At 72.6% G+C, this 114,549-nt stretch carries 103 protein-coding genes, 2 rRNA genes, 5 pseudogenes and 1 riboswitch (2 of these 111 only partly in view); of the genes and pseudogenes, 43 read left to right on the top strand and 67 right to left on the bottom strand.

What is annotated here, in order from left to right:
• The 5 genes in view from BLV05_RS18765 to BLV05_RS18745 are tightly spaced (at most 31 nt apart) and all read right to left on the bottom strand, a layout consistent with a single transcriptional unit that may run on beyond the window.
• Positions 1-464, bottom strand: partial view of a carbohydrate ABC transporter permease gene (locus BLV05_RS18765; protein ID WP_046770949.1) — the 5' portion only. Its footprint begins 364 nt before the window's first position; the window shows 464 of its 828 coding nt (coding positions 1-464); its start codon is at positions 462-464; the stop codon falls past the left edge of the window.
• The gene (locus tag BLV05_RS18760) at positions 457-1,407 is read right to left on the bottom strand and encodes a carbohydrate ABC transporter permease (RefSeq protein ID WP_046770948.1); all 951 of its coding nucleotides are present in this window, start codon (positions 1,405-1,407) and stop codon (positions 457-459) included. The genes BLV05_RS18765 and BLV05_RS18760 overlap by 8 nt, the downstream gene beginning before the upstream one ends.
• 5 nt (positions 1,408-1,412) lie before the next feature.
• On the bottom strand, positions 1,413-2,705 hold the full coding sequence (locus BLV05_RS18755; RefSeq protein WP_046770947.1) for an ABC transporter substrate-binding protein: 1,293 nt from the start codon (positions 2,703-2,705) through the stop codon (positions 1,413-1,415).
• Positions 2,706-2,736: 31 nt separating this feature from the next.
• Positions 2,737-5,244, bottom strand: a complete 2,508-nt coding sequence (locus BLV05_RS18750; protein WP_160312785.1) for a glycoside hydrolase family 97 catalytic domain-containing protein — start codon at positions 5,242-5,244, stop codon at positions 2,737-2,739.
• A complete protein-coding gene (locus BLV05_RS18745) occupies positions 5,237-6,469 on the bottom strand; it encodes an ROK family transcriptional regulator (protein ID WP_197683198.1) in 1,233 nt (410 codons plus the stop codon). The genes BLV05_RS18750 and BLV05_RS18745 overlap by 8 nt, the downstream gene beginning before the upstream one ends.
• A gap of 65 nt (positions 6,470-6,534) precedes the next feature.
• On the opposite strand from BLV05_RS18745, the gene BLV05_RS18740 reads away from it, so the two are divergent.
• Entirely contained in the window at positions 6,535-7,392 is an 858-nt protein-coding gene (locus BLV05_RS18740) for an AraC family transcriptional regulator (RefSeq protein WP_046770946.1), read from the top strand.
• Between the two features lie 297 nt (positions 7,393-7,689).
• On the opposite strand, the gene BLV05_RS18735 is transcribed toward BLV05_RS18740, so the two are convergent.
• The 5 genes and pseudogenes from BLV05_RS18735 to BLV05_RS18715 form a co-directional block, all read right to left on the bottom strand.
• The gene (locus tag BLV05_RS18735; protein ID WP_172860593.1) at positions 7,690-9,096 is read right to left on the bottom strand and encodes an IS1380 family transposase; all 1,407 of its coding nucleotides are present in this window, start codon (positions 9,094-9,096) and stop codon (positions 7,690-7,692) included.
• 267 nt (positions 9,097-9,363) lie between these two features.
• A pseudogene (locus tag BLV05_RS18730) lies at positions 9,364-9,990 on the bottom strand (IS1380 family transposase); the annotation flags it as partial.
• A gap of 61 nt (positions 9,991-10,051) precedes the next feature.
• Entirely contained in the window at positions 10,052-11,281 is a 1,230-nt protein-coding gene (locus BLV05_RS18725) for an IS256 family transposase (protein WP_083421475.1), read from the bottom strand.
• A gap of 136 nt (positions 11,282-11,417) precedes the next feature.
• Positions 11,418-12,193, bottom strand: a pseudogene (locus BLV05_RS18720) (transposase); the annotation flags it as partial.
• A gap of 623 nt (positions 12,194-12,816) precedes the next feature.
• Positions 12,817-15,468: a glycoside hydrolase family 97 catalytic domain-containing protein gene (locus tag BLV05_RS18715; protein ID WP_052762181.1), complete on the bottom strand. Its 2,652-nt coding sequence runs from the start codon at positions 15,466-15,468 to the stop codon at positions 12,817-12,819.
• Between the two features lie 252 nt (positions 15,469-15,720).
• Here BLV05_RS18715 and BLV05_RS18710 point away from each other — a divergent pair, with 252 nt between their 5' ends.
• From BLV05_RS18710 to BLV05_RS18690, 5 genes are read left to right on the top strand one after another with little or no spacing between them, the layout of a single operon-like run.
• A complete protein-coding gene (locus tag BLV05_RS18710; RefSeq protein WP_231948556.1) occupies positions 15,721-16,812 on the top strand; it encodes a FecCD family ABC transporter permease in 1,092 nt (363 codons plus the stop codon).
• A 15-nt stretch (positions 16,813-16,827) separates the two neighbouring features.
• Positions 16,828-17,805 carry an ABC transporter substrate-binding protein gene (locus tag BLV05_RS18705; RefSeq protein WP_046767163.1) on the top strand — a complete coding sequence of 326 codons (978 nt, stop codon included), beginning with the start codon at positions 16,828-16,830 and terminating at the stop codon, positions 17,803-17,805.
• On the top strand, positions 17,802-18,584 hold the full coding sequence (locus tag BLV05_RS18700) for an ABC transporter ATP-binding protein (RefSeq protein ID WP_046767164.1): 783 nt from the start codon (positions 17,802-17,804) through the stop codon (positions 18,582-18,584). The genes BLV05_RS18705 and BLV05_RS18700 overlap by 4 nt, the downstream gene beginning before the upstream one ends.
• Entirely contained in the window at positions 18,581-19,390 is an 810-nt protein-coding gene (locus BLV05_RS18695) for a class I SAM-dependent methyltransferase (RefSeq protein WP_052762182.1), read from the top strand. Before BLV05_RS18700 ends, BLV05_RS18695 begins: the two co-directional genes overlap by 4 nt.
• Complete coding sequence (locus tag BLV05_RS18690; RefSeq protein WP_046767165.1) at positions 19,387-20,139, top strand: class I SAM-dependent methyltransferase; 753 nt, start codon at positions 19,387-19,389, stop codon at positions 20,137-20,139. The genes BLV05_RS18695 and BLV05_RS18690 overlap by 4 nt, the downstream gene beginning before the upstream one ends.
• Here BLV05_RS18690 and BLV05_RS18685 read toward each other — a convergent pair whose 3' ends face one another.
• A complete protein-coding gene (locus tag BLV05_RS18685; protein WP_046767166.1) occupies positions 20,140-21,876 on the bottom strand; it encodes an L-aspartate oxidase in 1,737 nt (578 codons plus the stop codon). It abuts the gene before it with no gap.
• 78 nt (positions 21,877-21,954) lie between these two features.
• Here BLV05_RS18685 and BLV05_RS18680 point away from each other — a divergent pair, with 78 nt between their 5' ends.
• Entirely contained in the window at positions 21,955-22,920 is a 966-nt protein-coding gene (locus BLV05_RS18680; protein WP_046767167.1) for a LysR family transcriptional regulator, read from the top strand.
• Here the strand turns inward: BLV05_RS18680 and BLV05_RS18675 are convergent.
• The 3 genes and pseudogenes from BLV05_RS18675 to BLV05_RS38670 all read right to left on the bottom strand — a co-directional run.
• Positions 22,868-23,344, bottom strand: coding sequence for a pyridoxamine 5'-phosphate oxidase family protein (locus tag BLV05_RS18675; RefSeq protein ID WP_052762183.1), 477 nt, complete (start codon positions 23,342-23,344; stop codon positions 22,868-22,870). The two genes, BLV05_RS18680 and BLV05_RS18675, sit on opposite strands and share 53 nt — an antisense overlap.
• Before the next feature lie 188 nt (positions 23,345-23,532).
• A complete protein-coding gene (locus tag BLV05_RS37730) occupies positions 23,533-24,420 on the bottom strand; it encodes an alpha/beta fold hydrolase (RefSeq protein WP_160312715.1) in 888 nt (295 codons plus the stop codon).
• Positions 24,347-24,649 (bottom strand): annotated as a pseudogene (locus BLV05_RS38670) (epoxide hydrolase N-terminal domain-containing protein); the annotation flags it as partial. The gene BLV05_RS37730 and the pseudogene BLV05_RS38670, both read right to left, overlap by 74 nt.
• A 58-nt stretch (positions 24,650-24,707) precedes the next feature.
• Here BLV05_RS38670 and BLV05_RS18660 point away from each other — a divergent pair.
• The 3 genes from BLV05_RS18660 to BLV05_RS18650 are packed head-to-tail and all read left to right on the top strand — an operon-like array spanning position 24,708 to position 26,331.
• Positions 24,708-25,052 carry an ArsR/SmtB family transcription factor gene (locus BLV05_RS18660; protein ID WP_046767168.1) on the top strand — a complete coding sequence of 115 codons (345 nt, stop codon included), beginning with the start codon at positions 24,708-24,710 and terminating at the stop codon, positions 25,050-25,052.
• The gene (locus BLV05_RS18655; RefSeq protein WP_160312716.1) at positions 25,049-25,519 is read left to right on the top strand and encodes an SRPBCC family protein; all 471 of its coding nucleotides are present in this window, start codon (positions 25,049-25,051) and stop codon (positions 25,517-25,519) included. Before BLV05_RS18660 ends, BLV05_RS18655 begins: the two co-directional genes overlap by 4 nt.
• A gap of 11 nt (positions 25,520-25,530) precedes the next feature.
• The gene (locus BLV05_RS18650; RefSeq protein WP_046767169.1) at positions 25,531-26,331 is read left to right on the top strand and encodes an alpha/beta fold hydrolase; all 801 of its coding nucleotides are present in this window, start codon (positions 25,531-25,533) and stop codon (positions 26,329-26,331) included.
• Positions 26,332-26,361: 30 nt separating this feature from the next.
• On the opposite strand, the gene argG is transcribed toward BLV05_RS18650, so the two are convergent.
• Positions 26,362-27,792: an argininosuccinate synthase gene (gene argG, locus BLV05_RS18645; protein ID WP_046767170.1), complete on the bottom strand. Its 1,431-nt coding sequence runs from the start codon at positions 27,790-27,792 to the stop codon at positions 26,362-26,364.
• Positions 27,793-28,543: 751 nt separating this feature from the next.
• Here argG and BLV05_RS18640 point away from each other — a divergent pair.
• Positions 28,544-29,739, top strand: a protein-coding gene (locus BLV05_RS18640) for an IS3 family transposase (protein ID WP_407929292.1) whose coding sequence is annotated in 2 segments (ribosomal slippage) — positions 28,544-28,805 and positions 28,805-29,739 — 1,197 coding nt in all. Because the reading frame shifts where the segments join, the coding sequence is not laid out codon by codon here.
• A gap of 209 nt (positions 29,740-29,948) precedes the next feature.
• On the opposite strand, the gene BLV05_RS18635 is transcribed toward BLV05_RS18640, so the two are convergent.
• The gene (locus BLV05_RS18635; protein WP_083421320.1) at positions 29,949-31,355 is read right to left on the bottom strand and encodes an IS1380 family transposase; all 1,407 of its coding nucleotides are present in this window, start codon (positions 31,353-31,355) and stop codon (positions 29,949-29,951) included.
• A gap of 171 nt (positions 31,356-31,526) precedes the next feature.
• Complete coding sequence (locus BLV05_RS18630) at positions 31,527-32,090, bottom strand: ArsR/SmtB family transcription factor (protein WP_046773118.1); 564 nt, start codon at positions 32,088-32,090, stop codon at positions 31,527-31,529.
• Positions 32,091-32,161: 71 nt separating this feature from the next.
• On the opposite strand from BLV05_RS18630, the gene BLV05_RS18625 reads away from it, so the two are divergent.
• The 3 genes from BLV05_RS18625 to BLV05_RS18615 are packed head-to-tail and all read left to right on the top strand — an operon-like array spanning position 32,162 to position 34,069.
• The gene (locus BLV05_RS18625) at positions 32,162-32,866 is read left to right on the top strand and encodes an alpha/beta fold hydrolase (RefSeq protein WP_046773119.1); all 705 of its coding nucleotides are present in this window, start codon (positions 32,162-32,164) and stop codon (positions 32,864-32,866) included.
• Entirely contained in the window at positions 32,863-33,402 is a 540-nt protein-coding gene (locus BLV05_RS18620; protein ID WP_046773120.1) for a DinB family protein, read from the top strand. Before BLV05_RS18625 ends, BLV05_RS18620 begins: the two co-directional genes overlap by 4 nt.
• A 1-nt stretch (position 33,403) precedes the next feature.
• On the top strand, positions 33,404-34,069 hold the full coding sequence (locus BLV05_RS18615; protein WP_046773121.1) for a VOC family protein: 666 nt from the start codon (positions 33,404-33,406) through the stop codon (positions 34,067-34,069).
• 69 nt (positions 34,070-34,138) lie between these two features.
• Here the strand turns inward: BLV05_RS18615 and BLV05_RS18610 are convergent, their stop codons facing one another.
• Positions 34,139-35,812 (bottom strand): alkaline phosphatase D family protein, encoded by a 1,674-nt coding sequence (locus BLV05_RS18610; protein ID WP_082155884.1) that lies wholly within the window; start codon positions 35,810-35,812, stop codon positions 34,139-34,141.
• 245 nt (positions 35,813-36,057) lie between these two features.
• Here BLV05_RS18610 and BLV05_RS18605 point away from each other — a divergent pair, with 245 nt between their 5' ends.
• From BLV05_RS18605 to BLV05_RS18575, 7 genes are all read left to right on the top strand, one after another.
• Positions 36,058-37,464, top strand: a complete 1,407-nt coding sequence (locus tag BLV05_RS18605) for an IS1380 family transposase (protein ID WP_083421331.1) — start codon at positions 36,058-36,060, stop codon at positions 37,462-37,464.
• Between the two features lie 148 nt (positions 37,465-37,612).
• On the top strand, positions 37,613-38,548 hold the full coding sequence (locus BLV05_RS18600; RefSeq protein ID WP_046772371.1) for a hypothetical protein: 936 nt from the start codon (positions 37,613-37,615) through the stop codon (positions 38,546-38,548).
• Positions 38,549-38,650: 102 nt separating this feature from the next.
• A complete protein-coding gene (locus BLV05_RS18595) occupies positions 38,651-39,283 on the top strand; it encodes a M15 family metallopeptidase (protein WP_082155783.1) in 633 nt (210 codons plus the stop codon).
• Positions 39,280-40,503 (top strand): alanine racemase, encoded by a 1,224-nt coding sequence (gene alr / locus BLV05_RS18590; RefSeq protein ID WP_046772369.1) that lies wholly within the window; start codon positions 39,280-39,282, stop codon positions 40,501-40,503. The genes BLV05_RS18595 and alr overlap by 4 nt, the downstream gene beginning before the upstream one ends.
• Positions 40,500-41,444 (top strand): D-alanine--D-alanine ligase family protein, encoded by a 945-nt coding sequence (locus tag BLV05_RS18585; RefSeq protein WP_046772368.1) that lies wholly within the window; start codon positions 40,500-40,502, stop codon positions 41,442-41,444. Before alr ends, BLV05_RS18585 begins: the two co-directional genes overlap by 4 nt.
• 20 nt (positions 41,445-41,464) lie before the next feature.
• Positions 41,465-42,685 (top strand): sensor histidine kinase, encoded by a 1,221-nt coding sequence (locus BLV05_RS18580; RefSeq protein ID WP_046772367.1) that lies wholly within the window; start codon positions 41,465-41,467, stop codon positions 42,683-42,685.
• Complete coding sequence (locus tag BLV05_RS18575) at positions 42,682-43,353, top strand: response regulator (RefSeq protein WP_046772366.1); 672 nt, start codon at positions 42,682-42,684, stop codon at positions 43,351-43,353. The genes BLV05_RS18580 and BLV05_RS18575 overlap by 4 nt, the downstream gene beginning before the upstream one ends.
• 365 nt (positions 43,354-43,718) lie before the next feature.
• Here BLV05_RS18575 and BLV05_RS38665 read toward each other — a convergent pair whose 3' ends face one another.
• Complete coding sequence (locus BLV05_RS38665; RefSeq protein ID WP_152691079.1) at positions 43,719-44,225, bottom strand: hypothetical protein; 507 nt, start codon at positions 44,223-44,225, stop codon at positions 43,719-43,721.
• Positions 44,226-44,320: 95 nt separating this feature from the next.
• Here BLV05_RS38665 and BLV05_RS38660 point away from each other — a divergent pair, with 95 nt between their 5' ends.
• The 3 genes and pseudogenes from BLV05_RS38660 to BLV05_RS18560 all read left to right on the top strand — a co-directional run bounded on the left by BLV05_RS38660 (position 44,321) and on the right by BLV05_RS18560 (position 46,184).
• A complete protein-coding gene (locus BLV05_RS38660; protein ID WP_157524271.1) occupies positions 44,321-44,488 on the top strand; it encodes a hypothetical protein in 168 nt (55 codons plus the stop codon).
• Between the two features lie 27 nt (positions 44,489-44,515).
• A pseudogene (locus BLV05_RS38655) lies at positions 44,516-44,710 on the top strand (SIP domain-containing protein); the annotation flags it as partial.
• A gap of 31 nt (positions 44,711-44,741) precedes the next feature.
• Positions 44,742-46,184 carry an LLM class flavin-dependent oxidoreductase gene (locus BLV05_RS18560; protein ID WP_046772363.1) on the top strand — a complete coding sequence of 481 codons (1,443 nt, stop codon included), beginning with the start codon at positions 44,742-44,744 and terminating at the stop codon, positions 46,182-46,184.
• Here BLV05_RS18560 and BLV05_RS18555 read toward each other — a convergent pair.
• On the bottom strand, positions 46,179-46,967 hold the full coding sequence (locus BLV05_RS18555) for a GDSL-type esterase/lipase family protein (protein ID WP_046772362.1): 789 nt from the start codon (positions 46,965-46,967) through the stop codon (positions 46,179-46,181). The genes BLV05_RS18560 and BLV05_RS18555 overlap by 6 nt on opposite strands.
• 172 nt (positions 46,968-47,139) lie before the next feature.
• On the opposite strand from BLV05_RS18555, the gene BLV05_RS18550 reads away from it, so the two are divergent.
• Genes BLV05_RS18550 through BLV05_RS18535 form a run of 4 tightly spaced genes read left to right on the top strand, consistent with a single transcriptional unit; the run spans position 47,140 to position 50,437 of the window.
• Positions 47,140-47,637, top strand: coding sequence for a SigE family RNA polymerase sigma factor (locus BLV05_RS18550; protein WP_046772361.1), 498 nt, complete (start codon positions 47,140-47,142; stop codon positions 47,635-47,637).
• A 1-nt stretch (position 47,638) separates the two neighbouring features.
• Positions 47,639-48,814 (top strand): TolB-like translocation protein, encoded by a 1,176-nt coding sequence (locus BLV05_RS18545; protein WP_046772360.1) that lies wholly within the window; start codon positions 47,639-47,641, stop codon positions 48,812-48,814.
• Between the two features lie 49 nt (positions 48,815-48,863).
• Positions 48,864-49,349, top strand: a complete 486-nt coding sequence (locus tag BLV05_RS18540) for an RNA polymerase sigma factor (RefSeq protein ID WP_046772359.1) — start codon at positions 48,864-48,866, stop codon at positions 49,347-49,349.
• Entirely contained in the window at positions 49,346-50,437 is a 1,092-nt protein-coding gene (locus tag BLV05_RS18535; protein ID WP_046772358.1) for a hypothetical protein, read from the top strand. The genes BLV05_RS18540 and BLV05_RS18535 overlap by 4 nt, the downstream gene beginning before the upstream one ends.
• A 6-nt stretch (positions 50,438-50,443) precedes the next feature.
• On the opposite strand, the gene BLV05_RS18530 is transcribed toward BLV05_RS18535, so the two are convergent.
• Positions 50,444-51,508, bottom strand: coding sequence for a hypothetical protein (locus BLV05_RS18530; protein ID WP_046772357.1), 1,065 nt, complete (start codon positions 51,506-51,508; stop codon positions 50,444-50,446).
• A gap of 28 nt (positions 51,509-51,536) precedes the next feature.
• The gene (locus BLV05_RS18525) at positions 51,537-51,983 is read right to left on the bottom strand and encodes a DUF2510 domain-containing protein (protein ID WP_046772356.1); all 447 of its coding nucleotides are present in this window, start codon (positions 51,981-51,983) and stop codon (positions 51,537-51,539) included.
• A gap of 85 nt (positions 51,984-52,068) precedes the next feature.
• Here BLV05_RS18525 and BLV05_RS18520 point away from each other — a divergent pair, with 85 nt between their 5' ends.
• Together BLV05_RS18520 and BLV05_RS18515 are read left to right on the top strand one after the other, a co-directional pair.
• Positions 52,069-52,545 (top strand): DUF6328 family protein, encoded by a 477-nt coding sequence (locus BLV05_RS18520; protein ID WP_046772355.1) that lies wholly within the window; start codon positions 52,069-52,071, stop codon positions 52,543-52,545.
• On the top strand, positions 52,542-53,420 hold the full coding sequence (locus BLV05_RS18515; RefSeq protein WP_197683195.1) for an NUDIX hydrolase: 879 nt from the start codon (positions 52,542-52,544) through the stop codon (positions 53,418-53,420). The genes BLV05_RS18520 and BLV05_RS18515 overlap by 4 nt, the downstream gene beginning before the upstream one ends.
• A gap of 117 nt (positions 53,421-53,537) precedes the next feature.
• Here BLV05_RS18515 and ku read toward each other — a convergent pair whose 3' ends face one another.
• Positions 53,538-54,404: a non-homologous end joining protein Ku gene (gene ku / locus BLV05_RS18510; protein ID WP_201778022.1), complete on the bottom strand. Its 867-nt coding sequence runs from the start codon at positions 54,402-54,404 to the stop codon at positions 53,538-53,540.
• Between the two features lie 114 nt (positions 54,405-54,518).
• Between ku and BLV05_RS18505 the strand changes: the two genes are divergently transcribed.
• Positions 54,519-54,728: a hypothetical protein gene (locus tag BLV05_RS18505; RefSeq protein ID WP_046772353.1), complete on the top strand. Its 210-nt coding sequence runs from the start codon at positions 54,519-54,521 to the stop codon at positions 54,726-54,728.
• A gap of 4 nt (positions 54,729-54,732) precedes the next feature.
• Here the strand turns inward: BLV05_RS18505 and BLV05_RS18500 are convergent, their stop codons facing one another.
• The 9 genes and pseudogenes from BLV05_RS18500 to BLV05_RS18460 all read right to left on the bottom strand — a co-directional run bounded on the left by BLV05_RS18500 (position 54,733) and on the right by BLV05_RS18460 (position 66,639).
• On the bottom strand, positions 54,733-55,428 hold the full coding sequence (locus BLV05_RS18500) for an ABC transporter ATP-binding protein (RefSeq protein ID WP_046772352.1): 696 nt from the start codon (positions 55,426-55,428) through the stop codon (positions 54,733-54,735).
• Entirely contained in the window at positions 55,421-56,344 is a 924-nt protein-coding gene (locus BLV05_RS18495) for an ABC transporter ATP-binding protein (RefSeq protein WP_082155781.1), read from the bottom strand. Before BLV05_RS18495 ends, BLV05_RS18500 begins: the two co-directional genes overlap by 8 nt.
• Positions 56,341-59,031 (bottom strand): FtsX-like permease family protein, encoded by a 2,691-nt coding sequence (locus BLV05_RS18490; protein WP_046772351.1) that lies wholly within the window; start codon positions 59,029-59,031, stop codon positions 56,341-56,343. Before BLV05_RS18490 ends, BLV05_RS18495 begins: the two co-directional genes overlap by 4 nt.
• On the bottom strand, positions 59,028-62,069 hold the full coding sequence (locus BLV05_RS18485; RefSeq protein ID WP_046772350.1) for an ABC transporter permease: 3,042 nt from the start codon (positions 62,067-62,069) through the stop codon (positions 59,028-59,030). The genes BLV05_RS18490 and BLV05_RS18485 overlap by 4 nt, the downstream gene beginning before the upstream one ends.
• A 53-nt stretch (positions 62,070-62,122) precedes the next feature.
• Positions 62,123-62,875: a TrmH family RNA methyltransferase gene (locus BLV05_RS18480; protein WP_046772349.1), complete on the bottom strand. Its 753-nt coding sequence runs from the start codon at positions 62,873-62,875 to the stop codon at positions 62,123-62,125.
• Positions 62,876-63,094: 219 nt separating this feature from the next.
• The gene (locus BLV05_RS18475; RefSeq protein WP_046772348.1) at positions 63,095-63,847 is read right to left on the bottom strand and encodes a sulfite exporter TauE/SafE family protein; all 753 of its coding nucleotides are present in this window, start codon (positions 63,845-63,847) and stop codon (positions 63,095-63,097) included.
• 352 nt (positions 63,848-64,199) lie between these two features.
• Positions 64,200-65,106 (bottom strand): annotated as a pseudogene (locus BLV05_RS18470) (SPFH domain-containing protein); the annotation flags it as partial.
• A 78-nt stretch (positions 65,107-65,184) separates the two neighbouring features.
• On the bottom strand, positions 65,185-65,652 hold the full coding sequence (locus tag BLV05_RS18465) for an NfeD family protein (RefSeq protein ID WP_046772347.1): 468 nt from the start codon (positions 65,650-65,652) through the stop codon (positions 65,185-65,187).
• A gap of 174 nt (positions 65,653-65,826) precedes the next feature.
• Positions 65,827-66,639: an ABC transporter ATP-binding protein gene (locus BLV05_RS18460; protein WP_046772346.1), complete on the bottom strand. Its 813-nt coding sequence runs from the start codon at positions 66,637-66,639 to the stop codon at positions 65,827-65,829.
• A 101-nt stretch (positions 66,640-66,740) separates the two neighbouring features.
• On the opposite strand from BLV05_RS18460, the gene BLV05_RS18455 reads away from it, so the two are divergent.
• Together BLV05_RS18455 and serB are read left to right on the top strand one after the other, a co-directional pair.
• The gene (locus tag BLV05_RS18455) at positions 66,741-67,496 is read left to right on the top strand and encodes a hypothetical protein (RefSeq protein ID WP_046772345.1); all 756 of its coding nucleotides are present in this window, start codon (positions 66,741-66,743) and stop codon (positions 67,494-67,496) included.
• A 14-nt stretch (positions 67,497-67,510) separates the two neighbouring features.
• Positions 67,511-68,740: a phosphoserine phosphatase SerB gene (serB, locus tag BLV05_RS18450; protein ID WP_046772344.1), complete on the top strand. Its 1,230-nt coding sequence runs from the start codon at positions 67,511-67,513 to the stop codon at positions 68,738-68,740.
• 4 nt (positions 68,741-68,744) lie between these two features.
• On the opposite strand, the gene BLV05_RS18445 is transcribed toward serB, so the two are convergent.
• The gene (locus BLV05_RS18445) at positions 68,745-69,263 is read right to left on the bottom strand and encodes a SixA phosphatase family protein (protein WP_046772343.1); all 519 of its coding nucleotides are present in this window, start codon (positions 69,261-69,263) and stop codon (positions 68,745-68,747) included.
• A 147-nt stretch (positions 69,264-69,410) separates the two neighbouring features.
• On the opposite strand from BLV05_RS18445, the gene BLV05_RS18440 reads away from it, so the two are divergent.
• Genes BLV05_RS18440 through BLV05_RS18430 form a run of 3 tightly spaced genes read left to right on the top strand, consistent with a single transcriptional unit; the run spans position 69,411 to position 72,249 of the window.
• The gene (locus BLV05_RS18440; RefSeq protein ID WP_046772378.1) at positions 69,411-70,667 is read left to right on the top strand and encodes an amino acid deaminase/aldolase; all 1,257 of its coding nucleotides are present in this window, start codon (positions 69,411-69,413) and stop codon (positions 70,665-70,667) included.
• The gene (locus BLV05_RS18435) at positions 70,667-71,374 is read left to right on the top strand and encodes a nucleoside/nucleotide kinase family protein (protein WP_063932644.1); all 708 of its coding nucleotides are present in this window, start codon (positions 70,667-70,669) and stop codon (positions 71,372-71,374) included. The genes BLV05_RS18440 and BLV05_RS18435 overlap by 1 nt, the downstream gene beginning before the upstream one ends.
• Positions 71,375-71,418: 44 nt before the next feature.
• On the top strand, positions 71,419-72,249 hold the full coding sequence (locus BLV05_RS18430) for an MOSC domain-containing protein (RefSeq protein ID WP_046772342.1): 831 nt from the start codon (positions 71,419-71,421) through the stop codon (positions 72,247-72,249).
• Between the two features lie 4 nt (positions 72,250-72,253).
• On the opposite strand, the gene BLV05_RS18425 is transcribed toward BLV05_RS18430, so the two are convergent.
• From BLV05_RS18425 to BLV05_RS18380, 10 genes are all read right to left on the bottom strand, one after another.
• Positions 72,254-73,471: a hypothetical protein gene (locus BLV05_RS18425; RefSeq protein WP_152691077.1), complete on the bottom strand. Its 1,218-nt coding sequence runs from the start codon at positions 73,469-73,471 to the stop codon at positions 72,254-72,256.
• On the bottom strand, positions 73,468-73,992 hold the full coding sequence (locus BLV05_RS18420; RefSeq protein WP_046772340.1) for a SigE family RNA polymerase sigma factor: 525 nt from the start codon (positions 73,990-73,992) through the stop codon (positions 73,468-73,470). Before BLV05_RS18420 ends, BLV05_RS18425 begins: the two co-directional genes overlap by 4 nt.
• A gap of 72 nt (positions 73,993-74,064) precedes the next feature.
• Positions 74,065-74,916 carry an ATP phosphoribosyltransferase gene (gene hisG, locus BLV05_RS18415; RefSeq protein ID WP_046772339.1) on the bottom strand — a complete coding sequence of 284 codons (852 nt, stop codon included), beginning with the start codon at positions 74,914-74,916 and terminating at the stop codon, positions 74,065-74,067.
• 13 nt (positions 74,917-74,929) lie between these two features.
• Positions 74,930-75,193 (bottom strand): phosphoribosyl-ATP diphosphatase, encoded by a 264-nt coding sequence (locus tag BLV05_RS18410; RefSeq protein WP_046772338.1) that lies wholly within the window; start codon positions 75,191-75,193, stop codon positions 74,930-74,932.
• Between the two features lie 82 nt (positions 75,194-75,275).
• The gene (ribH, locus tag BLV05_RS18405) at positions 75,276-75,752 is read right to left on the bottom strand and encodes a 6,7-dimethyl-8-ribityllumazine synthase (RefSeq protein ID WP_046772337.1); all 477 of its coding nucleotides are present in this window, start codon (positions 75,750-75,752) and stop codon (positions 75,276-75,278) included.
• Entirely contained in the window at positions 75,749-77,014 is a 1,266-nt protein-coding gene (locus tag BLV05_RS18400) for a bifunctional 3,4-dihydroxy-2-butanone-4-phosphate synthase/GTP cyclohydrolase II (RefSeq protein ID WP_046772336.1), read from the bottom strand. Before BLV05_RS18400 ends, ribH begins: the two co-directional genes overlap by 4 nt.
• The gene (locus tag BLV05_RS18395; RefSeq protein ID WP_046772335.1) at positions 77,011-77,628 is read right to left on the bottom strand and encodes a riboflavin synthase; all 618 of its coding nucleotides are present in this window, start codon (positions 77,626-77,628) and stop codon (positions 77,011-77,013) included. The genes BLV05_RS18400 and BLV05_RS18395 overlap by 4 nt, the downstream gene beginning before the upstream one ends.
• A 4-nt stretch (positions 77,629-77,632) precedes the next feature.
• Positions 77,633-78,703: a bifunctional diaminohydroxyphosphoribosylaminopyrimidine deaminase/5-amino-6-(5-phosphoribosylamino)uracil reductase RibD gene (gene ribD / locus BLV05_RS18390; protein ID WP_172860804.1), complete on the bottom strand. Its 1,071-nt coding sequence runs from the start codon at positions 78,701-78,703 to the stop codon at positions 77,633-77,635.
• A gap of 136 nt (positions 78,704-78,839) precedes the next feature.
• A riboswitch (FMN riboswitch) is annotated at positions 78,840-78,983 on the bottom strand.
• A gap of 237 nt (positions 78,984-79,220) precedes the next feature.
• The gene (locus BLV05_RS18385) at positions 79,221-79,784 is read right to left on the bottom strand and encodes a DUF3800 domain-containing protein (protein WP_052763099.1); all 564 of its coding nucleotides are present in this window, start codon (positions 79,782-79,784) and stop codon (positions 79,221-79,223) included.
• 166 nt (positions 79,785-79,950) lie between these two features.
• Positions 79,951-80,571: a Uma2 family endonuclease gene (locus BLV05_RS18380; RefSeq protein WP_052763098.1), complete on the bottom strand. Its 621-nt coding sequence runs from the start codon at positions 80,569-80,571 to the stop codon at positions 79,951-79,953.
• A gap of 346 nt (positions 80,572-80,917) precedes the next feature.
• On the opposite strand from BLV05_RS18380, the gene BLV05_RS18375 reads away from it, so the two are divergent.
• The 5 genes from BLV05_RS18375 to BLV05_RS18355 are packed head-to-tail and all read left to right on the top strand — an operon-like array spanning position 80,918 to position 86,115.
• A complete protein-coding gene (locus BLV05_RS18375) occupies positions 80,918-81,934 on the top strand; it encodes an ABC transporter ATP-binding protein (protein ID WP_082155777.1) in 1,017 nt (338 codons plus the stop codon).
• Positions 81,931-82,752, top strand: a complete 822-nt coding sequence (locus BLV05_RS18370; protein WP_197683193.1) for an ABC transporter permease subunit — start codon at positions 81,931-81,933, stop codon at positions 82,750-82,752. The genes BLV05_RS18375 and BLV05_RS18370 overlap by 4 nt, the downstream gene beginning before the upstream one ends.
• Positions 82,749-83,948 carry a streptophobe family protein gene (locus BLV05_RS18365; RefSeq protein WP_052763097.1) on the top strand — a complete coding sequence of 400 codons (1,200 nt, stop codon included), beginning with the start codon at positions 82,749-82,751 and terminating at the stop codon, positions 83,946-83,948. The genes BLV05_RS18370 and BLV05_RS18365 overlap by 4 nt, the downstream gene beginning before the upstream one ends.
• Entirely contained in the window at positions 83,945-84,640 is a 696-nt protein-coding gene (locus BLV05_RS18360) for a response regulator transcription factor (RefSeq protein ID WP_046772332.1), read from the top strand. Before BLV05_RS18365 ends, BLV05_RS18360 begins: the two co-directional genes overlap by 4 nt.
• Positions 84,637-86,115: a HAMP domain-containing sensor histidine kinase gene (locus tag BLV05_RS18355; protein ID WP_046772331.1), complete on the top strand. Its 1,479-nt coding sequence runs from the start codon at positions 84,637-84,639 to the stop codon at positions 86,113-86,115. Before BLV05_RS18360 ends, BLV05_RS18355 begins: the two co-directional genes overlap by 4 nt.
• 109 nt (positions 86,116-86,224) lie before the next feature.
• On the opposite strand, the gene rpe is transcribed toward BLV05_RS18355, so the two are convergent.
• On the bottom strand, positions 86,225-86,887 hold the full coding sequence (rpe, locus tag BLV05_RS18350) for a ribulose-phosphate 3-epimerase (protein ID WP_046772330.1): 663 nt from the start codon (positions 86,885-86,887) through the stop codon (positions 86,225-86,227).
• An 11-nt stretch (positions 86,888-86,898) separates the two neighbouring features.
• On the bottom strand, positions 86,899-88,437 hold the full coding sequence (locus tag BLV05_RS18345; RefSeq protein WP_231948552.1) for an MFS transporter: 1,539 nt from the start codon (positions 88,435-88,437) through the stop codon (positions 86,899-86,901).
• A gap of 72 nt (positions 88,438-88,509) precedes the next feature.
• Here BLV05_RS18345 and BLV05_RS18340 point away from each other — a divergent pair, with 72 nt between their 5' ends.
• Positions 88,510-89,049 carry a TetR/AcrR family transcriptional regulator gene (locus BLV05_RS18340; RefSeq protein ID WP_046772329.1) on the top strand — a complete coding sequence of 180 codons (540 nt, stop codon included), beginning with the start codon at positions 88,510-88,512 and terminating at the stop codon, positions 89,047-89,049.
• On the opposite strand, the gene BLV05_RS18335 is transcribed toward BLV05_RS18340, so the two are convergent.
• The 17 genes from BLV05_RS18335 to BLV05_RS18255 all read right to left on the bottom strand — a co-directional run bounded on the left by BLV05_RS18335 (position 89,046) and on the right by BLV05_RS18255 (position 107,949).
• Positions 89,046-90,695 (bottom strand): CTP synthase, encoded by a 1,650-nt coding sequence (locus BLV05_RS18335; RefSeq protein ID WP_082155776.1) that lies wholly within the window; start codon positions 90,693-90,695, stop codon positions 89,046-89,048. The genes BLV05_RS18340 and BLV05_RS18335 overlap by 4 nt on opposite strands.
• Before the next feature lie 294 nt (positions 90,696-90,989).
• Complete coding sequence (locus tag BLV05_RS18330) at positions 90,990-92,081, bottom strand: glycosyltransferase family 4 protein (RefSeq protein ID WP_046772327.1); 1,092 nt, start codon at positions 92,079-92,081, stop codon at positions 90,990-90,992.
• A 38-nt stretch (positions 92,082-92,119) separates the two neighbouring features.
• Complete coding sequence (gene murJ, locus BLV05_RS18325; RefSeq protein ID WP_046772326.1) at positions 92,120-93,715, bottom strand: murein biosynthesis integral membrane protein MurJ; 1,596 nt, start codon at positions 93,713-93,715, stop codon at positions 92,120-92,122.
• Positions 93,716-93,719: 4 nt separating this feature from the next.
• A complete protein-coding gene (locus BLV05_RS18320) occupies positions 93,720-94,532 on the bottom strand; it encodes a hypothetical protein (RefSeq protein ID WP_046772325.1) in 813 nt (270 codons plus the stop codon).
• Positions 94,529-95,503 carry a copper transporter gene (locus BLV05_RS18315; RefSeq protein WP_046772324.1) on the bottom strand — a complete coding sequence of 325 codons (975 nt, stop codon included), beginning with the start codon at positions 95,501-95,503 and terminating at the stop codon, positions 94,529-94,531. Before BLV05_RS18315 ends, BLV05_RS18320 begins: the two co-directional genes overlap by 4 nt.
• Before the next feature lies 1 nt (position 95,504).
• Complete coding sequence (gene steA, locus BLV05_RS18310; RefSeq protein WP_046772323.1) at positions 95,505-96,689, bottom strand: putative cytokinetic ring protein SteA; 1,185 nt, start codon at positions 96,687-96,689, stop codon at positions 95,505-95,507.
• Between the two features lie 130 nt (positions 96,690-96,819).
• A complete protein-coding gene (locus tag BLV05_RS18305; protein ID WP_172860667.1) occupies positions 96,820-98,193 on the bottom strand; it encodes an IS4 family transposase in 1,374 nt (457 codons plus the stop codon).
• 179 nt (positions 98,194-98,372) lie between these two features.
• Entirely contained in the window at positions 98,373-98,804 is a 432-nt protein-coding gene (locus BLV05_RS18300) for an SHOCT domain-containing protein (RefSeq protein WP_046773027.1), read from the bottom strand.
• 46 nt (positions 98,805-98,850) lie between these two features.
• On the bottom strand, positions 98,851-99,393 hold the full coding sequence (locus BLV05_RS18295) for a potassium channel family protein (protein WP_046773026.1): 543 nt from the start codon (positions 99,391-99,393) through the stop codon (positions 98,851-98,853).
• Entirely contained in the window at positions 99,390-99,824 is a 435-nt protein-coding gene (locus tag BLV05_RS18290; RefSeq protein ID WP_046773025.1) for an RDD family protein, read from the bottom strand. Before BLV05_RS18290 ends, BLV05_RS18295 begins: the two co-directional genes overlap by 4 nt.
• The gene (locus BLV05_RS18285) at positions 99,821-100,657 is read right to left on the bottom strand and encodes a hypothetical protein (protein WP_152691145.1); all 837 of its coding nucleotides are present in this window, start codon (positions 100,655-100,657) and stop codon (positions 99,821-99,823) included. Before BLV05_RS18285 ends, BLV05_RS18290 begins: the two co-directional genes overlap by 4 nt.
• Positions 100,658-100,666: 9 nt before the next feature.
• Positions 100,667-102,694 (bottom strand): Vps62-related protein, encoded by a 2,028-nt coding sequence (locus BLV05_RS18280; protein ID WP_046773024.1) that lies wholly within the window; start codon positions 102,692-102,694, stop codon positions 100,667-100,669.
• Positions 102,695-102,833: 139 nt separating this feature from the next.
• Positions 102,834-104,576 carry a DNA repair protein RecN gene (gene recN, locus BLV05_RS18275; protein WP_046773023.1) on the bottom strand — a complete coding sequence of 581 codons (1,743 nt, stop codon included), beginning with the start codon at positions 104,574-104,576 and terminating at the stop codon, positions 102,834-102,836.
• Between the two features lie 144 nt (positions 104,577-104,720).
• Positions 104,721-105,623 (bottom strand): NAD kinase, encoded by a 903-nt coding sequence (locus BLV05_RS18270; protein ID WP_082155865.1) that lies wholly within the window; start codon positions 105,621-105,623, stop codon positions 104,721-104,723.
• A complete protein-coding gene (locus tag BLV05_RS18265; RefSeq protein WP_046773022.1) occupies positions 105,620-106,426 on the bottom strand; it encodes a TlyA family RNA methyltransferase in 807 nt (268 codons plus the stop codon). The genes BLV05_RS18270 and BLV05_RS18265 overlap by 4 nt, the downstream gene beginning before the upstream one ends.
• Positions 106,427-106,433: 7 nt before the next feature.
• Positions 106,434-106,775 (bottom strand): hypothetical protein, encoded by a 342-nt coding sequence (locus BLV05_RS18260; protein ID WP_046773021.1) that lies wholly within the window; start codon positions 106,773-106,775, stop codon positions 106,434-106,436.
• A 10-nt stretch (positions 106,776-106,785) separates the two neighbouring features.
• Positions 106,786-107,949: an HAD-IIA family hydrolase gene (locus BLV05_RS18255; RefSeq protein ID WP_082155863.1), complete on the bottom strand. Its 1,164-nt coding sequence runs from the start codon at positions 107,947-107,949 to the stop codon at positions 106,786-106,788.
• Positions 107,950-108,262: 313 nt separating this feature from the next.
• Here BLV05_RS18255 and BLV05_RS18250 point away from each other — a divergent pair, with 313 nt between their 5' ends.
• Positions 108,263-109,498 carry a DUF1015 family protein gene (locus BLV05_RS18250; protein ID WP_046773020.1) on the top strand — a complete coding sequence of 412 codons (1,236 nt, stop codon included), beginning with the start codon at positions 108,263-108,265 and terminating at the stop codon, positions 109,496-109,498.
• Here the strand turns inward: BLV05_RS18250 and BLV05_RS18245 are convergent.
• From BLV05_RS18245 to BLV05_RS18230, 5 genes are all read right to left on the bottom strand, one after another.
• The gene (locus BLV05_RS18245) at positions 109,463-109,921 is read right to left on the bottom strand and encodes a single-stranded DNA-binding protein (protein ID WP_063932666.1); all 459 of its coding nucleotides are present in this window, start codon (positions 109,919-109,921) and stop codon (positions 109,463-109,465) included. The genes BLV05_RS18250 and BLV05_RS18245 overlap by 36 nt on opposite strands.
• Positions 109,922-110,365: 444 nt before the next feature.
• On the bottom strand, positions 110,366-111,007 hold the full coding sequence (locus tag BLV05_RS37055) for a hypothetical protein (protein WP_052763220.1): 642 nt from the start codon (positions 111,005-111,007) through the stop codon (positions 110,366-110,368).
• On the bottom strand, positions 111,004-111,429 hold the full coding sequence (locus BLV05_RS37050; RefSeq protein WP_046773019.1) for a hypothetical protein: 426 nt from the start codon (positions 111,427-111,429) through the stop codon (positions 111,004-111,006). Before BLV05_RS37050 ends, BLV05_RS37055 begins: the two co-directional genes overlap by 4 nt.
• 815 nt (positions 111,430-112,244) lie before the next feature.
• Positions 112,245-112,361, bottom strand: a 5S ribosomal RNA gene (gene rrf / locus BLV05_RS18235).
• A 193-nt stretch (positions 112,362-112,554) separates the two neighbouring features.
• Positions 112,555-114,549 (bottom strand): 23S ribosomal RNA (locus BLV05_RS18230) (it continues 1,116 nt past the right edge of the window).

Raw genomic sequence — 114,549 nt, 5'->3', positions numbered from 1 at the left:
ACGAAGACGCCGAACGCGCTGAACATGCCGGGCAGCGCCAGCGCCTGGACGGAGTTCAGCCAGCCCATCGTGCGGATCACCTCGTACTGCGGGATCACGAACAGCTGCGGCGGCACCATCAGCACGACGAGGAAACCGGCCAGCAGCGGCCCGCGGAACCGGAACCGCAGCCGGGCGAACACGTACGCCGCCAGCGACGCGACCAGCAGCTGCCCGACGACGCGCAGCACCAGCGCCAGGACGCTGTTCACCGCCATCGACCAGACCGGGACGACGTCGAAGAAGGCCGAGTAGTTGGCCCACTCCGGCGACGCCGGCAGGAAGGTCAGCGGGATCCGGGTGGACTCCGCCAGCGTCTTCAGCGACGTGAGGAACTGCCAGAGGAACGGCGACACCATGAGCAGCGCGCCGGCCATGAGGACGACGTGCGTCACGACGTGACGGGAGCGCAGGCGGTCACGCATAGGTCACCCACCGTCGCTGCAGGCGGAACTGCACGGCCGTCACCGCGAGCGTCACCACCAGGGTGACCAGCGCGATCACCGCGCCCAGCGGGCGGTCGTTGCGCACGAACGCCTCCTCGTAGAACAGGTAGACGATCGTCTTGGAGTCGGCCAGCGCCGGGTTGGTCCGGCCGAGCATGATGAACAGCAGGTCGAACATCTGCAGCGACCCGATCACCGACAGCACCGACACCAGGAAGATCGACGGGGTCAGCAGCGGCACCGTGACAGAGAAGAACCGCCGGATCGGCCCGGCGCCGTCGAGCATCGCCGCCTCCTCCAGCGTCTGCGGCACCGCCTCCAGCCCGGCCGCCAGGATGATGAGGTTGGTGCCCAGCGCCATCCAGATCCCGACGACGGCGACGGCGTACAGCGCGGTGTCGGGGTCGGCCACCCACGCGCGGGTCGGCCCGCCGACGGCGTCGAGCACCTCGTTGAGCAGCCCGAAGTCGCCGTTGTAGATGTAGCGCCAGACCATCGCGACGGCCACCGGCATGGTCACGACGGGGATGAAGTACAGCGTGCGGTAGAACGACCGGCCGCGTAGCCCGCGCTGGTGCAGCAGCGCCGCGACGACCATCGCGATCGGCACGCCGAGCAGCACGATCGCCGCGTACACCAGCGTGTTGAGCAGCGCCCGCCACACCTCGTCGCCGTTCTCGAACAGCTGCTGCCAGTTCTCGAGCCCGGTGATCGTGTAGCCGGTGAACGCGGTGCCCTCGGAGAAGCTCAGCAGGACGGTCCGCAGCAGCGGCCACAGGTAGAAGATCACCAGTCCCGCGAACGGCACCGCGAGCAGGATCGCCGCCCACGCGTTGTCCGGGTGCCGGTTCGGCCGGCGGCGCGGGGCCGGCGGCGCCGGAGCCGCCGCCGAGCCCGTCGTCCGCGTGCTGGTCGTGGACATACCGATCAGCCCTGGTTCTCCTGAGCCAGCGCCTCGTTCATCGCGCCGGCGAGCCCGGCCGCGGCCTCCTCGACGGTCTGCTCACCGGTCCAGGCCGGGGTGAGGAACTCGCCCTCGCGGCTGGCCCACGCGTCGGTGTTGCGCGACACCGGCAGCACGACGCCGTTCTCGGCCTGGTCGAGGAACGCCTGCAGGTTGAACTGCGGGAACGCGTCGACGAAGGCCTGCTCGGTGCCGGCGTAGGAGCCGATGACGGTGCCGGTCTCGCTGGAGATCCGCGAGGCCTCCTCACCGCTGAGGAAGACGGCCAGCTCGGCGGCCTCCTCGGGGTGCTCGGTCGAGGCCAGCGCGACGTTGCCGATGCCGTTGATGATGGTCGCCTCCTGGGCGCCGCCCGGCAGCTCGGTGACGTCGAAGTTCTCCGACGAGTACGGGTCGTTGGCGAAGCGGATCGCGTAGAACGAGCCGGTCGTCAGCATGGCCAGCCGGCCGGACATGAACTGGGCGACCGACTCGGTGTCGGCGAACGACTCCAGCGTCGGCGACACGTGATGGACGTTGATCATGTCGGTCCAGAACTTGATCCCCTCGATCGCCTCGGGGCTGTCGTACCCGGACGTCGTGCCGTCCTCGGAGATCACCTCGCCGCCGGCCTGGTAGATGGTGTTGTAGTACGTCGCCTGCGGGTCCATCGGCGCGCCGATGCCGTAGACGCTGCCGTCGGGCTTGGTCAGCGCCTGCGCCGCGGTGACGACGTCGTCCCAGGTCCAGTCCGGCGTCGGGTAGGCCACGCCGGCCTCGTCGAACAGCGCCTTGTTGTACCAGAGCCCGATGGTGTCGAAGTCCTTGGGCAGCGCGTACGTGGTGCCGTCGTCGACGAACAGGTCGACCAGCTGCTCCGGGTAGTTCTCGATGTCCAGGCCGGACGCCTCGAACGCGTCGTCCAGCGGCAGCAGCACGCCGCCGTCGACGTACTGGCCGATCTTCGCGCCGAGCATCCAGGCGACGTCCGGGCCGGTGCCGCCCGCGGCGGACGTCTGCAGCGTGCTCCAGTAGTCGGTCCACGGGATGATCTGGATCTCGACCGTCACGCCGGGGTTCTCCTCCTCGAACACGTCGAGGATCTCGCGGATGGCCGGCTCCTGGTCGGGCGAGAATGTCGCGAAGGTCAGGTTGACCTCCTCGCCGTCGCCGCCGTCGTCCGAGCCGCCGGCAGAAGCGCCGTTGTCGCCGCACGCGGCCAGCGTCAGGACGGCCGCCGTGGCCGCCAGGCCGAGCAGTGTCTTCGTCGGCTTCATCGTCGTGTGCCTCTCGTTGGGAAGGGGTCGTTCAGATCAGGGGCCGCACGTGCGGGTCGATCCAGTCCACGTGCGCGGGCTCGGCGCCGGCCGCCGGCGGCCGCACGACCAGCCGCAGCCGGGTGATGCCGGTGACGTCCACGTCCAGCTCGCGCGCGGGTTCGCCGTACGCGACCTCGACGGTGGACAGGACGCGCCCGTCGCCGACGACGGCGCAGGTGGCCGTCGTGCCGGCGGGGCTCTCGTCGTCGACGCCGACGGACGCGGTGAGCCGCGCCGCGACGCCGTCGAGCACCCAGGTGACGTCTGACGGGGCGCAGACACCGAGTCCCCTGGGGTGGTGCACGCCGGCCACGGACATCGGCCGGCCGTCGGCGGGGTTGCCCTCGCCGTTGGACATGTCCCGCTCGACCGGACCGCTGCCGTTGGCGGCGGCGACCGGGGTGAGCGCGACGAGCGACGCGGGTTCCGCGCCGAGGGGGCTGACGACGCGCACGTGCGCGAGGGCGGAGCGCCGGGGTCCGAGCGGGTCGCCGGCGTGGACGGCGAGCACGGCGACGTGGCCGGGCTCGGTGCCGGCGGGGACGGTGACCGACCAGGCGCCGTCGCGGATGGGGCGGGGCTGGTCCCAGCCGGGCGGGACGACGAGGTGCGGCTCGGCGCCGGTGACGACGGCGGCGATCTCGACCGGCTCGCCGGGCACGCCGCGGACGATCGGGTCGGCGACGGTGACGGCCGGCCGCGGGCCCGCCTCGGACTCGGGCTCGGGCTCGGCGGCCGCGGGCGCCGCCGGGGCCAGCAGCACCAGCGCGCCGCCGTTCGGCCGCAGCGTCACCTCGACGGAGTCGGCGGCGGTCACCGCGCGGGCCGCCTGGGTGAGCCGGTCGGCGGCGTCATCGGTGATGATCGTGGCGGCGTACTCACCATCGTTCAGGCCGAGAACGGTGAGATCGACGGCGACCGTCTTCGGCTCGGCCAGCGCGGACAGGGCGCCGACGGACCACTCGGCGCCGGAGCGGCGGGCCAGCACGACGTACTCCCCCGGCCGCCCGGCCAGCAGCCGGGTCTCGTCCCAAGCCGCCTTGATCCGCTCGATCGCCGCCTCGGCGATCGGCCGCTTCGCGTACTCGTCGACGTCGTCGGCGAAGTTCAGCAGCCCGGACTCCAGCACGACGGCCAGCGCCAGCTCGTGCGCCTCGGTCGTCAGCCGGGCGGCGGCCGAGAACGTCACCGGCGTGTAGTCGGCCGACCCGACGACGTTGCGGGTGAACGGCACGATCGTGTTGTGCTCGGGGGTCAGCGGCTCGCTGTAGAAGACGTAGTACTCCGCACCCCGGACCGCCTCGTAGCTCATGACGTGCGGGTACGTACGGGCCCAGCCGCGCGGGATGACCGAGCCGTGGAAGTTGATCATCAAGCCCACCCGGGCGCACTCGGCGATGACCTCGTCGTACCAGCGGTACCGCTCCTGCGCCTCGGACTCCATGAAGTCGACCTTGACGCCGGCGACGCCCCAGGACGCCCACTCGGCCAGCTTCCGCCGCTGCTCGGGCGTCGCGAGCTGGTCCCAGACCACCCAGACGAACACGCCGACGCCGCGCTCGCTCGCCTCGGCGACCAGCTCCGGCATCCAGACGCCGTCCCAGCCGCAGTCGACCAGCACGTACTCCCAGCCGCGGGCGGCGGCGTAGTCGAGCATCCGCCGCTGCTTGGACAGCTGCGCGCCGCTGTAGAAGTCCGACCACCACGACCACGCCGCCCGGCCCGGCCGCGCCCACTCGGGCACGGTGCCACCGGCGACCGCCGGCGCGAGGTCGTCCACCAGGTGCGACCCGACGACGGTCGCGAGGTCGCCCACGATCACCACCCGCCACGGCGTCGCTACGGCGTCGCCGGACAGCTCGACGTCGGCGGCCAGAGTGACGGTGACCGCGCCGCCGCCGGCGTACCGCGCGAACGAGCCGCCGTACCGGCCGTCCAGATCGGCCTCGGTGACCAGCGCGAACGTGTCGTCCGCCAGCTCGACGAGGAACGGGAAGCCGTAGTCGCCGGGCTCCAGCGCGTCCAGGGTGCTGGTGAACCGGGTGGTCTCGTACCAGGGCGTGTACGTCAGCGGCCAGACCGCCGCCGTCGCCGGGAACCGCAGGTCGACGTCGCCGCCGGTCACCGTCGCGCCGTCCAGCCCGGACAGCACGAACCGCAGCGCGACCCCGTCGGGCGCGGCCCGCAGCACGACGGCGACCTCGCCGCCGTCCACGCAGGTGAACTGGACCGTGCGCTCTCGGTGGTCGACGGCGTGCCGGCCGACCCGCTTGCCGACGACGAGGTCGTACTCCTCGGCCACGTCGCGAATGGCGTCGGACACATACGTCGCGCCGGACAGCAGGTCGCGGCCGTCGGCCAGGCGCAGGTGCAGCGGCGCCGGCGGGGTGACCTGGACGCCGTCGTGCAGCGCGGTCCAGGTGAGCCGGCCGCGGAACCACGTGACGGCGACGGTGTTGCCGCCGTGCGACACGGACCAGGTGGTGGACTCAGACACGACGGACTCCTGGACGGCGGCGGGCGTCGGCGGCGACGACGCGCCGGCGGGACGGGAACACGAGCTCCTGGATGGCGACCGCGGCAGCACCGCGGGCCCACTCCTCGAACGGCAGGTCGCGGACGTGGATGGGGACCTGGTGGGCGGCGCCGAAGGCCTGCTCGGCGAACGCCTCGCGGATCGCCGTCTCGAACAGGTCGTAGCTGGACACGCCCTCACCGGCGACGATGACCTGCTCGGGGCCGAGCAGGTTGGCCACCGACGCCAGCGCCAGGCCGATCAGGCGGCCGGCCCGGGCGAAGATCGCGCGGACGCCGTCGTCACCGGCGCGGGCCAGCTCGACCGCCGTCTCGATGGTGAGGTCGTCGCGGCCGGTGGCGGCGCGGCAGCTGTCCAGCAGCGCCTTCGTCGACGCCTCGGCCTCGACGCAGCCGTGCGCGCCGCAGTGGCACTGGACCGACGGGTCGCCGAGCGGCAGGTGCCCGATCTCGCCGGCGACGCTGTGCGCGCCGCGGACCAGCCCGCCGTCGACGACGATCGCGCAGCCGATGCCGGTGCCGATCGTCACGACGGCGAAGTTCGTGATGCCGCGGCCGAGCCCGAACCACTGCTCGGCGACGGTGAGCGCCTTGACGTCGTTCTCGACGACGACCGGCGCGCCGACGGCGAGGCTCACGGCTGTGCCGAGGTCGACGTCGCGCCAGCCGAGGAACGGCGAGTAGCGCACGTAGCCGGTGTCGTGGTCGATGTCGCCGGACAGGCTGAGCCCGAGGTCGTGCGGCGCGACGACGAAGCCGGCGGCCTCGGCGCGCTCGACCAACTCGCGGTAGAACGCGGCGATGGCGCCGACCGCGGCCCCGACGGAGTTGTCGGCCAGCGGGCGCCGCTCGGACACCCGCGGCGCGCCGGCGAGGTCGCACACCATGCCGATCAGCTCGTCGCGCCGGACGATGATGCCGAACGAGCCGGTCTGCCGCGCGTGCACCCGCAGCGGGCTGCTCGGGCGGCCCATCCGGGTCTCGTCGTTCGCGACCGGCTGGTCCGGCGCGTACTCGAGGTAGCCCTCGTCGATCAGCAACTTCGCCACGCGCGTGACGGCCGCCGACGACAGCCCGGTCTCGCGGGCGATGTCGACGCGGGCGATCGGCCCGGCGGTCAGAGCGGAGAGGAAGACGGCGCCCTCGGCCGGAGTTCCCTCGACCGGGCCGCCTCGCTGGATCGGCACGAGAGCGACGCTACGAAGACTTAATAAACTTTGTCAAGTATGTAACTCGTGCCATACTCGGAGCCGTGCCAGCCCGCGACGGTCTTCGCCCGCAGCGGCTGTACGCCGTCCCGCGGCGCCAGGTCACCGCGGCGCTGACGGCGCCGGTCACACGGCGTCTGGTCGTCACCGACGCCGGCTACTCCCCTGCGTCGGCCCGGTTCAGCGTCGCGCCTACGGACGGCGCGCGGCGGACCGTCGTCGTCATCTGCGCCGGCGGCAGCGGCTGGGCCGACGTCGGCGGGACCCGGCACCGCATCGGCGCGGGCGCGGCGCTGGTGATCCCGGCCGGCACGCCGCACGCCTACGGCGCATCACCGTCGTCGCCGTGGACGGTGTGGTGGTGTCACCTGCGCGGCAGCGACGTCCCCGAGCTGGTCGAGGCGCTGGGCTCGCCGGTCGTGCCGATCCGGCACCTGGACCGCGCCGTCGCGCTGGCCGACGAGATCGTCGGCCGCCTCGCCCGCGACGACGACGCACCCGGCCGGCTGGTCGGCGTCTCCGGCACGGCCTGGAAGCTGCTGACCCAGCTGATCGCCGACCGCGCCGCCGCGCCGCCGCCCGACGACCCGCTGGAGCGGGCGATGGACTACCTCGTCTCCCGGCTGGACGGGACGGTGCGGGTGCCCGAGCTGGCCGCGCTGGTCGGCGTATCACCGTCGCACCTGACGACCCTGTTCCGCCGCGCGACCGGTGCCGGCGTGCACGCCTACCAGACGACGCTGCGGATGGAGCGGGCCCGCCTGCTGCTCACGACGACGGAGTCGACGGTCAGCGAGATCGCCCGCGACGTCGGCTACGGCGACCCGTTCCACTTCTCCCGCCAGTTCCGCCAGCTGCACGCGATGAGCCCGACGGAGTTCCGTTCCACCACGCCGCGTTGATCTTGGACGAGGGGCGGGGGTTTGCCGAGTGGGGCGTCCCCCTGCTGCCCATTCTCTTAGCCGCGCACCCGCGCCTCAAGTCCGCGCCTCTGTGCTGCTGGCTCGCTGTGGTCGGGGGCTTGGACTTGACCCGCGCGCACGCGGCCTAAGCCTCGATCCGTGGAAGGGCTATCGGGTGATCTTCGCTCCTGACTGTTGATCTTGATCGGGGTCGTGGGCAGGGCTGGTCGGCTGGTCTGCCCAGCTCTTCCACGTGTCGGTGTCCGGTCGGGGCCCGGTGCGGGCGGTGGTCGACGGTCAGGCCGCCGCGGCGGGTGGCCCGGTGGCGAGCACGTGGTTCCAGAGGCGGGTCCACTGCTGGGCCCAGGGCCAGTGCGTGGGCAGGTGCAACACGCGGCGGCGTTGCGGGCGGGCCAGCCGGGCGGGCACGGTGACGATCTGTCGGCGCAGTGTCGCGCCGCGCGCGACGGCATGCCGCGGACTGGTCAGGGTGCCGGCGGCGCGGAGCAGGTTGTGGGTCATCGCGGCGCAGGTCGCCCAGGCGGCGTTCGCGGCGAACCGGCCAGACGGCAGGTGGGCCAGCGGCCCGTCGATGAGGTCGGCGAACACGGTCTCGATGATCGCGTGCGCGCGGTGGGTGATGTCCGCGTCGGCGGTCGGTTCGGTGTTGTCGGTGAAGAACGGGTGGTGCCGCCAGACCGGGAACAGTTCATCGGTCTTGGCGCGGTCGCGGACCCGGCGCACGATCAGCCGGGCGGTGACCTGGTGCTTCTTGGCCTTGGAGCCGAACGCGGTGAACGGTACTTCGGCGACGTGGGCGTCGGAGATCAACTGCCCGGTGTCCGGGTCGACGACCGCGCCGGGGTAGTGCACCGGTGTCCACGCGTCGGCGGGGATGGTCGCGATCGCCCTGCTCACCGCACGGTTCTTGGTCAGCGCCACGGAGAACCGGGCCCCCGCCCTCACGCAGGCGCCGACGACGACGCTGTTGCCGTAGGCCGAATCACCGCGGACCAGGATCTCACCCGCCGCGCCGGCGGCGCGGGCGGTCCGGATCGCCTCGGCGACCATCGTCGCCGCGCCCTTCCCGGAACCGGCCCGCCCGGCCCGTAGCCGGATCCCGGCCACCACCGGCGCACCGTGCTCGGTACTGATGCTGGTGGCCAGCGGCGACAGGCCCTTGCGGAGCACCTGCCGCCCGGCGATCTTGGTGTGCCCGAAGCTGGCGCCCTGCTTGGCGTGCCCGTAGACCGGGCGCAGCAGCGAATCGATGTCGACGAACGCCCGAGTCCCGATCCCGGGCAACAGCCCCGTCGTCGTGACGAGGCCGACCAGATGCGCCCGCGCGACCGAGGCCAACTGCAGGGCATGGCCATGGGTGAACTCCCGCAGGAACTGCCCCAGCGTGGCCGGCGCATACACGCCGCCGAACAACCGGCCCATCCCGCCGGAACGGACCACGTCCAGATCGTCGATGCAGTCCGCGCCGGCAGCCATCCCCGCCACGATCGAGGTGATCTTGCCCGCCGGGTTCACGCCGGCCGACTTCACCCTCACCGAGCCGACCGCGACCTTGGACGAGATCAGCTCGGACAGGCCAGCCTGCTCGGCCAAGGCCATCACCGGCACCAGCCCCGCGCACGACACGAGATTCTCGTCATCGAACCTCGGCATCGCCTTCGACCAGACGTGAGATAGTCGCACCGAGAGTGCCTTCCGCAGCAGTGGCGATCAGGACCTAGACAATCCAGATCCTCCCTGCACAGAAGGCACTTTCTTCGTCACCACACCGAACGACCAGCCAGCCAGTCCACGGATCGAGGCTAAGCCTCGATCCGTGGACGAGCGGTCTGTTGATCTCCGGATCCGATTGTTGATCTTGATGGTGGTTTGGGCGGGGATGGTCCGCTGGTCTGCCCAGCTTTTCCACGTGTCAGTCTCTGGTCGGGCCCTCGCGGGCGGGTGGTCGGGTCAGGCCGCCGTTGGCGGGCCGGTGGTGAAGACCGCGCTGCAGAGGTTGGTCCAGTGGCCGGCCCAGGGCCAGCGCTCGGGCAGGTGCAGCACGCGGCGGCGTTGCGGTCGGGCCAGCCGGGCGGGAACGGTGACGAGGTGTCGGCGGAGTGTCGCACCGCGGGCCACGGCATGCCGGTCGCCTCCGGCGAGGGTGCCGGCGGCGCGCAGCAGGTTGTGAGTCATCGCGGCGCAGATCGCCCAGGCGCTGTTCGCGGCGAACCGGCCCGAGGGCAGGTGCGCCAGCGGCCCGTCGATGAGGTCGGCGAACACGGTCTCGATGATTGCGTGCCCGCGGTGGGTGATGTCCGCGTCGGCGGTGGGCTCGGTGCTGTCGGTGAAGAACGGGTGATGGCGCCAGACCGGGAACAGTTCATCGCCGCGTGCCCGGTCGCGGACCCGGCGCACGACCAGCCGCGCGGTGACCGGGTGCTTGGTGGAGCCGAACGCGGTGAACGGTACTTCAGCGACCTGTGCGTCGGAGATCAACTCGCTGGTGTCCGGGTCGACGACCGCGCCCGGATAGTGCACCGCCGTCCAGGCGTCGTCGTCGATGGTGGCGATCGCCCGGGCCACCGCACGGTTCTTGATCGGGCCTGTCAAGTTTTTCGTGTAAGACAGGGCAAACCTTTACCTTGATGTGACTTTTCTAGGTGAGTCGTCCTGGGAATTCCACGACCAGGAAGTTGAGTGCTTTCTTCCATCCATGGGTTCCGGTGCCTGATGCTCCTCCTCGTTTCCGGCTGATGTTACGGATCCCGAGAAAGAGCAGCTTCATGGCGGCGTCATCGTCGGGGAAGTGGCCGCGAGTCTTGGTGATCTTCCGCAGCTGGTAGTTGATTGATTCGATCAGGTTCGTCGTGTAGACGATTCGGCGTAGCTCGGCCGGGTAATCCAGGAACGGGATGAACTCGTTCCACGCATTCTTCCACACCTCGATCGCGCCGGGATACTGCTGCCCGAAATTCTGCTCGAATTCTTTCAACGCGATCTCGGCCGCCGCGACGCCGGGAGCGGTGTAGATGTGACGCATCGCCGTGGCGACCTTTTTCCGGTCGCCGTAGGAGATGAATCGCATCGTGTTGCGGATGACGTGCACGACACAGGTTTGCACGGTGACCTTGTCGAACACGCTGCGCGCGGCGTCAGGCAGCCCGGTGAGCCCGTCGCAGCACAGGATGAGGACGTCGCGCAGGCCCCGGTTGCGCAGCTGCGTGAGCACGTGCGCCCAGAACTTCGCGCCCTCCTCCGCGGCGATCCAGATCCCCAGCACGTCCTTCAACCCGTCGACGTCGACGCCCACGACCAGGTGTGCGGACTTCAGCGTGACCGAGCCGCGGTCGCGGACCCGGATCCGGATGGCGTCGACGTAGACGATCGGGTAGACCTCGTCGACCGGCCGGTTCTGCCACAGTGTGATCTCGTCCACGACCACGTCGGTGATCTTGGAGATCAGCGCCGGCGACGTGTTGATGTCGTAGATCTCCTTCAGGTGCGCCTCGATCTCCCGGGTCGATAGCCCGCGCGCATACAACGACAGAATGATGTCCTCGATCGCGCCGACACGCCGGGAGTGTTTCGGCACGATCTGCGGGGCGAATGTCGAATTCCGGTCTCGTGGCACGGTCACGTTCACCGGGCCGGCCGTCGTCGCGACCGTTTTGGCCGAACGCCCATTCCGGGAGTTCCCCGATCCGCGCCCAGCCGGATCACCGGGCTCATAACCGAGATGATCGGTCATCTCGGTCTCCAACGCCCGCTCCAGAACTCTCGACGTCAACCGATTCAACAACCCATGAACACCATCAACCGGTGTCCCGGACGACTCGGCATCCGCCAACAGATTATCAATCGCCTCATCCGGCAACACCGCCGCCAACCGACGAGCTGCCTCATCCGAGGAATCGACAACCTTCTCCTGCTCCGACACAAAGAATCCTCTCGCGGCCACGACGCAAACACGCCCGGACCAATCCTGGCCCACCCGGCCTTACACGAAAGATTCAACACGCCCTCTTGATCAGCACGACGGAGAACCGGGCCCCCGCCTTCTGGCAGGCGTTGACGACGGCGCTGTTGCCGAAGGCCGAATCACCGCGGACCAGGATCTGCCCGCTGGCACCGGCGGCGCGGGCGGTCCCGATCGCCTCGCGCACCATCGATGCCGCGCCCTTTCCGGAGTTGGCCTTCCCGGCGCGCAGCCGGATCCCGGCCACCACCGGCGCACCACGTTCGGTGCTGATGGTGGTGGCCAGCGGCGACAGGCCCTTGCGCATCACCTGCCGCCCGGCGATCTTGGTGTGGCCGAAGCTGGCGCCCTGCTTGGCGTGCCCGTAGACCGGGCGCAGCAGCGAGTCGATGTCCACGAACACCCGGGTGTCGATGCCGGGCAACAACCCAGTCCGCTCGACCAGGCCGACCAGGTGCGCCCGCGCGGCCGACGCCAACTGCAGGGCGTGGCCGTGGGTGAACTCGCGCAGGAACCGCCCCAACGTCGCAGGCGCATACACCTCGCCGAACAGCCGCCCATCCCGCCGGAACGGATCACGTCCAGATCGTCGATGCTGTCCGCGCCGGCCGCCATCCCCGCGATCACCGCGGTGAGCTTGCCCGCCGGGTTCACCCCAGCCGACCGCACCCTCATCGCGGTGATCTTCACCCGGTCGGTGACCAGCTCCGACAGGCCGGCCTTCTCAGCCAGCGCCATCACCGGGACCAGCCCGGCGTAGGACACCAGGCTCGGATCATCGAACATCGGCGTGGCCCGCGACCACGCATGAGATAGCCTCACTGAAAGTGCCTTCCGGGCAGCGGCGATCAGGACCTCGACAATCCAGATCCTCCCTGCACAGAAGGCACTTTCTCTGTCACCACACCGAGCGATCAGCTACCGGTCCACGGATCGAGGCTAAGAACGGGCAGCTATCAGGGGGACGGGGAAGAACCGGGCACAGCCCGACCGAAATGCGCCGTTCGCCGGACTCTGCGGCGTCGGCTTCCTGGGTGTGAGGCGCGTCCTGGGTCTCACGCGCGCCGAACACCCACTTCGAGCCCGAAACCGCGCCTCACACCCAGGACGCGCCCTACACCCAGGTTGGTGAGCACCCGACGTCGTCGTCTGCCGTTACGTCCTGGTCCCCCGTCACGCCACGAGCCCCAAGTCCGCCATTTCGCGTAACGGCAGACCACGACGTAACGCCAGACCACGACCCACACCGCCGTCCTCAATAGCCACGGCCGTCCTCGATGGCAGAAACCGTCCTCGCGGCCCATCGAAGACGGTCTCCGCTATCGAAGACGGCCGGCGCCATCGACGTCGACTCAGCCCCCACTAGGCAAACCCCCGCCAACTCGGCGAAACGCCCGGCACCACCGGAAGCGGCGGCGCCGGGCGTTCTCGTCGACTCGACCGGATCAGTTCGTGACGGTGACCCGGTCGATGTCGGGCGCCGGGCCGTACCCGCCGGCGACGGTGATCGTGTTGCCGGAACCGGCATTCAGGCCGAGCCCGAGCGTGACAGTCGCGGTCGCCGTCGCCCCACCCGTCGACGGGAACTCGACGGTGACGGGCGCGCCGCCGTTGACGCTGACCTGCGCCGTAGCATCGGCCGTCGCGGCGTAGTCGATGCGGACGGTGTGGTTGCCGGCCGCCGTCGCGGTGATGCCGTTGAACCGCACCGACCCGCCGCCGCCGAGCGCCGTCACCTTCGACCCGCCCGAGCACGGACCGCACGCGGCCACCGTCGCGCCGCCGGCCAGGGTGTTGCCGGCCGCCTCCGCCTCGGTGTCGCGCGAGATGATGAGCGCATCGATGTCGGGCCCGAACGCGGCCGGGTTGGAGAACCGGATCGTGTTCGCGCCGGCGTTGAGCGGCACGTCGATGGTCCACTTGTTGACGAACTCCCAGCCGCCGGAGTCCTTCAGCGCCTCGGTGCTCACGACCGACCCGTTGACCTCGATCTGGATCGACCGCGGGTCGCCGGACGTGTAGGTGAAGGTCAGCTCGTGGGTGCCGGTGGCGCCGGCCCTCACGTTGTTGAACTGCACCGCGCCGCCGTTGCCGAGGAACCCGACCTTGGCGCCCTTCGAGCAGCCCTTGCAGTTGTCCGTCACCGCGCTGCCGGAGAGCGTGTTGCCCGGCGCCTCGGCCTCGTACCGGACGTCGCCGCTGCCGATCTGCGCCAGCGGGGTCTTCGAGATGTGCACGGCCGCGCCGCCGGTGGCGATCATCGGCAGCGACAGCGTCGACGCGCTGGTCACCGTCTGCGTGCTCACCTGGACCTGGCCGGCCGGGGTGTCACTGAAGACCGTCGCGGTGTACGTGCCCGACCCCAGGAACGACAGCGGCACCGACGCCGTCCGCGCCGGGTCGGTCATCGCGCCGACGAACCAGTCCTGGCCGCTGCGCCGGGCCATGGTCACGTGGTCGCCCGGGAAGCCCTCGACGACGCGGGTCTCGTCCCACACCGTCGGGACGGCGCGCATGAGGTGGCGGCCCGGCCACTGCTCGTACGCGGCGGCGGAGTCGGAGTAGTTGACCATGCCCGACGTGAACACGATCGACTGTGCCAGCGTGTGCGCCTGGGTGAGGATCGACGCGTTCAGCGAGATCATCGTCGGCGTGTAGTCCATGCCGCCGATCGGGTTGCGGACGAACGGGAACGTCGCGTCGAGCCGGGCCGTCGTCGGCGGCGGGTAGAGGTAGTGCTCGGTGCCGGCGACCGCCTCGGACGTCACCACCCACGGCCAGGTGCGGTTCTCGCCACCCGGCTTGGTGCTGCCGTGGAAGTTCAGCATCAGCTCGTGCTCGCCGGCGGCGTCGCCGATCGACTGGTACCAGCCCATGACGTTCTGCGAGTCGTTGAGGAAGAAGTCCACCTTGAGCCCGACGACGCCGTACGCCTTGTGCTCGGCGACCAGGGCATCGGCCTGGGCGGGCGTGGCGAACGGCTCCGCGGTCACCCAGGCGAAGATGTCGACGTTGCGCTGCGCGGCGTACTGCGAGATGGCCGGCAGGTCGACGTCGGGGTCGTAGCAGCAGTCGACGGTGACGTACTCGAAGCCCATCGACGCGGCGAAGTCGACCATCTGCTGCTGCTTCTGCTGGTCGGCGGCGCTGTCGCCGTCGCTGAACCACGACCACGCGGCCCGGCCCGGCTTCACCCAGTCCGCGTCCTGGTTAGCCGGCGGGTTCAGGTGCTGCACGAGGTCGGAGTTCACCAGCACGTTCAGGTCCGACGCGATGACGGCGGCCCGCCACGGTGTCTGGAACGGGTACGTGCTGGAGATCGGGAACGCCTGGTCCGGCGTCCGCTCCACGTTCAGCAGGCCGTCGTTCGCCTGGCTGCCCTTCAGCAGCGCCGGCGCGTAGCTCGCGTTCGCGTTGTAGACGTTCGCCTCGGAGATGACGGTGAAGTAGGCGTTGTCGTCGATCGACGCCAGCAGCGGCATCGTCAGCTCGGTTCCGTCGTTCAGGCCAGCGGCCGACCGGTAGATGTAGTCCTGCTCGTAGTTGCCGTTCCACACCGCGGCCCAGCCGCCGGTCGGCGCCGGCAGCCGGAACCCGCTCTGCTCGTCGGTGATGCTGACGTTCCCACTCCCGCCCGGCAGCACGTACCGGTAGGCGACGCCGTCGTCGTAGGCGCGCACCACCAGCCGCATCGTCTGGCCGCCCTTGGTGTAGCTGAGCACCAGTTCGTTGGCGTGGTCGCGGTAGGACGGCTTGGTGCCGGCCGGCAGGGTGTAGGTCTCGTCGATGGTCGTGCGCGTCTGCGACGCGTAGGTGAGGCCGGTGGAGAAGTCGACGGCGCTGGACGAGATGCCCAGCGGCGACTCCTCGAAGATCGTCGTGGTGCCGGCGGTGACCTCGTAGGTCAGCGCACCGGAGGGCTGCTCGTGGACGGCGAAGGTGATCTCGCCGTCCGGTGACGTGACGGTGTGCGTGGCCAGCGCCTGCGCCGGGACCACGCCGATGTCGGTCGCCGTCAGCGACGCGACGACGGACGCGGTGACCGCGACGGTCGCCAGCGCGAGGGTCGATCGGCGGCGTTTCGAGCCTGCGAACACGGAGCCTCCTTCTCGAGCTGCGGGTTCCCCCGACGCGTGACGCTAGCCGTGACTCGAGGTCGGACGGAATGACGAAAACGCGCCCGTACCTGGAGAAAGCGATGATCTTGGTCGAAACACCAACACCGGCGGAAACGAACACGGAGCGGACGGTGAACACTCCCCCGGCGGCCGCCTCCGGGCTTGGCCCGGCCGCCGTCGTCCGGCAAGATGCGACAGAGTCGCACATGCGACCTTGTCTTCGGAGGTGCCGTGAGTCTGACCGATGCACTCGTTCTCGACGAGGACGACGACCTCGGACAGGTCGCGCAGCGGCGGCGCACGGCGCTGTGGATCGGCGGCCTGTCCGCCGGCCTGCTGGTCACGGTCGTGCTGGCCGTCGGCCTCGGCGCGGTCGCCATCGACCCCGGCTCCGTCGCGCGGATCGTCGGCCACCGCACGGTCGGCCGGCCGGCGGAGGTCACCTGGTCCCAGGCCGAGGACTCCATCGTCTGGCAGGTCCGGCTGCCCCGGGTGATCCTCGGCGCGGTGGTCGGTGCGGCGCTGGCGGTGTGCGGCGTCGCGCTGCAGGCGATGGTCCGCAACCTGCTCGCCGACCCGTACCTGCTCGGCGTCACGTCCGGCGCGTCCACCGGCGCAGCGGCGGCGATCCTGTTCGGGCTCGGCGCCGGGTTCGGCGAGAACGCGCTGTCGGTGAGCGCGTTCCTCGGCGCGCTGGGCGCGTCGGCGGCGGTGTTCGTGGTGGCGCGGGCGGGCGGGCGGATCACGTCGCTGCGGCTGCTGATGGCCGGGGTCGCGGTCGGCTACGCGCTGTACGCGGCCACCAGCTTCCTGATCTTCGCCTCCGACTCGGCCGAGGGCGCCCGGTCGGTGCTGTTCTGGCTGCTCGGCTCGCTCGGGCTGGCCCGCTGGGGCTGGCCGCTGGCGCTCGTCGTCGTGGTGGTGTGCCTGACGCTGGCCGCGCTGCTGCTGTGGGGCCGGCGGCTCGACGCGCTGGCGATCGGCGACGAGACCGCGCACACGCTCGGCGTGCCGCCGACCCGGTTCCGGGTGCAGCTGCTGGTCGTCGTGTCGCTGTGCGTGGGCGCGGTCGTGGCGGCGTCGGGCGGCATCGGCTTCGTCGGGCTGGTGATCCCGCACGTCGCGCGCCGGTTCGTCGGCGCCGCGCACGGGCGGGTGGTCCCGGTTGCGGCCCTGATCGGCGCGATCTTCCTGGTCTGGGCCGACGTCGCCGCCCGGACCGTGCTGGAGCCGCGCGAGCTGCCGATCGGCATCATCACCGCGCTCGTCGGCGCCCCGTTCCTGCTGATCCTCGTCCGCCGGTTCCACTCCACCGGCGCCTGAACCCCAGGAGACCCGATGCGATACCTGCCCGCCGCCGTCGCGCTCGTCCTGCTGGCCGCCGCCTGCGGCACCGACGACGACACCACCGAGGCGGCTGCGACCGCCGGCGACCACCCGGTGACGGTCGAGAACTGCGGCGTCGACGTGACGTTCGACGCGCCGCCGGAGCGGGTGGTGCTGCTGGAGAGCGCGCCGGCGACGATCATGCACGAGCTCGGCGTGCTGGACGCCGCTGTGCTGCGGGCCGGCGCCTTCCCGGAGGAGTACTACGACGACGAGACCAACGCCGCGATCGCCGGCATCGAGTCGCTCGGCGAGGACCTCGACACCAGCGGGCACCTGCAGATCTCGCAGGAGGTCATCATCGCCCAGCAGCCCGACCTGGTGATGGGGCTGCCCGACGGCATCACCCGCGAGGGCCTGGACGGTGTCGGCATCAACGCCCTCATGCAGCCGGTGTACTGCCCCGAGGGCGTCGACGCGACGACCTTCGACGACGTCTACGAGCAGATCGAGACCTACGGGCAGATCTTCGACCGGGCCGACGAGGCCGACGCGCTGGTCAGCGACCTGCAGGACCGGGTGGCCGCGGTCGAGGCGGCGGCCGAGGGCGCGCCGGAGCGCACGGCGGCGGTGCTGTACCCGACCGTCGGCGGCGGCAGCGGCTACGCCTACGGCAACCGCAGCATGGCCCACCCGCAGCTCGAGGCGGCCGGCTTCAGCAACGTCTTCGGCGACGTCGACGAGCGGGTCTTCGAGGTGTCGCTGGAGCAGGTGCTCGCCGCCGACCCGGACGTGCTGATCCTGCTCTACGTCGACGGCGACCCGGCCGCGGTCAAGGACGCCGTCGTCAGCCTGCCGGGCGCCGAGGACCTGCGCGCCGTCCAGAACGACGACATCCTTGTGCAGCTGTTCAACTTCACCGAGCCGCCCACGCCGCTGTCTATCGACGGCCTGGAGCGCATCGCCGAGCAATTCGGCGTCAGCCCGTGATCAGCGCCCACGACGTCTCGTTCGCCTACGGCGACACCCTCGTGCTCGACGGTGCCCGGGTCAGCGCCGCGCCGGGCCGCGTCGTCGGGCTGATCGGGCCGAACGGCAGTGGCAAAACCACCCTGCTCCGCACGCTGTACGGCGCGCTGGCGCCGAAGGCGGGCCTGGTCACGATGGACGAGACGCCGGTCGGCGGCCTGAAGCCGCGCGAGCTGGCCCGGCGGCTGGCCGTCGTCGTGCAGGAGGGCTCCGGCGAGCTGCCGCTGACCGTCACCGAGACGGTGCTGCTCGGCCGGGCGCCGCACCTGTCCACGTTCCAGCGGCACGGCCGCGAGGACTACCGCGTCGCCGCCGCGTCGCTGGCCCGGGTCGGCGCCCGGCACCTGGCCGGGCGGGTGTTCGCCGGGCTGTCCGGCGGCGAGAAACAGCGGGTGCTGATCGCCCGCGCCCTGGCCCAGCAGGCCGACCATCTGCTGCTCGACGAGCCCACCAACCACCTGGACATCCGCTACCAGCACGAGGTGCTGCAGCTGGTCAGCCGCCTGGAGGTGACCACCGTCGTGGTGCTGCACGACCTCAACCTGGCCGCCCGCTATTGCGACGACCTGGTGCTGCTCGACGGCGGACGCGTCGCCGCGGCCGGTCCCCCGGACGCCGTCCTGCGCGCCGAGGTGCTGGAGCCGGTGTACCGCATCGGCGTCCAGCGCATCGACACCGGCGAAGGCGTCCAGTTGCTGTTCCGTCCCCTCGACCCGGTTCCCGAAGGAGTCTCCGTATGACCACCGCGCAGGACACCATCAACCAGTACTGGACGGAGCGGGCCGACTCCTACGACGCCCACCACCGCAAGCAGCTCGGCAACGCCGAGATCAAGGCCGGCTGGACGGACGTCTGGCGGCGCGCGCTGCCCGCCCCGCCGGCCCGGGTGCTCGACGTCGGCACCGGCACCGGTCACGTCGCGCTGATCCTCGCCGAGCTGGGCTACGACGTCGTCGGCACCGACCTCGCCGAGGGGATGCTGGAGAAGGCCCGGGCGAAGGCCGCCGCGCTGCCGCACCCGCCGGAGCTGCTGGCCGGCGACGCCGTCGCGCCGTCCTTCCCGGACGCGAGCTTCGACGTCGTCACGAACCGGTACCTGCTGTGGACGCTGCGTACGCCGGCCGAGGCGCTGGCGAACTGGCGGGCGCTGCTGCGGCCGGGCGGGCTGCTCGCCGCCGTCGACAGCACCTGGTTCCCGTCAGGCGTCGCACCGCAGACGCTGTACGGACGGGACGTGCTGTCGCTGCTGCCGCTGGCCGAGGCGGCCAGCATCGACGAGTCCGCGGCGCTGGTCCGCGCGGCCGGCTTCGCCGACGTCACCGTCACACCGCTGCCGGACATCCTCGACCTCGACCGCCGCCACGGCGTCGCCGACGGGCACGAGGTGCAGCTGCAGTTCCTCGTCACCGGGCGGGCGGCCCAGGGAGGCTCATGCGGCACCGACGGCGACGCGGGGCCGGAGGTCCCGCCGAGTCGTCGGTCCAGACCGCTCGCCGAACAGAGCGAAGGAGCCATTGCCGCACGAGCCGACCGATCGATGTCATGACGACGGACGGCTGGCTGGCCCGCTGGGACCGGCAGCAGGAGGTCTACATCCGCGACCGCGAGCGGCGCTACGACGTCATGCTCGCGTTCCTGGAGGAGCTGGCGCCGTCGGAGCCGGTCGTCCTCGACCTGGCCGCCGGCCCGGGCTCGACGGCGGTCCGGGTGCTGGACCGGCTGCCCGGCGCCCGCTGCCTCGCCGTCGACGTCGACCCGGTCCTGCAGCGGATCGGGCGCGACGCGTACGGCGACGCCGGCGGGCGGCTGACGTGGATCAAGGCGGACCTGCGCGACCCGTCCTGGCCGGCCGCGCTCGGCGTCGGCGGCGTCGACGCGGTGATCTCGACGACCGCCCTGCACTGGCTGCGGCCGGAGGAGCTGGCGCCGTTGTACCGGACGTTGCACGGCCTGCTCGCGGCGTCGCGCGGCCCGTTCCTCAACGGCGACCACCTGCCGTTCCCCCGGCACGCGCCGCGCATCCGTGCCGCCGCCGAGCGGGTCGACCAGCGCCGCCGCGACGACGCCGTCGGTGTCGGCGCCGAGGACTGGGCGGCCTGGTGGGACGCGCTGCGGGCGGACCCCGGGCTGGCCGCCGAGCACGCCGAGCGGGCCGGGCTGTGGCCCGAGGGCAGCCGCGGGCACACGTCGGCGTCGCTGGCCTTCCACCAGGCGGCGCTGGACGCGGCCGGGTTCGCCGAGTCCGCGATCGTCTGGCAGGACCTCGACGAGCGGGTGCTGCTGGCGCTGCCCTGACTACTCCACCAGCTTCCCCTCGGTGGAGACGTCCTCGATGAGGGCGGCGATCTCGTCAGGCACCGGCGGGATGTCCTCGCGGACGACCCCGGCCGTGGGCGACCACACGAGGTTGACCCGGAACTCCGGGTCGAGCTCGGGGAAGTCGCTGCGGTTGTGGCAGCCGCGCGACTCGCGGCGCTCGAGCGCGGCCTCGAGCGTCGCCCGGGCGGCCAGCGCGGACGCCTTGAGGTCGAACGCGTGCGCGAGGTCCTGGAAGCCGGCGATGTCGGGATGGACGCCGACGTCGCCCATGCGCGCCTCGATCTTCTCCAGCTCGGCCAGCCCCGTCTCGAGCCCGGTCTCGTCACGGACGACGCCGGCGTGCTCGGTCATGGTGTCGCGGATCGCCCGCTGCAGGGTGCGGACGTTCTCGGGCCCGTCCGCCGCGAGGAGGCCGTCGATCTCGTCCCGCGCCTCGGCGACCGCGTCACGCGAGCGGCGCTGGGCGTCGAGCCCGGACGAGTGCGCGATGGCGGCCCGGCCCACGATGCGGCCGAAGACGAGCAGTTCGATCAAGGAGTTGCCGCCGAGGCGGTTGGCGCCGTGCAGCCCGCTGGACGCCTCACCGATGGCGTAGAGCCCCTCGACGTCGGTCCGGTGGTCCTCCGGCCGCACCCACACGCCGCCCATCGAGTAGTGCGCCGTGGGCGCCACCTCGATCGGGTCGGTGGTGATGTCGAGCATCTGGACCTCGAGCATCGTCTGGTAGACCCGCGGCAGCCGGGTCATGATCGTCTCACGCGGCAGGTGCGAGACGTCCAGCCAGACGCCGCCGTTATCGGTGCCGCGCCCCTGCTTGATCTCGGTGTACGCGGCCAGCGCGACGCGGTCGCGGGTGGACAGCTCCAGGCGCTCGGGGTCGTACTTCTGCATGAACCGCTCGCCGAGGGCGTTGCGGAGGATGCCGCCCTCGCCGCGCGCGGCCTCGGAGATCAGCGTCCCCGCCGCGTTCTCGGGCTCGATGATGCCGGACGGGTGGAACTGGACCAGCTCGGGATCGCGCAGCCGCGCACCCGCCTCGACCGCCAGCCGGAACGAGTCGCCGGTGTTCTCGTCGCGGCGCGAGGACGTCCGGCGCCAGATGCGGTTGTGGCCGCCGGCGGCGAGGATCACCGCGTCGGCGTGGATCAGATACCGGGTGCCGTCGTGCAGGTCGAAGCCGTAGGCGCCGAAGACGACGTTGTCGCGCACGAGCAGGCGGGTGACGTAAACGCTGTCGAGGATCGGGACGTCGAGCTGCTCGGCCCGGCGCACCAGCGTGCGCTGGATCTCCAGCCCGGTGTAGTCGCCGGTGAACGCGGTGCGCCGGTACTTGTGCGCCCCGAAGAAGCGCTGGGAGATGCGGCCGTCGACCTCGCGGGCGAACTCCATGCCGTAACGCTCGAGGTCGCGGATGCCGCGCTCGGCGCCCTGCGTGACGATCTCGACCGTGTGCGGGTTGGCGAGGAAGTAGCTCTCCTTGATGGTGTCGGCCGCATGCTGCTGCCAGCTGTCGTCGGCGTCCATCGTGCCGAGCGCCGCGTTGATACCGCCCGCCGCGAGCGCGGTGTGGGCGTCGTCGCGGGGCCGCTTGCCGACGGCGAGCACGTCGACGCCCTGCTCGGCGACCTCGATGGCCGCCCGCAGCCCGGACCCTCCCGTCCCGATCACGAGCACCGTGGTGGACAGCTGTCGTTCGGGGATGCCTGCGCTCATGGCTTCCACGCTAGGCGCGCGCCGTCGATGTGGCCAATGCATTGTTCGACTCGTTTCGATGCGCCTACGCTATGACGTATGAACCTGGAGCAGCTGCGCGGCTTCGCCGAGGTCGCCAGGCTCGGCCACTTCACCCGGGCCGCGGAGCACCTGCACCTGGCCCAGCCCTCGCTCAGCCGGCAGATCTCGTCGCTGGAGAGCGAGCTCGGGGCCGAGCTGTTCCATCGCGCGCGCGGGCACATCTCGCTCACCGCGGCCGGCGAGACGCTCTTGCCGCTGGCCCGCCGCATGCTCGCCGACGCCGACTCCGTCCGCCGCGAGATGGCCGAGCTGGCCGGGCTGCGACGCGGACGCGTGCGGCTGGGCGCGACGCCGACCCTGTGCGTCAGCCTGGTCGCCGAGGCGGTCAGTACCTTCCACGGCGCCCACCCGGGCATCGAGCTGCACCTCACCGAGGGCGGCTCGCGCAGCCTGATCGACGAGCTGGCCGGCGGGGCGCTCGACCTCGCGCTCATCACCGCGTCGGACGGGCGGCCGCGCACCGGGGCGAGCCTCACCCGCACGCCGCTGCTGACCGAGGAGCTGGTGGTCATCTCCTCGGCCGCGCGGCCGCCGGTCGCGTCGACGCCGTCCATCGGCCTGGACCGGCTGGCCGGGCTCCCGCAGATCGTCTTCCCGGAGAGCTACGACCTGCGCGCCACGACCGACGCGGCGTTCCGCGCCGCCGGGCTGACCCCGTCGGTCGTGCTCGAAGGGGCGGAGATGGACGCGGCGCTGCGGTTCGTCGAGCGCGGGCTCGGTGTCGCGGTCGTGCCGGCGATGGTGCTGCTCGACCGACCGGGCCTGCGCTCGGTGCGTCTGACGACGCCGACGCTGACCCGCACGGTCAGCCTGGCGCACCGCTCCGACGTCACCCCGACCCGGGCGGCCGCGGCGATGCAGCGGACGATCGCCGCTACGGCCGAGGCGCTGGCGGCGGGCAGCGCGCTGATCAGCCGGGCGCCGGCTCGGGGTCGGGGCCGCCGGTCCACACCCAGCGGGTGAACGTCGGCCCGGTCAGCGCCTCCCACCAGGCCAGCGCGCGTTCCGGGCGCAGCTCCCAGAGCCGGTTCGGCGGGTCCATGGCCAGCCGGTAGGCGGCGCCGTCGGGCGTGACGTACTTCTCCGCCATGGCGTCGTCGACCCGCGTGCGCACGGCGTCGTCGTCCACCCTGGCCGTCGTCCCCTCGATCATCAGCACGTCCTGCCCGCCGTCGAGGTGGACGGACGCTCGCGGCTCGGCGGTCAGGTTGCGGCCCTTCACCGAGTCGGGGTCGGTGCTGAAGTAGAGCCGTCCGTCCTGCCAGACGCCCCATAGCGGCACGATGTGCGGGCGGCCGTCGGGACGCGTGGTGGACAGCCAGTAGTCGGTGGCGCGTTCGAGCCGGCGGCGGTGCAGCGGCCACGGGACGCGGTGGGTCGCGGTCATTCCGGCACCCTCTCATCCGGCACCGACAGGGCCGCCGGTCCGGCGCAGAGGGGCGGTGGTGCTGCGCCGGCTCCGCTTCGCGGCGGTGAAGCATGCCGCGTGCGCTCTTGACGCCGGCTCCGCATCCGCCGCCCCTCCGCCCCTCCGCGTCCATGCCGCCCGCGCCCCTTGGTGCCGGCGCCGCGGGCTCAGGTGAGGGTGGCGGCGAAGGTGAGCAGGTCGGCGGCAAGGAGGTCGGGCGCCTCGAGGGCGGCGAAGTGGCCGCCGCGCGGCTGGTCGGTCCAGCGGTCGAGGCGGTACATCCGCTCCACCCAGGACCGCGGCGGGTCCTCGCGGAACCCGCGCTCGCGGCCGAACCGGGCGACCGCCGTCGGCACCTCGACCCGGGCGCCGAGCGGCAGCATCGTCGTGTCGGCCGCGCGGTTGTCGGCGTAGTCGAGCACCGACGTCTCGACGGTTCCGGTTGCCCACCACCAGGTCAGCAGCTCGGGCAGCGCGTCGCGGCCGGCCCGCGCCGCGACCGTCGGGCCCAGGGCCGGATCGGTCCAGGTCGACCACTTGTCGAGCACCCACGCGGCCAGCCCGGCCGGCGAGTCGAGCAGCGCCGGGGCCAGCGCGCCGGGCCGGGTCGACTGGATCTCCTTGTAGCCGTTCTCGCCGCGCCACCAGGCGTCGAACCGGTCGAGGTAGTCGCGCTCCTCGTCGGTCGGCCGGTCGCCGTCGGCCAGGGTCGGGCCGAGGTCGAGGTTGGACAGGTGCAGCCCGGCGACCAGCTCGGGCCGGTCCAGCGCCAGCCAGGTCGCGGCGGCGGAGCCGAAGTCCGTCCCGTGCGCGACGAACCGGCCGTAGCCGAGCACCGTCATCGCCTCGGCCAGCAGCCCGGCGGTGTCGCGGGTGGTCCACTGTCCGGCCGGGCGCTCGGACCACCCGTAGCCGGGCAAAGAGGCGACCACGACGGTGCGCGGCGCGAGCAGGGGGAACCAGCCGCTCGAACTCCAGGAAGCTGCTCGGCCAGCCGTGCAACAGGAGCAGCGGCGGCCGCTCGTCTCCGTCGTGCACCGCGACGTGGACGGCACCACGGCTCGTGTGGACGAGGAGCTGCCGGGCCCGGTTCAGGCGCCGCTCCACGGCCGGCCAGACGAACCCGTCCGCCCACCATTCGCACAGCTCGCGCAGCTCGGCGGACGGCGGGCCGAGCGCGTCGTCGGCGGAGTCGTGCCGCGGCCACCGGGTCCCCCGCAGCCGCCGCCCCAGCTCGTCGAGCACGTCCCGTCCCACCGCGATCGTCACCGTCTCGACCTCCATCGCGCCAGGCTAGCTTTATCTGCTTGCATGTATATATGTTCTTGTGTATGTTCGAGGTATGGACGAGCTGCAGCACCGGCTGAGCGTGATCGCGGAACCGAACCGGTTCCGCATCGTCGAGCTGCTGCGCTCGGGCCCGCTCAGCGTCGGCGCCATCGTCGACGCGCTCGGGCTGGCCCAGCCGCACGTGTCGCGGCACCTGCGGCTGCTGGCCGACGCCGGTGTCGTCGACGCAACCCGGCGGGCGCAGCAGCGCATCTACCGGCTGCGCCCGGAGCCGCTGCGCGACATCGGCGCGTGGGCGCAGAGCTTCGCCGTCCTGTGGACCGGGCGGCTGGACCGTCTCGGCGACTTCCTCGACGACACCGACCCCGCCACCGACCCGAACGGAGACCGCTCGTGACCAGCGACGGCATCGTCATCGACGAGCAGACCAACACGCTCACCATCGCCCGGCGCTACCGCGCGGCGGTCGGCCGGGTGTGGGCCGCGTGGACCGAGCCCGACGCCGTCGCCCGCTGGTGGGGGCCGCACGGCTGGACCACCACCGTCGAGCACATGGACGTCCGCCCGGGCGGGCAGTGGCGGTTCTCGCTGGCCCCCGACGACGGCTCGGCCGACCCGGTCCACGCCGTCGTCACCTACCGCGACGTGGTGCCGCGCGAGCGCCTCGTCTACCTCGACCAGTTCCTGGACGCGGACGGCGACGACGGCGTCGTCACCGACGTCACCTTCACCCCGGACGGCGACGGCACCCGAGTCAGCATCGCCGCCGTCTTCCCCGACGCCGACGCGCTGCGGCAGGCGGTCGCGGCCGGGATGGCCGAGGGCTACCAGGAGGCGCTGACCCGCCTCGACAATCACCTCTGAAAGGACCAACCATGCAGACTCTGACCTCGAAGGACGGCACCACCATCGCGTACGAGACGGCCGGCTCCGGCCCCGCCGTCATCGTCATCAGCACGGTCGCCGAGGACCACACCGGCGTCGCCGGCATGGCGGCCGCCCTGGCGAAGCACTTCACCGTCGTCAACTACGACCGGCGCGGCCGCGGCGGCAGCGGCGACCCGCAGCCGTACGACCCGGCCCGCGAGATCGACGACATCGAGGCGCTCATCGACACCGTCGGCGGCCGGGCGGCGCTGGTCAGCGGCTCGGCCGGGGGCATCCTCGCGCTCGACGCCGCCACCGCGCTCGGCCCGAAGGTCACCGGACTGGGCCTGTACGAGCCGCCGTTCATCATCGACGACGCCCGGCCGCCGGCGCCGGCCGGCTACGTCGCGCACCAGGAGGCGCTGGTCGCCGCCGGGAAGCGCAGCGAGGCGGTCGAGTACTTCATGAGCGACGTGCTGCTGGTGCCGGCCGAGTGGATCGCCGGCATGAAGCAGGACCCGTCGTGGGACGAGATGGCCACGCTCGCGCACACCTACGCCTACGACGGCCGCATCGTCGAGGGCCTGCTGTCCGGCCGGCCGCTCCCCCGCGACCGCTGGTCCGTCGACGCGCCGATCCTAGTGCTGGTCGGCGAGAACAGCGAGCAGTTCTTCCTCGACGGCGCCCACGCGCTGGCCGAGATCCTGCCCGCCGTCATCGTCGAGACACTGCCCGGTCAGGACCACGGCGCGTTCTGGCTGGCTCCCGACGCCGTCGCCGAGTCGGTCCGGGCCTTCCTGTCCCGCTGACCGTCCTGCTCGTGAAGGACGGCACCGGCGTCAGTCGGTGCCGGCCTCCATGGCGGCGCGGTCGAGCATGGCGTCGGCGTCGACCTCGCCGCGGGACGCGATGGCCTCGGCGCCGCCCTCGGGCAGCTCGCCGACCAGGTGCGTCGCGCCGATCAACTCCGCGTGCGCGCCGCCGACCAGGCCGAGCCCGGCGTACTGCTCCAGCTTGGCCCGCGAGTCGGCGATGTCGAGGTTGCGCATGGTCAGCTGGCCGATGCGGTCGACCGGGCCGAACGCGGAGTCGGCGGTGCGCTCCATCGACAGCTTGTCCGGGTGGTAGCTGAGCGCCGGGCCGGTGGTGTCGAGGATCGAGTAGTCCTCGCCGCGCCGCAGCCGCAATGTCACCTCACCGCTCACCGCCGAGCCGACCCAGCGCTGCAGCGACTCGCGCAGCATGAGCGCCTGGGGGTCGAGCCAGCGGCCCTCGTACATGAGCCGGCCGAGCCGCCGGCCCTCGTTGTGGTAGTTCGCGACGGTGTCCTCGTTGTGGATGGCGTTGACGAGCCGCTCGTAGGCCGCGTGCAGCAGCGCCATGCCGGGCGCCTCGTAGATGCCGCGGCTCTTGGCCTCGATGATGCGGTTCTCGATCTGGTCGGACATGCCCAGCCCGTGCCGTCCGCCGATGGCGTTGGCCTCCAGCACCAGCTCGACCGGGCTGGCGAACGCCTGGCCGTTGATGGTGGTCGGGCGGCCCTGCTCGAAGCCGATGGTGACGTCCTCGGCCGGGATCTCGACCTCGGGGTCCCAGAACCGGACGCCCATGATCGGGTCGACCGTCTCGATGCCGTTGTCGAGATGCTCCAGCGTCTTCGCCTCGTGCGTCGCGCCCCAGATGTTCGCGTCGGTGGAGTACGCCTTCTCGGTGCTGTCGCGGTACGGGAGGTCGTGGGTGCGCAGCCACTCGCTCATCTCGCGCCGTCCACCCAACTCCCCCACGAACTGGGCGTCGAGCCACGGCTTGTAGATGCGCAGGTTCGGGTTGGCGAGCAGACCGTAGCGGTAGAACCGCTCGATGTCGTTCCCCTTGAACGTCGACCCGTCGCCCCAGATCTGGACGTCGTCCTCAAGCATGGCCCGGACGAGGAGCGTGCCGGTGACGGCCCGGCCCAGCGGGGTCGTGTTGTAGTACGCGCGGCCGCCGCTGCGGATATGGAACGCCCCGCATGTCAGCGCGGCCAGCCCCTCCTCGACCAGCGCGGCGCGGCAGTCGACCAGCCGGGCGATCTCGGCGCCGTACAGCTTCGCCCGCCCCGGCACCGAGTCGATGTCGTCCTCGTCGGCCTGCCCGAGATCGGCGGTGTACGTGCACGGGACCGCCCCCTTGTCGCGCATCCACGCCACCGCCACGGAGGTGTCGAGACCGCCGGAGAACGCAATGCCGACCCGCTCGCCGGCGGGCAGGGAGGTGAGGACTTTGGACACGAGCAAAAGTATGCAAGGTTCCGCATGACTATGCAAGCGCTGCGTCCGTGATGTGGCGCACGGTCGGGGGGTGTTGAGGTTCGCCGTCCCCCTGCTGCCCATTTTCTTAGCCGCGCACCCGCGCCTCAAGCGGACTGATGGGCGCTTCGCGCCGACGAGACCGCTTGACCCGCGGGCCCGCGGCCTAAGAACGGGCAGCTATCAGGGGACGGGGAAGAACCGGGCACAGCCCGCCCGATATGCACCGTTCGCCGGACTCTGCGGCGTCGACTTCCTGGGTGTGAGGCGCGTCCTGGGTGTGAGTCGCGCTGAACCGGCGAAACGGGCCCGGAAACGCGACTCACACCCAGGTTGGTGAGCGCCGGCGTCCTGGTCTGCCGTTACGTCCTGGTCCCCGGTCACGCCACCAGCCCCGAATCCACCATTTCGCGTAACGGCAGACCACGACGTCACACCAGACCACGACCCGCACCGTCGTCCTCGACAGCCAGGGCGGTCCTCGATGGCAGAAGCCGTCCTCGCGCCCCAACGAAGACGGTCGCCACTATCGAAGACGACAGCCGACATCGACGCCCGACCCGTCGCCACACCTCCCCCGTCCCCCTGATAGCTGCCAGTACTTAGACCGCGAGGGTGCGGGTCAAGTCCAAGCCCCCAACCACCGCGAACAATGAACAGCAGAGGCGTGGCGTGCCTCCCACTTTCCGGACTGCGGACCTCATAAGGTCCGATCCGGAAAGGAGAAGTGTTCGTGGCGAGGAAGAAGGCAACATTCACGCCTGAGTTCCGCGAAGAGGCTGCTCGACTGGTGGTCGAGAATGACCGTCGTATTGCCGATGTGGCGCGTGAGATCGGCGTGGGTGAGACCACTCTCGGCAATTGGGTGAAGAAGTACCGAGAGGACCACGTCGGCGACGAGCCGCCGCTGGGGTTGTCCGAACGTGCGGAGTTGGCCGAACTGCGACGGCGGACGCGAGACCAGGAGATGGAGCTCGCGTTCCTGAAAAAAGCTGCCGCGTACTTCGCGAAGGAGCAGCGGTGAGCGAGAAGTACGAGTTCATCGCCGCCGAGTACGCGCACAATAGCGCCGACAATGTCAACGACGCTCCGTCTCTCAAGCAGATGTTCACCTGGCTGGGTGTGTCCAGGTCCGGCTACTACGACTGGCGGGACCGGCCACCGTCGGCGACCACGCGGCGGCGTGAGGAGTTGAAGCTCAAGATCGAGGCGTTGTTCGACCACAACGACCGCACCTACGGGTACCGGCGCATCCACGCCGAGCTGCTCCGCGGCGGCGAGCAGGCCGGGCCCGAGCTGGTCCGTGACCTGATGCGTGAGCTGGGCCTGGTGCCGTGCCAGCCGCGCCCGTACAAGATCACCACTATCCAGGGCGACGACCGGCCGGCCACCCCAGACCTGGTGCGCCGCGACTTCACCGCCGACGCGCCGGGAACGAAGCTGGTCGGCGACATCACCTACATCCACACCTGGGAGGGATGGCTGTACCTGGCGACCGTGATCGACTGCTTCAACAAAGAAGTCATCGGGTACGCACTCGCCGACCACATGCGCACCGAACTCGTCACCGACGCGCTCGACATGGCCGCCAGGAATCACGATCTCGCCGACCGCTGCATCCTTCACTCAGATCGCGGGACGCAGTACACATCGACTGACTTCTCAGCGAAGATCAAGCAGCTCGGGATGCGCGCTTCGCTCGGCAGGACCGGCATTTGCTACGACAACGCTCTGGCCGAATCGTTCAATTCCATGTTGAAGGTCGAGCGCGTCTACCGCACCGTGTACCCGACACGGAAGAAAGCCCGCGAGGATGTTGCGAACTACATCGAACTCTTCTACAATCGCAGACGAATCCATTCAGGGCTCGGCTACCGGACCCCGCACGAAGTCCGCAACGAACACCTGAATGGCCAGCTCGCAGCATAAGAGACCGCAAACGAAGCGGTCCGGAAAGCTCGGGGCAGCCCAGCGCGGACTTGAGGCGCACCCTCGCGGCTAAGCCTCGATCCACCGACCAGCTTGGTGACGTCGTCTGGTTTCAGGCGAGGTGGTTGTGATCACGTTGGGTGTGAGTGAGTTGCCGGTCTGCCCGGCTTTCCACTGGGGTTCCTTCTCGTGCCGGCGGGGGCTGGTGGTCAGGTGTGTGTCGTGGCGGGCCGGGGGAAGAGGGCGTTGTAGAGCGTGGACCACGCGGTCTGCCAGGGCCAGTTGGTCGGCAGGTGCAGGGTCAGACGCCGGGCGGAGGTGGCGATCCGGGCGGGGACGGTGATGAGTTTGCGGCGGATCGTCGCGGTGGTCGCCCTGGTCAGAGTGGGGGTCTTGGTCAGGGTCGCGGCGGCGCGGGTGAGGTTGAACGCCATGACCGCGCAGACGAGCCAGGCCGCGTTGGCGTTGAACACCCCGGAGGGCAGGTGGGCCAGCGCGGAGGCCTTGAGGTCGGCGTGGACGTTCTCGATGACCGCGTGGGCCCGGTGGGTCTGGTCCGCGGCGACGGTGTCCATCTCGGTGGTGTCGGTGGTGGTGAAGAAGGCGTGGAAGCGCCAGGAATCGAACAACGTGTCCTGGCCTTCGCTGTTGCGGGGGTTGAGATCGGGGATACGGCGGACCACGAGCCGGCCGGGGACCTGGTCGGTCTTGTTCTTGGAGGTGAACGCGGTGAAGGGAACCTCGGCGACCTCGGCACGAGAGTTCCATGTTCTGGTGGTCTCGTCGTAGACGGCGTCGGTGTATTTGATCGTGGTCCAGGCGGTCTCGGCGATGCCGGCGATGGCGCGTTTGACCGCCGGGTCCATCCGCACGGTGATCGAGACGTTCGCGCCGGCCTTCAACGCTGCGGTGACCAGGGCGTGGGAGTAGAACGCCGAGTCCGCCCGGACCAGCACGTCTCGGCCGGCCAGGTGGGTGCGGCGGATCAGGGCGAGGGCGTCGGTGGCCAGACGCGTCGCCCCGCGTGGGGACCCGGCCGAGCCGTTGCGCAGGCGCTGGGCGGCGATCACCGGCGCGAAGGTCTGGCTGGAAACGGTGGCCAGCACGGCGTTCAGGCCCCGCACCCCGGAGTACCCGAACCCCGCGCCCTGCTTCTGATAGCCGTGTACCTCCACGATGGTGTCGTCGATGTCGACCATCACCGTCGCGGTGTCTGCGGTCTCGCCCAGCAGGGCCGTGCGCTGGGTCAGGTTGATCAGAAACCGAGAGGCGATCGCGTCGGCTTGGCGGACATGGCCGAAGGTGAAGGCGCGCAGGAACGAGCCAAGTGTGGAGGGGGCGTAGATGCCGGCGAAGACCTTCCCCATCGCGCCGTGGCGTAGCAGGGCCATGTCGTCGATGCTGTCCGCGCCGGCGGTCATGCCGGCGACCAGGCCCGACAGCTTCAGCCCGGCGTTGGCGCCCTTGTCCGTCGGCACGCTCAGGTGCTCATCGCCCAGCTCGCGCAGCCGTGCCTCGCCGGCCAGGGCCATCGCCGGGACCAGGCCCGCCGACGACACGAGGTTGGGCTCATCGAAGGCCGCCGAGACGACCGGTCGGGTGTGAGAGAGTTGCATCTACGAGATGCCCTTCTTGAGCTGGCGATACGTGCCTTAGACAAGTCGTATCCTCCCAGCTCAGAAGGGCATTCTCACGCTCCCACGCCCTACCACGACACTCCACCTGTCGGTGGATCGAGGCTAAGACCATGGGCAGCAGGGGGACGGCCAACTCGGCAAACCCAACGCTCACTCCGCGGGGTCAGGATCCGGCAGCGCGGGATGATCCGTCGGATACAACCCGGCGACGAAGCCGAAGACGGTGTCGCCGGAGCGCGGGATGGTGCTGAACTCGCGGACCAGCTCCAGCACCTTCTCCCAGAACTCCATGCCACGCTCCCGCGGAATCCGCGCGTGGCGGTGGATGCTCATCATCACGTCGGCCTCGTACGCGGCCCGCGCCTCGGCCGCGGCGACAGAGAGGTCGTTCTCCCAGATCACCGGATGGTCGATCTTGCCGATGCGGAACAGCCGCGCCGTCCGGCCGTAGTAGCGCTCGTCGATGGCCCGGACGCGCCGGGTCCGGACGACCCGCAGCATGCCGGCGTCGACCAGCACACCCACGTGGTGGGCGACGGTCGATTTGGGGCGGCCGACCGCGGCGGCCAGCTCGGTGACCGTCGCAGCGCGTTCGAGGACCAGTTCGAGGATGGTCGATCGCAGCGGGTCGGACATCGCGCGCAGCTGGGCCGGCGCCGTGACGACGGCCTGGTCGTCCAGGTCGTAGTCGGGCATCGGCCGATCGATCGACATTTCCGGTCCGTTCCACTAGGTTGGATTGATCCGTAGATCTGGATCATACCGAACCCGAGAGGGCGAACACCATGCACATCGTTCTGATCCCCGGCCTCTGGCTCGACGCCACCTCGTGGGACCGGGTGATCCCCGTCCTCGAACGGGCCGGCCACACGGCGCACCCGCTGACCCTCCCCGGCCTGGAGTCCAGAGACGCCGACCGCTCGGCCGTCACGTTGCAGGATCACATCGACGCGGTCGTGGCGGCGGTCGACGCGGTGCCGGCGGGCGAGGGGAAGGTGCTGGTCGTGGGGCACTCGCTCGGCTCCGCGCTGGCCTACGCCGCCGCCGACGCGCGGCCGGACCGCGTCGCCCGCACCGTCTACATCGGCGGATTCCCGGCGACGGACGGCGAGCCGCTCGGCCGGTTCGCGGCCGAGAACGGCGAGATCCCACTGCCCAGCTGGGAGGACCTCGGCGAGACCGACCTCAAGGACCTCGACGACGCGGCCCGTGCGGACTTCCGCGCCCGCGCGATCCCGTCGCCCGAGCGGGCCACCACCGACCCGATCCGGCTCACCGACGAGCGCCGCTTCGACGTCCCGGTCACCGTCATCTGCCCGGAGTTCTCCGCCGCCGAGCTGCGCGACTGGATCGACGGCGGCGAGCCGCCCGTGCAGGAGTTCACCAAGCTCCACGACGTCGAGTACGTCGACCTGCCGACCGGGCACTGGCCGCAGTTCAGCCGTCCCGACGACCTCGGCCGCCTCATCAACGAGGCCGCGGCCAAGTGACCGACACCGACGAGCACGGCCGGCCGGAACCGCCGATCGACGGCGACGAGCTGCGGACGCTGGCCGGGTTCCTCGACTACCAGCGCGCCACGCTCGCGTGGAAGTGCCGCGGCCTGGACGGCTCCGGGCTGACCGCCACCGTCGGCGCCTCGACCATGACGCTCGGCGGTCTGATCAAGCACCTCGCCTACGTCGAGGACGACTGGTTCACGTTCCGGCTGCTCGGCCGCGAGCGCAGCGCGCCCTGGAACACCGTCGACTGGGCCGCCGACTACGACTGGGACTGGCACTCCGCCGCCGACGACAAGCCGGAGCAGCTGTTCGCGCTCTGGGACGAGGCGGTCGGCCGGTCCCGGGCGAACCTCGCCGAGGCGCTGGCCGACAGCGGGCTGAGCCGGCCCGTCGACCGCCCCTGGCGCGACGGCCGCGCGCCCAGCGTGCGCTGGGTCCTCACCCACATGATCGAGGAGTACGCGCGGCACAACGGCCACGCCGACATCCTGCGCGAATCCGTCGACGGCAGCACCGGAGAGTGAGATGGCCACACCGATCACCGCACGCTCGTTCCACGAGGACGCGACCACCAGCGACTGGCGGGTCGTCGCCGACGGCGCCTGCGCGGTGTTCCGCACCGGCTCGTTCGGCGACGGCGTCAGGCTCGCCCAGGCCATCGCCGCCGCCGTCGACGACGCCGGACCACACCAGCCCGACCTCGACCTGCAGGCCGGCACCGTCACCGTCCGGCTGATCACCGTCATCGACGAGTACCAGGGCCTCACCGACCGGGACCTCGACCTCGCACGGCGGATCTCCGCGGTCGCCCGAGAGCAGGGGGCCGGCGCCGACGTGTCCCTGGTCCAGACGGTGCAGATCACCATGGACGCACTGGTCAGCGCCGACGTCATGCGGTTCTGGGCGGCCGTGCTCGGCTACGAGCGGCGCGCCGACAGCCCGGACGAGGACCTCGTCGACCCGCGCTGGCGCGGCCCGGGCATCTGGTTCCAGGACATGGACGCGCCCCGGCCGCAGCGCAACCGGCTGCATATCGACGTCTGGGTGCCGCCGGAGCTGGCCGAGGCGCGGGTCGCGGCGGCCCTCGCCGCCGGCGGCACCATGGTCCGCGACAAGGGGCCCACGTACTGGACCCTCGCCGACGCGGAGGGCAACGAGGTCGACGTCGCCACGGTCACCGGGCGCGACTGACGAGGTGGGGCCGGCGCCGCGCATCCGCCCGGGGTGCGCGGCTGCCGGACCCGTACCGGAGCGGCGGCGTCAGCGCTGCAGGTCCGCCGTCTCGTCCACGTCGTCGACGTCGTAGACGGGGCCGGCGTCGCGCCGCGCCTGCGCCCGCTGTTCGGCCGCCCGCGGCTCCTCGAACTCGACGGTGACGCCGGGCCGGCCGGCCTCGACGAGGAACTCCGCCGCCGTCCGCACCGTCGCGCCGTCCGCCTGCCAGACGGTGTCGACCAGCCGCAGCGAGCTGAGCAGCCGCTCCGGCGTCACGTCGCAGACGACGTAACCGCGCTGGTTGTCGAAGTACTTCCAGTGCGGGCTCTCCTCGGCGATCGGCCGGTACGTGTTCTGGAACGCGACCGGGTCGGAGTTGCCGCCGGACGAGATCGACGTGCCGGTCAGCTCCGCGCCGACGACCGGCGACGACGGGTCGTCGAAGTCGGGGTGCAGGTCGGCCACCCAGGTGCAGTGCCGGTCCCCCGTCAGCACGACCGGGTTGTCCACGGCGCCGCCGCCGAACACCTCCAGCAGCCGGCGGCGCTGGACGCGGTAGCCGTCCCAGTTGTCGAAGTCGAACGTGTCGACCTCGCCGGCCGTGCGGTCGTTCTGCGCCCACATCACCTGGTTGGCCAGCAGGTTCCAGCGCGTCTCGCCGTCGGTGAGGCCGTCGACGAGCCAGCGCTCCTGCTCGTCGCCGGTCATCGTCAGCGGCGCGGTCTCGGCCTGCTCGAGCGTCGTCGGCTGGTCCGAGCGGTACTGCCGGGTGTCGACGACGTGCAGGTCGACGAGGTCGCCGAACCGCAGCCGGCGGTACAGCTGCAGGTCCAGGCCGCGCGGCCGGGAGCCGCTGCGCAGCGGCATGTGCTCGTAGTACGCCTGGAACGCGGCCTGCCGCCGGGCCCGGAACGCCTCGGGGCTCTGCTGGTCGGGGTCCTGCGGGATCTCGTCCACCCAGTTGTTGTCGACCTCGTGGTCGTCCCAGGTGACGATCCACGGGAAGCTCGCGTGCGCGGCCTGAAGGTTCGGGTCGGACCGGTACTGGGCGTGCCGGTTGCGGTACTCGACCAGGCTGAACGGCTCGCCGGTGCCCTCGTGGGTGCGGACGGTCGTGGTGCGCGGCACGGACTCGTAGATGTAGTCGCCGAGGAACGCGACGAAGTCGAGGTCCTCACCGGCCAAGTGGTGATAGGCGGTGAAGTAGCCGTCCTGCCAGTTCTGGCAGCTGGCGAACGCGAACCTGACGGCGGCGACGGAGCCCGCGGGCGCCGTCTTCGTGCGGCCGACTGGCGAGATCTGCCCGCCGGCGCGGAAGCGGTAGACGTACTCGGCGCCCGGCCGGAGACCCTCGACCTCGGCGTGGACGCTGTGGCCCTGCTGCGGGAGCGCGACGGTCCGGCCGCGGCGGACGACGCTGGCGAAGTTGTCGTCCTCGGCGACCTCCCACTCGACGGGGTACGGGCGTCCGGGCAGGCCGCCGCCGTTGAGCGGGTCCGGCGCGAGCCGCGTCCACAGGACGACGCCGTCCGGCAGCGGGTCGCCCGAGGCGACGCCGAGCGAGAAGACGCCGTCCGGCAACGTGCCGCCGGTCCCGGGTGGCGCCGCATGAGCGCCGTCGACGCGGACGAGACCGGGGGCGGACACGGCCGCGGCGGTCGCGCCGAGGCCTGCGACGAAGAGACGACGGGACAGGGGACGCTGGGGGGAGACATCCATGCGTATCACGCTTCCCACGCGGGTTGACGAGGAGTATGACAGCAAGTGACCGGTTCTTGAACGTCTTGCGCCGTGGTCGCCGGAGGCGGTCCCGCTGGATCGGCGGGCACACCCCCACTAAGCCTCGATCCACCGACAGGTGGAGTGTCGTGGTAGGGCGTGGGAGCGTGAGAATGCGCTTCTGAGCTGGGAGGATACGACTTGTCTAAGGCACGTATCGCCAGCTCAAGAAGGGCATCTCGTAGATGCAACTCTCTCACACCCGACCGGTCGTCTCGGCGGCCTTCGATGAGCCCAACCTCGTGTCGTCGGCGGGCCTGGTCCCGGCGATGGCCCTGGCCGGCGAGGCACGGCTGCGCGAGCTGGGCGATGAGCACCTGAGCGTGCCGACGGACAAGGGCGCCAACGCCGGGCTGAAGCTGTCGGGCCTGGTCGCCGGCATGACCGCCGGCGCGGACAGCATCGACGACATGGCCCTGCTACGCCACGGCGCGATGGGGAAGGTCTTCGCCGGCATCTACGCCCCCTCCACACTTGGCTCGTTCCTGCGCGCCTTCACCTTCGGCCATGTCCGCCAAGCCGACGCGATCGCCTCTCGGTTTCTGATCAACCTGACCCAGCGCACGGCCCTGCTGGGCGAGACCGCAGACACCGCGACGGTGATGGTCGACATCGACGACACCATCGTGGAGGTACACGGCTATCAGAAGCAGGGCGCGGGGTTCGGGTACTCCGGGGTGCGGGGCCTGAACGCCGTGCTGGCCACCGTTTCCAGCCAGACCTTCGCGCCGGTGATCGCCGCCCAGCGCCTGCGCAACGGCTCGGCCGGGTCCCCACGCGGGGCGACGCGTCTGGCCACCGACGCCCTCGCCCTGATCCGCCGCACCCACCTGGCCGGCCGAGACGTGCTGGTCCGGGCGGACTCGGCGTTCTACTCCCACGCCCTGGTCACCGCAGCGTTGAAGGCCGGCGCGAACGTCTCGATCACCGTGCGGATGGACCCGGCGGTCAAACGCGCCATCGCCGGCATCGCCGAGACCGCCTGGACCACGATCAAATACACCGACGCCGTCTACGACGAGACCACCAGAACATGGAACTCTCGTGCCGAGGTCGCCGAGGTTCCCTTCACCGCGTTCACCTCCAAGAACAAGACCGACCAGATCCCCGGCCGGCTCGTGGTCCGCCGTATCCCCGATCTCAACCCCCGCAACAGCGAAGGCCAGGACACGTTGTTCGATTCCTGGCGCTTCCACGCCTTCTTCACCACCACCGACACCACCGAGATGGACACCGTCGCCGCGGACCAGACCCACCGGGCCCACGCGGTCATCGAGAACGTCCACGCCGACCTCAAGGCCTCCGCGCTGGCCCACCTGCCCTCCGGGGTGTTCAACGCCAACGCGGCCTGGCTCGTCTGCGCGGTCATGGCGTTCAACCTCACCCGCGCCGCCGCGACCCTGACCAAGACCCCCACTCTGACCAGGGCGACCACCGCGACGATCCGCCGCAAACTCATCACCGTCCCCGCCCGGATCGCCACCTCCGCCCGGCGTCTGACCCTGCACCTGCCGACCAACTGGCCCTGGCAGACCGCGTGGTCCACGCTCTACAACGCCCTCTTCCCCCGGCCCGCCACGACACACACCTGACCACCAGCCCCCGCCGGCACGAGAAGGAACCCCAGTGGAAAGCCGGGCAGACCGGCAACTCACTCACACCCAACGTGATCACAACCACCTCGCCTGAAACCAGACGACGTCACCAAGCTGGTCGGTGGATCGAGGCTAAGGTCACCGCGTGATCGCAAACCAGGTGATCAGCCGCATACCGGGCAGATCCGCCCGGCTCCTGCTCGGTCTCGCCGCACTCGTCGCAGTGGCCGTCGCCGCCAGCGCCTGTGGCAGTGGCAGTGGCCAGGAGGACTCGGCGACCGACGGCGAGGCATCTTCCGACGAGTCGAGCACGTCTCCCCCGGCCGTCACACAGACGCAGTCCGTCGTGCCGTGGGACGACGTGGCGACGCACCTCGCGACCCGTCGCGGTTCATACCGAAAGTTCACTGAGATCAGAGTCGGCGGCGTCACGGCCACCATCCGGGAGTCGGTCGAGTTCGACCTCGACGCTTCCTATCTCGACCGTACCCTCACCATCCCGGCAGGACTGGTCCCTGAGGACTCTGTGCCCGGCGGCCTCGGCAACGGCATGCTCCAGTTCGTCTACACGGACTCGGTGACGATCATGCGGAACGCAGCCCTCCGCGATGCATGTGGGACGGACTGGGTCGATGTGACCGACTTCTCGTCCGATTCCGTGCTCGCACCGGCTTTCCAGGCGACCGACCTCCGGGTGGCGGAGCCGCTCGGAGTCCTGAACCACGTGAGCGGCGAGCCACGCCACGTGGCCACCTCACCAGACGGCAGCCACTACGAAGTGGCGATCCCGGCGGCTCGGCTCAGCCCGCAGGGCGGCTTCCTCGACGCACCGGACGCCATGTCCGCCATGGCGGACATCGAGACCATCGCCGACGTCCTGCTGCCGGCAGACAGCGGGCCGCTGCAGGTGACCATCGACCTCACCGATGTACTGGAGGCGGCCGCAGGAGAAGACATCCCAGAGGGTGACGGCATGACGGTCACCTGGATCGTCCCCGTCTCCGACGAGCGACCGTTCGACATCCGCCTGCCCCCAGAGATCGCCGACGCTACCTGCATCGACCAGGACAGGGAGGCTTGACCAGCCCCCGGACCTCGGGGCCAGGGATCTCGTCCTCGGGGACAGCGGTCCGGCACCTCAGGTGGAGGCCGGGTACCGGCCGCGATTCCTAGCGTGATGGACATGACGATCCTCCTGTCCGACCCGCGAGTCGCCGCGATCCCTGTCGAGGACGAGGGCGAGCCGCTGGTCGAGCTCACCGCACCGTTCGGCTCGGCCCGCGCGCGGGTGCGGGTGTCGCTCGCCCAGCGGCTGCTCCTGGCCCGCGACCGGCTGCCCGACGGCGTCGAGCTGCGGGTGGTCGAGGGGCACCGCAGCATCGCCGACCAGCGCGCGATCATCGCCCGCTACGCCGCCGAGCTGTCCGCCGTCGACCCCTCCCTCGTCCACGACCTCGCCGAGCTCGAACGTCTGACCAGCCGGTTCGTCGCACCCGTCGGGGTCGCGCCGCACGTCGCGGGCGCGGCGGTCGACCTCACGCTGGTCGGCCGCGACGGGCGGGAGCTGGACCTCGGCACCCCGATCGACGCCACACCTGAGCAGAGCGACGGCGCCTGCTACTTCGCCGCCACGAACGTCAGCCCGGAGGCGCGCGTGTACCGCGCTCTGCTCGCCGACGTGCTCGGCTCGGTCGGGCTGGTGAACTACCCGACGGAGTGGTGGCACTGGAGCTACGGCGACCGCTACTGGGCGCTGACGATCGGCGCGCCGGCCGCGCTCTACGGGCCGATCGGCGCGCACCTGGTGGCGGCATGAGCGCGGCGACGATCGACGCGCGCCCGCGGACCGCCGCCGTGACCAGCCGCCCCACACTCACCGCCGACCTCGCGGCCGTCGCCGCCAACACGCGGACGATCGCGGCCCACGCGCCCGGCTCGGCCCTGATGGCGGTCGTCAAGGCGGACGGGTTCGGGCACGGCGCCGCGGACGTCGCCCGGACGGCACTCGCGGCGGGCGCCACGCGGCTCGGCGTCACCAGCGTCGACGAGGCGCTGGAGCTGCGCGCGGCCGGGATCGGCGCGCCGATCCTGAGCTGGCTGAACCCGGTCGACGCGGACTTCGCGGCCGCCGTCGCCGCGGGCGTCGACCTGGCCGTGCCGAGCCGCGAGCACCTGGAGGCCGTCATCGCGGCGGCGCCGGGCGCCGGGCGGCCCGCTCGCGTACACCTGCACCTCGACACCGGGCTGGCCCGCGACGGCGCCCCACCGGCCGAGTGGGCGCGGCTGTGCAGCGCGGCCCGGCTCGCCGAGCAGCGCGGCCAGCTCCGCGTCGACGGCGTCATGGGGCACCTGGCCTGCGCGGACGTCCCCGCCGACAGGTCCAACGCGATCGGCCGGACCCGGTTCGCCTGGGGCGTCGAGGTCACGCGCGCGCTCGGGCTGCGGCCCGCGCACCGGCACCTCGCCGCGACCGCCGCCACGCTCACCGACCCGCGCACGCACCACACGCTGGTCCGGATCGGCGCCGGGCTGGCCGGCATCGACCCGTCCCGGACGGTGCGGCTGCGGCCCGCGCTGACGCTGACCGCCCCGGTCGTCTCGGTCCGCCGGATCCGCGCCGGGACGCCGGTCGGGTACGGGCACGCGTGGACGGCGCCCGCCACGACGCACCTGGGGCTGCTGCCGCTCGGCTACGCCGACGGACTGCCACGTTCCGCGTCCGGACGGGCCGAGGTGCTGGTCAGGGGCCGGCGCCGGCCGCTCGTCGGGCTGCTCTCGATGGACCAGGCGGTCATCGACCTAGGCGACGACGTGGTGCCGCCCGGCGAGATCGCGACGGTGTTCGGCCCCGGCGACGACGGCGAGCCGACGACCGCGGACTGGGCGGCCTGGGCCGGGACGATCGAGCACGAGATCGTCACCGGCATCGGCCGCCGGATCGCCCGGGAGACCGCTTGCAATGAGCACCTATACGCACCGGTGCCTATTGGTGCTCATTGCAAAAGCACCGCGACAGTGCCCCGGAGCATCCGATGACGGCGGCCCGGGTGGCGGTGATCGGCGGCGGGCGGAACTGCGAGCACGACGTGTCGCTGGCCTCGGCGGCCGCCGTCGCCGGCGCGCTGGAGGACGCCGGGTACGTCGTCGTCCGGCTGACCATCGACCGCGACGGCGGCTGGCGGCGCGGCGCCGACGGCTGCCCCGTCGACGTCGCCGACGCGATCCAGGTGCTGCGGACCTGCGACGTCGCCGTCCCCGTCCTGCACGGGCCGCGCGGCGAGGACGGCACGCTGGCCGCGCTGTGCGAACTGGCCGGCGTGCCGTACGTCGGGTCCGGCGTGCTGGCCGGCGCGCTGGCGATGGACAAGTGGGCGACGAAGCTGGTCGCGGCCGACCTCGGGATCGCCACGGCGCCCGGCCTGCTGCTCACCCCGTCGACGGCGCCCGGCTACCGCTGGACCCATCCGGTCGTCGTCAAGCCGGTCGCCGCGGGGTCGAGCCAGGGCGTCTCGCTCGCCAGCGCGGCCGGCGACCTCGGGCCCGCGCTGGACGAGGCGTTCGCGCTCGGCCGCCGCGTCCTCGTCGAGGACGTCGTCGCCGGCCGCGAGATCGATGTCGCCGTGCTCGGGCGGCCGGACGGGACGCGCACCGTCGCGCCCGCGCTGGAGATCGTCGTCGACGGGCTGTTCGACTTCGACACCAAGTACGGCGGCGGCGCCGACTTCCGCGTCCCCGCTGAACTGGCCGACGCCGAGCGCAAGGGGCTGGAGGACGCCGCCGTCGCGATGTTCGACGCGCTCGGCTGCGCCGGTGTCGCGCGGATCGACTTCTTCCTGACCGCGGACGGGCCGGTGCTCAACGAGGTCAACACGATGCCCGGGTTCACCGAGCAGTCGCAGGTGCCGAAGATGTTCGCCGCGGCCGGCGTCTCCTACGCCGAGCTGCTCGACCTGCTCGTCCGCGACGTGCTCGGATGACCAGCGTGGTTCCATGGCCCATGACCTCCGACTGGCGGGCCTGGGTCCCCGACATCGTCGCGGCGGCGGTCGTCGCGGTCATCGGGCTGTACGAGGCGGCGGCGACGGGGTCGGTGCCGGAGTCGCGGGTCCTGCTGGCCTTCGTCGCGGTCGGCACGGCCGCCGCCGTCGGGCTGAGCCGCCGGCTGCCGGCCGGCGCGCTCGCGCTGGTCTGGGCGGTGTGCGGGCTGCAGCTGCTGGCCGGCGTCGACCTCATGCTCGTGCAGGTGGCGATCGCCGCGGTGGCGTTCGGTACGGCGCGCTGGGGCAGCACGGCGACGGTGTGGCTGAGCGCGCTGTCGATCCCGGTCGCGGCGATGATCATCACCGTCATCGTCAACTCGCGCGGGCTCGGCGGGCTGGCCGACCTCGCCGGCAACGCGAGCGTCGTCGACACCATCCGCGACCTCAGCACGACGTGGCAGGTCACCGCCGCCGTCATGGGGATGGCGACGCTCGGCGCGCCGTGGCTGGTCGGGCTGGCGCTGCGGTTCGGCGACCGCGCCCGCCGGTCGAAGGAGTCGCAGCAGGCCGCCGAGGAGGACGCCGCGCGCGCCGTCCACGAGACCGAGCAGGCCCGCGAGATCGCCCGGCTGCGCGAAGACCAGGCGCGGCTGGCCAACGACGTGCACGATGTGGTGGGACACTCGCTGGCGGTGATCCTGGCGCAGGCCGAGTCAGGCCAGTACCTCGACGACACCGACCCGCAGGCGATGAAGGAGACCATGGCGAAGATCGCGACGTCGGCGCGGACCTCGCTGCGCGACGTCCGGCAGGTGCTGGCCGACACCCAGCAGCCGTCCGCGCAGCCGGCCGGCCTCGACACCCTGGTCGACGGCGTGCGCGCCAGCGGGCACGAGGTCGTGTCGACGGAGATCGGGACGCCGCGGCCGCTGCCGCCCGAGCTGGAGGTCGTCGCGTTCCGCGTCCTGCAGGAGATGCTCACCAACGCGATCAAGCACGGCCGCCGCGACTCCCCCGTCCAGGTCGAGCGGCACTGGGATGGCGAGCTGCGCATCGAAGTCCGCAACGTCGTCGCGCCGTCGCCGTTCGCGGCGGCCCCCGGCGGCGCCGGGCTGGACGGCATGCGCCGCCGGCTGGAGTCCGTCGGCGGCCGCCTCGACGTCCGCCGCCGCGACGAGGGTGACGGTGCGACGTTCACCGCGACCGCCTGGGTGCCGGTGCGGGCGGGCGGCGCATGACCGCTGACATCCGGGTGCTCCTGGTCGACGACCAGGAGCTGTTCCGCGAGGGCGTCCGCGTCATCGTCGACGCCCAGGACGGCATGACGGTCGTCGGCTCGGCCGGCGACGGGCTCGAGGCCGTCCGCCTGGTCGACGAGCTCGCCCCCGACGTCGTCCTCATGGACATCCGGATGCCCGACATGGACGGCGTCGAGGCGACCCGGCAGCTCTTCCTGCCCGACCGGGTGGCGCGGCGGGAGCGGCCGGTGCGCGTCGTCGTCCTGACGACCTTCAACCTCGACGACCGCGCGGCGACGGCGATCCGGTACGGCGCCAGTGGGTTCCTGCTCAAGGACACCACTCCCCTGCAGCTGCGCGACGCGATCCGCACGGTGTACGCGGGCAACGCGGTGCTGGCGCCGCAGGACCTCGCGACGCTGCTGGACGGCCAGTTCCGGTCCCGTTCATCGGTGCCGGCCGCTTACCAGTCGCTGACGGACAAGGAGCGCGAAGTGTTCACCGCGGTGGCGCGCGGCCTGTCCAACACCGAGATCGCCGGCCTGGTCTTCGCCAGCGAGTCGACGGTGAAGACGCACGTGGGCGCGATCCTGCGCAAGCTGACCCTGCGCGACCGCGTCCAGATCGTCGTCTTCGCCCACGAGCACGGCCTCCTCGACCAGCCCTAGGCGCGCGGCCCGCACTCGCGCGCAGTGCGGCTGGATTGCCGCTAGAGTCCCCTCGTGACAGCCGAACGTCGAACATACGTGACACCGCGGGTGACGGCCCGTGCCGGGCTCGGTCTCGCCGTCCTCGTGGTGCTCGCCACCGGGTGCGGCCGAGCGCCCATGCCCGCCGCCACCGACGACGACGTGACGGCGCAGGCCTCGGCGACGCTGCCCGGGGCCACCGCCGCGGACGCCGTACCGTGGGAGAACGTCGAGACGTTCCTGGCCGCGACCCGCGGTCGCTACGAGAAGGTCGACGAGGTGGTCTCCGGTCCCGAGCGGGCGACGCTCGTCGAGGAGACGTCCCAGTTCGACCTCGACGCCCGCTACGTCGAGGTGACCCTCGAGTTCCCCGATGCCGGGCTGCTCTCGGACGGGGAGATGACCGGGGACGAGTCGCTCCGTTTCATCACGACCGACACCACCATGCTCATGTGGAACGGGACGTCGGCGGAGACGTGCGGGGCGGCGTGGGTCGACATGACGACGACAGCGGGGTCCGGAGGGCTCGGCCTCGACCTCGCCGCGGGTGACGGCCTGCTCATCGAGCCGTTCGAGGTGCTCCGCCTGGCCGGTGAGCCCGCCCTGGACGGCATCGAGCCCGACGGCGCGACCTGGTACGAGTTCACCGCGCCCGCCGGACTGGGGATGCAGCTGTCGAGTGACCTCGCCAACAACCCGGCCGTCCTCGAGGCGATGGACGGCATGGAGTCGCCGGCCCGGGTCCTGCTGCCGACCAGCGGCACTACGTTCCGGCTGGAGATCGACCACTCCGAGGTCGCCGCGGCGGCCAGCCGGGCCGCGGCGGACGGCGAACCGATCCCGGAGGGCATGGCCGTCACCTCGGTCTGGCACGTCACGACGGACATCCCGCCGTTCGACACCGCCCTGCCCACTGACGTCGCCCCGCCGAGAGCTGTCTGGGCGGATGAGCATGCGCACCGTCGGGGTAGACCTGAGTGCCGAGCCGGACAAGACCGCCGTCGCGACCGTGGAGTGGTCCGGCGGTGCCGCCGTCGTGACGGAACTGGCCGAGACGGCCCGCGTCGAGGGCTGGATCGCGATGCCCACCTGCGGCCTCGACGACCTGCGCTAACGGCGCCGCCGGCGGCCGGTGCACCCGCTGGTCCGCGCGGCGACGGGGTCGGCGCTCGCCGCGACCGTCGACGACCTCGTGACGCGGCCCGGCCGGACCTTCCTGTTCGCGGCCGGCGAGGCGGGCGACGTCAAGCCGCTGCGGAGCTGGCGGCGCGGCGAGGTCGACGCGCACGGGACCGGCTACTGGAAGCGCGGCGTCGCCGGGCACGACGACGACTGACGGGGCGCGCGGGGCCAGCTAGCCTGAGCCCGTGACGACGCAGCCGATCCCGGACCCGGCGCTGGTGGTGCTGGTCGGCGCCTCCGGCGCGGGCAAGTCGGTCTGGGCGCGGGCCCGCTACCGGGCGCAGGAGATCGTCTCGTCCGACGACCTGCGCGGCGTGGTCGGCAGCGGCCGGCACGACCTCGACGCGACCGACGACGCGTTCGCGCTGCTGGACCGGATCGTCGCCGCTCGCGCCGGCCGCGGGCTGACCGTCGTCGTCGACACGCTGGGGCTCGACGCCGAGCGCCGCCGCGGCTACCTGGCCGTCGCCCGCGACGCCGGGCTGCCCGCCGTCGCCGTCGTGTTCGACACGCCCGCCGAGCTGTGCAGGGCCCGCAACGCCGCCCGAGACCGGCCGGTCCCGGCGCCGGCTCTGGTCGGTCAGCTGCGCCGCGCGAGCCAGGTCGGGGCCGAGCTGGACGGCGAGGGCTGGGACCTCGTCGTGACGATCCGCGACGACGCCCCGCCCGCCGAAGCAGCCGCACCGAGCCCGGCGACAGCCGGCGCGGAGACGAGTGACCGCCGGGTGATCCTGCAGGTCTCCCGCTTCCCGTGGGGCAACGACCCGGCCGGCTGGCTCAAGGAGATCGCGCTGGCCGCCGACGAGGCGGGCTTCGCGGGCCTGGCGCTGATGGACCACCTGATCCAGATCCCGCAGGTCGGGCGCGCTTGGGACCCGATCCCGGAGTCGTTCACGACGCTCGGCATGCTGGCCGGCCTCGGCACCGGGCTGCGGCTCGGCCCGCTGTGCACGCCGGTGACGTTCCGTCCGGGCGGCATCATCGCGAAGGCGGTCGCCACGCTGGACGTGCTGAGCGGCGGGCGGGCGTTCGTCGGCATCGGCGCCGGCTGGTTCGCCCGCGAGCACGACGTGCACGGGCTGGCCTTCCCCGGCCCGAAGGAGCGGCTGGACGAGCTGGAACGCGCCGTCGAGCTCATCCGCGCGCTGTGGGCGTCGGGCACCAAGGCGTACTCCGGCACCCGGGTCGAGCTGCCGGAGACGACGTCCTACCCGCGGCCCGCCGGCCGGCCGGAGATCATCGTGGGCGGGTCCGGCGACCGGTCGCTGCGCATCGCCGCCGAGCTGGGCGACGCCTGCAACCTGCGCACCGACGACGGCTTCGACGAGCGGCTGGCGGTCTTCGAGAAGCATCGCGACCGCACCGGCCGCGACGTCGCCGTCACCGTCCTCGACCTGCCGATCGTCGGCCGCGACCGCGACGACGTCTGGCGGCGGGTCGAGCAGGCCCGCGGCAACGCGACGGCGGCCGCGTACGCCCGCAAGCACCACGCCGCCACGCCGGAGCAGACGGCCGAGCGGTACCACGAGCTGTTCGCCCGCGGCGTCGGCACGATCTTCGTCGCCGTCCAGGACCTCGCCTCGCCCGACGACGTCCGCGCGCTGGCCCCGATCGCCGCGGCCTCATGACGCCGTCAGGCCCAGCGCCGTCCCGATCAGGTCGCACCAGGCCAGCACGCCGGCCTCGGACGGGTGCACGCCGTCGCTGAGCCAGTCGTCGGTCAGCGCGCCGGCCCAGTCGACGACCACGAGGTTCGGGTGCTCGGCGGCGACGGCGCGCAGCTGGTCGTTGAGCCAGGCCGAGTTCTGCAGGTCGGCCTCCCGCTGCGCCGCGTCGCCGCGCCAGCGATCCACGTGCACCGTGAGCCAGTAGACCGGGCGGCCGTCAGCGGCGGCCAGCACCCGCTCGACCTGCCGCCACCAGCCCAGCGGCGCGAAGATGTCGTTCGCGCCGGCGACCACGACGACGCCGCGATCGGGGATGAGCGCGGCGTTCTCGACGATCCAGTCCACCGCCGGCGCCGTCGGCCGGCCCGGCTGCGCGTTGACGGCGACCGGCAGCCCGTGCGCCGAAGCCAGCCGCGCCGTCAGCTCGTCGATCGCCGCCCGCGCGATGGAGTCGCCCACCACCAGCACGCCGTCGGCGTCCTTGACCGCCTGGAACTGCGCCGGGTCGCTGGTCCGCAGCGTGGTGCCGCGCCACTCCCCCAGCTCGCCCGAGCCCGGCGCCGTCCGGTCCTCGCTGAGCACCTGCGGCAGCGGTTCGGCGGCCAGCGGCGCCGGTGCCGTCAACGTCGGCGCCGACGGAGCGGCCAGCAGCTCGACGTCGTCCTCGATCATCTGGGTGGCGACGGCGCCGACGGCGACCAGGGCCAGCAGCAGCGAGAACGAGGACAGGGTGGAACGAGGCATCGCGGAGCCCCCCGGGTGACCGTGGCCGGTGCGAGCAACTGCCCGCTCACCCTGTAGGACGGGGCGTGCAGGCGATCCGGTTGCATTGTAACGATCTATCCCGGAGGTTCGATGCAGCGTTCCGGGCCGTCCACGCGTCCTCGGATGTGACGGGCCCATGACGGGAGGCACGGTGGATTCGCAGGACGACGAGGAGTTCCGGCGCTTCGTGGCCGGACGGTCGCTCGCGCTGCTCCGCACGGCGTACGCGCTGTGCGGCGACCGGGACGTGGCCGAGGACCTCGTGCAGGGCGCGCTGGCCAAGCTGTACCGGCGCTGGCACAAGATCGACGAGCCCGAGGGCTACGTCCGCCGCATCATCTACAACGACCAGGCCAGCCGCTGGCGCCGGCGCCTGGTCCTGCGCGAGGACCCGGTCGACGCCGTCCCTGATCGCGCCGCGCCCGACGCCGTCGAGGCCGTCGGCGACCGCATGGACGTCCTGGCGCTGCTGCAACGGCTGGCGCCGCGGCAGCGGGCCGTGCTGGTGCTGCGCTACTACGAGGACCTGTCCGAGCGCGAGATCGCCGCGCTGCTCGGCTGCTCGACCGGGACCGTGCGCAGCCAAGCGCACCGCGCGCTGGCGAAGCTGCGCGACCTCGCCCTCGAACCGACTCTGGACGGAGCGTGACATGAACGTCGAGGAACAGCTCAGGGCCGCCGTAAACGACGCGGTTCGGGAGGTGCCGCCCGGCTTTGCCGACGGCGCGATGCGGCGCGGGCGTCGTTCGCGGCGGACGGCACGGGTCGCGGTGGGCGGCGGGGCGGCGGCCGCGGTCATGGCAGCCGCCGCGCTGGTGGTCGGCGTCGTCGGCACCGACGGCCCGACCACCGGCATCGATCCGGCCGGCGGCGGCGTGGTCGACCTCGGCGAACTCGGCATCGGGCCGGCGCCGGAGGTGCCCTGGTACGAGGGCGGTGCGCTGCACTTCGGCGACTCGACGACCCCGTACGAGTACCTGGGCAGGCCGGAGAACCCGGCGACCATCCAGCGGATCAGCGGCGGCTACGTCGTGACCCAGAGCGAGCCGGATCTGACCCACGCGACGGTGACCCTCGTGCGCGACGACGGCGAGCAGGTCGTACTCGCAACGGGCCTTGTCGAACCGCCGGTGGTCTCGGCCGATGGCGAGCGGCTGGCGTGGGCGGTGCAGAACGAGGAGGTGATCCGCGACACGCAGCAGACCTTCACCACCACGGTCTCGGTCGCCGACGCCGGCGGTGAGCTCCTGGCCGAACTGCCCGCGTCGGCCAGCCCGTACGCCAGCCCGGCCGGCTTCCTGGCCGACGGCCGCCTCGCCCTGAACGCCGAGGTCGACGGGGAACGGGGCGTGCACGCCTGGGAGGTCGGCGACGACGCGATCACCCAGCTGCCCGTCGGCGCCGACCTCCTCGCCATGTCGCCGGCCGTCGGCCTGGGGGTGTACAACGACGGCGACGGCGCCTACGTGGCGGCCGACCTGGCGACCGGCGAGGACCTGTGGCTGTACGAGGACGGCAAGAATCCGTCCTTCTCCCCCGACGGGCGCTACATCGCCGGGAGCGACCGGCCGAACGCGCCCGACTCGCCCGTCGAGCTGGTGCTCCGCGACGCACGCACCGGCGACGAGGTGCTGCGGGTCGCGTTCGAGTGGATCGCGCACAGGAGGTGGGAGTCGCCCACGTCGATCGTGCTCAGCGTCGTCCAGGGCACCGAGGCCGCGCTGGTCCGCTGCACCGTGGACGGCGACTGCGAGCTGGCCACCGAGCTGCGTCCGGCCGACGCCGATCCGGACACCCCCGACAGCCCGTACCTGCTCGGCTATTGAGGGGACTCAACACTTCCGGCGGCGTGTGCGTGTTGACTGTGTGAGCACGATGGACGACGACTTCGCCGACTGGTACGTCGCGCTGCGGCCGAGGGTGCTGCGGGCGGTGACCGTCGCCGTCGGCGACCGGGACCTGGCCGAGGAGGCCACCGCCGAGGCGTTCGCCCGGGCGCTGGCCCGCTGGCCGGCCGCAGCGGCGCTGGACGCGCCGGTCACGTGGCTGCTGAAGGTGGCGGTGAACGAGGTCCGGTCGCGCTGGCGGCGCGCCCGGCTCGAGCGCCGGCACCTGCAGCGCATCGCCGCGGAGCCGCAGCGGCACACCCCGGCCGCAGAACCACGCGACGACGGGTTGTGGACGGCGGTCGCGGCGCTGCCCGAACGCAGCCGCCAGATCGTCGCGATGCGGTACGTCCTCGACCTCACCGAGCCCGAGATCGCCGCCGCCCTGGGCATCACCCGGGGCACGGTCGCGTCGACGCTGAGCCGCGCCCGGCAGCAGCTCGCGACCGCACTCACCCGTGAGGAGACCCCATGACCGAGCACGACGACGAGCTGGCCCGCGCGCTGAACGACGTCCCGGTCGGCGAGTACGCGCCGATCGAGCGGCTGCGCGGCCGCGCCCGCCAGCTGCGACTGCGCCGCCGGCTGGCCGGTGCCGGCCTGGCCGTGGGCGCCGCCGCGCTGGTCGCCGTCCCGTCGGCGCTGGCCATCAGCGGAGACGGCGGCACGGCCGGGCCGCAGCCGGCCGCGTCCGGCACCTCCACCCCGTGCCCCGAGACCTATGCGGACATCCGCGACGGCGAGGTGCCGGACCCGGTGATGGAGCCGGCCGGCGTGCCCGAGGTGCTGCGGCTGCTGTGGTCGCCCGACGCGGCCCCGGCGCCGGAGCGCGCGTTCGCCGAGGACGCCTCCGCCCAGAACGCCGCGGCCGTCCAGCAGCTCGCCGGCTGCCCGGATCCGGCCGACCAGAGCGTCCTCGTCGTCCAGGTCGACGGCGACATCGTCACCCGCAGCGCGCTGGTGCTGCGGGTCAGCGACGACACCGTCATGGTGACCTCCGAAGCTGCCACGACGCTCGCCGCCGGCGACACGGAGGTCACCGTCGAGCGCTCCGAGGGCTTCGTCTCGGCCTACTGGGAGTCCGGCGGCGCCACCTGGGCGGTGCGCGGCGACGAGCTGTCCGACGACGAGATCGCCGAACTGATCCAGACCATGCGGACCGACGGCGGCCGGCTCGACGTCGGCGACTGGTCCGTGGCCGCCGACGCCGAGCAGCTCATCCAGGGCACCGGCCGGATCGATCGCCCCGGCGACTACAGCTACTCCGCCGTCGGGCCGGACGACCTGCGTCTCACCGTCGCCGACGAGGACGACTCGCTCTGGCTGCACGCCCGGGCCGGCAGCCGCGTGACGGCGGTGGCCGGGGCGATGGCGCTGGTCTTGCCGCCGGCCGGCGACGCCGGGGCGTTCCTGGCGTGGCAGCCCACCGACGGGGTCACGGCGACGCTGCAGGGGCAGGCGTCCGAGGCGGAGCTGCTGGCGATCGCCGAGACCGTCGGCCCGGTGCCGGTCGACGAGCCGCGGCTGGCCGACGTCTGGGCGCTCGGCGACGCCGGCCTGTGAGCCTGGTCAGTCGCGCAGCGCCAGGTACTCGGCGCGGGCGGTGAAGACGCCGCGCATCTCGGTGGTCACGCCGGCCATGAACTCGTCGCGGTAGGTGGAGTCGGTGAGGATGGAGATGGCGTAGTAGAGCCCCGTGAATGCCGCCATCCCACCGGCCACGCGCAGCAGCGTCTCGGACAAAAGGGTCTCGTGGCCGAACAGGGTGATCTCCTGGCTCCACGCGCCGGTGGTGCCGGCCCACGACTCCCCCACCTCCGGCGTTACCGCGAACAGCCCGAACGCGACGAAGAACCCGCCGACGCCGGCGCTGACGACGGACACTTGCAGGATCTGGCTCACCACCAGCGTCAGCCCGACGTTGACCCGCTGCCGCCTGGTCAGCGGCCGGGACTCCGCGTTGAGGTCGGCCTCCAGCTGCCGCACCAGCCCGGGCGCACGGACGGCGAAGAACACCAGCCCCAGCCCGAACAGGAACCCCATCACCACGAAGGCGAACGCCCGCGGCATGTTCCCGAACATCTGCCACATCTCGGCGTTGACGAACAGCACGAGCGAGAAGATCAGCAGCAGCGGCAGCGTCCGGACCAGCCGGCCCAACGAAGCCGCCAGCTCGTCGGCCATGCGGCTGAGCGCCCACAACACCGTCGCGATGAGTCCGTAGCCGACCACCAGGTAGACCAGCAGCAGGAACAGCGAGTTGCCGGCGATGATGCCGGCGAACTGCCGCCACTGGCCGCCGAAGATCAGCGGCAGCAACGCCGGGACCAGCACGAACGCCGCCAGCTCGGGCCGTCCGACCTCGCGCGGCAGCTCCAGGAAGCGGCGGCCGCGGATCCGGTTCAGAGCACCGAACGCGACGATCAGGATCGCCAGCCCGCCCAGCGCCGCGACGACGTTGAGCAGCAGCGGCCACTCCAGCTCGGTCGCGCCGAGCATCTCGCCCAGGAACACCAGTGCCAGCCATGGTGCGGCCCTGGTGAAGATGTCCTCGCTCGCGCTGTAGTCCTCGATGAACAACGGGAGCCCGCTGCGCCGGAACCGTCGTTCGTAGTCGGCGAGGTCGTCTGCCACAGGCCGGACTCTACCGACCGCCGCGCCGTCAGAACGTCAGCGTCGCCAGCACGAGGATGAGCAGCGCGGTCAGCATGAACGACGCCGTGCCCGCCACGACGCCCGCCACGCCGAGCAGCAGCCGGCGCCGTCGCAGCGCCCCGATGCCCAGCCCGACCGCCACGATGCCCAGCACGACCGGCGGGAACACGGCGAAGTTGCCGAGCTCGCCCACCGGCTGGACGAACGCGTACAGTCCCGCCGCCGCGCCGACCAGCCCGGTGACGACCGCTCCGGCGCCGAGCAGCAGGCCGTCGCCCGCCGCTTCCGGGGCCGGCGGCTCCGCGGACCGGCCCGGCAGCTGGGCCGCCTGCGCCTGCCGGACCACGGCAGACTGCGACGTGTGCGACCAGAACTGGCCGTTCCACCAGCGGATGTTTCCCGCTTCGTCCGGGTACCATCCGGGCTGTCGCGGTTCGCCGTGCCGCTCGGTCATCCGTCCGCCCCCACGGCTCCCAGGCTGACAGGCCGGCGTGAACGCAGCGTGAACCAGCAGCGTCGTCGGCCCACGAGGAGGAGCGGTGAGCGAACAGGGCTACAAGCGGGACGAGGACCAGGCCGACCGGTACGACCGGCACTGGAACGAGCTGCTCCAGGAGCTGCGCATCGCCCAGACAGGCGTGCAGATCCTGTTCGCCTTCCTCCTGACCATCGCGTTCACCTCGCCGTTCCGCGACTCCGACGACTTCACGCAGGACGTGTTCGCGGTGACGATCGTCGTCTCGGCGATGTCCATGGCGCTGCTGATCGCGCCCGTGTCGTTCCACCGGATGGTGTTCCGGCAGAAGGTTCGCGACAGAATGATCCCGATGGCCTCGAGAATGACCGCCGGTGGTCTGTTCCTGCTGATGCTCGCCGTGTGCGGCGGGCTGCTCCTCGCGCTCGACGTCGTCCTGTCGCGCTGGCTGGCCGTCACCGTCAGCGGCGTCGCGCTGCTGTGGTTCGTCGCGTTCTGGTACGTCATCCCCGGCCGGGTGCGCGCGCGGAGCGCGTCTTGACCCTCATTCACCACCGGCACGACGGCGACGGATGGGTGGACTGCGCCTGCGGGCAGCGGCACTGGGGCCGGTACGGCGCGGCCGGGCTGCTCCTCGTCGACGACGAGCGCGGCGTGCTGCTGCAGCACCGGGCGCACTGGAGCCACCACGGCGGCACGTGGGGCGTGCCCGGCGGCGCGCGGTCGTCGTCCGAGACGGCACTGGAGGCGGCGCTGCGCGAGAGCGCCGAGGAGGCCGACGTCCCGCCCGACGCCGTCCGGCCCAGCCACGCCTGGGTCGAGGACCACGGCCCCTGGTCCTACACGACGATCGTCGCCCGCCCGACGCGGCCGGTGAAGGCGCGGCCGGCCGACCCGGAGAGCCTGGACATCACCTGGATCCCGCTCGACGACGTCGCGGCGCTGCCGCTGCTGCCGGCGTTCGGCACGCTGTGGCCGCAGATCCGCGCGGCGGCGCCGTCCGACCTGGTGCTGGTGGTCGACGCCGCCAACGTGGTGGGCTCGCGGCCGGACGGCTGGTGGCGCGACCGCGTGGGCGCGACGGCGCGGCTGCGCGACGAGCTGGAACTGCTGGCGCCGGTCCCCGCGGCGTCGCTCGGGCTGCCGGCGACGCAGTGGTGGCCGCGGATCGTGCTGGTCGCCGAGGGCAAGGCCCGCGGCGTCGGGTCGCTCGACGACGTCACGGTCGTCGACGCGCCCGGCAGCGGCGACGACGCGGTCGCGGCCGCCGTCGCGTCGGCCGTCGCCGAGCGGCCGCACGACCACGTCATCGCCGTGACGGCCGATCGGGAGCTGCGCTCACGCGTCGACGCCGCCGGCGGCCGCAACCTCGGCCCGTCAGCACTCTTCGAGATCACCCGCCGCCCCGCCCCCTGACCCCACTCAAGTTGATCTTGGGGTTTTTCGGCAATTCCGGTCCGGAATGTCCGGTAGATTCCCGAACGACTCCAAGATCAACTTGGGGCGGCGGGGGTGAGTGGGCCGGGCGGCGGGTCAGGCGGACTTGCGCTTCGCGGCGGTCTTCTTGGCGGCGGCCTTCTTCGCGGTCTTCTTGGCCGGCTCCGCGTCCTTGCCGCCCGCGCGGTTCTGCTTGGCCTCCTCGACGCTGCGGCGCAGGGCCTCCATGAGGTCGACGACCTTGCCCTCGGCCGGCGCGGCCTCAGGTGCCGCGATGACCTCGGCGCCCTCGGCCTTGGCCTCGACCACCTTCAGCAGCGCCTCGCGGTACTCGTCGTGGTACTCCCCGGGGTCGAAGTCGCCGGACAGGGTGTCGATGTAGGACTCGGCCATCGCCATCTCCTGCTTGCGGACCTCGATGTCCTCGTCGAGGAAGTCGAACTCGGGCTTGCGGATCTCATCCGGCCACAGCATGGTCTGCACGATCAACGTGCCCTCGAACGAGCGCAGCACCGCCAGCCGCTCCTTGTTGCGCAGCGCCACCTTGACGACGCCGACCCGGCCGGACCGCTCCAGCGAGTCGCGCAGCAGCGCGTACGGCTTGGTGTCGCCGGTGGGCTCGGCGTAGTAGGCGCGGTTCAGCGACGTCGGGTCGATCTGCGAGAACGGCACGAACCCCAGCACCTCGACCGACCGCGACGACGTGATGGGGAGGTCCTCGAAGTCCTCGTCGGTGAGGATCACCATCTGGCCGCCGGGCAGCTCGTAGCCCTTGGCGATGTCGGCGTAGGCGACCTCGTGGCCGCCGGCCTCGCAGACGCGCTTGTACCGGACGCGCCCGCCGTCGGCGGCGTGCACCTGCCGGAAACTGACGTCCTTCTCCTGGGTGGCCGACACCAGCCGGACCGGGATCGACACCAGGCCGAACGAGATCGAGCCCTTCCAGACCGTCTGCACAGGCATGTTCCACTCCGTCCGCCGGCACCGTCATCGGATGCGTGCCCCAGCCTATTGTGGCTCGTAACGACAACGGCGCGCCTCCTGGGCCCCGTCCTTCTCGCGTGTCACCCTCGAAACATGAGGGCAAGACAGAACCTGAACGTCGCGGCGCCCGAGCTGCTCATCGGGTCCCTCACGGCCTGGTGCGGCGAGTGCGACGCGGAGACCGAGTTCGACAAGGTGCCGGGCGGACTGGGCGTCGAGTACGCCTGCCGCGAGTGCTCGGCGGCCGTTTTCAACGGCGACCTCCCGCTCATCGAGTCGATCTTCCAGCCCGTCGCCGTCTGACGGCTCAGGCTGCTGCCGCGGCGTCCACGACCCGGCCGTCGCGGAGTTCGACGGTGCGGTCGGCCTGCTCCATGAGCGCGGGATCGTGGGTCGCGACGACCGCCGTCATGCCGCGCCGGCGGACGAGGTCGTGGATCAGCGCCATCACCGAGGCGCCGGTCCGGGTGTCCAGCTGCGCCGTCGGCTCGTCGGCGATCAGCACGTCCGGGTCGCCGGCCAGCGCCCGCGCGATGCCGACCCGCTGCTGCTGCCCGCCGGACAGCTCGTACGGACGCTGCTCGGCGTGGCCGTCCAGCCCGACCAGCGCCAGCAGCTCGACCACCCGCGCCGCCCGCGCGACCGGGTCCAGCTCCTGCAGCCGCAGCGGGATCTCGACGTTCTCGGCGGCGGTGAGGATCGGGATCAGCCCGAACGACTGGAACACGTAGCCGACCTGGTGCCGGCGGACGGGAACGAGGTCCTTCTCGCTCATCGCGGACACCTCGAGGTCGCCGACGAACACCTGGCCGCTGGTCGGCCGGTCCAGCGCCCCGAGCAGGTTGAGCAGCGTCGTCTTCCCCGAACCGGACGGCCCCTTCACGACCAGCAGCTCGCCGGGGTGCGCCTCGAGGTCGACGGCGCGGACGGCGTGCACCTCGCGCGCGCCGCTGCCGAACACCCGGCTGACGGCGACGGCGCGGACGGCGTGGTTCTCACTCACCGGCGACCCCTTCCCCACGACGCTGCCTCTCCTGTTCGTCCGGCCACACCCCGATGTGGTCCGGTTCCAGCGCCAGCCGGACGCGGTCCTGCAGCCGCAGCGCGCCGACGAAGTCGTCGGGGAGCTGCAGCCGACCGGCGCGGTCCAGGACGGCGAACTCCTCGGCGATGTGCTGCTCCTGGCCGTGCTCGTCCAGCTCGGTGCGCCGCAGGATCTCCGTCGCCGTGCGGCCGTCGCGGATCTGCACCGTCCGCCCCACGTGCCCGGCGACCGCTTGGTCGTGCGTCACCACCAGCACCGTCACGCCGAACTCGGTGTTCGCGTGCCGGATCGCCTCGAACACGTCCGCCGACGTCGCCTCGTCCAGCTCGCCGGTGGGCTCGTCGGCCAGCAGCACCCGCGGCTCGTTGACCAGCGCGACCGCGATGGCGACCCGCTGCTGCTCACCACCGGACATCTCGGCAGGGCGGCGGTCGCGGCAGTGCCCGACGCCCAGCGTCTCGAGCAGCAGGTCGACCCGCTCCGCTCGGGCCTGCCCGCCTTGCCGCGCGATGGCGGCCGGCACGGCGACGTTCTCGGCGGCGGTGAGGTACGGCAGCAGGTTGCGCGACGTCTGCTGCCACACGAACCCGACGGTGTGCCGCTGGTAGCGGACCCGCTCGCGGCCCTTCATCGTCAGCATGTCGTGCCCGGCCACCTTCGCGACGCCGGCCGTCGGGGAGTCCAGTCCGGACAGGATGTTCAGCAGCGTCGACTTGCCCGACCCGGAGGCCCCGACGACGGCGACCACCTCGCCCTCGTCGACCCGCAGGTTGAGGCCCTGCAGCGCCTGCACCTCGACGCCCTCGGCGGTGTAGATGCGCACGAGGTCCTCGCACACGATGTCGCGGCGCTCCGCCGCCAGCAGCTCCGTCACGTCTCGTCACCAATCCGTAGCATCCTGGCCGGCGCCAGCCGACGTCCCGTCAGCACCGACACCACCACCGCCACACCCACCACCAGCACGAACCCCAAGGTCACGACGCCTAGCAGACCGAACGGCAGGTGCACCGCCGGCTGCTCGCCGCCGCCGGTCAGCGACCGCAGGTCGACGCCGGAGAGCACCGCCCACGGCAGCCCCACGCCCAGCAGCAGCCCGGTCACGAGCGACACCGCCGCCACCGGCGCGGCCTCCCAGACGACCAGGCCCTCGCCCTGCCGGCCGGACAGCCCCAGCGTACGCAGCTGCGAGAGCAGCCGGCCCCGCGACGGCGCGCCCACCACCATGGTGAGCACCACCGCGGCCGCGCACAACAACCCGGTGAGCGCGATGGCGCCGACGATGGCCCGCGCGGTGCCGTCGTTCACCGGCCCGCGCAGGTCCGCGATCGCCGACCCCGGCGTCGTCACCGTCCGCTCCCCCAGCTCGGCCGCGACGGCAGACGCGCTGCCGCCGGAGGTGACGTCGACCAGCGTGATCCGGGGCGGGATGATCGTGACGCCGGCGTCCTCGAGCACACCGCGGTCGGCCAGCATCCACTGGCTGCCCGAGGTGAGCCCCGGGATCGAGTCCACGGTCCCGGCCACGACGGCGTCCAGCCGCTCGCTCAGCGACAGCGTGCCGGTGGCGCCCTCGTCGACGACGCCGTCCGCGACCAGCAGCGGGATCGCACCGTCCGGCCCCAGCGTGGTCAGCCCGGCCGGCAGCGGGTCCAGCGCCGACCCGCCGGCGCGCACCGCGTCCAGGGCGTCGACGTCGACGACGTAGAGCGGGACGCGGTTGTCGATGGTGCCGACCTTGAACAGCGTCGGCCCGGTCGTGACGACGGGCGCGACGGCGTCGACGCCGGGCAGCGAGCCGACGGCGGCCAGCTCGGCCTCGGTGAGCGGCGCACCGGACACCCGGACGTCCGCGCCGACCTGCTGCCACGCGGTCTGCTCGATCCCCCGCTCGGTGGTGGACCAGACGACGGTCGAGAACGCGGCGATCGACATGCCGACGACCAGCGCGAGCATCGGGACGAACCCAGCGACCGGGTCGCGGACGGCCCGCGCGGTCCCGAGGTAGGCGACGGTGCCGCGGCGGCCGCCGAGCACCCGGCCCAGCGTCGCCATCGGCCGCGGGTACAGCCGCATGACCAGCACGCTGACCGCCAGCGCGAGCAGCAGCGGCGTCGCAGCCGTGAGCGGGTCGACCCCGGCGCCGCCGGCCTCCAAGCCGCGGGCGTTGAGCGCGAAGCAGGCCGCGGCGGCCGCGCCGACGGCCAGCCCTTCGACCAGCGTGCGGGCCCGCGACGGCCGGCCCAGCCCGAGGTCGCGACGCACGGCCCGCAGCCCCTTCGGGCGCGCGGCCAGCGGCAGCAGCACGGCCGGCGCCAGCCCGACCACCAGCGGCAGCAGCACTCCGGCGGTCCCGCCGACGCCGTCGACGAACCGGCCGACGAGCACGGTGGCCAGCGCGGCGGCCGGCAACCCGAGCAGCAGGCCCTCGGTGACCATGAGCAGCCGCAGCTGCAGCGGCGACGCGCCCCGGGCGCCGATCAGCGCCAGCGCGGACCGGCGCCGCTCGACCATCAGCCGGGCGGCCAGCGCCAGCACCGCCAGCGAGACGCCGAGCGGGCCGGCCGCCACGATCGCGATCAGCGCCTGTGAGCTGTCGTGCCGCTGCGCCACCCGGTCCAGGACGTCGATCGAGCCGGTGGTGAGGATCGGGGAGAACGGCCGGTGCCCCTCCTCCGAGACGACCATCGGCGCCGCCGCGATGAACCGGCTCAGCGCGTCGCGCAGCGGCACCGTGACGTCCGCCCGCGCCGACGAGACGTCCAGCGGGTACCACAGCCGCGTCTCCGCTGACGACCCGACCACCGGCGCCAGCGCCGACCACGAGTCCGCGTCGACGTACGCGGCGACGGTCAGCGTCCGGCCGCGGTCCCAGTCGTCGAGGACCTCCGGCGCCAGCGCCGCGCGGTGGTGGGCCCACACCGGCGCGGCGGCGTCCAGCGGCTCGTACACGCCGGACAGCCGGTACACCAGCCCCGACGCGAGGGCCGCGGTGCCGACCGGCCGCACCGCGGTGGTGACGTCCCCGACCGCCCAGCCGAGCTCCTCGGCCGACGCCCGCGCCACCATGACGTCGACGACGTACGGCTCCCCCGGCCCCGGCTCGGTCGCTGCCGCCGGCGTCTCGCCCTCGACGACGCGGACGGTCTCGGCCCAGTACGGGTCGGCGGTCGGCAGCAGTTCGGTGGCGCTCTCCGCCGCGCGCACCTCGACCGGAGCGGGCGGCGCGGTGACGACGAACCGGCCCGGCCCGGTCGCCTCGCGCACGGCCGCCGGCGCGTCGTCGCGAATGGCCGCGAGCGCCGCGTCGAACGGCGCCCAGACGTCGCCGCCGGCGACCATGGGCGGCGGCCCCGCGGCCACCGACGTCACGTCCCGCAGCGTCGCCGGGGTGCCGGCCATCTCCGCGTGCAGGTCGTCGGTGAACACCTGCTCGGCCAGTCGCGGCAGCGCCGCCGCCACCGGCGCGAGCACGAGCACCACGCAGACGACGACCAGCGCCGCGGCGCGGTCGGCGAGGAACTGCCGGCGGAACAGCCGCCCGGTCCCCAGACCCCGGCTCACCGTCGCTCCTCTCCGGGCACGGCCAGCGCCGCATCACGGCCCGCCCGGGACGCCTGCAGCAGGGCGACCGCCGCGACGACCCCGGTCAGCACGACGCCGAACAGCGCCAGCGCGCCCAGGCTCGCGCCGCCGACCGGGTCCAGTGCCTCCGGCACCCCGGACGTCGCGGCCCGGGCCAGCACCGTCACCGTCAGGGCGGCGACCACCAGCCCGCCCACCGCGCCCGCCGCCATCGCCAGCACACCCATCCCGGCCTGCTCGATCCGCCGCGACCGGGCCTGCTCAGACGGCGCGACACCGACGACCCGCAGCACCGCCAGCTCACCGCGGCGCTGCCGCTGCAGCGTCGCCGCCGACGCGACCGCGCCGATCGCCGTCAGCACGACCGCCGCCACCGCCACCGACCAGAACGCCGGCACCACGTGCCGCGCCAGCCCGTGGTCCAGCAGCCCGGACCGCACCGTCTCGCGGTCGATCGCCTGCGCCGCACCGGTCAGCCCGGCGTCCTCGACGGCCGCCGCCAGCCCGGCGGTGTCGCCGCCGTCCGCGCTCAGCCACACCTCGGTGATGCGCTGCGGCCGGTCGGCGACGCGCAGCAACGTCGCGGTGACGCTCGGCAGATCGGCGACGAACGCGACCGGATCGGCCACGCCCGGCACGACGGGCACCGCGTCGACCACCCACGCGTCCACCCGTGCGCCGGCGACGTGCAGCGTGACCGGGTCGTCGGTCTGCAGGCCGAAGTGGTCCAGCGCGGCCTGCGAGGCGACGACGGGGACCGGCCCGCTCGCCGCGGCCGGTGGGGTCAGCCGCACCCTGGCGCCGGACGCGGACGCGACGACCGCCGCCGACAGCGGCGACGCGCGGCCGGGGTCGGCGGCCTCGATCCGGTAGCTCGCCTCGGCCTGCGGCAGCCACGCCGCGACGCCGGCCAGCGGCAGGTCGGTCGTGGCGCCGGAGCCGTCGACCGCGCGCAGCGCCGTGACGGCCGGTTCGGTCGGCCCGGGAGCGGCGACGGTGAGATCGGCGACGACGACGGTGCCGAACCCGGCAGGCACGGCCGCGCCGCCATTCTCGACGACCGCCTCGGCCAGCACGCCGTCGGCGTCGGCGACCAGCAGCGTGACCGCGGAGACGGCCGTCGCGTCGACCTCCAGCCGCTCGGTGCCGGCCGGCAGCTCCAGGCCGGTCAGCGCCGGCTGTTCCGGCGCGACGTCGGAGGCCACCCGGCCGGCCGGGAACACGTCGTCGCGGGCCTCGACCACGCCGCTCAGCCGGTCGGCCGGCATGGCCAGCAGCGCGGCGCTCTCGTCGCCCACTCGGGCTCCGGTCGACAGCACGCCGACGGCGTCGCTCGCGCCACCGACCTGCAGGTACGGCCCGGCGGACTCGGCCGGGCGGGCCGGGGTGAGCGGCCCGGCGCGGTCGAACGTCACCCTGACGTCGGCGCCGGAGCGGACGTCGGCGAGGTCCTCCTGCAGGCCGGTCCAGGTGGCCGAGTACGACGCCGCGAGGACGCCCGCGCCCGCCGTCACCACGACCAGCACGACCACGGACGCGTACACCGGCAGCCGGCGGGTCACCTGCCAGGCGGGCAGCAGCAGCCCGAGCCTGCGGCGGCCGGCCAGCACCCGCTCGGCCAGCGCCAGCGGGAACGGGACGGCGAGCAGCGCGAGGGCGGCGCAGGCCAGCAGCGCCAGCGCCGGACCGGGCGTGGCGAGCAGATCCGCGCCACGGCCGCCGGACGCCTCGCCATATCGCCGCAGCTGCCAGATCGCGACCGCGGCGGCGATCAGCGCGACCGCCGCGAAGCTCCAGCCGATCGCTCCGGTGGCGCGGCGGCTGCTGAACGCGACGGTGTCCTCGACCCGGCGGCGGGCGGTCATGGCAGCGGCGGCGACCAGCAGCGCGAGGGTGCCGGCGGCGACACCGGCGGCGCACCACGCGGCCACCCCGGCGTCCACGGCCGGCCCGGTGCCCGCGCGCAGCGCGAGCACCGTCGCGGCCGCACCGAGCGCCGCGGCCGGCACCACCACCGCCACCGACTCCAGCACCGACCACCACACCAGCTGCCCGGCGGACAGCCCGCGCGAGCGCAGCAGCGTCGTCTCGACCTCGCGGACCACGCCGAGCAGCCGAGCCACCTGGGCGCCGGTGACGATCGCGACGGCCACCAGCACCACCAGCGGGACGGCGGAGACGCTGGTGCCGCGGCTGACATCGGCGTCCAGCGCGGCGACGGTCGCGGGCAGCCCGCCGCTGATCGCGACGCCGTTGACGTCGACCCGCTCGTCGTTCTCCAGCACGCGGGGCAGTCCCGGCTGCTCGCGGGTCAGCGCGGCGACCTGACCGGGGGTGATCGCGCCGGCCTCCGGCGTGATGCGCCAGCGCACCCGTGGCGACGGCTCGACGGCGGTCAGCGCGGCCTCGGTGACCACGAACGGCCCGTAGGCGGACCCGTCGACGCCGGCCACCTCGAGCGGCTGGCCGAACCAGAACGGGTCGCGCGGGTCGGCGGGCAGCCAGGTGCCGGTGACGCGAACGCGGGCCTCGCCGACGGTGATCTCGTCACCGACGACCAGGCCCAGCGCCTCGGCGGCGGTGGCATGCAGCGCCACCGGGGTGACGACGCCCCTGCCGCCGTCCACCGGCCAATTGCCGTCGACCAGCTCCGCGTGCTCCTCGATGCCCTCGTAGGCGGACAGGACGCCGCGGGCGTCCTCATCACTGCCCGGAACGGTCAGGGCGTCCTCGCCGCCGGCCAGGCTGCGGTACACCTCCAGCGGTGCGCCGCCGGACTGGTCGGCGACGTCAGCGCGGACGGCGTCGTCCTGCTCCGCGGGGTCGGGGCCGAGCCGGGTGACCGCCTGCAGTGTCGCCTCCGCCGGCGGCGCGTCGCGCAACGCCTCGCGGACGCCGTCCTGGCTGGCCACGACCAGGTAGCCGACCAGCCCGGTGGTCACCGCGGCCACCACGACCACCCACGCGGCCACCGTCGCGACGACGGCGGCGTGGGCACGTGTGCGCTTGATCCGCATCAGCCGTGCTCACCGGCTCGGCAACCGTTTCCCCCACGCATGATCGGCAAAGCCTACCGGGGGTAACGCAGGGCATAACAGGCCACAGCGGTCGCCGCAGCCACATTGAGACTGTCGACTCCGGCCTCCATCGGGATGCGCACGCGCCGGTCCGCCGCAGCCATCCAGCGCGCGGACAGCCCGTGTCCCTCGCCGCCGACCAGCAGCGCGGTCCGCTCCGCCGGAGCGACGTCGGCGAGGTCGACGGCGTCGTCGGCCGGGGTGAGCGCCAGCGTCTCGAACCCGGCCGCCGCCAGCGCGCCGGGCGCGTCGTACCACTCCTCCACCCGCGTGTACGGCACGGAGAACACCGTGCCCATCGAGACCTTGACGGCGCGCCGGTACAGCGGGTCCGCGCAGCGCGGCCCCAGCAGGACGGCGTCCCAGCCCAGCGCCGCCGCGCAGCGGAAGATCGCACCGACGTTGGTGTGGTCGACGAGGTCCTCCAGCACGACGACGCGTGCCGCCGCGGCCAGCACGTCCTCCACCGGCGGCAGCGGCCGGCGGTGCAGCGACGCCAGCGCGCCGCGGTGCACGTGGAAGCCGGTCACGCCCTCGATGACCGGCTCCGGCGCGACGTAGACGGGGACGTCGCCGGCGGCGGCGAGGACGTCGGACAACGCGTCGACCCAGCGCTGCGCCATCAGGAACGAGCGCGGCCGGTAGCCCGCGGCGATCGCCCGGCGGACCACCTTCTCGCCCTCGGCCAGGAACAGCCCGTGCTCGGCCTCCAGCGACGTCCGCAGCTGGACGTCGCGCAGCGCCATGTAGTCGGCGAGGCGGGGGTCGTCGACGCCGCCGACCTCGACTAGGGGGTGTCTGATGGATCTTCGGCGGCGCGGATCGACGCCCAGACGCCGACCAGCTGCGTTGTCGTCGTCGCTCGATGGCACCGCATCGACCTCCTCCTCCGCCTTGCTGGACCGACGACTGGACGCCGCCCGCATCCACCAATATCCATCAGACACCCCCTAGCCGCGGCGCCGTCACCGCAGCACCAGCACGACGACGGCGGTCACACCCACCACGACGACGACCACCCGCAGCACCAGCGGCGACAGCCGCCGGCCGACCTGGGCGCCGAGCAGCCCGCCGGCCGCGGAGCCGAGCGCGATCAGCCCGGCGACCGCCCAGTCGACATCGGCGACCACCATGAACACCAGCCCGGCGACCAGGTTCACCAGCCCGGCCTGCACGTTCTTGACGGCGTTCAGCCGCTGCAGCGAGTCGGACAGCGCCAGCCCGAGGACGGCGAGCAGCAGCACGCCCTGCGCGGCGCCGAAGTAGCCGCCGTAGACGGCGGTCAGCAGCACCAGCAGCCAGACCACCGGTCCGCCGTGCTCGCGCCCGGGCGGCCGGTCCTTGAGCCGTCGCGAGATCCACGGCTGCGCGGCCACCAGCACACAGGCCAGGACGATCAGCACCGGCACGATCGCCTCGAACGCGCCCGGCGGCAGCGCCAGCAGCAGCACCGCGCCGCCGCTGCCGCCGACGACCGCGGCCAGCCCGTACCGGAGCACCCGGCCGCGCTGGCCGCGCAGTTCCTCGCGATAGCCCCAGGCCCCCACCAGGGAGCCCGGCACCAGCCCGACGGTGTTGGACACGTTGGCCACCACGGGTGGATAGCCCAGCGCCAGCAGCGTCGGGAACGTGATCATCGTGCCTGACCCGACGACGACGTTGATCGCACCCGCGGCGAACCCGGCCGCGACGATCGCGACGACGTCGAGCAGGCTCACCCCGCCGGCGGTGCGGGCGGAGCGGGCGGGTGCGGCGGCTCGGAGGCGGGCCCGCGCTCGTCATCGGGGTCGACGGTCAGGTCGCGGCCCAGCGCCGGGCCGGGCTCGTCGTCCAACCCGGGCTCGTCGGCACCCGAGCCGGGCTCGCCGGTGTTGATGCGTGCGGGCGGGAGCGGCATCGACGGGTTGGACGCGACCTCGGCGGCCTGCAGCGCCCGCCGGACCTCCTCCTGGGCGGCGGCGGCAGCGGCCTCGCTCTCGGCGGCGGCCTCCTGCGCGGCGGCCTCGACCGCCTCGGCGACGGTGTCGTCGGGCGGCGGGATGGCGCCCGGCGCGAAGCCGGAGCCGAACCGGCCGACCGCGTCGCCGAGGCCCTCGAGCGCCTTGCCGAACTCGCTGGGCACGATCCAGACCTTGTTGGAGTCGCCCTTCGCGATCTCGGGCATCATCTGCAGGTACTGGTAGGCCAGCAGCTTCTGGTCGGGGTTGCCGCGGTGGATCGCCTCGAAGACGGCGCCGATGGCCTTCGCCTCACCGTCGGCGCGCAGGATCTGCGCCTGCTTCTCCGCCTCGGCCCGCAGGACCAGCGACTGCTTGTCACCTTCGGCGGTGAGGATGGCGGACTGCTTCTGGCCCTCGGCCGTCAGGATCTGCGACTGCCGCACGCCCTCGGCGTTGAGGATCGCCGCGCGCTTGTCGCGGTCGGCGCGCATCTGCTTCTCCATGGAGTCCTGGATGGACGGCGGCGGGTCGATGGCCTTCAGCTCGACCCGGTTCACCCGGATGCCCCACTTGCCGGTGGCGTCGTCGAGGACGCCGCGCAGCGCGTTGTTGATCTCCTCGCGGCTGGTCAGCGTGCGCTCGAGGTCCATGCCACCGATGACGTTCCGCAGCGTGGTGACGGTCAGCTGCTCGATGCCCTGGATGTAGTTGGCGATCTCGTACGTCGCCGCCTTGGGGTCGTTCACCTGGTAGTAGATGACGGTGTCGATGGACACGACCAGGTTGTCCTGGGTGATCACCGGCTGCGGCGGGAACGACACGACCTGCTCGCGCAGGTCCAGCAGCGGCAGCACGCGGTCGATGAACGGCACGACCACCGTGAGGCCGGGGTCGAGGGTGCGCTGGTAGCGGCCCAGCCGCTCCACGATGCCGGCCCGCGCCTGGGGCACGATGCGCACCGACTTGGCCAGCGTCACCAGCACGAAGATGGCCAGGAGGATGACGACGAGGAGGACGAAGATCTGACCGGCTTCCATGTATGACCTTCCGCTGCTTTCCGTGTGGTCAGGCGAGTCGCGGCAAAACCTATCAACAACCCGGGGCCGGGCCGGGTCTTACCGCGAGTCGGCCTCGAACACGAGCGCCGTCGCCCCCTGGATCTCGATGACGTCGACATCGCGGCCGGCCTCGATGACCGACGTGCCGTCGTAGCTGCGGGCGGTCCAGACCTCGCCGGCCAGCTTGATGAGACCGCGCTCGGAGTCGACCGTCTCGACGACCACGCCCTTGCGGCCGACCAGCGCCGCGGCGCCCGTGCGGGTGTTGCTACTGGTGCGCAGGTGCCGCTTGGCGACCGGCCGGACGAACCCGAGCAGCGCCACGCTGACGGCGGAGGCGATGAGCAGCTGCAGCCACAGGGCGTCGATGCCGACGGCCGCCGCCAGCGCGCCGGCCAGGGCGCCGCCGGCCAGCATGAGGAAGATGAGGTCGACGGTGGTGGTCTCGACGATGCCGAGCAGGAACGCCAGGCCGAGCCAGGCGACCCAGTCGTGGTCGCCGAGCCAGTCGAGGAAATCCTGCATGGTCTCAGTCTAGGGTGTGTCTCCCGGGTCTCGGCCGTAGCGAGCGGCGTCCAGGTGGATGCCTCGCAAGGCCGAGGAAGGAGTCATAGCGGGAGGTTCTACGTCGACTGACGAGAACGCCGCGAGGCGCCGCCTGGGCGTCGCGCAGTAGGCCACGGACCCGGGAGACACACCCTACGGTGCGGGGACGCCGTCGCGCGCCGCTACGACGGCCCGCGCCGACCACCGTCCGTCCTCGTGCCGCACCCGCAGCGGCAGCCCGAACGCGGTGCTCAGGTGCTCGTCGGTGAGCGTCTCGGTGACGGGCCCGGCGGCCACGACGCGGCCGCCCGAGAGCAGCAGCGCGTGGGTGAACCCGGGCGGGATCTCCTCGACGTGGTGGGTGACGAGCACGGTGGCGGGCGAGTCGGGGTCGGCGGCGATCTCGCCGAGCGTCGCGACCAGCGTCTCGCGGCCGCCGAGGTCGAGGCCGGCGGTGGGCTCGTCGAGCAGCAGCAGCTCGGGGTCGGCCATCAGCGCCCGGGCCAGCTGGGTGCGCTTGCGCTCGCCCTCGGACAGCGTGCCGAACGTCCGGCCGGCGAGGTGCCCGATGCCCATGCGCCGCAGCAGCCAGCCGGCGCGGTCGTCGTCGAGGTTCTCGTACGACTCGCGCCACCGGCCGACGACGCCGTACGCGGCCGTCCGCACGACGTCGAGCACGGACTCCTGCCGCGGGATGCGCTCGGCCAGCGCGGCGCTGGTGATGCCGATGCGCGGGCGCAGCTCGAACACGTCGACGGCGCCCATCATCTCGCCGAGCACGGCGGCGTAGCCGCTGGTCGGGTGCATCTGCGCGGCGGCGATCTGCAGCAGGGTGGTCTTGCCGGCACCGTTCGGCCCGAGGATCACCCAGCGCTCGCCGTCGGCCACGGCCCAGGTGACTTCGTCGAGCAGGCGGCTGCCCGAGCGCACGAGCGTGACGTCGGCAAGTTCCAGCACATCGGACATCGCGTGGACCGGCTCCCTCGGTGACGACGGACGAAGCCCGTGACGACGCACGCCCCGGAACCTCGGCCCGACTCTATCCGTCGGGTCGTAGGCTCTTGAGCATGGTCTCCCTCCCCCGCTCCGCCCGCCTCGCGGCCTGGGGCACGGCCTGGCTGCACAGCGAGGCGAGCCTCGACGACGTCGTCGACCGCGTCCGCGCCGACGACGAGCCGCACGACGCCGTCGACGTCCCCGGCACCGCCACGGCCACCGGCCTGTCCGAGGCGCTGGTGGCGCTGCGCGGCGAGGGCACGAAGGCGTTCCTCGTCGCGCTGCCCGCGCCGGGCGACCCCAGCGGCCTGGGCGGCCCGGCCGACCTCAACGGCTACGCGGTCGACGCCGGCGAGGCGGTCATCTCCGACGGCGCGCCGTACGCGCTGGTGCCCGACGTCCGCACGTTCGGCCCGCCCGGCGACCAGGGGCACCTGGTCACCTGGATGATCCGGGCCGCCGAGCCGGCGCCCGCGGGCCCGTCCCTGGCCGACGCCGACAAGGAGCTGACGACGTCGCTGCTGGCGGCAGGGTCGATCCTCACCGACCTCGACGTGCCGTCGTGGCGGCCCGAGGTCGAGGCGCTGCTCGGCGACATCCGCGCCAACCGCGAGTCCGACCCGCTGCCGCGCGCGTTCCCGCCGCAGGCGCAGGCGGTGGCGGCGCGGGCGGCCCGGCTGCTCGCCGTCGTCCAGTTCGCGCTCGGCGACGACGGCGGCGCGCTGACGACGTCTGAGGCCACGTCGCGGCGGTCGGCACTGACCCCGCTGGAACGGGCGTCGCGGTCGGCGCTGGCCGCCGCCTGTAACGCCCTGGCGACGCGATAGCGTTGCGGCTTGCGATGAGCCTGCCACCGGAACCCCCCGCCACCACCCTGCTGGTCACCCTCACCGGGCGCGACCGGCCGGGCCTGACCGCGCAGCTGTTCGCGGCGCTGTCCGCACACGACGTCGAGGTGCTCGACGTCGAACAGGTCACCGTCCGCGGCCGGCTGGTGCTGGCGGTGCTGCTGAACCCGTCGCCCGCCGCCTCCGACGACGTGCTGCGCCGGTCGCTGACGTCGCTGGGCGAGCAGCTCGGCGTCGAGGTCGAGCTGGAGCCCGGGCGCGGCGACCGCCGCCGTCCGCCGGGGCGGGCGCACATCACCGTCCTCGGCTTCCCACTGCGGCCCGGCGCCGTCGCCGCCCTGACCGACGCGGTCGCGAAGGCCGGCGCGAACATCGACCGCATCGTGCGGCTGGCGTCGTACCCGGTCACGTCGATCGAGTTCGAGGTGTCCGGCGCCGACCCCGCCCGGCTGCGGGCCGACCTCGCCGCCGTCGCGCTGGCCGAGGGCGCCGACGTCGCCGTCCAGCCGTCCGGGCTGCTGCGCCGGGCCAAGCGGCTGGTCGTCATGGACGTCGACTCCACGCTCGTGCAGGGCGAGGTGATCGAGATGCTGGCCGAGAAGGCCGGGGTGCTCGACCAGGTCGCGTCGGTGACGTCGCGGGCGATGGCCGGCGAGCTGGACTTCGCGGCGTCGCTGCGCGAGCGGGTCCGGCTGCTCGCCGGGCTGCCCGCGTCGGCCGTCGCCGAGGTGCGCGCGGCGGTCGAGCTGACCCCCGGCGCGCGGACGCTGGTGCGCACGCTGAAGCGCCTGGACTACAAGTGCGCGATCGTCAGCGGCGGGTTCTCGCAGATCACCGACCCGCTGGCCGACGAACTCGGCATCGACTACGCCGCCGCCAACACGCTGGAGATCGCCGGCGACGTGCTGACGGGCGGGCTGGTCGGTCCGATCCTGGACCGGCCGGGCAAGGCCGCCGCGCTGGCCCGGTTCGCCGCCGCCGAGGGCATCCCGCTGTCGCAGACCATCGCGGTCGGCGACGGCGCCAACGACCTCGACATGATCGCCGCCGCCGGGCTGGGCGTCGCGTTCAACGCCAAGCCGATCGTCCGCAGCGCCGCCGACACCGCCGTCAGCGTCCCGTACCTCGACGCGATCCTCTACCTGCTCGGTATCAGCCGCGACGACATCGAGGCCGCCGACGCCGCCGACGGCACCCCGACGCCCGCCCCGCCGGTGCGCTGAGGTGTCATCCCCGGGCGACGGTGTAGCCGACCAGCCGGAGCGCGCCCGGGTCGACCGCCGTCCAGTCGCCGTCGACGGTGAACACCGCGGCCGACGCGGTCGGGAAGCCGGCCCGCATACGCGTGGTGTCCTCGACCGCCGAGCCGCCGTCGTCGAGCGCGTTGGCCAGCATGCCGATGCTCGGGTTGTGCCCGACGACCAGCGCCGACTCCGCCTCCGCGGGCAGCGCCCGGATGATCTCGAGCAGGTCGCCGGCCGACGCGTAGTAGACGTCGTCGGTGACGACCGGGTCCGGCGCACCGGGCAGCTCGGCGGCCAGCAGTCGGTACGTCTGCTGCGTCCGCTGGGCGCTCGACACCACCGCCACCTGCACCGGCACCTCCTGCGCCCGCAGCCAGCGGCCGATTGCCGGCGCGTCGCGGCGGCCCTGGCCGGCCAGCGCGCGGCCGTGGTCGTCGCGGTCGCCGCGGTCATGCAGGTGCTCGGCCTTGGCGTGCCGGATCAGCACGAGGGTCCTCGCCATCCACGCAAGCCTAAGTGCTCTAGTACCTTGCAGCAGGATGGGGTCCGCCCGCCGATTGCCCGCCATGGCCCCATGGCCACGATCGTCCCGATCTGGTAAGGATTCGCTGTGGAGATCACCGTGCCCGATACCGATGCCGACGCAGCCGTGCCCGACGTCCCGCCGCCTCCCGCCACCCCGGAGCCGGCGCCGCCGGTCGCCAGCTCGCGCGCCGACCTGCGGCATCGGCTCAACACGGCCACGGCCGGGTTCGAGGCGCCGCTCGCCGCCATCGACCTCGAGGCGTGGGACGTCAACGCCGCCGACCTGGTCAGGCGCGCGGCCGGCAAGCCCATCCGCGTCGCCAGCAAGTCGCTGCGCAGCCGGGCGCTGCTGCGCGACGTGCTGGGCCGCGACGGCTTCCACGGCGTGCTGGCGCTGACGCTGTCCGAGGCGCTGTGGCTGGTGGGCACCGAGCTCAGCTCCGACGTCGTCGTCGGCTATCCCACCGCCGACCGCCGCGGCCTGGCCCGGCTGGCCGGCGACGACGAGCTGGCCGCCGGCATCACGCTGATGGTCGACGACGTCGCCCAGCTCGACCTCGTCGACGCGGTGGCGCCGTCCGACGGCCGGGTCGAGATCCGCGTCTGCCTCGACCTCGACCTGTCCTGGCGGCCGATGGGCGGCCGGCTGCGGGTCGGCGCGAAGCGGTCGCCGCTGCACTCCGTCGACGACCTCGTCCGGCTCGCGCACGCGGTGCAGTCGCGGCCGGGGTTCCGGCTGGTCGGCGTCATGGGCTACGAGTCGCAGATCGCCGGTGTCCAGGACGCCCCGCCCGGGCGCGGCTGGCGCGGCCGCATGGTGCGCTCCATGCAGAAGCGGTCGTGGGCGGAGCTGTCCGAACGGCGCGTCGCGGCCGTCGAGGCGGTCCGCCGCATCGCCGAGCTCGAGTTCGTCAACGGCGGCGGCAGCGGGTCGGTCGAGCGCACGGCGTCCGACGTGTCGATCACGGAGGTGACGGCCGGGTCCGGGCTGCTGGCGCCGCGGCTGTTCGACGGCTACACGAGCTTCTCGCCGCGGCCGGCGGCGTTCTTCGCGGTGCCGGTCGTGCGCCGGCCCGGCCCGGGCATCGTCACCGTCGCGGGCGGCGGCTACATCGCCAGCGGCGCCGCCGGCGACGACCGCCTGCCGGTGCCGTGGCTGCCCGAGGGCCTCACCCTCGACAAGGACGAGGGCGCCGGCGAGGCGCAGACCCCGCTGCTCGGCTCCCCCGCCGACGACCTCGCCATCGGCGACCGCGTCTGGTTCCGGCACGCCAAGGCCGGCGAGCTGTCCGAGCGGTTCGACCAGTACTACCTGGTGCGCGGCGAGCGGCTGGTCGACACCATCGCCACCTACCGCGGAGACGGCAAGACATTCCTCTAGTGCTCTTCAGCTACGACGCCCTGGCGGCTCGGATCCGCGCCGCCGCGCCCCGGGCCGGTTCGACGACCGTGGTCGCCGTCGACGGGCCTGCGGGTTCGGGGAAGACGACGCTGGCCGCGCGGCTCGCGTCGCGGCTGGACGACGCCCCGGTCGTGCACATGGACGACCTCTACCCGGGCTGGGACGGGCTCGCGCAGGCCGCCGCCGCCGTCGCGTCGCAGGTGCTGGCGCCGCTGGCCGAGGGCCGGCCGGCGCGGTACCGGCGGTGGGACTGGCACGCCGACCGCTGGGCCGGCTGGGTGGACGTCCCGGCCGCGCCGATCCTCGTCGTCGAGGGGTGTGGCAGCGGTTCGACGCCCGGAGCGCCGTACCTCGCGCTGCTGCTGTGGGTCGAGGCGCCGCACGACGTGCGTATGGCTCGCGGTCTCGACCGCGACGGCGACGCGTTCCGGCCGCACTGGGAGCGCTGGGCCCGTCAGGAGGACGCCCTGTTCGCCGCCGAGCGCACCCGCGACCGCGCCGACCTGCGCATCGACACCGCGTCGCCCGTCCCGCACGATCCCCTACGGGACGTGGTCGCCGAAACGGAGGAGGAGCCGGGCTCCGATCTCGGCCCAGGAGCGCCGGGCAGACCGGCGGTGAGAGGGGGCCGGAGGCCTCCTCGACATCGTCGGTGCCAGCCGCCGAGCCAGGGTGACCGTGGCTAGGGCCATGCCCGGCGCGACGACATCCAGGGGATAGCGTTGGAACTGTGCGCGTCGTCGAGCTGAACATCTACCCCGTCAAGTCGACCCGGGGCCGGGCTCAGACGTCCGCCGAGGTCGAGCTCTGGGGGCTGGCCGACGACCGCCGCTGGATGGTCGTCGACGACGCCGGCTACGTCGTCACCGCGCGGGTCCGGCCGGCGCTGCTCGGCGTCACCGTCACTCCGCTGGAGCGCGGCCGCATCCGGCTGGAGAGCGCGCACGCAGCGCCGCTCGAGGTCGACGCGACGGCCGCGCGCGAGTACGTCCCGGTGCAGATCTGGAAGAACACCCTGGACGCCGTCCGGCCCAGCGCGGCCGCCGACGCCTGGTTCGGCAAGCTGCTCGACCAGGACGTCCGCCTCGTCTGGCTCGACGACCCCACCCGCCGGCCGGTCAACCCCGCCTACGGCCTGCCCGCCGACCGCGTCTCCTTCGCCGACGCGTATCCGCTGCTGCTCACCACCACGGGGTCGCTGGACCGGCTCAACGACTGGATCGTCGAGGAGGCGCTGCTGCGCGGCGAGGAGCCGCCGGCCGAGCCACTGCCGATGCGCCGGTTCCGTCCCAGCGTCGTCGTCGACAGCGCCGACCCGTTCGCCGAGGACACCTGGTGCAAGCTGCGCATCGGCGACGTCGCGTTCCGCGCGGTCAAGCTGTGCGACCGCTGCGTCCTCACCACGGTCCACCCCGACACGCAGCAGCGCGGCAAGGAGCCGCTGCGCACCCTGGCCCGGCACCGCCGCTGGGACGGCAAGGTGTGGTTCGGCATGAACCTCGTCCCCGACGGCACCGGCCGCATCTCCCTCGGCGACGACGTCCGGGTCACCGCCGGCTGACCCGTCAGCCGATCAGGGACAGCAGCGGCATGATGCCGGCCACCGAGCGCGAGACCGGCATCTCGAGGCCGCGGTGCGTGGAGTTCACCTGGACTCGCACGGAGCCCCGCTGCCCGACGCGCCTGGTCGAGTCCGGGCCTACCGGCCCGTCGCCGATGTGGATGTACAGCTCCGGCATGGTTTCGCAGATGTGATAGACGTCGAGGCAGAGCAGCTCGTACGGACGATTCCGCTGCCAGATGATCACCTCGACCTCGGCGCCGTCGGCGGTGCGGTAGTCAGCCGTGATCATGCCGGCCTGCACTTGCACCCCGTCGACGCTGGTCACGATGTCGCCGTCCACCGGATCGACGACCGTCAGCGGACCGAACTGCTCCTCCAGAACCGCCTCGATCGCCGGCCAGCCGGCGCCCGCGGTCGCCTCCAGATCGATCCCACTGGCCAGCTCGGCAGGGTCGTACTGGGCGGCGGCCGCCCACACTGCGTCGGCGACGGCGTCCGCCTCCGCGACGCCGAACCACGGCACATCGGGGATCATCGGCCCAGCTGTCATCACTGGGGGCTCGTCCGGCGGGTGGCTCAACGAGGTTCCCTGCCAGATCACGGTGACGCTCGCCGGGTCGCCCTCCAGGAACAGCAGGCCGTCGTCGGCCCCCGCCTCCACGCCCCGCCACCGGCCCTCCTCGTCGAGGCCGGTCTCGCACCCTGTGGCGTCCGCCCACTCGTCCCCGAACAGCGGCAGGTACTCGTCGCACAGCTGGTAGCCCGGCAGGTCCGGCGGCGCGTTCTGCAGCAGCACCCTCAGCTCGAAGCCGACGTCCCCCCGTTCCAGGTCCAGCCGGAGCCCGGGTCCGTGCCCGTCGGCGACGACCGACGTCCCCGGCCGCAACCGCACATCCTCCGGGAGTGCAGCGTCGACGGCCGCCCAGATGGCCAGCCGCAACGGGTCGCCGGACACATCGGGCGCGACGTGGCCGCGGCGGTCGACCGACGTGGTCGGCTGGCGCACCTGGCCCTCCAGGTCGGTGTTGTCGGCCAGCGACGGCACGAGCAGCCCGGCGGCGACCGCGGCGACCGCGACGACACCGCCCGCGGCGCGCCGCCGTACGGCTCGCCTACGGCGGGACCGGCCGCGTGCGATGTCCTCGTGCACGGGACCGTCGTCGGCCGGCTCGCCCGCCAGAGCTTCTCGGAACATCTCCTTGAGAGTCCTATCGGTCATCGCTGCTCCTCGACCATCGCGAACTCCTGGGGCCCGAGCAACTCGCGCAACTTGTCCAGGCCGCGCGAGGACTGGCTCTTGACGTTGCCGGTGCTGCAGCCGAGCAAGCCGGCGACCTGCTCCACCGAGAGGTCCTCCCAGAACCGCAGCACGAGGACGGCCCGCTGCCGTGGCGGTACGGCGGCCAGCGCCGTCAGCAGCCTGTTCCGGGCCTGCGGATCGGACCCTTCCGCGGGGTCGCCCACTCCGGTGCCGTCCGGGACGGTGTCGACGGCGTGCTCGCGCCGCCAGGGCCGGCGGGTGCTGTCGATGTAGGCGTTGAGCAGCGTCTTGCGCGCATATCCGTCGAGGTCGTCGCGGCGGCGGATCCGGCGCCAGGAGACGTACAGTTTGGTCAGCGTCTCCTGGACCAGATCCTCCGCGGCGTGCCAGTCGCCCGTCAGCAGGAACGCGGTTCGCAACAGTGCGCGCCGACGGGCCGCAACGTACTCGCCGTACGGGCCCTCGTCGATCGCCGGCATGGGCCCGCCTCCGTCATCAGGGTCGAGTGCTGCTCATCCTCTACACGAAGTGGGCGACGGATCGGGTTGCAGTCAGATGCGGCAGGCCAGGATCTCGGTGACCAGGATGGCCCGCGCGCCGACCGCCCACAGGTCGTCCATCACGCGCTGCGCGTCGGCCCGCGGCACCATGGCCCGGACGGCGACCCAGCCCTCGCGGTGCAGCGGCGACACCGTCGGCGACTCCAGCCCCGGCGTGAGCGCGCTGGCCTCGTCGACGCGGTCGGCGCGGATGTCGTAGTCCATCATCACGTAGCCGCGGGCGACCATGACGCCGTTGAGCCGGCGCAGCAGCAGGTCGATGGCGGCCGGGCGCTCGTCGTCGGCGCGGGCGATGAGCACCGCCTCGGACCGCAGGATCGGCTCGCCGAGGATCTCCAGGCCGGCCTGACGCAGCGTCGTGCCGGTCTCGACGACGTCGGCGATGACGTCGGCGACGCCCAGCTGGACGGCTGTCTCGACGGCGCCGTCGAGCCGCACCACCGACGCGTCGACGCCGCGTTCGGCCAGGTAGTCGCGGAGCAGGCCGGCGTAGGACGTCGCGACCCGCAGGCCGGCGAAGTCGGACACCTTCTCGGCGGTGCCGGGCCGCGCCGCGAAGTGGAACGTCGAGCCGCCGAAGCCGAGCGCCAGCAGCTCCTCGGCCGACGCGCCGGAGTCGAGCAGCAGGTCGCGCCCCGTGATGCCGGCGTCGACCGTGCCGGCGCCGACGTAGACGGCGATGTCGCGCGGGCGCAGGTAGAAGAACTCGACGTCGTTGTCGGGGTCGCGCAGCACCAGCTCACGGCCGCCGTCGGCGCGCTGCCGGTAGCCGGCCTCGCGCATCATCTCGGCGGCCGGGCCGGACAACGAGCCCTTGTTGGGCACGGCGATGCGAAGCGTCATCGGAAAGAGCCTCTCAGAGTTTGCTGTAGACGTCGGCGAGGGTGATGCCGCGGGCCAGCATGAGCACCTGCACGTGGTAGAGCAGCTGGGAGATCTCCTCAGCCGCCCGCTCGGTGCTCTCGTGCTCGGCCGCCATCCATGCCTCGGCGGCCTCTTCCACGACCTTCTTGCCGACGTGATGGACCCCATGGCGGACCGCCTCGACGGTTCCGGAGCCGGGCGCACCGGACTCCACCTTCGCCGACAGCTCGACCCAGAGGTCCTCGAAACTCTTCACGTCGCACAAGGGTACGGATACGTGACCCCTCGCCGCCGCGCTGGTTCACGAGCCGGACACACCGGCCCGCATGCGCCGTCGTCTACGCGTAGCAGTTGCGCAGCGCCACGACCGTGGCCAGCGCGGCCTGCGTCGCGTCGTACCCCTTGTCCTCCTTGGACCCGGGCAGCCCCGCGCGGGCCAGCGCCTGCTCCTCGTCGTCGCAGGTCAGGACGCCGAAGCCGATCGGCACCCCGGTGTCGACCGCGACCCTGGTCAGCCCGTCGGTCGCGGCCTGGCAGACGTAGTCGAAGTGCGGCGTCTCGCCCCGCACCACGACCCCGAGCGCGACGACCGCCTCGTAGTTCGCCCTGGCCAGCCGCGCCGCGACCACCGGCAGCTCGAAGGAGCCCGGCACCCGCAGGATCAGCGGGTCGTGCACCCCGGCCTCGTCCAGCGCGCGCTGCGCCCCGGCGACCAGCCCGTCCATGACCTGCTGGTGCCACAGCGACGCGACGACCGCGACCCGGAGGTCGCCCACCTTGCCCACTTGCAACTGGGGCGCGCCCTGACCACTCATCGTCCGGTGTCCTCTCGTTCCACGGGTTCCCCAGAGCCTGGCAGATCGCGCAGATCGTGCCCCATGCGGTCCCGCTTCGTCGTCAGGTACCGCAGGTTCTCGGGGTTGACGGCGACCGGCAGCGCGACCCGTTCGGCCAGCTTGAGGCCGTATCCCTCGACGCCGGTCAGCTTCGCCGGGTTGTTCGTCATCAGCGCGATGGTGCGCACGCCGAGGTCGGCGAGGATCTGCGCGCCGGTGCCGTAGTCGCGGGCGTCGGCCGGCAGGCCCAGCTCGACGTTGGCGTCGACGGTGTCCAGCCCGCCGTCCTGCAGCTCGTAGGCCTGTAGCTTGTGGGCCAGCCCGATGCCGCGGCCCTCGTGCCCGCGTAGGTACACGACGACGCCGCGCCCGGCCCCGGCGACCAGGTCCAGCGCGGCGCGCAACTGCGGGCCGCAGTCGCAGCGCAGCGAGCCGAACGCGTCGCCCGTCAGGCACTCGGAATGCAGCCTGACCAGCACCGCGTCGTCGCCGGCGTCGTCCGCCGTCACGTCGCCCATGACCATGGCGACGTGCTCGCTCCCGTCGAGGACGTCGCGGTAGGCGTGCGCCGTGAAGGTCCCGTGCGCCGTCGGCAGCCGGGTCGTCGCGACCCGCTCGACCTGCCGCTCGGTGCGCCGCCGGTACCGGATGAGGTCGGCGATGGAGATCATCGCCAGCCCGTGCTCGTCGGCGAACTCGCGCAGCGCCGGCGCCCGCATCATCGACCCGTCGTCGTGCACCACCTCGCAGATGGCGGCGGCCGGCGACAGGCCGGCGAGCTGTGCGAGGTCGACGGACGCCTCGGTGTGCCCGGGCCGGCGCAGCACGCCGCCCTCCTTGGCGCGCAGCGGGAACACGTGGCCGGGCCGGGTCAGCTCGTACGCCTCGGTGGCGGAGTCGGCCAGCACCCGCACCGTGTGCGCGCGGTCGGCGGCGGAGATGCCGGTGTCGATGCCGTCGCGGGCGTCGACGGAGACCGAGTAGGCGGTGCCCTTCCGGTCCTCGTTGACGAACGTCATCGGCGGCAGCTTGAGCCGGTCCAGCTCGGTGCCCAACATCGGCACGCAGACCACGCCGGACGTGTGCCGGATCATGAAGCCCATCAGCTCAGGCGTGGCCCGGGCGGCCGCGAAGACCAGGTCGCCCTCGTTCTCGCGGTTCTCGTCGTCGACGACCACGACGGCCTTTCCGGCCGCGATGTCGGCGATCGCCCGTTCGACGCTGTCCAGGTGCACGGTCATGCGCTCGCCCCCGTCGTCCCCGTCGCGCCGCTCGCCAGGAGCCGCTCCACGTACTTCGCGACCACGTCCACCTCCAGGTTCACCCCGTCGCCGGGCTGCCGGCGGCCGAGGGTCGTCAGCTCGAGCGTGGTCGGGATCAGGCTGACCTCGAACCAGTCGGCGCCGAGCCCGGACACCGTCAACGACACGCCATCGACGGCGATCGATCCCTTCTCCGCGACGTAGCGCAGCAGGGCCGCGGGCGCCTCGATGCGGACGACCTCCCAGCGGCTGCCCGGCGTGCGCGAGACCAGGGTGCCGACGCCGTCGACGTGGCCCTGGACGATGTGGCCGCCGAGCCGGTCGCTCGCCCGCACCGCCCGCTCGAGGTTGACCGCGTCGCCCTTGCTCAGTTTCGCCAGGGTGCTGCGGTCGAACGTCTCGCGCATGACGTCGACGGTGAACGTGTCGCCGTCGACCGCGGTGACGGTCAGGCAGACGCCGTCGACGGCGATCGATGCGCCGTGCACGGCGTCCTCGGCGACCTTCGGGCCGCGGACCGTGAGCCGCCCGTCGTCGGCGTCGCCCTCCGTTCGGACCAGTTCTCCAAGTTCCTCAATGATCCCGGTGAACATTGCCTCACGCCTTTCTGTTGACTTGCGGAGTCGCGGTGATGCGCAGATCGGGGCCGACCATCCGGACGTCGGCGACATCGAGCCTGATCGCGGCGTCGATGGTGTTCACGCCGGCGTCGGCCAGCGCCGCCGGACCGGCGCCGAGCAGTGCGGGTGCGACGTAGCCGACCACCCGGTCGATCAGACCCGCTCGCCAGAACGCCCCGGCCAGCGTCGGCCCGCCTTCGAGCAGGACGTAGCGGCGGCCGCGCGCGTAGAGCCGGTCGAGAAGTCTCGCCAGGTCGACCCTGCCGTCCGGCGTCGCGCCGACCTCGTCCGCCGTCGCGATCCACGTCTCCGCCCGGCCGTCCCTCACCCGCGCCGTCGCCGGCGTCGTCCCGGCGCTGTCGACCACGACGCGCAGCGGCTGGTCCACGACCCGGCCGCCGGCCCTCGAGCTGGCGCCGCCGACGTCTGCCGCCTCCCCGTCGAGCCGGGCGGTGAGCTGCGGATCGTCCGCACGCACGGTCCCCGACCCGACGATGACGGTGTCGACCGCGGCCCGCAGCCGGTGCACGTCGGCGCGGGCTTCAGCGCCGGTGATCCAGCGACTCGTCCCGTCGGCGGCCGCGCTGCGCCCGTCGAGCGTGGCGGCGAACTTCCAGACAACGAACGGCCGGTGAGTGCGGAACGGCGTGAGCCAGCGCGCGTTCGCCGTGGCCGCCTCGTCGCTCAGCACGCCCACCTCGACGTCGACCCCGCCCGCCCGCAGCGTCGCCGCTCCCCCGGCCGCGACCGGGTTCGGATCGGCGACAGCGACGACCACTCGGGCCACGCCGGCCGCGATCAGCGCCTGCGTACAAGGACCGGTGCGCCCGGTGTGGTCGCACGGCTCCAGCGTGACGACGGCGGTGCCGCCGCGGGCGCGCTCGCCCGCCTCGACCAGCGCGTTGACCTCTGCGTGCGGCCCTCCGGCGTGCTCGTGCCAGCCCTCGCCCACCGTCGCGCCGGTCGCGTCGAGGATGACGCAGCCGACGTCGGGGTTCGGGGGTGTGGTGGAGGCGCCGTTGAGGGACAGCTCGATGGCGCGACGCATGGCCGCCAGTTCCGCTGGACTCGCCACCGGCCCCTCCTCGCCTCGTCGGGCGAGCTCCGGGGCGGGCGCGGATGCGCCACTGACGACCGGCTCGGCTCTACGGACGCGCACAAGGGCGCGACCAGCCAAGACGGCCGCGCGTGCTGCCTCCCATCCGGACTTTCACCGTCGGTCTCGGAGTTCCACCGAGTCAACCGTTCGTCGCCCGCTGCTGCGGACGCCGACCGGGTCGCGGACTGTCACCGCCGGTTCGGACTTTCACCGACCCCGGAGCACGCATCGTGTCTCGACAAGGGTAACCGCCGCTGCGCCGAACGCATTCCCCGCCGTGGGGGTCGGAGCTTCAACCTCATGCGCGGCGGCCGGCTCGCGCGCGTCCGCGTCGCGTGTATGCATTCGTCTCTGCGGTCGCGTAAGCTCGGTACCGAAGTCGACCGCTGCGCAGCGGTCGGAAGTGGGCCGAGGATCCCCGGGGTACACCGGGACCTCGGCTCCGCGCTTTCAACGACCCTGGATCTCAGTCGAGCTGGATGCGGTAGTCGGTCAGCATTGGGGCGATCACGTCGCGGTAGGCCGGTTCGCCACCCTCGGCGGCGCTCACCGTCCCGGCGACGATGTCGGCCAGCCACAGCAACGGCTCTCTGCTGGGCTGGTCGTGATCGATCCGGATCGAGTGGCCGATGACCCGCCGTGAGCGGAACCTGTCGACGGCGTCGATGTCGCGCCGGTCCGCGGCGGTGTTGCGTGCCTCCAGCCAGACCTGGGCCACACCGGCGGCCTGGAGGTGGAACAGCAACGACTCCATGCACTGCCGCCTCGCCCGCTCCTGGCGGCGTGGATTCACGGGCGCGCCGATGACGACGAGGTGCAGCGACGCCAGGTCGGCGACCAACTCGACGGCCGTCTGCCGCCGCGGGGCGAGCTCCAGGCGCCAGTGGAACGGCAGCCCGCGCTGCGACAACCCGTTCACGCGAGCGCGGGCATCCGCGCAGTCCGGCTCCTCGAGGATGACGGCGGCGAGTACATACACGCCGTCGGTGGTCCGGATCGACTCGTCGACATAGGCAACCCAGCTGCTCATGCCGGCACCGATCCTGCCGCGATGCCACGCACCTGTGCGCCGACCGGGTGCTCACGGGCCGCTCTCACGCCGACCGAACACGAGGGGTGCAGGCTGAGGGCGCCCACCACCGGATGCGCCGTCCCGCACCTGGGCGGCTGCCGGAAACGAAGCCCCGTTCCCGCCCTCAGCGCACCTCCCAATGCCCGTCCGCCCACGACGTCGAGGCCGCCCCGTGCGAGGCCAATGCCTCGACATCGATGGTGACGCGCCAGGGGTGATCGGTGCTGAACGACCTGGACGTCGCTGGGGTCCGTTCGACGTACATGCTGGTCGCGTCGTCGCGGCGCAGCTCCGTGATCAGGAGGCCGGGTGGGTCTGGCCGTGGGATGACGGTCCAGTACGCGGGCACACCGGCCTGCGCGTACAGCACACGCTTGAGCATGATGTCGCGAAGGGCCGAACTCGGCGAGACCACCTCCACCACGAGCATCAACGCCTCGACCGGAATCGGTGTCGTCTCGGCCATCGACACGTGGGCCACCACGACGTCCGGCCGAACCTCGTCGTACTCGCTGATGCGCACCGGCTGGCCGCGATCGACAACGAACGGACTCCCCCGGTTCGCGATCTCGAAGGCGTTCGCCAGCCACCGCCAAAGCCCTGTCTCAGCGGCGCTGGGCGGAGGCGACGCGATGACGCAGCCGTCGATGAGCTCGTAGTGCGGCCCGGCCGGCAGCCCGTGCAGATCGGACGTTCGATAGCCGCGCGGCCCGGGAACGAGGGGAGGCAACTCGGCAGCGTTCATGACGGCTCCTGGGTGATCCACACCTGGCGGCGGCGCGCGGACGATCCGCGACTCACACCACGCTAAGCAGCCCGAATGCCCGTTGTCGCCTCGAAGCGTCAGCCCGGCGGTTGCCCGTTTCCGGGCAAGTTTGCCCGGCGAACTCGATCACCTGCGGGCTAATTCGCGGGCTAACCGTCCACCCCTCTGCGGCGTGACGGAGCACGCTCGAGGACAGGGTTTCCTGTGAGTCCGGCCGCCACGAGCGCCCGGACACCGCGCCACCAGGCACCTGCACCCACCGGACTCACAGGGTTCTCCCAGAACCTCTGCGGAACCGCCCGGATCGGCCGATCACGATCGGCTCATGACGACGATCGAAGTGAACGGGCTGACCAAACGCTACGGACCCGACACCGCCGTGGACGACGTGTCGTTCATCGTCGAGCCCGGTCAGGTGACCGGATTCCTCGGCCCGAACGGCGCCGGCAAGTCGACCACGATGAAGATGATCGTGGGACTGGCCATGCCGACGCGAGGCTCCGTGACCATCGGCGGCCGCCGGTACCGTGACCTGCCCGTGCCGTTGACCACGGTCGGCGCACTGCTGGACGCCGGCGCCGTCCATGGTGGCCGGACCGCCCGCGACCACCTGCTGGCCCTCGCGGTGAGCAACGGGCTCCCCCGCCGCCGGGTCGACGAGGTCCTCGCGCGGACCGGGCTCGACGGCGTCGCCGGCAAGCGGGCCGGCGGGTTCTCGCTGGGTATGCGGCAGCGGCTCGGCATCGCGGCGACGCTGCTCGGCGACCCGCAGACGCTGATCTTCGACGAGCCGGTCAACGGCCTCGACCCTGAGGGCATCCGCTGGATCCGTGACCTGATGCGCACTCTCGCCCGCGAGGGCCGGTCCGTGCTGGTCTCCAGCCATCTGATGAGCGAGATGGCGCAGAGCGCCGACCACCTGGTCGTCATCGGCCGGGGCCGGCTCATCGCGGACACCGGCATGAGCGAGTTCCTGCGCGCCAACGGCGAGGGCACGGTCCTCGTCCGCACACGGGAGCCGGACGCGTTCGCGCTGCGGCTGACCGCCGCCGGGGCCACCGTCCGCGAAGGGCTCGAGTCGTCGCTGGTCGTGTCCGGCCTGAGCAGCGACGACATCGGCGCGCTCGCCGCCTTCCACGGCGTCGCGCTCAGCGAGCTCGCCCCGCAGCGGGCCTCGCTCGAGGACGCCTTCATGGAGCTGACCAGGGACAGCATCGAGTACCAGGGGGTGGCGGCCCAGGGAGGCTCATGCGGCACCGACGGCGACGCGGGGCCGGAGGCCTCGCCGAGTCGTCGGTCGAGACCGCTCGCCGAATGGAGCGAGGGAGGAAACGCCGCATGAGCCGACCGACTGATGTCATGAGCACGCTCGCGACCACGCACACGGTGACCTTCGCGGACACCCTCCGCGCGGAGTGGGTCAAGCTCCGCAGCCTGCGCTCCACGTGGTCGACGCTGGCCTGCCTGTTCGTGATCGGCCTCGGCGTCACGGCCCTCGCGATGAGCTCGGCCGGAACCGACTACGCGAACGCGACCGCGGCGGAGCGGGCGGCGTGGGATCCGACCGGCCTCAGCCTGACGACGTACATCGTCGCCCAGCTGATCATCGGCGTGCTCGGCATCCTGATCGTGACGTCCGAGTACGCCACCGGCCTCATGCAGACGTCGCTGATGGCGACGCCGCGCCGGCATCGGCTGCTGGCCGCGAAGGTGGTCGTGGCCGCCGCCGTCGCCGTCGTGGCCGGTCAGGTGCTGATGCTCGCATCGTTCCTGCTCGGCCAGGCGCTCCTCAGCGCGCAGGACGTGCCGTCCGCGACGCTCGGCGATCCGGGCGTACTCTCCGCGGTCGCCGGTGGCGGGCTCTACCTGACGGCGATCGCGCTGCTCGCGGCCGGTCTCGGCACGATCATGCGGGCGACGGCGGGAGCGCTGGCCACGCTCGTGGGGATCGTCTTCCTGGTGCCCGCGCTCGCCGGCCTGTTCCCGTCGTGGCTGGAGGGCCTGATCGACGTCTGGCCGACGCGCGGTGCGGCCGCGATCTTCACGACCGTGCCGGACCCCGAGTACCCCAACCCCTGGCTGAACCTGGGCGGGATGTGCCTGGGCGTGGCCGCGGTGCTGGTCGCGGCGTTCGTCGTCTTCCGCCGCCGCGACGTGTGAAGCGCACGGCGGTGCGGCCCCGCGACGTCGGCGCGGGCCTGGTCGCGGCCGCGGCGGCCCTGCTCGCGATGGCGGGTGTCGCCGCGGCCGGGCTGGTCCTGCTCGGCGCCGACGAGGCCGGCGACCTGGGCGCGCTGACGGCGGCCGTCGTCGCGCTGGCCGCGGGCGGACCGGCGACGCTCGACGCCACCGCACCGGGTGACGTCCCGATTCCGCTGAGCGCCGGCGTCGAGGCGATGCCGCTCGGGGTCACGCTGGTGGGCGCGACGGTGTTGGGCGCGCTGCTGGCGCGGCGCGGCCGGGACGGGCTCGGCCTGCGCGGCGCCGCCGCGACGGTGGCGGTGGCGGCCGGGCTGGTCGCGGTGGCGCACCTGGCCAGCGGGAACGTGACGGTCCGGCTGCCCGACGACGCAGCGACAGCGGCGGGCGCGGAGGCCGGCCAGGTATCGGCGGCGGACGGTTGTCCGGACGGCGGCGGGATCCCGTTCGGCGGGAGTGGATCCGGCGGCACGCTGGACGTCGGCGTGTCGGTCGCCGGCGGCTCGGCGGCGGTGGCCGGGGCGACCGGAGCGCTGATCGTCCTCGCCATGTGCTGGCCGGCGCAGCGGTTCAACGGCGCGACCCGGGACAGGCGCGCCATCGGATGGCCGGTCGCCGGGGTCGTGGTCGCCGCGCTGGCCGCGGCCGGGGCGTCGGGCAGCGCCGCGGCGGTGGGCGGGGTGGTGCTGGTGCTGCCGCTCGCGGTGGTCGGCGCATTGCCGATCGGGCTCGGCGTGCCGTTGACCGTCCAGGCGGACGGCGTGCTCGGCTGCGTGCTGGACGGCGCCGAGCCGATCGCCCCGGGTGGGCCGCTGATGTGGGTGTCGGCCGCGGCCCTGCTCGGCCTCGGTGTGATCGCGGCGAGCCGCACCCACCGGCCGACCAGCAGAAACCGGCTGACGGTCGTCGGCGGGGTGGCGCTCGTCGTCGGGGCGGGGCTGGCCACGATGGCGGTGCTGGCACGGGTGACCGTCGACCTGGGGGTGGGCGGGTTGTCGCTCCTCGACGCGCGTCTGGCGGCCGACCCGCTGACCGCGCTCGGGACGGGGCTGGCGGCGGGAGCCGCGGCGGGCGTCGCCGGGATCGTCCTGGTCGGCACGTTCCGGAGCCTGGCTTCCGTATCCTGGCGACCGTGGAAGGACCGGGCCCGGCCATGACGTCCCAGCGGCTGCTCGTGGTCGACGACGAGGCGACGGTCCGGGAACTGCTCTCGGCGGCGCTCCGGTTCGCCGGCTTCGGCGTGTCGTCGGCCGCCACCGGGGCTGAGGCCGTCGAGACGGCGGCAGCGGAACCGCCGGACCTGGTGCTGCTCGACGTGATGTTGCCTGACATGGACGGCTTCGAGGTGGTCCGCCGGCTGCGCGAACTTCCCGGCGACCGCCGAGGGCCGGTGCCGGTGCTGTTCCTCACCGCCCGCGACGGCCAGGCCGACAAGGTGACGGGACTGTCGCTCGGCGCCGACGACTACGTGACGAAGCCGTTCGACCTGGACGAGCTGATCGCCCGCATCCGCGCGATCCTGCGCCGCACCGCCGGCCACCACGCCGACCTGCTGACGGTGGGCCCGCTCACCCTCGACGCCCTGGGACACCAGGTGACGCGCGACGGTGAGCCCGTCCGCGTCTCCCCCACCGAGTTCCGGCTGCTGCGCTACCTGATGGAGAACGCCGGCCAGGTCGTGTCGAAGGCGCAGATCCTCGACCGCGTCTGGCGCTACGACTTCGGCGGCGACGCCAGCATCGTCGACACCTACATCTCCTACCTGCGCCGCAAGGTCGACGTGGGGGAACCGAAGCTGATCCGGACGGTGCACGGGGTCGGCTACGTGCTGCGGGAGCCCCGCCCGTGAGGCGGCTCTCGCTGCGCTCGCGGCTGCTGCTGCTCACGTCGGGGCTGTTGCTGGCCGGGTTGACGCTGGTCAGCGCGGCCGTCGCCGGGAACCTGGAGCGCTACCAGCTGAACCGGATCGACGACCAGCTGACGGCGCTCACCGCGATCCTGACGGGCGTGTCGGCCGGCGGGCCGCCGGAGTCGATCGACACCGGCGGACGGCCGGAGCTGCTGGACGCCGCGCTGGACCTGATCGGCGCGCCGTACCTGGTCTACCTCGACGCGGATGGGACGGTGGCCGGCGGCCTGCGCACGTCCGGCCTGGACAGCGGCGAGCTCCCGCCCACCGACGAGCTCGGCGACCTGCCCGCCGACGGGACGCCGGTCAACCTCCCGGCCGCGGACGGCGACGGACGCTGGCGGGTGGTCTCGGTGGCGGCGGCGGGCTGGGACGGGACGGTGGTCGCGGCGGCCCCGCTGGACACGGCCGACGCCACGATCGACCGGCTCCGGGTCACCAGCATCGTCAGCGGCGCCGTGCTGCTGGTCCTGCTGACCGCGATCGGCTGGTTCGCGCTCGGCCGGGGGCTGCGGCCGTTGCGCCGGATCGAGCACACGGCGGCCGCGATCGCCGGCGGCGACCTGACCCGGCGCGTCCCCGGCATCGGCGCGTCCACCACGGAGATCGGGCACCTCGCGGCGTCGCTCAACACCATGCTCGGCCAGCTGGAACGCGCGTTCGCCGACCGCGCCGCCGCCGAGGCGCGCATGCGCACCTTCCTCTCCGACGTCAGCCACGAGCTGCGCACGCCGCTGGTCGGCATCAAGGGCTCGGCCGAGCTCTACCGCATGGGCGCGCTGCCCGAGCGGGCCGACGTCGACGCGGCGATGCTGCGGATCGACCGCGAGGCCACGCGGCTGACGGCGCTGACGGAGGATCTGCTGCTGCTCGCCCGGCTGGACGAGGGGCCCGAGGGCCAGCTCGACCGCGCGCCGATGGACCTGCGCACGCTCGCCGGCGACGCCCGCCACGACCTGCGCTCGCTCGACGCGTCGCGGCCGGTTGAGCTGACCGGGCCGGACGGCGTCGGTCCACCGGGACCCGCTCCGGTCGACGCCGACGAGAACCGGCTGCGGCAGGTCGTCGCGAACCTCGTCGGCAACGCCGTCACGCACACACCGGCGGGCAGCTCGGTCCGGATCGGCGTCGGCACCGTCGGCGGCCGGGCCGTGCTGGACGTCATCGACGAGGGCCCGGGCATGTCGGCGGAGCAGGCCGAACGCGTCTTCGACCGGTTCTACCGGGCCAACAGCTCCCGCGAACGGTCCGGCGGCGCCAGCGCGGGCCTGGGGTTGTCGATCGCCCGCTCGCTGGCCCGCGCGCACGGCGGCGACGTCGAGCTACGGACGCGGCTCGGCGACGGCGCCCGGTTCCGGCTGACCCTCCCGCTGCTCCCGTCCGACCCCGAGCACCCGCCGTCCAGCTCGAGTTGATCATGGAGAAGGTCGGCCCCCGCCCGACCAGGAAGCCGACCTTCTCCATGATCAACGGGGGCCGCGGCGGCCGCGCTGAGCCGCGGCCGCGCCGCGCGGGCGGCCGCGGCTAGTGGGCGGCTTTGGCGGCCAGCTCGCGGAGGTCGCTGACGGCGGCCGCGGCGTCCTCGGCGCCGTAGACGGCGGACCCGGCGACGAACACGTCGGCGCCGGCGTCGGCGCAGCGCTCGATCGTCTCGGCCGACACTCCCCCGTCGACCTGGATCCAGACGTCCAGGCCGGACCGGGACACCAGCTCGCGCGCCCGCCGGATCTTCGGCAGGCACACGTCCAGGAACGCCTGACCGCCGAACCCGGGCTCGACCGTCATGACCAGCAGCAGGTCGATCTCGGGCAGCAGGTCGGCCCACGGCTCGACCGGCGTGGCCGGACGCAGCCCCACCCCGGCCCGCGCACCGTGCCGGCGCAGCTCACGGGCCAGCCGGACCGGCGCGGCGGCCGCCTCGGCGTGGAACGTGACGTTGTGCGCGCCGGCCTCGGCGTATGCGGGCGCCCACCGGTCCGGGTCGTCGATCATCAGGTGGCAGTCGACCGGCCGGTCGGTGCGGGCCAGGATCGCCTCGACGACCGGCAGCCCGAGCGTCAGGTTGGGGACGAAATGATTGTCCATGACGTCGACGTGCACGAGGTCGGCGTCGCCGAGGCGGGCGATCTCGGACTCCAGGTTGGCGAAGTCGGACGACAGGACGCTCGGCGCGATCTGAATCCCCACGAGCGCCCAGGTTACTCGTGCGCGCCGACGCCCACCGGCGTCCGGTGACGCCGCAGCACGACCAGCGCCTGGACGGCCGCCGCCACGACCACCAGCGCGCCGACGACACTGGTCACCTCGACGGCCCGGGTGAACGCGTCCTCGGCGGCCACGACCAGCGCCGACGCCGCCGGCGCGGGCAGCGACCCGGCGATGTCCACCGCGCCGCCCAGGGTCTCGCGCGCCTGCTCCAGCGTCGCGCCGTCGACCCCGTTCACCGCGCCGAGCGACGACGCATACACCGCGGTCAGCAGGCTGCCCAGCACGGCGGTACCCATGCCGCCGCCGACCTCGTACGCCGTCTCCGACACGGCCGCCGCGGCACCGGCCCGGGCCGGGTCGACGGCGCTCATGATGACGTTGTTGGTGATCGTCTGCACCAGCCCGACACCGCCGCCGACCAGCACGAACGCCACCATCACCAGCCCGGCGCCGTAGCCGCGCCCGGCCAGCACCATCAGCGCGAACCCGGCCGCCACCACCATCAGCGCGCCGAACAGCAGCCACGCCATCGGCAGCCGGCGCATCAGCGGCACGGCCACCAGCCCGGTCACGATCGCCAGCGCCAGCCCGGGCACCAGCACCAGCCCGGACCGCAGCGGTTCCATGCCCAGCACGATCTGCAGGTACTGCGTCATGAAGAACAGCGCGCCGATCATCGCGAACGTCGTCAGCAGGTTCGTCACGACGGACGCGCGGAAGGCCGGCCGCTCGAACAGCGCGAGGTCCAGCAGCGGCGTCTCCAGTTGCCGCTGCCGCCGGACGAACGCCACGCCTACCAGCACACCGGCCACCAGCGCGGCGCCGTACCCGAGGGCAAGCCCGTGCGCGGCCAGCCCCTTGATGCCGTACACCGCCAGCAGCAGCGAGACCAGCGACAGCCCGGCGCTGGGCAGGTCGTACCGCCCGGGCGCGGGGTCCTTCGACTCGGGCACCAGGAACGGCGCGAAGATCAGCAGCAGCGCCAGCACCGGCAGCGCGACCAGGAACACCGAGCCCCACCAGAAGTGCTCGAGCAGCCAGCCACCGACGATCGGGCCGAGCGCGGCGCCGGCGGAGAACATCGTCGCCCAGATCGCGATCGCGAGCGTCCGCTGCCGCACGTCGTGGAAGATGTTGCGGATGAGCGACAGTGTCGACGGCATCAGCGTGGCCCCGGCCACGCCGAGCAGACCACGGGCGACGATCAGCATCTCCGGCGACGTCGAGTACGCCGCCAGCGCGGACGCCACGCCGAACGCCGTCGCGCCGGCCAGCAGCAGCTTGCGCCGGCCGATCCGGTCGCCCAGCGTGCCGGCGGTCACGAGCAGCCCGGCGATCATGAAGCCGTACACGTCGACGATCCACAGCAGTTCGGTGCCGGTCGGCGCGAGGTCGGAGCTGAGGTGCGGCACGGCGAAGCTGAGCACCGTCATGTCGATCGAGATGAGCAGGACCGGCAGCAGCAGGACGACGAGGGCGCCCCACTCGCGCGGCCCCGCCAGCACCCGCCCCTGGTCCGTCATCGTCATCGCACACCCCTTCGCGGTAAACTAAACCGTCCAGACGGTACAGTAACACCGTCAGAATCGAGGTTCATCCCCGTGCCACGCCCCTCTTCTCGCGATCGCATCCTCGACGCGCTCGAGAGCATCCTGGTCGACACCGGCCTGCACGCGGTGACGCTGGAGTCCGTCGCCGAGAAGGCCGGCGTGTCGAAGGGCGGCCTGCTCTACCACTTCCCCACCAAGGAAGCCCTGATCACGAGCCTGGCCCGGCGGCTGGCCGAGGTGGTCGAGGCGGAGTTCGAGCAGGCGGTGCGCTCGGACGACGTCGTCGACTTCTTCCTGCGCACGTCCGTGCCGTCGTCGGACGACGGCGCCGTCTACTGGTCGCTGCTGGCGGCGCTGCGCTCCAACGACGTCGCCAGCGAAGAGGCCCGGCGGCTGGTGATGTACTGCTTCGTCCGGTGGGCGGAGATCCTGCGCGCGCACGTCGCCGACCCGGTGACGGCCGAGATCATCCGGCTGGTCGGCGACGGCCTCTACCTCAGCGCGCTGTCCGGGCTGCCGATGCCCGACCCCGCCCTGCTGGACGAGGTCAGGCACCGGCTCACGCGCGAAGCGGGCGCCGCGACCGGCTAGGAGACGACCGCCGGCTCGACGTCGACCGCGAGCTGCGTCTCCTGCTGCCGGCTGACGGCCGCCGCGACCAGCCCGATGAACAGCGGGTGCGGGCGGGTGGGACGCGACTTCAGCTCAGGGTGCGCCTGGGTGGCGACGAAGTACGGGTGGACGTCGCGGGGCAGCTCGACGAACTCGACCAGCGTGCCGCCGGGCGACGTGCCCGACACGACCAGCCCGGCCTTGACCAGCCGATCGCGGTGCTCGTTGTTCACCTCGTAGCGGTGCCGGTGCCGCTCGGTGACCCGGTTCGCGCCGTACAGCTCGCGGACCAGCGTCCCCTCCTCCAGCAGCGCCGGGTACGAGCCCAGCCGCATGGTGCCGCCCAGGTCGCCGTCGCCGGCGACGATCCCTTTCTGGTCCTCCATGGTCGCGATGACCGGCTCGGGCGTGCCGGGGTCGAACTCGGCCGAGCTGGCCTGCACCAGGCCGGCCTCGGACCGGGCGTACTCGATGACCATGCACTGCAGGCCCAGGCACAGGCCGAGCGTCGGGATCTGGTGCTCGCGGGCGTAGCGGATGGCGCCGATCTTGCCCTCGATGCCGCGGATGCCGAACCCGCCCGGGATGACGACGCCGTCGACGTCGCTCAGCCGGGCCGCCGCGCCCTCGGGTGTCTCGCACTCGTCGGACGGCACCCAGCGGATGTGCACCTTGGCGTCGTTGGCGAACCCGCCGGCCCGCAGCGCCTCGGTGACCGACAGGTACGCGTCGGGGAGGTCGACGTACTTGCCGACCAGCGCGACGGTGACGTCGTGGCGCGGGTGGTGCACGCGGCGCAGCAGCTCGTCCCACGCCGTCCAGTCGACGTCGCGGAAGGACAGCCCGAGCCGCTTGACGACGTAGGCGTCGAGGCCCTCGCTGTGCAGCACTTTCGGGATGTCGTAGATGGACGGCGCGTCGACCGCGGCCACGACGGCCTCGGCGTCGACGTCGCACATCAGCGAGATCTTCTTCTTCACGCCCGACGGGATCGGCCGGTCGGACCGGCAGACGATGGCGTCGGGCGTGATGCCGACCTGGCGCAGCGCGGCGACGGAGTGCTGCGTCGGCTTCGTCTTCAGCTCGCCCGACGGCGCGAGGTACGGCACCAGCGAGACGTGCAGGAAGAAGCAGCGGTCGCGGCCGACGTCGTGGCGGACCTGCCGCGCGGCCTCGAGGAACGGCAGCGACTCGATGTCGCCGACGGTGCCGCCGATCTCGTGGATGACGACGTCGACGTCGCCCTCGCCGATGGAGATCATCCGGTCCTTGATCTCGTTGGTGATGTGCGGGATGACCTGGACGGTGTCGCCCAGGTACTCGCCGCGGCGCTCCTTCGCGATGACGTCGGAGTACACCTGCCCGGTGGTGACGTTCGCGGACTTGTTGAGGTCGCGGTCGAGGAACCGTTCGTAGTGACCGACGTCGAGGTCGGTCTCGGCGCCGTCCTCGGTGACGAACACCTCACCGTGCTGGAACGGGTTCATCGTGCCCGGATCGACGTTGAGGTACGGGTCGAGCTTCTGCATGGTGACCCGCAAGCCGCGGGCGGTGAGCAGGCTCCCCAACGACGAGGCGGTGAGCCCCTTACCGAGGGAGGAGGCGACTCCTCCGGTCACGAACACATGGGTAGTCGGCTGCAAGGCCAAGAGGGGCTCCCGTGGTCAATCCGTCAACTGGCGGCTCGGCGACGAAACGCTGAACCTTTGCTCCACGGACCTCCAGCCTAACAGTCATCGGGCGGAGGCCGGGCCGACTCGCCGCAGCCGGTGTTCGCCATCACAGAACTTGATGAGATCTTTCTCCGATCGGGGTGGCTTGCCGATCTTGATCCGGTACGTTTGGCTTCGGCCACTTTCCCCCGTGGTGGCCACCGCCCCCGCCGGACTCGCGGCTGGCGGGGGCGGACCAATCGCGCGTCAACGCCCGGTCAGGTCCCGGCACAGGTCGGCGACCAGCCGGGCGTTGTCGTCTTCATCGGGCCAGGTCGCGGCTCGTTTCCGGCCACGCTCGCCCAGCTCGGCCCGGCTCCGGGGGTCGTCGAGCAGCGCGCTGACGGCGCCGGCCACGGCGTCCGCGTCGCCGACGGGCACGACCTGCGCGCCGTCGCCGACCAGTTCGGGCACGCCGCCGGCCGCCGTCGTCACCACCGGCAGGCCCACCTGCATGGCCTCCTGGATGACGAGTGGACGGCCCTCCCAGACTGACGTGAGCACGTAGAGGTCCGCGGCGCCGAGCAGGTCCGGGACGTCGGAGCGCCGGCCGAGCAGCCGCACCGGCAGGTCGTCGGCCGCGATGGCCCGGCTCAGCTCGTCCTCCAGCGGCCCGTCACCGGCCACGACGACCAGCGGCGACGGCGTGCGCTCGCGCCAGCGGGCGGCGGCCGCCAGCAGCACGTCCAGCCCCTTCTGCTCGGCCAGCCGGTTGACCGCCAGCAGCAGCGGCCGGTCCGCCGCACCGAGCTCGGCCCGGACGGTGCCGGCATCGCGCTTGGCGGGCTGGACGCGCGGCGCGGCCACCGGGGCCAGCCGGACGTCGGGCGCGCCGAGCTCGCGGGCCCGGGCGACGAGGTCGGACGACACGCCCAGCGTGACGTCGGCCCGGCGCGCCGCCAGCCGCTCCAGCCCGGCCAGCAGCAGCCGCTTCGGCCCCGTCGCCAGGACGGCGTTGTGCCAGGTGGCCAGCAGCGGGACCCGTCCGGCCCGGCGCCGGCCGAGGGCCAGCCCGGACAGCGCGGCCGCCCGGAACCCGTGCGCGTGCACGACGTCGGTGCCGCGGAAGGCCCGCTTCAGCCCCCACACGGCCGCGAGGTCGGCCGGCGGGTTCGGCGCGCTGCCGATGCGTACCGGCGCGAACCGGGCGCCCGCGCCGGCGAAGTCGAACCGCTCCTGCGTCTCCGGCGGGCCGGCCACACCGACCTCGATGCCGAGCCCGCCCAGCCGCTCCACCAGCGACCGGACATGCATGCCGACGCCCCCCGCCGTCATGCCGACGACGATCGTCAGCCTCATCGCTCTCCTCTCTCCGGCCCCATGATGAGGCGATCATCTCAACGGCGCAGCAGCGCGCGGAGGTCGGCGCGGAGGACCGGCCAGGCCAGCGCGGCCGCGACCACCGTCACGGCCAGCGCGGCCAGCAGGCCGGCGAGGACCAGCTCCGCCGCCGACCCCGGGCCGAACGCCGACGCCACCGCCCAGCCGGCCGCCCCGCCCACGCCGGCCGCCACCGCGCCCACCACGAACGTCCGCGCCATCCCGGCCAGCGCCACCCCGCCGGAGTCGCGCACGACCCCAGCCAGCAGCAGCACGCCGGCCACGCTCAGGCCCGCCGTGTGCGCCACGCCGAGCGCCGCGGTCGTCCCGTCCTCCCCCACGGACGACGACAACACGAACGCCAGCGCGATGACCACCAGCCAGCCGCCCGCCGTCGCCGCCGCCGCCGTCTTGCCGCGGCCCCGCGCGTAGAGCGCCCGGCCCAGGTGCGCGACCAGACCGTAGCCGACCAGCCCGGGCGCGAACGCGACCAGCGCCCACGCCATGCGTTCCGGCGGCGCGTCGCCGGCCCCGATCGCCGCGAAGAACCGGGCCACCGGCCACGCGACCGCCGTCAGCACCGCCGCGCCCAAGAGCGACACCAGCACGACCGCCCGGGTCGACCGGGCCAGGACCTCCGCGTACGACGACCGCGACGTCTCGGCGTGCTCGGACAGCCGCGGGAACGCCGCGGTCGCGATCGGCACCGCCAGTACGGCGTACGGCAGCAGGAACACCATCCAGCTGTTCAGGTACGTCACGGCGCCGCCGGTGCCGCCGTGCTCGTTCGACATCAGGTACGACGTCAGGTAGGCGAGCTGCTGCGCCACCAGCGTCACCAGCCCGGCGCCGGCCAGCAGCGCCGCCCGCCGCCTGACGCCGTCGGGGAACCGCAGCGTCGGCCGCACCCCGGTCACCCGCAGCAGCATCGGCACCAGCGTCGCCAGGGCCAGCGCCAGCACCCCGAGCGTCGTCCCGCCGGCCAGCACCAGCTCGTCGCGGCGGTCCAGCGTCGACAGCTCGTTCGGGTCGCCGGTGAACACCGCCCCAAACGTCACGTAGGCCCCGGCCACGACCAGGCTGGACACCACCGGGGCGAGTGCGGCCGCCAGGAACCGCCGGTGCGCCTGCAACGTCCCGGCGGTCACGACGGCGATGCCGTACAGCGGGATCTGCGGCAGGAACAGCAGCAGCATCGAGCGGCCGGCGTCGACCCCCTCCGAGCCGCCGGCGCCGCCGAGCATCAGCTCCATCAACGGCCCCGCGACCAGCACGCCGAGCAGCGCGACCGGCACCAGCAGCACCAGCGTCCAGCCGAGCAGCGCCGACACCGTCTGCTTCACGTGTTCGTGGTCGCCCCGCCCGGCCGCGGCGGCCAGCAGCGGGACGACGGCGCCGGCCAGCGCGCCGCCCGCGACGATCTCGAAGACGACGTTCGGGATCGCGTTCGCGGTCGCGTAGACGCTGCCCAGCAGGGTCTCGCCGACCTGGGACTGGAAGACCAGCTGGCGGCCGAAGCCGACCACGCGGGCCAGCACGCTGACGACGGCGATCAGCGCCGCGCCTCCGGCGATGCCGGCGGCCGCCCCCGCCGCGACCCGGCGTGCGTTCACCGGGTCAGCGCTGGCGGCCGAGGCCGTCGAGCTCGCGCAGCACCGGCGTGCGCTCGATGACCTTGGTGAAGCTGACCTTCTCGCTGGCCAGCGTCAGACCGGTGACGACGACCAGGTGCGCCAGCCGCGCGACCCGGCCCTCACGGGCGACCAGCGCCAGCCCGAGCAGCGCGCCCAGCGTGTTGGCGCCGGCGTCGCCGAGCATGGTCTGCTCGCCGAGGTCGTCGGGGAGCAGGGCGAGCGAGGCGCCGACGGCGGCCGCGCCGACCGGTGCCGCGGGGCCGCCCAGGACAGCGGGCGCGTGCAGCAGCACGGTCTTGTTGGCCCGCCCGGGGCGGAGGTCGAGCAGGTTGAGCAGGTTCGCGTGCCCGGCGACCGCGGCGCCTCCGATGGCGGCGTCGACGACGTTGTCGCTGACCAGCGCCCCGCCGATGACGCCGGCCGCGCCGATGACGCCGATCTTGACGACGCCGCTGGTCACCTCGCCGGACTGCAGCGCGCTCAGGTGGCCGTGCAGGCCCTTGCTGGCCGTCGTGCCGAACAGGTCGTCGTAGAGCCCAACGGCGCCGACGGCGACCGCGGCGGTCACCCCGGCGGTGCGGACGCGGGCCGGCAGCCCGGGCGCGACGGCGATGCCCGCGGCGGCCCCGGCGGCGACGGCCGGCCCGGCGGCCAGCGTCACCGTCGAGCCGCGGAAGTTCTTGCGCTCCCAGAGCTCGGCGCCGCCGGGCTTGGCCGCGCCGACCTTGCGTGCCGCCAGCCACGCGACGGCGCCCGCGGCACCGGCCGCGACCAGCGAGCCGACGATGCGCTTCACGACGAGCTCCCCTCGGTCGCCTCGTCGGTGACGCTCGCGCCGGGTTCCTCCGGGACCGGCGGCAACGCGCCGTCGGTCTCGCCGACCACGCCGTACTGGCCGGAGCCGCCCTCGGCCTGCTCGCTCAGCGCGAAGACGACGGCCGCGCGGCCGCTGGGCAGGTCGACGGAGTCGACGGTGGACACGAGCTCGGCGATGTCGCCGTTGTCGCGGATGGTGCGCAGCAGACCGTCCTCGGCGGTCTGCGCGGGTCCGGCGACCACGGTGCCGGCCTCGGCGGCGTCGATGCCGGTGACCAGCGTGGCCAGCCGGTTCAGCCGGTCCTCGGCGTCGTCGCCGGAGACGTTCCCGGCCACCAGCACCGCGAGCGACGGCGCCACCGAGGCGTCCTGCTCGAGCGTGATGAGGTCGGACTCCTCGAACGCCGTGACGGTGGCGGTGTCGATGGTCTCGGCGCCGGCCTCGGCCGGCGCCGCCATCAGCGCGGCGGCCAGCACCGCGGCGCCGCGCGCGTACCCGTCGCCGTCGGCCGGCAGTTCGGTGCCTGACGCCACGAGCTCGGTGGCCAGCTCGTCGAGCACCGGCTCGGAGTCGGGGTCGGTCCAGGTCGGCTCGACCCGGACGGTGAGGTCGGCCGTCGCGCCCGCCGTCTGGAGGGTCTCGCGGACGGCGGCGACGGTGTCCTCGTCGGCGCCCGGGAGCGCGATGATGCCGACGTTCTCACCGTCCAACTGGCCGGTGACCAGCCGCGGCGTGACCTCTTCGAGGAACGCCTGCTGGTAGGCGGTGTCGGCCTCGGTGGCCTCGAGCTGCTCGCGCAACTCGCGGTTCTCGTCGCGCAGCGAGGAGGTCTGCTCGGCCAGTGTGTCGTCGACGGTGTCGCCGAGCGGTCCCGCACCGAGCACGATGCCGGCCGCCAGCGCGAAGAAGACGGCGATGATCGAGACCAGGTGATATCGAAAGTCGATCACGTCAGAAGAGTCCCTGTACCCAGAAGTAGAAGCGGTCCCACCAGGAGCCCACGATGTCGAGGTAGGCCTGGCCGGTCGGGGTCGCGTTCATGGCGGCGACCACCGCCGTGATGCCCGCGACGATGAGCACGGCCAGCATCCACGTGGGGACGCTGCTGTGGTAGAGCCGGCTCACGCCCTTGGCGTCGACGAGCTTGCTGCCCACCCGCAGCCGGGTGAGGAACGTACTGGCCATGCCGGAGCGGCCCTTGTCGAGGAACTCGACCAGGGTGGCATGCGTGCCGACGGCCACGATGAGGCTGGCGCCCTTGTCGTCGGCCAGCAGCATGGCGATGTCCTCGCTGGTGCCGGTGGCGGCGAACGGGACGCCGGACAGGCCCATGCGCTCGAGCCGGCCCAGCCCCGGCGCGCGGCCGTCGCGATAGGCGTGCACGATCAGCTCGGCGCCGCTGGCCAGCGCGTCGTCGGACACGGAGTCCATGTCGCCGACGATGAGGTCGGGCTTCTGGCCGACCTCGAGCAGCGCGTCGGCCCCGCCGTCGACCCCGATGAGGATGGGGTCGTACTCGCGGATGTACGGCCGCAGCGTGGCGAGGTCTTCCTTGTAGTCGTACCCGCGCACGACGATGAGGACGTGGCGGCCGTCGAGGTCGGTGCGGATCTCGGGCACGCCGACGCCGTCGAGGAGCAGCTCGCGCTCGCGCTTGAGGAACTCCATGGTGTTGGCGGCGAACGCCTCGAGCTGCGCGGACAGGCCCTCGCGGGCCGCGCTCATCAGCTTGGCGAGGCTCTCTTCGTCGTGCCTGATGCCGACACCGACCGCCTCGCCGGTGCCCTCGCGGTAGAGCGTGGTGCCGTCGACGCGGCCCAGCTCGCCCTCTTTGATCGCGCTGAACAGGTCGGGGCCGACGTCGTCGATGAGCGGGATGCCGGCCCGGACGATGATGTCAGGCCCGAGGTTCGGGTAGCGGCCGCTGACCGACGGGCGGACGTTGACGACCGCGCCGGCCTGGCAGGCGACGAGGGCTTCGGCGGAGACGCGGTCGAGGTCGAGGTGGTCGATGACGGCGATCTCGCCCGGCTTGAGCCGTTTTGTGAGGTTCTTCGTCCGGTGGTCGAGGCGCACGACGCCGCTGACCCCGGGCAGGTCATCGGGCTTGCGACGGCGCAGTGCTGGCATCCTCACCAAGCGAATCCTGCCACGTCCGGACCCGTAACACCGCATCGGCCGGATGTGTGTTGGCCGTTTTCCGGCCGTTCACCTCCTCGCGCCTCCCATGATCATCAACCTTTCGTGCTGCCATGGCGCAATGCCGTTAAGTTAGGGCGGTTTTGCTGGCCCGGCGAACTTTGATCTTGTGGGTGGCGTGGCTGGGTGGGCGGGTCTGGTCTCGTCGTTTGGCTTTGAAGGTGTTCCGGGGTGGTTTCTTGACGCGCTGCGTGACGCGGGCTCGTCGTGGCGGGTTGAGGTCGCTGCTGATGGCGGCGATGGCCAGGACGCGCGTGTTCTGGTCGAGTCGGCCGGCGGTGATGGTGTCTCGGGTGACGCGGATGGTGATGGTGAAGGAGATCCGGCGCGGGTCCACGCCGACGGTGTCCGCGGCGTCGGTTCTCAGGGTGCAGAGGGCTTGGTAGGTGACGAGCAGGGCGTAGATCTCCTGATCGACGAGGTCGGGTGACTTCGAGCGCAGGATGAACCCGGCGCCACGCAGTCGGGTCTTGAGTTCCTGGTAGCTGTTCTCCGATTCCCACCGCTGGTGGTAGGCCTCGGCGACGGCTCGGGCGGGCGCCTCGGCCGGGTCGAGCAGGGTGGTGACGAGCCTGATATCGCTGATGGTGACGGTATCGCCGACGTGGGTGGTGACTCGGTAGTCGACGATACGCACCGGGTGCCCGGGCATCGGAGGCTCCGGCCAGCCCCGCCGGGCGGCGGTGCGCCAGCGCTTCTTGTAGCGTTGCGCGGTGATCACTGACAGGTAGGAGCCGTCGTCGAGGATCTTCATGGCGGGGAAGTCGGCGTTGCCCTTGATCCGCCAGATCAGGTCCGCGCCGGTGCTGGTGGCGATCTGGGCGAACAACCGGTGACCGAAGTTGCGGTCGGCGAGCACCAGCATCCCCGGACGCATCGCACCGATCAGCCGCTGGGTCAGTTCCTGCTCGCTGTGCCGGCACGCGTCGAACACCGCGTCGATGATCGCGTGGGTGGCGCATTCGATCAGCGCGACCAGCCGCACCTGTGCGAACCCCGAGGGCGTGCCGATGTGGCCGAACGCGGCCACGTTGGCCGCGGTGTCGGCCAGGTCCAGGGCGGTGCCGTCGAAGGCGACCAGCCGCCGCCCGAACAGCCACGCTCCCGCCGCGTCGGGCGCCGCGCGTGGGCCTCGGACCCGGTCGAACAGCAGCCGCAGCGGCGTGACGCCCAGGCGTTTGCGGGCCTGGCACAGCGCCGACGCGCTCGGCACGACCAGCCCCCGCAGGTACCCGAACGTGCTGGTCAGCCAGCACATCACCATGCGGTATCCCGGCGGGGAATGCGAGTCGGCGCCGCAGAACACGCATAACCCGAGCACGAAGACCATCACCGTCCGGGCCGGCAACAGCCGCCGCCGCTGCTCGCGCACACCGGCCTGCTCGATCACCTCGTCCAGCAGCTCCGGACAAAGATCACTTTCCAGTGCGCCCAGACTCACCTCGCCCGATCGCCACGTGGCAGACTCAGAACTCACAGGGCCCTCCGGCAGACGATGATCTTCGACAATCACCGTTCTAACGGAGGGCCCTGCCCACGAACCCCACCGACACGCCGCTGACCAGCACAAACCGCCCTAACTTAACGGCATTGTGCTATCACGACGCAAAAGGTTGATGATCATGGGACGGGGGTCAGCAGCCTCGACTTCTGGGCCGAGAACTCCTCCGGCGTCAGCACGCCGTCGTCGCGCAGCCGGGCCAGCTTGGCCAGCTCGTCGGCCGTGCTCGGGGACGCACCGGCACCGCCGGCGCCGCTGTTGCCGTCCGTGGCGGCCGCCTCGCGGACGTACTCGCGGAACGCCTCGTCGCGGCGCTGATAGTCCGCGGCCATCCGCTCGGTCATGCCGGAACCGCGCACGATCAGGTATATCAGCGCCCCGAACAGCGGGAGCACCAGGATGAAGATCGTCCACAGCGCCTTCGTCCAGCCGGACAGGTCCTGGCTGCGGAACACGTCGGTGAGCAGGGTCACCAGCAACCAGATCCAGGCGACGAACAGGAAGAACCAGAGCATCGTCAGGAACAAGTTGAGGAGCGGGTAGTCGTCCATGGGTCCACCTCCGGACGTAGCGTCCCGCGCCGGCGGGCCGCGATCCTCACCCCCGGCGGGTGATCTCGGGCGGTTCGGCGTCGTCCGCCCGGCCGTGGACTGTCCGGGCAACGCTGAGCCGGTGCGCGATCTGCGACGACGCGACGGCGAACAGCGCGCCGATCACGACGAGGTCGAAGACGATCTGCACCATCGCCGCGATCCGCGCCCCCTGCCCGGCGGCGTGGACGTCGCCGTAGCCGACCGTGCCCAGCGTGACGATGGAGAAGTAGAGCGCGTCGGTGCGGGTCTCGAGGCCGGCGAACTGGGTGGGGTCGTCGCGTTCCAGCAGGTAGTACGTCAGCGCGAAGAACACGACGACGACGTACAGGACGCTCAGCAGGCCCGACACCCTGGCCCGCGTCTGGTCCAGCTGGGCGACGAACCGGCGCACCTCGATCAGCGTCAGCCAGATCAGCCCGCCGACGCCGGCCACGAACGCGGCGGCGCCGACGATCTCCGGCGTCCCGTCCGGGCGGTTCAGCGGCAGCGTGTAGTAGACGAGCAGCGCGCAGGCCAGCGTCCCGGCGCTGCGCAGGACGTTCCTCATCGGACCGCCTCCCTCAGCGGCGGGTCGTGCACCAGCGCCGTCCCCGCCACCACGTCGTGGACGGCGCGCGTGTCGCGGCTGACCAGCGTCCACAGCACCCCGATCGGGAAGACGACGCACAACAGCGCCCGCACGAACGCCCGGCCGGCCTTGGGCGGACGGCCCCGTGCGGTGACGACGCGCAGGCCGAGCACCAGCTGGCCGGGCGTCCGGCCGGTCAGCGCCCAGCCGGTGGTCAGGTACGCCACGACCAGCACCGAGTGACCGGCGCCGAACGCCCAGCCCGGCAGCGCCGGGAACGCGAACGGCGGCCCCTCCAGCGTGTACCGGATGCCGCTGATCACCACCCCCGCCAGCGCCGTCGCCGACGCCACCACCGCGATGTCGACCAGCGCGGCGGCGGCGCGGGACACCAGACCCGCCCCGATCACGGCGGCGCTCGTCCGGTCCCGTCAGCCGGCCCGGGCGGCACGCGGGCGCCGTTGCGGGGCGGCCGGCGCAGGACGACGCGGTCCACGAAGCCGTTGATCGCGCGGTCGGCGCCGGCGCTGCGCACCCGCACGGCGTCGACCGTCTCGGCGGCCATGCCGGCGCTGGACTCGCGGACGATGCGGCTGAGGTCGATGTCGTCCAGCACCCGTTCGACCAGGTCCGGCACCCCCAGCCGGTCCACGACGGCGTTCAGGTCCACCCGCGCCACGACGGCGTCGACGTCCAGCCCGCTCACGATCGCGTCCAGGTCGACCTCGGCCAGCACCGCGTCCACCACCGCGTCGAGGTCGGTCTCGGCAACGACCCGGTGCACCGAGCGCCGCCACGCCGACCGCAGCAGCAGCGCCGCCGCACGCTCGTTCCGGCGCTGTTCCTCACGGCCGACGCGGGCCAGCCCGTCGATCCGCCGAGCCAGCCCCGTCCGCCCGGCCACGGCACCGCCGGCGCGGACCACCATCGCGGCCGCGGCCTCGACCGGCATCGCCACGCCGGCCGCGACGTCCAGCACGCGGCGGCTGGTCAGGGCGGCCACGCCCAGCGCCGCCTCGCCCAGCCGGACGGCCGCGACCTGCACGATCGCCGTCTGGTGGTCATTCTCCCCCGGCGGCGGTGGGGGCGCGGCCAGGCCGTCAGGCGTGCGCGTCCCCGGCGTCGCCGGGAGCCCCGGCGTCAGGGCGCGGATCGCCAGCCCGGCACCGCCCGCGAGCACCCGCCCGGCCCGTCCGGCCAGCCGCACCGCCGCCGGCCGCCGGGTAGCACCGTCCGTTCCCATCGCGCCACCTCACTCCCTCGGCAAGGCTCCCGCGACGACCTCCGGCCGGTCCTCACCCACGTCAGGTGATCCGGCCCGCAGGCTCAGGTCGAAGTACAGGTAGCCGAGCACCAGCGCGACGAACGGGATCGTGACCACGTAGACCAGCGCGGTGATCAGGTTGATCACGTTGAACGAGCCGTCGGACACCAGCAGCAGGATGACGCCGACCAGCGGGCCGGTGATCGCGCCCAGCCCGACGACGAGCGCCGCGACCGCCGTCGCGCGCCACCACTGGCCGCGGACGGCCTCGCGGCTGCGGCGAAACGCCTCGCCCGTCGACTTGTCCTCGATCATCACGGCCTGGACGGCGAAACCGTTGCGCACCGCGTAGATCAGCGCGAGCGGCGCCGTGAACACGAACAGCAGCAGTGCCCAGCAGACGACCACCAGCCGCACCGCGACCAGCGCCAGCGGCCGCAGCTTCGCCCGGACCGCGCGGTACGCCGACAGCACGGTCACCCGCTCACCGTCGTCGAGCGCGCGCAGGGCGTGCGCCGTCGCCGCCACCACGCAGAAGTAGGCGAGCAGCGAGATCGCCCCGCCCATCAGCACGACGATGAACACCGTCGCGGCGTTCTGGTCGCCGTCGGTGTCGACCAGCGACGTCAGCTCGCCGGCCTCGACCAGGACCCACTGCAGCCCGGCCGCCGCCAGCATGACCGGGACGTAGACCAGCCCGATGCCGGTGAACAGCAGCGGGTGCCGCGTGTACATGCGCCGGGCCGCGACGATGATGCGGCCCCAGCTGCGCCGCTGCGCCACGGGGACCGGGTCGCCGGGCGTCCAGGTGGTCCGGGTCGCGACGACGAAGAGCGCGACGACGAGGCCGGCGAGCACCAGCAGGACCGCGGCCGGGTTGCGGATCAACTGCAGCAACAGGTTCGAGCCGCCCTCGACGACGCCGCAGAACGCACCGGTCGCGCTGGGGCCGAGCGACGAGCCCAGCGGCACGGTCGCGCTGGAGTCACGCCAGCTGTTCTCCGACCAGCGGATCGGGGCGGTCCATTGGTACTTCATGTTCGGGCCGGTGGGACCGTTGTAGAAGGCCTCCTGGCGTTCGCCCCAGCGGCCCTCGAAGCCGAGCCACGGGTAGCCGGCCAGGTAGTCGTCGGTGTCGGTGGGTACCGCCTCGGTCTGCAGGTTCGCCAGCTCGGTGTGCGGTCCGGTCGTGTCGTCGCAGCCGACGCCGGCGGCCGAGCTGGCGCCCAGGTACAGGGCGTCGGTGAAGAAGTTGGCGTGCGACCCCTCGGCCGGATAGACCACCGGGTGCGTGCCGTCGACGAGCTCGAGCTTCTCGTCCCCCCACCTGGCGCGTTCGGCGCTGGAGTGCTGGCTGTAGCCGACGCTGGCCGGCTCGACGTCGAGGGCGGCCATCGCGTCCGGGGCGTCGATGATCAGCTGGATCATCTCCCAGTCGCCCTCGTGCAGGTTGTTGAAGTCGTTGTAGACGTAGAAGAACCAGTACTGGACGGCGACGTGGCCGGGGCGGGCCGGGTCCGCGACGACGCGCCCGTACACCGTCGGCGCCGTGCCCTCGCTGATCTGCCGGCCCCACTGCTCGTAGCCGCAGCCCGGGTCGAGCGCGTCGCCCGGGAAGTCCAGGTGATACTCGAGCAGTCCGGACTCGATCCGGTCTTCGCTCGGCGCGATGCCGACGAGGTCGTTCGACGTCCAGGGCCCGCGCAGGGCGACGCCGTCGTTGTCGAAGATCACGTCGACGTCGACCGGCAGGTACGGCTCGCCGTCGCCGCACGCCTCCAGCTGTTCGCGGATGCGCACGACGGGTGCGTACCGCTCGATCAGCTCGGTGGAGGCGTCCTCCTGCTCGGGCGTGCTCGGCGGGAGCGGGGCGACGTCCTCGTCGTCCGGCGGCGTGGGCAACTCCGGTGACGCGACGACGGCCGTTGCCGCGGGGGCAGCGTCCAGCGCGCTCGCCTGCTGGGCCGGAACCGCCGTGGCGGCCACAGCCAGCAGGGCGACGAGAGCCGCGACCATGAGCGCCCCCTGGGTCCGGTTTGCGACGGCGTCGCTCCCCCACCAACGGTGATCACCTTAGCCCGGTCCGCGTCGTGAGGGCGGGATCTTCGCGACGATCGGCGCTGCCGTGGCGCGGCAGCGGCGCGCCTCGGGCGGGTCAGCCGCTCCGCTTCGAGCTGGCCGCGGTCTCGAGCAGCTCCTCGGCGTGCGCCCGCGCCGACGCGGACCCCTCCAGGCCGGCCAGCATGCGCGACAGCTCGCCGACCCGGCCGGTGTCGTCGAGGGTCTCGACGCCGCTGCTGGTGACGCGGCCGTCGTCGGACTTGACGACCTTGAGGTGATGGTCGGCGAACGCCGCGACCTGCGGTAGGTGCGTCACCACCAGCACCTGCGCGTGCTTGGCGAGCATGGCCAGCCGGCGGCCGACCTCGACCGCCGCCTTGCCGCCGACGCCGGCGTCGACCTCGTCGAACACGAACGTCGGGACCGGGTCGGCACCGGCGAACACGACCTCGATGGCCAGCATGAGCCGGGACAGCTCGCCGCCGGACGCGCCCTTGTCGAGCGGCCGCGGCTGGGCGCCGTTGTGCGCGGTGAACAGGATCTCGACGTCGTCGACGCCGGTGGGCCCGAACCCGTCGCGCGGGCGGACCTCGACGACGATGCGGGCGTGCGGCATGGCGAGCGCGGTGAGCTCGACGCTGACGTCGTCGGCGAAGCGGGCGGCGGCCTCGGTGCGGGCCTTGGTGATGGTGGTGGCGAGGTCGTTCAGCTCGGCGGTCAGCGACTCGCGCTCATCCGCAAGCGCGGCGACCCGGTCGTCGTCGCCGTCGAGCTCGAGCAGCCGCCGCGACCCGGCCTCGGCCCAGGCCAGCACGTCGTCGATGGTCTCGCCGTACTTGCGCGTCAGCGCGGTGAGCGCGGCACGTCGCTCCTGGACCTGAGCGAGCCGCTCGGGGTCGGTGTCGATGCCGGCGCCGTAGGAGGCGAGGTCGGCGGCGACGTCGCCGACCAGGTAGGCGGCCTCGGCCAGCCGGTCGGCCAGCGCGGCCAGGTCGGGGTCGTGGTCGCGCTCGGGGTCCAGCGCCTGGCGGGCCTGGGCCAGCAGCCCGAGCACGTCGGGCGCGTCGGGCATGGTCTCGTCGCCGGACAGACCCTGGTGCGCGGTGACGGCCGCGGTGCGCAGCGCGTCGGAGTGGGCCAACCGGCCCTCCTCGCCGCGCAGGACGCCGTCCTCACCCGGCTGCGGGTCGACGTCCTCGACCTCGCCCAGTCCGAGGCGCAGGAGGTCGGCCTCCTGGGCGCGCTCGCGGGCCTTCGACGTGACCTCGGCCAGCTCCGACTCGACGGCTCGCAGCCGCGCGTAGCGGGTCGTGTACTCGGCCAGCGGCTCGGCGACCGCCGCGCCGGCGTACCGGTCGAGGGCGGCGAGCTGCCGCGATGTCCTCAGCAGCCGCTGCTGGTCGCTCTGCCCGTGCACCGCGACGAGCCCGTCGGCCAGTTCGCCGAGCAGGCTCACCGGCGCGCTGTGCCCGCCGACGTGGGCGCGGGAGCGGCCTTCGGCCATGACGGTGCGGCTGAGCAGCAGCTCGACGCGTTCTTTCTTGTCCTTGCCCTTGCCGGTGGCGGCGGCCGGCTCGAGGTCGGCGCCGGCCTCTGTCGCCCGCTCGGCGACCACTCCCCCCGCGTCGATCGTGACGCGGCCCTCCACCAGCGCGCGGCTGGTGCCGGTGCGGACGGCGCCACCGTCAGCGCGGCCGCCCATGAGCAGGTTGAGGCCGGTCAGCACCATGGTCTTGCCGGCGCCGGTCTCGCCCGTCACGACGGTGAGCCCCGGACCCAGCTCCAACTGGGCGTCGTCGATGACGCCGAGTCCACGGATACGGATTTCCTCAAGCACGGGACCTCAGCCTACCGTCGCGGTGCCGCTGGACACGGTTGCGACTTGTCGGTGAATGCGTGGTTGTTCGGGCCGGGCCGGTCGCCCCGATTGTCGCGCCTGACGCCCTCTGGCACCCGGTCCCACGCCGACGGGAAGCCCGGGTCACGAGCGGGCGCCGCGCCAGCCCTCGACCGGGAGGGCGAACTTGGCGACGAGGCGGTCGGTGAACGGAGCCGTGTGCAGCCGCGCGAGCCGGACCGGCTGCGTCCCGCGGCTGACCTCGACCCGTGCGCCCGGCGGCAGCTCGACCGCGCGGCGTCCGTCGCACCACAGGATCGCGCCGGGCGTGCGGTGCTGCACCGTCACCGCCATGACCGACGTCGGCGCGACCACGAGCGGCCGGGCGAACAGGGCATGTGCGCTGATCGGGACCATCAGCAGGGCCGCGACCTCCGGCCACACCACCGGGCCGCCGGCGCTGAACGCGTACGCCGTCGAGCCCGTCGGCGTCGCCATGACGACACCGTCGCAACCCCAGCGCGAGAGCGCCCGGCCGTCGATCTCGGCGACGAGGTCGAGCATGCGCTCGCGGCTGAGCTTCTCGACGCTGACCTCGTTGAGCGCCCAGCCGGTGGCCGTCTGCTTGCCGTTGTGCCGCACGACGACGTCGATGGTCATGCGTTCCTCGACGGGATAGTCGCGCTTGGCGATGTGGTCGACGGTGAACCCGAGGTCGTCGACCTCGGACTCGGCGAGGAAGCCGACGTGGCCGAGGTTGACGCCCAGGATCGGCGTGCCGGTGGGCCGGGCGACCTCGGCGCCGCGCAGGATCGTCCCGTCGCCGCCGATGACGACGACCAGCTCGCAGTCGTCGGCAGCGTTCGGATCGCCCTCGGCGACGACGGCGACCCGGATGTCGGACTCGGGGATCGGGATGTCGTGACGCTCGTCGGCCATGACGCGCACCGAGATGCCGGCCGCGTCGAGCTTGTCGATCACCTTCGCGGCGACCTGTCTGGCCTCCTCGCGGCCGGTGTGGGTGACGAGCAGCACCGTGCGGGTCATTGCGGCCCTTCCTCTACTGCACGCTGGACGTCTTCGGTGCGGACCCCGGGTGCGCCGGCGCGCAGCCAGAGGAAGTACTCGACGTTGCCCGACGGGCCGGGCAGCGGGCTGGCGGTGACGCCATTGACACCCAGGCCCAGCTCGCCGGCCGCCCTTGCGACGTCGAGGACGGCCTCGGCCCGCAGCTCCGGGTCGCGGACGACGCCGCCCTTGCCGACGCGGTCCTTGCCGACCTCGAACTGCGGTTTCACCATGAGCGCGAAGTCGGCGTCCGGCCGGCTCACCGCGACCAGCGGACCGAGCACCAGCCGCAGCGAGATGAACGACAGATCGCCCACCACGACGGCGACCGGTTCCCCCACGAGTTCCGGGGTCAGGTCGCGGACGTTGGTGCGGTCGTGCACTTCGACCCGGTCGTCGGATCGGATCGACCACGCCAGCTGCCCATACCCGACGTCGACCGCCACCACGGACGCCGCGCCGCGCCGCAGCAAGACGTCGGTGAACCCGCCGGTCGACGCGCCGGCGTCGAGGCATCGTCTTCCGGCGACCGTGAGCCCGGCCGGCTCGAACGCGTCCAGCGCCCCGGCCAGCTTGTGCCCGCCACGCGAGACGTACTCGTCGCCCTCGGCCGGCTCGGTCACCCGCACGGCCTCGGCCGGATCGACGGCCGTCGCCGGTTTCGTTGCGACCCGCCCCCCGACCATCACCCGGCCGTCGCCGACCAACGTGGCCGCATGCTCGCGCGAGCGGGCCAGACCACGGCGCACCAGCTCCGCATCGAGTCGTCGTCGAGGTGGCACCGGGCGGTCAGCCTTCGCCCTCGCCGGCGCCGCGGTCGCCGACGTCGTCCGCCGCCCCGCCCAGGGACGACGGCCCGCCCGGCGAGGACGGTCCGCCGAGGTCATCACCGGCTGCCGCGTCGTCGAACTCTCCGGCCTCCGCGTCGTACTCCTCTGTCGCGGGCGCGTCGGACTCGCCGTCGAACGGAGCGTCTGGTTCACCGGACAGGCGGTCCTGCAGCACCTGATGGGCCCGCTCGATCAATGGCGCATGCTCATGCACCGGCAGCCCGTCGAGCGCCTCCAGCGTCCGCACCGCCTCGTCGACCTGAGCGTCGCCGCTGCCGCCGTCGTCCGTCAGTTCCCGCATGACGGTAACGCTAGTACGGCCGCGCCGGGGCACGGGTGATTCGAGCGGCATCGAGCGCGGCCCGCACCGACGCGGCGTCGACGGCACCCTCGCCGCCCTCGCCGCCTGCCCCTGCAGCGTCGGCCGCGGCCCAGACGGCGCCGCACGCCGCCCGCAAGGCGTCCAGCTCGCCGTCGCCCCCTCCGCCCGCGTCTGCGCCGTGCCCGCCGGGACCGACCTCGCCCGGTCGGGCTTCGCCGATGCCGGCCGCGCCTGGATCGCCCGGCGCCACCGGAGATCCGGCCGTCACCCGGGTGAGCCGCAACGTGCCGCCGTCGACGACCGCATGCCAGTCGCCCACCTTCGCCTCGCCCGCGTGGACCGCCAACGCGTCGGCCGGCAACTCCAGCGCGCGCAGGTCGTGGCCCACGTAGGTCGGACGCAGCCGCGGCGGCGCCAGCACGACGTCGATCGGATCGGTGACGCCCGTGAGCACCAGCAGGCTGTCGGCTCCGGCCGCGTTGGCCCCCTCGACGTCGGTGTCGAGGCGGTCGCCGACCACCAGCGGCCGCGTCGCCTGGGACCGCAACATCGCCTCCCGGTGCATCGGCGGCTCCGGCTTGCCCGCGACCACCGGGTCGCGACCCGTGGCCGTCCGGATGGCGTTGACCAGTGTGCCGTTGCCCGGCGCCCGGCCGCGGTCGGTCGGGACGACGGGATCGGTGTTGGTCGCCACCCACGGCAGCCCCGACGCCACGGCGTAGGTGCCCTCGGCGAGCATCGGCCAATCGACCTTCGGCGAGAAGCCCTGGACGACTGCGACCGGGCCGTCGTCGGTGCCGGAGACCGGGACGAGGTCCTGCTCGCGCAACGCGACCTCGAGCCCTTCGCCTCCGACCACCAGCACCCTCGAGCCGCTGGGGAGTTGCTCGGCCAGCAACCGGGCGGCCGCCTGCGCCGACGTCACGACCTCGTCGGGCCGTGCTTCGACGCCGATCTCGGTGAGGTGTGCGGCGACCCGCTCCGGCGGCCGGGAGGCATTGTTGGTGACGAACGCCAGCCGCATGCCGGCCAGACGCGCCCGGTGCAACGCCTCCGGGGCGTGCGGCACCGGACGGGGGCCGATGTAGACGACACCGTCGAGGTCGAGGAGGGCGACGTCATAGGTCTGGGTCAGGGGCTGCACGACACTCATCCTCCCAGCAGGATCTCCCGGTGGTCGTGCCCGGGCGGAGCGGTTCCTCGAGTGTCGTCGTGCCGGGCATGGCCCCAGCAACGGTCGCCCCGGCTCGGCGCCTCGCACCGACGACGTCGAGGAGGCCTCCGGCCCCTTCTCGTAGCCGGTGTGCCCGGCCCTCTACTCCTTGCATGCCGTCGTGCCGGGCATCGCCCCAGCAACGGTCACCCTTGGCTCGGCGCCTCGCACCGACGATATCGAGGAGGCCTCCGGCCCCCTCTCATCGTCGGTCTGCCCGGCCCTCCTTGGGGGGCCGCGTACCATCCGCTAGATGACCTCCGCCGGGCCGCCGCTGCGACTGACGCCGTTCCGCGCGACCACGTACGCACCCGGCACCGACCTGGCCGCGGTGGTGTGCCCGCCATACGACGTCATCGGCGACCGTGCGCTCGCCGAGTTCGAGGCGCACGACCCGCACAACATCGTTCACCTCACGCTCCCCCGCCCGCTGCCCGGCGACGGCGACCGGTACGTCCGGGCCGCGCACACGCTGCGGGAGTGGCGCACTGCGGGCGTGCTGCGCCGCGATCCGGCCCCGGCGTTGTACGTCTACGAGCACGTGACCGCGGGCGGCGCGGCGATCGGACTGGTGGGTGGCGTCGGCCTCGACGGCCCTGTTCTTCCACACGAGAACACCTTTCCCGGCCCGGTGGCCGACCGCGCCGCGTTGATGAACGCGACCCGGATGCAGCTCGAGCCGATCCTGCTGACATATGACGGCGGCGGTGCGGCCAGCGGGGTCGTCGACCACGCGGCCGGCACGGTGCCGCACCAGGAGTTCACGGTCGCCGGCGAGACGCACCGGCTCTGGCGCGTCGACCAGCCCGACGCACTGGCCGCCGTCGCCGCCGACCTGGCCGGCCGGACCGCGCTGATCGCCGACGGACACCACCGGTTCGCCGCCTACCGCGCGGTACACGCCGACGACCCTGTCCCCACGGCGACCGACCACGGCCTGGCCCTGCTCGTCGACGCCGCCCGGCACCCACTGGAGCTGCGCGCTATCCACCGCAGCGTCGCCGGACTGACCCTCGACGAGGCGGCGACCGCCGCGGCCAAGGCCTTCGACGTCGTCGAACTGGCTGCCGATGACGACCCCATCGCCGCGCTCGAGGCCGAGCGAGGCACTGCCTTCGTCATCGGCGACGGGCGACGACAGGCCCTGCTGCGCTCGCCGCGACCATCGCTACTCGCCGACGCCGTGCCTGCCGACCGGCCGGACGGCTGGGATGCCCTGGACGCTGCCGTGCTGGTGGACGTGTTGCTGGCCTACCTGTGGGACGTCGACGACGCCGATCCGCGTGTGACGTACCACCACGACGGCCGGGACGCTCTCCGCGTTGCCGCACGCCACGCGGGCCTGGCCGTGCTGGTGCGACCGCCCGCGCTGGCGGACGTCCTGGCACTGGCGGCCCGCGGCGAGCGGATGCCGCGCAAGTCGACGTCGTTCGGGCCGAAGCCGTGGACGGGGCTACTGATGCGCGACCTCGCCCCCGACCAGCACTAGGCGCCGATCGGACGACGGATCCGCACGCGGCTGCGTGGCCGCGGCCGGACGTTTCTTCGGTGTCGGCGGTGGTCGGCGAGCCTTGAGATTGGCCGACTCGACCTCGATCTCGAAGGTGCTCTGACCAGGGCCGGCGCCCGAGCGCCAGAACCGGCGGCGGAGCGCTCCGGTGATCTCGACGGTGTCGCCCTCGTCGAGGACGCGCAGGCTTCGGCGCTGCGCCGGCCCCCAGGCGGTGCACGTGACGGTGTCGACGCGACGTGGAGCGGGGACACCCGCCGGTGGACTGGGACGTTGGACGACCAGGCGCGTGGTCACGATCTCGTCGCCACTGGGCAGCATGACCGCCTCGGGTTCGACGGACAGGCGGCCGACCAGCCGGACCTGGTTGGCGTGTTCGACCGACTTCTTCTTCGGGCTCATCGTGGGGCTCCTTCGGCTGAGGGGATCGGGGTCTGCGTCCATCGTGGGGTGGGGTTGAGGGAGCGTGCAGCCGCGAAATGCCGAATTGTGGATGAGCGAACGAAGTGGTTGAGGCTGTGGACAGCAACGGGTGGATGTGTCGCACGACGGGACGCCCCGGCGTGGTGCTGCCCGCCGGGACGGACGGCGCCCTGATAGCCGCATCTGGTGACGAGAGGGCTATGCAGGGTGTGCGGATCACCGTGGCCCGACGGGCGAGGTGGCCCCGCCGGCGCCCGTGAGCGGTGGGCCGCGACGTGTCGCCGAGCGATGGCGACGCCGTCGGCGCGACGACCATCGGCCTCCGCTAGCTCGGCCGAACGCCTACCCGTGGTGTCCGGGGGGCCGTTCGTGCCGTCAGTGCTCGCGGAACTCGGAAGTACCTTCACCCGTCGCGCCCCGGGGTCAGTCCTCGCCGAGTTCAGCGGCACGCTCGGCGGCGTCGGTCTCGTCGTCGATGTCGGCCTCGGCGGCGCGCAGGAACCAGCGGCGTGCCTCCTTGTCGCGTCCGGCGGCCAGTAGGGCGTCGGCGTAGGCGTATCGGAGGCGGGCGACCCACTCGGCGCGGGCGTTGGACCGCAGCTCGGGGACCTGCAGGGACACCGCCGCTGCCTCGTGATCGCCGAGGTCGCGGCGGGCGCCGGCGGCGACGATGAGCATCTCGACGCGGCCGGCGGTGTCGAGGCCGGTCACCGCGGGATCGTGCGAGAGGTCGAGGGCGCGCCGGGGGCGGCCGAGGCCACGCTCGGCGTCGGCCATCATCGGCAGGTACTCGGCAGAGCCGGTCATGCGGCGAGCGGCCCGCAGCTCGGCGAGAGCGTCGGCGTACTTGCCGGCCAGGTAGGCGGCGACGCCGGCGGCCTCGCGGACGACGCCGATGCGCCCGGCCTTGCGTCGCGCGGCCATGGCGTGCTCGTAGGCCAGCTGCGGGTCATCTTCGAGCAGCCGCTGTGCCATCACCAGGTGCCGCGCCACCGCGGCCGACATCTGCCCGGACAGCGCGCTGAGCTCGGACCTGATCTCCTCGTCGAGCTCGCGGCCGGTCACGTCCTCGTCGACGATGGGATCAGGGACGCGAGGGGCGCTGCTCGGCCCAGGCGCCGTGCGGGAACCGTCCGCGCCGTCGGCCGGGCCACGGGAACCGCCGCCGCGCGGGCCGCGGTCGCCGCTGCCGCCGCGGGGGCCACCGCCGCGACGTTCGCCTCCGGCTCGGTCGCCACCACCGCCACCGCCGGGACGACCGCCCGCTCGTCCGCCGGACGAGCGATCGCCGCCACGGCCGCCAGCGGTACGGTCACCACCGCGCGAATCGTCGCTGGAGCGCTGACCGTACGGCCGGCCGCCGCCGGGTTCGCTACGGCGCTCGCCGCGCGAATCAGAACCACGGTCGTCGCGGCGACCACGGCCTCGGGGATCGTCGCTGGAACGCTGGCCATAAGGACGGCCACCGGACGGGCGGTCGCCGCCACGCGAGTCGTCGCCCGAGCGACCGTAGGAACGGCCGCCGGACGGGCGGCCGCCCGCGCCACGGGAGTCGTCACTGGAACGCTGGCCATAAGGACGGCCGCCGGACGGGCGGCCGCCCGCGCCACGAGAGTCGTCACTGGAACGCTGACCGGAGGAACGGCCACCGGAGGGACGGTCACTGCCGCGCGAGTCGTCGCCGGAGCGGCCATATGACCGGCCACCAGACGGGCGGCCGCCCGCGCCGGAGGGACGACCGGCGCCACGGGAGTCGTCGCCGGAGCGCTGACCGGAGGAACGGCCACCGGAAGGACGGCCACCACCGCGGTTGTCATCGCCGGAACGCGGCTTGGAGGCGCGGCCACCAGCGCGGGAGTCGTCGCCGGAGCCACGGCCGCCCGAAGGACGGCCACCCCCTCGACGCTCGGGGTTCGAGGGATCATCAGAGCCACGCCGGGACGCGCCGCCGCGCGATCCGCCGGCGGGCCGGTCGTCTCGGCCACCGCCGCTTCGCCCGGCTCGGCCGTCGTCAGACGGATCCGGCGTGCTGGGGCGGTCGGGACCAGACATCGATGATTCCTCTCGTTCCTCAGGTGGTCACCCACATTCTCCCCTGTCGGCAACCGAAATGGCGTAGCGGGCTCCGCCGTGGGCCTGGGGATGCCGACGCTCGAGCGAACCGCCCTCGTGTACCGCACTGCCCTGGTCTGGTGCGTCGCCGCTTCCGCAACGATGTCGAGCGGGCGTAGGCCAGCCCGCGGTGGGCCTGGACGTGCGTGAGGCCCCAACCGTTGATGGGTTGGGGCCTCACTGGGTGTGTGTCCGGCGGTGTCCTACTCTCCCACCCCCGCTAGAGGGCAGTACCATCGGCGCTGGTGGGCTTAGCTTCCGGGTTCGGAATGGGTCCGGGCGTTTCCCCGCCGCTATGACCGCCGGCACGTCTATGGAGTTGTGTCACCGGCCCCGCACCATCCACCCCTTTGGTCCACGTGTGTGGAGTGTGGGGGTGTGTGCTGGGGTTGGTGCCCGTTCGTTGGTCGGGAACCGTATAGTGGACGCGTTTTGGTGTTCTTCATCTGTTACCGCAGCCCCGACACGCCTGTGAGGGGGTGTTGGGATGTTTGGTGTGTGTGGTCAAGTCCTCGGCCTATTAGTACCGGTCAGCTTCACCCATTGCTGGGCTTCCACGTCCGGCCTATCAACCCAGTCGTCTAGCTGGGGGCCTTACCACCTCGCGGTGTGGGAGACCTCATCTTGAAGCAGGCTTCCCGCTTAGATGCTTTCAGCGGTTATCCCTTCCGAACGTAGCCAACCAGCGGTGCTCCTGGCGGAACAACTGGCACACCAGAGGTTCGTCCGTCCCGGTCCTCTCGTACTAGGGACAGCCCTTCTCAAGTCTCCTGCGCCCGCAGCGGATAGGGACCGAACTGTCTCACGACGTTCTAAACCCAGCTCGCGTACCGCTTTAATGGGCGAACAGCCCAACCCTTGGGACCTGCTACGGCCCCAGGATGCGACGAGCCGACATCGAGGTGCCAAACCATGCCGTCGATATGGACTCTTGGGCAGGATCAGCCTGTTATCCCCGGGGTACCTTTTATCCGTTGAGCGACAGCGCTTCCACAAGCCACTGCCGGATCACTAGTCCCTGCTTTCGCACCTGCTCGACCTGTCGGTCTCACAGTCAAGCTCCCTTGTGCACTTGCACTCGACACCTGATTGCCAACCAGGCTGAGGGAACCTTTGGGCGCCTCCGTTACCTTTTAGGAGGCAACCGCCCCAGTTAAACTACCCACCAGGCACTGTCCCTGATCCGGATCACGGACCGAGGTTAGATATCCAGTACGACCAGAGTGGTATTTCAACGTTGACTCCACCGACACTGGCGTGCCGGCTTCACAGTCTCCCACCTATCCTACACAAGCCGAACCGAACACCAATACCAAGCTATAGTAAAGGTCCCGGGGTCTTTCCGTCCTGCTGCGGGTAACGAGCATCTTTACTCGTAGTGCAATTTCGCCGAGTCCGTGGTTGAGACAGTGGGAAAGTCGTTACGCCATTCGTGCAGGTCGGAACTTACCCGACAAGGAATTTCGCTACCTTAGGATGGTTATAGTTACCACCGCCGTTTACTGGCGCTTAAGTTCTGAGCTTCGCCGTGAGGCTAACTCGTCCCCTTAACGTTCCAGCACCGGGCAGGCGTCAGTCCATATACATCGTCTTGCGACTTCGCATGGACCTGTGTTTTTAATAAACAGTCGCTTTCCCCTGGTCTCTGCGGCCTTCAACGCTCCCGGAGCAAGTCCGTTCACGTATCGGGCCCCCCTTCTCCCGAAGTTACGGGGGCATTTTGCCGAGTTCCTTAACCACGGTTCACTCGATCGCCTTGGTATTCTCTACCTGACCACCTGTGTCGGTTTGGGGTACGGGCGGCTATGGAACTCGCTAGAGGCTTTTCTCGACAGCATAGGATCACCCACTTCGCCGCAATCGGCTCGGCATCCAGCCTCGGGCGCTACTGTGGCGGATTTACCTACCACGGCCCTGCACTGTTACCCCGGGACTACCATCGCCCGGGATGGGCTACCTTCCTGCGTCACCCCATCGCTTGCCTACTACCGGTTCGGATCCCACGCTCCCCCACCAGCCACCCCGAAGGGTGAAGAGGTAGGTTCGGGTGGTTAGCATCACCGGGCTCGGCATGGTCGCGCCACAACCGGTACGGGAATATCAACCCGTTGTCCATCGACTACGCCTGTCGGCCTCGCCTTAGGTCCCGACTTACCCAGGGCGGATTAGCCTGGCCCTGGAACCCTTGGTCATTCGGCGGACGGGTTTCTCACCCGTCTTTCGCTACTCATGCCTGCATTCTCACTCGTGTAGCGTCCACGACTGGGTCACCCCGCCGCTTCAACCGCCACACGACGCTCCCCTACCCAACCACACACCTGAACCACGAAGGCTTAGTTGATTGTGTGATTGTCACAGCTTCGGCGGTGTGCTTGAGCCCCGCTACATTGTCGGCGCAGAATCACTTGACCAGTGAGCTATTACGCACTCTTTCAAGGGTGGCTGCTTCTAAGCCAACCTCCTGGTTGTCTTCGCAACTCCACATCCTTTTCCAC

This window comes from Jiangella alkaliphila, assembly GCF_900105925.1.
GTDB lineage: Bacteria > Actinomycetota > Actinomycetes > Jiangellales > Jiangellaceae > Jiangella > Jiangella alkaliphila.
This window is presented reverse-complemented; position numbering and strand designations above follow the sequence as displayed.

Coding starts and splice junctions, on each gene's coding strand:
- BLV05_RS18760 (WP_046770948.1), bottom strand. CDS start 1,407: ATGTCCACGACCAGCACGCGGACGACGGGCTCGGCGGCGGCTCCGGCG.
- BLV05_RS18755 (WP_046770947.1), bottom strand. CDS start 2,705: ATGAAGCCGACGAAGACACTGCTCGGCCTGGCGGCCACGGCGGCCGTC.
- BLV05_RS18705 (WP_046767163.1), top strand. CDS start 16,828: ATGCGATACCTGCCCGCCGCCGTCGCGCTCGTCCTGCTGGCCGCCGCC.
- BLV05_RS18695 (WP_052762182.1), top strand. CDS start 18,581: ATGACCACCGCGCAGGACACCATCAACCAGTACTGGACGGAGCGGGCC.
- BLV05_RS18690 (WP_046767165.1), top strand. CDS start 19,387: ATGACGACGGACGGCTGGCTGGCCCGCTGGGACCGGCAGCAGGAGGTC.
- BLV05_RS18685 (WP_046767166.1), bottom strand. CDS start 21,876: ATGAGCGCAGGCATCCCCGAACGACAGCTGTCCACCACGGTGCTCGTG.
- BLV05_RS18680 (WP_046767167.1), top strand. CDS start 21,955: ATGAACCTGGAGCAGCTGCGCGGCTTCGCCGAGGTCGCCAGGCTCGGC.
- BLV05_RS18675 (WP_052762183.1), bottom strand. CDS start 23,344: ATGACCGCGACCCACCGCGTCCCGTGGCCGCTGCACCGCCGCCGGCTC.
- BLV05_RS18660 (WP_046767168.1), top strand. CDS start 24,708: ATGGACGAGCTGCAGCACCGGCTGAGCGTGATCGCGGAACCGAACCGG.
- BLV05_RS18650 (WP_046767169.1), top strand. CDS start 25,531: ATGCAGACTCTGACCTCGAAGGACGGCACCACCATCGCGTACGAGACG.
- BLV05_RS18635 (WP_083421320.1), bottom strand. CDS start 31,355: ATGCAACTCTCTCACACCCGACCGGTCGTCTCGGCGGCCTTCGATGAG.
- BLV05_RS18630 (WP_046773118.1), bottom strand. CDS start 32,090: ATGTCGATCGATCGGCCGATGCCCGACTACGACCTGGACGACCAGGCC.
- BLV05_RS18625 (WP_046773119.1), top strand. CDS start 32,162: ATGCACATCGTTCTGATCCCCGGCCTCTGGCTCGACGCCACCTCGTGG.
- BLV05_RS18615 (WP_046773121.1), top strand. CDS start 33,404: ATGGCCACACCGATCACCGCACGCTCGTTCCACGAGGACGCGACCACC.
- BLV05_RS18610 (WP_082155884.1), bottom strand. CDS start 35,812: ATGGATGTCTCCCCCCAGCGTCCCCTGTCCCGTCGTCTCTTCGTCGCA.
- BLV05_RS18605 (WP_083421331.1), top strand. CDS start 36,058: ATGCAACTCTCTCACACCCGACCGGTCGTCTCGGCGGCCTTCGATGAG.
- BLV05_RS18595 (WP_082155783.1), top strand. CDS start 38,651: ATGACGATCCTCCTGTCCGACCCGCGAGTCGCCGCGATCCCTGTCGAG.
- alr (WP_046772369.1), top strand. CDS start 39,280: ATGAGCGCGGCGACGATCGACGCGCGCCCGCGGACCGCCGCCGTGACC.
- BLV05_RS18585 (WP_046772368.1), top strand. CDS start 40,500: ATGACGGCGGCCCGGGTGGCGGTGATCGGCGGCGGGCGGAACTGCGAG.
- BLV05_RS18580 (WP_046772367.1), top strand. CDS start 41,465: ATGACCTCCGACTGGCGGGCCTGGGTCCCCGACATCGTCGCGGCGGCG.
- BLV05_RS18575 (WP_046772366.1), top strand. CDS start 42,682: ATGACCGCTGACATCCGGGTGCTCCTGGTCGACGACCAGGAGCTGTTC.
- BLV05_RS38665 (WP_152691079.1), bottom strand. CDS start 44,225: ATGCCCTCCGGGATCGGTTCGCCGTCCGCCGCGGCCCGGCTGGCCGCC.
- BLV05_RS38660 (WP_157524271.1), top strand. CDS start 44,321: ATGAGCATGCGCACCGTCGGGGTAGACCTGAGTGCCGAGCCGGACAAG.
- BLV05_RS18555 (WP_046772362.1), bottom strand. CDS start 46,967: ATGCCTCGTTCCACCCTGTCCTCGTTCTCGCTGCTGCTGGCCCTGGTC.
- BLV05_RS18545 (WP_046772360.1), top strand. CDS start 47,639: ATGAACGTCGAGGAACAGCTCAGGGCCGCCGTAAACGACGCGGTTCGG.
- BLV05_RS18540 (WP_046772359.1), top strand. CDS start 48,864: ATGGACGACGACTTCGCCGACTGGTACGTCGCGCTGCGGCCGAGGGTG.
- BLV05_RS18535 (WP_046772358.1), top strand. CDS start 49,346: ATGACCGAGCACGACGACGAGCTGGCCCGCGCGCTGAACGACGTCCCG.
- BLV05_RS18525 (WP_046772356.1), bottom strand. CDS start 51,983: ATGACCGAGCGGCACGGCGAACCGCGACAGCCCGGATGGTACCCGGAC.
- ku (WP_201778022.1), bottom strand. CDS start 54,404: ATGCCTGTGCAGACGGTCTGGAAGGGCTCGATCTCGTTCGGCCTGGTG.
- BLV05_RS18505 (WP_046772353.1), top strand. CDS start 54,519: ATGAGGGCAAGACAGAACCTGAACGTCGCGGCGCCCGAGCTGCTCATC.
- BLV05_RS18485 (WP_046772350.1), bottom strand. CDS start 62,069: ATGCGGATCAAGCGCACACGTGCCCACGCCGCCGTCGTCGCGACGGTG.
- BLV05_RS18480 (WP_046772349.1), bottom strand. CDS start 62,875: ATGGCGCTGCGCGACGTCCAGCTGCGGACGTCGCTGGAGGCCGAGCAC.
- BLV05_RS18465 (WP_046772347.1), bottom strand. CDS start 65,652: ATGCAGGATTTCCTCGACTGGCTCGGCGACCACGACTGGGTCGCCTGG.
- BLV05_RS18460 (WP_046772346.1), bottom strand. CDS start 66,639: ATGTCCGATGTGCTGGAACTTGCCGACGTCACGCTCGTGCGCTCGGGC.
- BLV05_RS18455 (WP_046772345.1), top strand. CDS start 66,741: ATGGTCTCCCTCCCCCGCTCCGCCCGCCTCGCGGCCTGGGGCACGGCC.
- serB (WP_046772344.1), top strand. CDS start 67,511: ATGAGCCTGCCACCGGAACCCCCCGCCACCACCCTGCTGGTCACCCTC.
- BLV05_RS18445 (WP_046772343.1), bottom strand. CDS start 69,263: ATGGCGAGGACCCTCGTGCTGATCCGGCACGCCAAGGCCGAGCACCTG.
- BLV05_RS18425 (WP_152691077.1), bottom strand. CDS start 73,471: ATGACCGATAGGACTCTCAAGGAGATGTTCCGAGAAGCTCTGGCGGGC.
- BLV05_RS18420 (WP_046772340.1), bottom strand. CDS start 73,992: ATGCCGGCGATCGACGAGGGCCCGTACGGCGAGTACGTTGCGGCCCGT.
- hisG (WP_046772339.1), bottom strand. CDS start 74,916: ATGACGCTTCGCATCGCCGTGCCCAACAAGGGCTCGTTGTCCGGCCCG.
- ribH (WP_046772337.1), bottom strand. CDS start 75,752: ATGAGTGGTCAGGGCGCGCCCCAGTTGCAAGTGGGCAAGGTGGGCGAC.
- BLV05_RS18400 (WP_046772336.1), bottom strand. CDS start 77,014: ATGACCGTGCACCTGGACAGCGTCGAACGGGCGATCGCCGACATCGCG.
- BLV05_RS18395 (WP_046772335.1), bottom strand. CDS start 77,628: ATGTTCACCGGGATCATTGAGGAACTTGGAGAACTGGTCCGAACGGAG.
- ribD (WP_172860804.1), bottom strand. CDS start 78,703: ATGCGTCGCGCCATCGAGCTGTCCCTCAACGGCGCCTCCACCACACCC.
- BLV05_RS18385 (WP_052763099.1), bottom strand. CDS start 79,784: ATGAGCAGCTGGGTTGCCTATGTCGACGAGTCGATCCGGACCACCGAC.
- BLV05_RS18380 (WP_052763098.1), bottom strand. CDS start 80,571: ATGAACGCTGCCGAGTTGCCTCCCCTCGTTCCCGGGCCGCGCGGCTAT.
- BLV05_RS18375 (WP_082155777.1), top strand. CDS start 80,918: ATGACGACGATCGAAGTGAACGGGCTGACCAAACGCTACGGACCCGAC.
- BLV05_RS18370 (WP_197683193.1), top strand. CDS start 81,931: ATGAGCCGACCGACTGATGTCATGAGCACGCTCGCGACCACGCACACG.
- BLV05_RS18360 (WP_046772332.1), top strand. CDS start 83,945: ATGACGTCCCAGCGGCTGCTCGTGGTCGACGACGAGGCGACGGTCCGG.
- BLV05_RS18345 (WP_231948552.1), bottom strand. CDS start 88,437: ATGACGATGACGGACCAGGGGCGGGTGCTGGCGGGGCCGCGCGAGTGG.
- BLV05_RS18330 (WP_046772327.1), bottom strand. CDS start 92,081: ATGAGGCTGACGATCGTCGTCGGCATGACGGCGGGGGGCGTCGGCATG.
- BLV05_RS18300 (WP_046773027.1), bottom strand. CDS start 98,804: ATGGACGACTACCCGCTCCTCAACTTGTTCCTGACGATGCTCTGGTTC.
- BLV05_RS18295 (WP_046773026.1), bottom strand. CDS start 99,393: ATGAGGAACGTCCTGCGCAGCGCCGGGACGCTGGCCTGCGCGCTGCTC.
- BLV05_RS18285 (WP_152691145.1), bottom strand. CDS start 100,657: ATGGGAACGGACGGTGCTACCCGGCGGCCGGCGGCGGTGCGGCTGGCC.
- BLV05_RS18280 (WP_046773024.1), bottom strand. CDS start 102,694: ATGGTCGCGGCTCTCGTCGCCCTGCTGGCTGTGGCCGCCACGGCGGTT.
- BLV05_RS18270 (WP_082155865.1), bottom strand. CDS start 105,623: ATGACCCGCACGGTGCTGCTCGTCACCCACACCGGCCGCGAGGAGGCC.
- BLV05_RS18260 (WP_046773021.1), bottom strand. CDS start 106,775: ATGCGGGAACTGACGGACGACGGCGGCAGCGGCGACGCTCAGGTCGAC.
- BLV05_RS18255 (WP_082155863.1), bottom strand. CDS start 107,949: ATGAGTGTCGTGCAGCCCCTGACCCAGACCTATGACGTCGCCCTCCTC.
- BLV05_RS18250 (WP_046773020.1), top strand. CDS start 108,263: ATGACCTCCGCCGGGCCGCCGCTGCGACTGACGCCGTTCCGCGCGACC.
- BLV05_RS18245 (WP_063932666.1), bottom strand. CDS start 109,921: ATGAGCCCGAAGAAGAAGTCGGTCGAACACGCCAACCAGGTCCGGCTG.